Source organism: Rhizobium cerradonense, from assembly GCF_030182455.1.
Lineage (GTDB): Bacteria > Pseudomonadota > Alphaproteobacteria > Rhizobiales > Rhizobiaceae > Rhizobium.
This window is the reverse complement of record NZ_JAQJCK010000017.1, coordinates 1-115,343: the sequence shown is the minus strand read 5'-3', so window position 1 is coordinate 115,343 and position 115,343 is coordinate 1. Positions and strand designations below refer to the sequence as shown.

General features: G+C 58.3%; 107 protein-coding genes and 3 pseudogenes (1 of these 110 running past the window's edge). 63 read left to right on the top strand and 47 right to left on the bottom strand.

The genetic code is table 11. The features are described 5' to 3' along the window. The 3 genes in view from PH547_RS27535 to PH547_RS27525 are tightly spaced (each overlapping or abutting the next) and all read right to left on the bottom strand, a layout consistent with a single transcriptional unit that may run on beyond the window. Window positions 1-3,251, bottom strand: partial view of an error-prone DNA polymerase gene (locus tag PH547_RS27535; protein WP_112411179.1) — the 5' portion only. Its footprint begins 10 nt before the window's first position; the window shows 3,251 of its 3,261 coding nt (coding positions 1-3,251); the start codon lies at window positions 3,249-3,251; the stop codon falls past the left edge of the window. Next, window positions 3,248-4,762, bottom strand: coding sequence for a Y-family DNA polymerase (locus tag PH547_RS27530; RefSeq protein ID WP_112411180.1), 1,515 nt, complete (start codon window positions 4,760-4,762; stop codon window positions 3,248-3,250). The genes PH547_RS27535 and PH547_RS27530 overlap by 4 nt, the downstream gene beginning before the upstream one ends. After that, window positions 4,677-5,435: an ImuA family protein gene (locus PH547_RS27525; RefSeq protein WP_112411181.1), complete on the bottom strand. Its 759-nt coding sequence runs from the start codon at window positions 5,433-5,435 to the stop codon at window positions 4,677-4,679. The genes PH547_RS27530 and PH547_RS27525 overlap by 86 nt, the downstream gene beginning before the upstream one ends. Window positions 5,436-5,722: 287 nt before the next feature. Here PH547_RS27525 and PH547_RS27520 point away from each other — a divergent pair, with 287 nt between their 5' ends. After that, on the top strand, window positions 5,723-6,496 hold the full coding sequence (locus PH547_RS27520; RefSeq protein ID WP_112411209.1) for an SOS response-associated peptidase: 774 nt from the start codon (window positions 5,723-5,725) through the stop codon (window positions 6,494-6,496). A 327-nt stretch (window positions 6,497-6,823) separates the two neighbouring features. Beyond that, window positions 6,824-7,798: a 3'-5' exonuclease gene (locus PH547_RS27515; RefSeq protein ID WP_112411182.1), complete on the top strand. Its 975-nt coding sequence runs from the start codon at window positions 6,824-6,826 to the stop codon at window positions 7,796-7,798. Window positions 7,799-7,967: 169 nt separating this feature from the next. Here PH547_RS27515 and PH547_RS27510 read toward each other — a convergent pair whose 3' ends face one another. Together PH547_RS27510 and PH547_RS27505 are read right to left on the bottom strand one after the other, a co-directional pair. After that, a complete protein-coding gene (locus PH547_RS27510; RefSeq protein ID WP_162701040.1) occupies window positions 7,968-8,789 on the bottom strand; it encodes a hypothetical protein in 822 nt (273 codons plus the stop codon). 107 nt (window positions 8,790-8,896) lie between these two features. Continuing rightward, window positions 8,897-9,277, bottom strand: a complete 381-nt coding sequence (locus PH547_RS27505) for a DUF2513 domain-containing protein (RefSeq protein WP_112411184.1) — start codon at window positions 9,275-9,277, stop codon at window positions 8,897-8,899. 40 nt (window positions 9,278-9,317) lie between these two features. On the opposite strand from PH547_RS27505, the gene PH547_RS27500 reads away from it, so the two are divergent. The 6 genes from PH547_RS27500 (at window position 9,318) to PH547_RS27475 (ending at window position 17,749) form a co-directional block, all read left to right on the top strand. Further along, the gene (locus PH547_RS27500) at window positions 9,318-13,379 is read left to right on the top strand and encodes an NACHT domain-containing protein (protein WP_112411185.1); all 4,062 of its coding nucleotides are present in this window, start codon (window positions 9,318-9,320) and stop codon (window positions 13,377-13,379) included. A gap of 106 nt (window positions 13,380-13,485) precedes the next feature. Continuing rightward, window positions 13,486-13,956, top strand: coding sequence for a hypothetical protein (locus tag PH547_RS27495; protein WP_112411186.1), 471 nt, complete (start codon window positions 13,486-13,488; stop codon window positions 13,954-13,956). A 37-nt stretch (window positions 13,957-13,993) separates the two neighbouring features. Further along, entirely contained in the window at window positions 13,994-15,277 is a 1,284-nt protein-coding gene (locus PH547_RS27490) for a phosphoribosyltransferase-like protein (RefSeq protein WP_112411187.1), read from the top strand. A 184-nt stretch (window positions 15,278-15,461) separates the two neighbouring features. Beyond that, a complete protein-coding gene (locus PH547_RS27485) occupies window positions 15,462-16,613 on the top strand; it encodes a reverse transcriptase family protein (RefSeq protein ID WP_112411189.1) in 1,152 nt (383 codons plus the stop codon). A 232-nt stretch (window positions 16,614-16,845) separates the two neighbouring features. Then, on the top strand, window positions 16,846-17,412 hold the full coding sequence (locus PH547_RS27480) for a Fic family protein (protein ID WP_112411190.1): 567 nt from the start codon (window positions 16,846-16,848) through the stop codon (window positions 17,410-17,412). Further along, window positions 17,402-17,749 (top strand): hypothetical protein, encoded by a 348-nt coding sequence (locus PH547_RS27475; protein ID WP_112411191.1) that lies wholly within the window; start codon window positions 17,402-17,404, stop codon window positions 17,747-17,749. Before PH547_RS27480 ends, PH547_RS27475 begins: the two co-directional genes overlap by 11 nt. Here the strand turns inward: PH547_RS27475 and PH547_RS33980 are convergent. Beyond that, window positions 17,746-18,639 (bottom strand): hypothetical protein, encoded by an 894-nt coding sequence (locus tag PH547_RS33980; RefSeq protein WP_285169949.1) that lies wholly within the window; start codon window positions 18,637-18,639, stop codon window positions 17,746-17,748. The two genes, PH547_RS27475 and PH547_RS33980, sit on opposite strands and share 4 nt — an antisense overlap. 525 nt (window positions 18,640-19,164) lie before the next feature. On the opposite strand from PH547_RS33980, the gene PH547_RS27465 reads away from it, so the two are divergent. The 5 genes from PH547_RS27465 (at window position 19,165) to PH547_RS27445 (ending at window position 24,478) form a co-directional block, all read left to right on the top strand. Then, window positions 19,165-19,647: a hypothetical protein gene (locus PH547_RS27465; protein ID WP_112411193.1), complete on the top strand. Its 483-nt coding sequence runs from the start codon at window positions 19,165-19,167 to the stop codon at window positions 19,645-19,647. 29 nt (window positions 19,648-19,676) lie between these two features. Then, window positions 19,677-20,810 carry a DUF3800 domain-containing protein gene (locus PH547_RS27460; protein ID WP_162701037.1) on the top strand — a complete coding sequence of 378 codons (1,134 nt, stop codon included), beginning with the start codon at window positions 19,677-19,679 and terminating at the stop codon, window positions 20,808-20,810. 252 nt (window positions 20,811-21,062) lie between these two features. Then, on the top strand, window positions 21,063-22,733 hold the full coding sequence (locus PH547_RS27455) for an IS66 family transposase (RefSeq protein ID WP_112411195.1): 1,671 nt from the start codon (window positions 21,063-21,065) through the stop codon (window positions 22,731-22,733). Window positions 22,734-23,036: 303 nt separating this feature from the next. Beyond that, window positions 23,037-23,324, top strand: coding sequence for a DUF7673 family protein (locus PH547_RS27450; protein WP_112400887.1), 288 nt, complete (start codon window positions 23,037-23,039; stop codon window positions 23,322-23,324). After that, the gene (locus PH547_RS27445; RefSeq protein ID WP_112400888.1) at window positions 23,324-24,478 is read left to right on the top strand and encodes a site-specific integrase; all 1,155 of its coding nucleotides are present in this window, start codon (window positions 23,324-23,326) and stop codon (window positions 24,476-24,478) included. The genes PH547_RS27450 and PH547_RS27445 overlap by 1 nt, the downstream gene beginning before the upstream one ends. 165 nt (window positions 24,479-24,643) lie before the next feature. On the opposite strand, the gene PH547_RS27440 is transcribed toward PH547_RS27445, so the two are convergent. Together PH547_RS27440 and PH547_RS27435 are read right to left on the bottom strand one after the other, a co-directional pair. Continuing rightward, entirely contained in the window at window positions 24,644-27,772 is a 3,129-nt protein-coding gene (locus PH547_RS27440; protein ID WP_162701032.1) for a DEAD/DEAH box helicase, read from the bottom strand. Beyond that, a complete protein-coding gene (locus PH547_RS27435; RefSeq protein ID WP_112400890.1) occupies window positions 27,762-28,568 on the bottom strand; it encodes a Hachiman antiphage defense system protein HamA in 807 nt (268 codons plus the stop codon). Before PH547_RS27435 ends, PH547_RS27440 begins: the two co-directional genes overlap by 11 nt. 350 nt (window positions 28,569-28,918) lie before the next feature. On the opposite strand from PH547_RS27435, the gene fic reads away from it, so the two are divergent. Both fic and PH547_RS27425 read left to right on the top strand, forming a co-directional pair. After that, on the top strand, window positions 28,919-30,010 hold the full coding sequence (gene fic, locus PH547_RS27430; protein WP_112400891.1) for a protein adenylyltransferase Fic: 1,092 nt from the start codon (window positions 28,919-28,921) through the stop codon (window positions 30,008-30,010). 8 nt (window positions 30,011-30,018) lie between these two features. Further along, window positions 30,019-30,159: pseudogene (locus PH547_RS27425) on the top strand (recombinase family protein); the annotation flags it as partial. Here PH547_RS27425 and repC read toward each other — a convergent pair. From repC to repA, 3 genes are all read right to left on the bottom strand, one after another. Beyond that, complete coding sequence (gene repC, locus PH547_RS27420) at window positions 30,160-31,479, bottom strand: plasmid replication protein RepC (RefSeq protein ID WP_112400892.1); 1,320 nt, start codon at window positions 31,477-31,479, stop codon at window positions 30,160-30,162. Window positions 31,480-31,691: 212 nt separating this feature from the next. Next, window positions 31,692-32,705, bottom strand: coding sequence for a plasmid partitioning protein RepB (gene repB / locus PH547_RS27415; protein WP_112400894.1), 1,014 nt, complete (start codon window positions 32,703-32,705; stop codon window positions 31,692-31,694). A gap of 226 nt (window positions 32,706-32,931) precedes the next feature. Next, entirely contained in the window at window positions 32,932-34,131 is a 1,200-nt protein-coding gene (gene repA, locus PH547_RS27410; protein ID WP_285169950.1) for a plasmid partitioning protein RepA, read from the bottom strand. Window positions 34,132-34,509: 378 nt separating this feature from the next. Between repA and traI the strand changes: the two genes are divergently transcribed. The 12 genes from traI to trbI are packed head-to-tail and all read left to right on the top strand — an operon-like array spanning window position 34,510 to window position 44,797. Then, window positions 34,510-35,145 (top strand): acyl-homoserine-lactone synthase, encoded by a 636-nt coding sequence (gene traI / locus PH547_RS27405; protein WP_112400893.1) that lies wholly within the window; start codon window positions 34,510-34,512, stop codon window positions 35,143-35,145. Continuing rightward, on the top strand, window positions 35,142-36,113 hold the full coding sequence (trbB, locus tag PH547_RS27400) for a P-type conjugative transfer ATPase TrbB (RefSeq protein WP_112411196.1): 972 nt from the start codon (window positions 35,142-35,144) through the stop codon (window positions 36,111-36,113). Before traI ends, trbB begins: the two co-directional genes overlap by 4 nt. Beyond that, window positions 36,103-36,504 carry a conjugal transfer pilin TrbC gene (gene trbC / locus PH547_RS27395; protein WP_112400480.1) on the top strand — a complete coding sequence of 134 codons (402 nt, stop codon included), beginning with the start codon at window positions 36,103-36,105 and terminating at the stop codon, window positions 36,502-36,504. The genes trbB and trbC overlap by 11 nt, the downstream gene beginning before the upstream one ends. Continuing rightward, window positions 36,497-36,796 carry a conjugal transfer protein TrbD gene (locus tag PH547_RS27390; protein ID WP_112400479.1) on the top strand — a complete coding sequence of 100 codons (300 nt, stop codon included), beginning with the start codon at window positions 36,497-36,499 and terminating at the stop codon, window positions 36,794-36,796. Before trbC ends, PH547_RS27390 begins: the two co-directional genes overlap by 8 nt. Window positions 36,797-36,806: 10 nt before the next feature. After that, window positions 36,807-39,278, top strand: coding sequence for a conjugal transfer protein TrbE (locus tag PH547_RS27385; protein WP_112400478.1), 2,472 nt, complete (start codon window positions 36,807-36,809; stop codon window positions 39,276-39,278). Beyond that, window positions 39,250-40,059 carry a P-type conjugative transfer protein TrbJ gene (gene trbJ, locus PH547_RS27380; RefSeq protein ID WP_112400477.1) on the top strand — a complete coding sequence of 270 codons (810 nt, stop codon included), beginning with the start codon at window positions 39,250-39,252 and terminating at the stop codon, window positions 40,057-40,059. The genes PH547_RS27385 and trbJ overlap by 29 nt, the downstream gene beginning before the upstream one ends. Then, on the top strand, window positions 40,056-40,280 hold the full coding sequence (gene trbK, locus PH547_RS27375) for an entry exclusion protein TrbK (protein WP_112400476.1): 225 nt from the start codon (window positions 40,056-40,058) through the stop codon (window positions 40,278-40,280). The genes trbJ and trbK overlap by 4 nt, the downstream gene beginning before the upstream one ends. Then, window positions 40,274-41,467 carry a P-type conjugative transfer protein TrbL gene (gene trbL, locus PH547_RS27370; RefSeq protein ID WP_112400475.1) on the top strand — a complete coding sequence of 398 codons (1,194 nt, stop codon included), beginning with the start codon at window positions 40,274-40,276 and terminating at the stop codon, window positions 41,465-41,467. Before trbK ends, trbL begins: the two co-directional genes overlap by 7 nt. 17 nt (window positions 41,468-41,484) lie before the next feature. Then, window positions 41,485-42,147: a conjugal transfer protein TrbF gene (locus PH547_RS27365; protein ID WP_112400474.1), complete on the top strand. Its 663-nt coding sequence runs from the start codon at window positions 41,485-41,487 to the stop codon at window positions 42,145-42,147. A gap of 17 nt (window positions 42,148-42,164) precedes the next feature. Continuing rightward, the gene (trbG, locus tag PH547_RS27360; protein WP_112400489.1) at window positions 42,165-43,019 is read left to right on the top strand and encodes a P-type conjugative transfer protein TrbG; all 855 of its coding nucleotides are present in this window, start codon (window positions 42,165-42,167) and stop codon (window positions 43,017-43,019) included. Continuing rightward, window positions 43,019-43,480: a conjugal transfer protein TrbH gene (gene trbH, locus PH547_RS27355; protein ID WP_112400473.1), complete on the top strand. Its 462-nt coding sequence runs from the start codon at window positions 43,019-43,021 to the stop codon at window positions 43,478-43,480. Before trbG ends, trbH begins: the two co-directional genes overlap by 1 nt. A gap of 12 nt (window positions 43,481-43,492) precedes the next feature. Next, window positions 43,493-44,797 carry an IncP-type conjugal transfer protein TrbI gene (gene trbI, locus PH547_RS27350; RefSeq protein ID WP_112400472.1) on the top strand — a complete coding sequence of 435 codons (1,305 nt, stop codon included), beginning with the start codon at window positions 43,493-43,495 and terminating at the stop codon, window positions 44,795-44,797. Between the two features lie 95 nt (window positions 44,798-44,892). On the opposite strand, the gene PH547_RS27345 is transcribed toward trbI, so the two are convergent. From PH547_RS27345 to PH547_RS27325, 5 genes are read right to left on the bottom strand one after another with little or no spacing between them, the layout of a single operon-like run. Then, window positions 44,893-46,092: an ABC transporter substrate-binding protein gene (locus tag PH547_RS27345; RefSeq protein WP_285169946.1), complete on the bottom strand. Its 1,200-nt coding sequence runs from the start codon at window positions 46,090-46,092 to the stop codon at window positions 44,893-44,895. Between the two features lie 29 nt (window positions 46,093-46,121). Next, on the bottom strand, window positions 46,122-47,117 hold the full coding sequence (locus PH547_RS27340; protein WP_112400470.1) for a branched-chain amino acid ABC transporter permease: 996 nt from the start codon (window positions 47,115-47,117) through the stop codon (window positions 46,122-46,124). Continuing rightward, the gene (locus PH547_RS27335) at window positions 47,114-47,995 is read right to left on the bottom strand and encodes a branched-chain amino acid ABC transporter permease (RefSeq protein ID WP_112400469.1); all 882 of its coding nucleotides are present in this window, start codon (window positions 47,993-47,995) and stop codon (window positions 47,114-47,116) included. Before PH547_RS27335 ends, PH547_RS27340 begins: the two co-directional genes overlap by 4 nt. Continuing rightward, window positions 47,995-48,705, bottom strand: a complete 711-nt coding sequence (locus PH547_RS27330) for an ABC transporter ATP-binding protein (protein ID WP_112400468.1) — start codon at window positions 48,703-48,705, stop codon at window positions 47,995-47,997. Before PH547_RS27330 ends, PH547_RS27335 begins: the two co-directional genes overlap by 1 nt. Continuing rightward, the gene (locus tag PH547_RS27325; protein ID WP_112400467.1) at window positions 48,702-49,493 is read right to left on the bottom strand and encodes an ABC transporter ATP-binding protein; all 792 of its coding nucleotides are present in this window, start codon (window positions 49,491-49,493) and stop codon (window positions 48,702-48,704) included. Before PH547_RS27325 ends, PH547_RS27330 begins: the two co-directional genes overlap by 4 nt. Window positions 49,494-49,720: 227 nt before the next feature. Here PH547_RS27325 and PH547_RS27320 point away from each other — a divergent pair, with 227 nt between their 5' ends. From PH547_RS27320 to PH547_RS27290, 7 genes are read left to right on the top strand one after another with little or no spacing between them, the layout of a single operon-like run. After that, the gene (locus PH547_RS27320) at window positions 49,721-50,911 is read left to right on the top strand and encodes a cytochrome P450 (protein ID WP_112400466.1); all 1,191 of its coding nucleotides are present in this window, start codon (window positions 49,721-49,723) and stop codon (window positions 50,909-50,911) included. Further along, window positions 50,911-51,936: an amidohydrolase family protein gene (locus tag PH547_RS27315; RefSeq protein ID WP_112400465.1), complete on the top strand. Its 1,026-nt coding sequence runs from the start codon at window positions 50,911-50,913 to the stop codon at window positions 51,934-51,936. The genes PH547_RS27320 and PH547_RS27315 overlap by 1 nt, the downstream gene beginning before the upstream one ends. 29 nt (window positions 51,937-51,965) lie before the next feature. Further along, window positions 51,966-52,895 carry an ABC transporter substrate-binding protein gene (locus PH547_RS27310; RefSeq protein ID WP_112400464.1) on the top strand — a complete coding sequence of 310 codons (930 nt, stop codon included), beginning with the start codon at window positions 51,966-51,968 and terminating at the stop codon, window positions 52,893-52,895. Window positions 52,896-52,916: 21 nt separating this feature from the next. Further along, window positions 52,917-53,585 (top strand): 4-carboxy-4-hydroxy-2-oxoadipate aldolase/oxaloacetate decarboxylase, encoded by a 669-nt coding sequence (locus tag PH547_RS27305; RefSeq protein ID WP_112400463.1) that lies wholly within the window; start codon window positions 52,917-52,919, stop codon window positions 53,583-53,585. Further along, window positions 53,578-54,132 carry a cupin domain-containing protein gene (locus PH547_RS27300; RefSeq protein ID WP_112400462.1) on the top strand — a complete coding sequence of 185 codons (555 nt, stop codon included), beginning with the start codon at window positions 53,578-53,580 and terminating at the stop codon, window positions 54,130-54,132. The genes PH547_RS27305 and PH547_RS27300 overlap by 8 nt, the downstream gene beginning before the upstream one ends. After that, window positions 54,129-55,376, top strand: a complete 1,248-nt coding sequence (locus PH547_RS27295; protein WP_285169944.1) for an NAD(P)/FAD-dependent oxidoreductase — start codon at window positions 54,129-54,131, stop codon at window positions 55,374-55,376. The genes PH547_RS27300 and PH547_RS27295 overlap by 4 nt, the downstream gene beginning before the upstream one ends. 34 nt (window positions 55,377-55,410) lie before the next feature. Next, window positions 55,411-55,731, top strand: coding sequence for a 2Fe-2S iron-sulfur cluster-binding protein (locus PH547_RS27290; protein ID WP_112400461.1), 321 nt, complete (start codon window positions 55,411-55,413; stop codon window positions 55,729-55,731). A gap of 478 nt (window positions 55,732-56,209) precedes the next feature. On the opposite strand, the gene pntB is transcribed toward PH547_RS27290, so the two are convergent. The 7 genes from pntB to PH547_RS27255 all read right to left on the bottom strand — a co-directional run bounded on the left by pntB (window position 56,210) and on the right by PH547_RS27255 (window position 63,684). Beyond that, entirely contained in the window at window positions 56,210-57,583 is a 1,374-nt protein-coding gene (gene pntB / locus PH547_RS27285) for a Re/Si-specific NAD(P)(+) transhydrogenase subunit beta (protein WP_112400459.1), read from the bottom strand. Window positions 57,584-57,605: 22 nt separating this feature from the next. Then, the gene (locus PH547_RS27280; RefSeq protein WP_112400458.1) at window positions 57,606-59,180 is read right to left on the bottom strand and encodes a Re/Si-specific NAD(P)(+) transhydrogenase subunit alpha; all 1,575 of its coding nucleotides are present in this window, start codon (window positions 59,178-59,180) and stop codon (window positions 57,606-57,608) included. 30 nt (window positions 59,181-59,210) lie between these two features. Further along, window positions 59,211-60,338 carry an S-(hydroxymethyl)glutathione dehydrogenase/class III alcohol dehydrogenase gene (locus PH547_RS27275; protein WP_112400457.1) on the bottom strand — a complete coding sequence of 376 codons (1,128 nt, stop codon included), beginning with the start codon at window positions 60,336-60,338 and terminating at the stop codon, window positions 59,211-59,213. Window positions 60,339-60,798: 460 nt separating this feature from the next. Further along, window positions 60,799-61,383, bottom strand: coding sequence for a YceI family protein (locus PH547_RS27270; RefSeq protein WP_112400456.1), 585 nt, complete (start codon window positions 61,381-61,383; stop codon window positions 60,799-60,801). Window positions 61,384-61,402: 19 nt separating this feature from the next. Then, the gene (locus PH547_RS27265; RefSeq protein WP_112400455.1) at window positions 61,403-62,257 is read right to left on the bottom strand and encodes a hypothetical protein; all 855 of its coding nucleotides are present in this window, start codon (window positions 62,255-62,257) and stop codon (window positions 61,403-61,405) included. Between the two features lie 402 nt (window positions 62,258-62,659). Further along, window positions 62,660-63,277 (bottom strand): TetR/AcrR family transcriptional regulator, encoded by a 618-nt coding sequence (locus PH547_RS27260; protein WP_112400454.1) that lies wholly within the window; start codon window positions 63,275-63,277, stop codon window positions 62,660-62,662. A gap of 56 nt (window positions 63,278-63,333) precedes the next feature. Next, window positions 63,334-63,684, bottom strand: a complete 351-nt coding sequence (locus PH547_RS27255; RefSeq protein ID WP_112400453.1) for a DoxX family protein — start codon at window positions 63,682-63,684, stop codon at window positions 63,334-63,336. Window positions 63,685-63,823: 139 nt separating this feature from the next. Here PH547_RS27255 and PH547_RS27250 point away from each other — a divergent pair, with 139 nt between their 5' ends. From PH547_RS27250 to PH547_RS27225, 6 genes and pseudogenes are all read left to right on the top strand, one after another. Beyond that, on the top strand, window positions 63,824-64,930 hold the full coding sequence (locus PH547_RS27250; protein WP_112400452.1) for an alcohol dehydrogenase catalytic domain-containing protein: 1,107 nt from the start codon (window positions 63,824-63,826) through the stop codon (window positions 64,928-64,930). Window positions 64,931-65,095: 165 nt separating this feature from the next. After that, a complete protein-coding gene (gene gfa / locus PH547_RS27245; RefSeq protein WP_112400451.1) occupies window positions 65,096-65,668 on the top strand; it encodes an S-(hydroxymethyl)glutathione synthase in 573 nt (190 codons plus the stop codon). 338 nt (window positions 65,669-66,006) lie between these two features. Next, window positions 66,007-67,386: an aminomethyltransferase family protein gene (locus tag PH547_RS27240; protein WP_112400450.1), complete on the top strand. Its 1,380-nt coding sequence runs from the start codon at window positions 66,007-66,009 to the stop codon at window positions 67,384-67,386. A 250-nt stretch (window positions 67,387-67,636) separates the two neighbouring features. Next, window positions 67,637-68,079, top strand: a pseudogene (locus PH547_RS27235) (aconitase family protein); the annotation flags it as partial. Further along, window positions 68,062-68,196 (top strand): hypothetical protein, encoded by a 135-nt coding sequence (locus tag PH547_RS27230; RefSeq protein WP_281413933.1) that lies wholly within the window; start codon window positions 68,062-68,064, stop codon window positions 68,194-68,196. The pseudogene PH547_RS27235 and the gene PH547_RS27230, both read left to right, overlap by 18 nt. A gap of 123 nt (window positions 68,197-68,319) precedes the next feature. Then, the gene (locus PH547_RS27225) at window positions 68,320-69,165 is read left to right on the top strand and encodes an aldo/keto reductase (protein WP_285169943.1); all 846 of its coding nucleotides are present in this window, start codon (window positions 68,320-68,322) and stop codon (window positions 69,163-69,165) included. A gap of 167 nt (window positions 69,166-69,332) precedes the next feature. Here PH547_RS27225 and PH547_RS27220 read toward each other — a convergent pair whose 3' ends face one another. Next, complete coding sequence (locus tag PH547_RS27220) at window positions 69,333-69,908, bottom strand: PadR family transcriptional regulator (protein ID WP_112400447.1); 576 nt, start codon at window positions 69,906-69,908, stop codon at window positions 69,333-69,335. A 44-nt stretch (window positions 69,909-69,952) separates the two neighbouring features. Between PH547_RS27220 and PH547_RS27215 the strand changes: the two genes are divergently transcribed. Continuing rightward, on the top strand, window positions 69,953-71,050 hold the full coding sequence (locus PH547_RS27215; protein WP_285169941.1) for an NAD(P)-dependent alcohol dehydrogenase: 1,098 nt from the start codon (window positions 69,953-69,955) through the stop codon (window positions 71,048-71,050). Between the two features lie 460 nt (window positions 71,051-71,510). Here the strand turns inward: PH547_RS27215 and PH547_RS27210 are convergent, their stop codons facing one another. The 7 genes from PH547_RS27210 to PH547_RS27180 all read right to left on the bottom strand — a co-directional run bounded on the left by PH547_RS27210 (window position 71,511) and on the right by PH547_RS27180 (window position 78,377). Beyond that, complete coding sequence (locus tag PH547_RS27210; RefSeq protein ID WP_112400446.1) at window positions 71,511-72,398, bottom strand: MBL fold metallo-hydrolase; 888 nt, start codon at window positions 72,396-72,398, stop codon at window positions 71,511-71,513. Between the two features lies 1 nt (window position 72,399). Further along, complete coding sequence (locus PH547_RS27205; RefSeq protein ID WP_112400445.1) at window positions 72,400-73,608, bottom strand: alpha/beta hydrolase family protein; 1,209 nt, start codon at window positions 73,606-73,608, stop codon at window positions 72,400-72,402. Between the two features lie 148 nt (window positions 73,609-73,756). Then, window positions 73,757-74,743, bottom strand: a complete 987-nt coding sequence (locus tag PH547_RS27200; protein WP_112400444.1) for an MBL fold metallo-hydrolase — start codon at window positions 74,741-74,743, stop codon at window positions 73,757-73,759. 185 nt (window positions 74,744-74,928) lie between these two features. Next, entirely contained in the window at window positions 74,929-75,297 is a 369-nt protein-coding gene (locus tag PH547_RS27195; RefSeq protein WP_112400443.1) for a hypothetical protein, read from the bottom strand. 73 nt (window positions 75,298-75,370) lie between these two features. Beyond that, the gene (locus PH547_RS27190) at window positions 75,371-76,216 is read right to left on the bottom strand and encodes a DUF3313 domain-containing protein (protein ID WP_112400442.1); all 846 of its coding nucleotides are present in this window, start codon (window positions 76,214-76,216) and stop codon (window positions 75,371-75,373) included. Between the two features lie 182 nt (window positions 76,217-76,398). After that, window positions 76,399-77,688: a HAMP domain-containing sensor histidine kinase gene (locus PH547_RS27185; RefSeq protein ID WP_112400441.1), complete on the bottom strand. Its 1,290-nt coding sequence runs from the start codon at window positions 77,686-77,688 to the stop codon at window positions 76,399-76,401. Window positions 77,689-77,690: 2 nt separating this feature from the next. Continuing rightward, entirely contained in the window at window positions 77,691-78,377 is a 687-nt protein-coding gene (locus PH547_RS27180) for a response regulator (protein WP_112400440.1), read from the bottom strand. A 181-nt stretch (window positions 78,378-78,558) separates the two neighbouring features. Between PH547_RS27180 and PH547_RS27175 the strand changes: the two are divergent. From PH547_RS27175 to PH547_RS27165, 3 genes and pseudogenes are all read left to right on the top strand, one after another. After that, window positions 78,559-79,448, top strand: a pseudogene (locus PH547_RS27175) (efflux RND transporter periplasmic adaptor subunit); the annotation flags it as partial. A 96-nt stretch (window positions 79,449-79,544) separates the two neighbouring features. Continuing rightward, a complete protein-coding gene (locus tag PH547_RS27170; RefSeq protein ID WP_285169940.1) occupies window positions 79,545-80,471 on the top strand; it encodes an SDR family NAD(P)-dependent oxidoreductase in 927 nt (308 codons plus the stop codon). A 48-nt stretch (window positions 80,472-80,519) separates the two neighbouring features. Further along, window positions 80,520-81,158 carry an FAD-dependent oxidoreductase gene (locus PH547_RS27165; RefSeq protein ID WP_112400438.1) on the top strand — a complete coding sequence of 213 codons (639 nt, stop codon included), beginning with the start codon at window positions 80,520-80,522 and terminating at the stop codon, window positions 81,156-81,158. Window positions 81,159-81,364: 206 nt separating this feature from the next. Here the strand turns inward: PH547_RS27165 and PH547_RS27160 are convergent, their stop codons facing one another. Together PH547_RS27160 and PH547_RS27155 are read right to left on the bottom strand one after the other, a co-directional pair. After that, window positions 81,365-81,988 (bottom strand): NAD(P)-dependent oxidoreductase, encoded by a 624-nt coding sequence (locus tag PH547_RS27160; RefSeq protein ID WP_112400437.1) that lies wholly within the window; start codon window positions 81,986-81,988, stop codon window positions 81,365-81,367. Between the two features lie 39 nt (window positions 81,989-82,027). Then, window positions 82,028-82,246 (bottom strand): hypothetical protein, encoded by a 219-nt coding sequence (locus tag PH547_RS27155; protein ID WP_162701030.1) that lies wholly within the window; start codon window positions 82,244-82,246, stop codon window positions 82,028-82,030. 25 nt (window positions 82,247-82,271) lie between these two features. Here PH547_RS27155 and PH547_RS27150 point away from each other — a divergent pair, with 25 nt between their 5' ends. The 10 genes from PH547_RS27150 to PH547_RS27105 all read left to right on the top strand — a co-directional run bounded on the left by PH547_RS27150 (window position 82,272) and on the right by PH547_RS27105 (window position 95,385). After that, window positions 82,272-83,297 (top strand): efflux RND transporter periplasmic adaptor subunit, encoded by a 1,026-nt coding sequence (locus PH547_RS27150; protein WP_112400435.1) that lies wholly within the window; start codon window positions 82,272-82,274, stop codon window positions 83,295-83,297. After that, complete coding sequence (locus tag PH547_RS27145; protein ID WP_112400434.1) at window positions 83,297-86,458, top strand: efflux RND transporter permease subunit; 3,162 nt, start codon at window positions 83,297-83,299, stop codon at window positions 86,456-86,458. Before PH547_RS27150 ends, PH547_RS27145 begins: the two co-directional genes overlap by 1 nt. Before the next feature lie 236 nt (window positions 86,459-86,694). Then, entirely contained in the window at window positions 86,695-87,318 is a 624-nt protein-coding gene (locus PH547_RS27140; protein WP_162701029.1) for a DedA family protein, read from the top strand. Next, window positions 87,318-87,971: a class I SAM-dependent methyltransferase gene (locus tag PH547_RS27135; protein WP_112400485.1), complete on the top strand. Its 654-nt coding sequence runs from the start codon at window positions 87,318-87,320 to the stop codon at window positions 87,969-87,971. Before PH547_RS27140 ends, PH547_RS27135 begins: the two co-directional genes overlap by 1 nt. A gap of 80 nt (window positions 87,972-88,051) precedes the next feature. Then, on the top strand, window positions 88,052-89,080 hold the full coding sequence (locus PH547_RS27130; protein WP_112400432.1) for an alpha/beta hydrolase: 1,029 nt from the start codon (window positions 88,052-88,054) through the stop codon (window positions 89,078-89,080). A gap of 13 nt (window positions 89,081-89,093) precedes the next feature. Then, window positions 89,094-89,984, top strand: a complete 891-nt coding sequence (locus PH547_RS27125; RefSeq protein WP_112400431.1) for a helix-turn-helix domain-containing protein — start codon at window positions 89,094-89,096, stop codon at window positions 89,982-89,984. A 108-nt stretch (window positions 89,985-90,092) separates the two neighbouring features. Then, window positions 90,093-91,352, top strand: a complete 1,260-nt coding sequence (locus PH547_RS27120; RefSeq protein ID WP_112400430.1) for an MFS transporter — start codon at window positions 90,093-90,095, stop codon at window positions 91,350-91,352. Between the two features lie 162 nt (window positions 91,353-91,514). After that, complete coding sequence (gene istA / locus PH547_RS27115; protein WP_112400429.1) at window positions 91,515-93,029, top strand: IS21 family transposase; 1,515 nt, start codon at window positions 91,515-91,517, stop codon at window positions 93,027-93,029. Beyond that, a complete protein-coding gene (istB, locus tag PH547_RS27110) occupies window positions 93,026-93,919 on the top strand; it encodes an IS21-like element helper ATPase IstB (RefSeq protein WP_112400428.1) in 894 nt (297 codons plus the stop codon). Before istA ends, istB begins: the two co-directional genes overlap by 4 nt. A 14-nt stretch (window positions 93,920-93,933) precedes the next feature. Then, the gene (locus tag PH547_RS27105; protein ID WP_285169938.1) at window positions 93,934-95,385 is read left to right on the top strand and encodes a hypothetical protein; all 1,452 of its coding nucleotides are present in this window, start codon (window positions 93,934-93,936) and stop codon (window positions 95,383-95,385) included. A 69-nt stretch (window positions 95,386-95,454) separates the two neighbouring features. On the opposite strand, the gene PH547_RS27100 is transcribed toward PH547_RS27105, so the two are convergent. Beyond that, window positions 95,455-95,721: a helix-turn-helix domain-containing protein gene (locus PH547_RS27100; protein WP_112400426.1), complete on the bottom strand. Its 267-nt coding sequence runs from the start codon at window positions 95,719-95,721 to the stop codon at window positions 95,455-95,457. Between the two features lie 160 nt (window positions 95,722-95,881). Between PH547_RS27100 and PH547_RS27095 the strand changes: the two genes are divergently transcribed. Then, the gene (locus tag PH547_RS27095; protein WP_112400425.1) at window positions 95,882-96,361 is read left to right on the top strand and encodes a helix-turn-helix domain-containing protein; all 480 of its coding nucleotides are present in this window, start codon (window positions 95,882-95,884) and stop codon (window positions 96,359-96,361) included. A gap of 35 nt (window positions 96,362-96,396) precedes the next feature. On the opposite strand, the gene PH547_RS33975 is transcribed toward PH547_RS27095, so the two are convergent. The 6 genes from PH547_RS33975 to PH547_RS27070 all read right to left on the bottom strand — a co-directional run bounded on the left by PH547_RS33975 (window position 96,397) and on the right by PH547_RS27070 (window position 100,507). Next, on the bottom strand, window positions 96,397-96,498 hold the full coding sequence (locus PH547_RS33975) for a hypothetical protein (RefSeq protein ID WP_483315585.1): 102 nt from the start codon (window positions 96,496-96,498) through the stop codon (window positions 96,397-96,399). A 41-nt stretch (window positions 96,499-96,539) separates the two neighbouring features. Further along, on the bottom strand, window positions 96,540-96,677 hold the full coding sequence (locus PH547_RS33970; RefSeq protein WP_483315584.1) for a type II toxin-antitoxin system RelB/DinJ family antitoxin: 138 nt from the start codon (window positions 96,675-96,677) through the stop codon (window positions 96,540-96,542). Between the two features lie 160 nt (window positions 96,678-96,837). Beyond that, window positions 96,838-98,079: a CapA family protein gene (locus PH547_RS27085; RefSeq protein WP_112400424.1), complete on the bottom strand. Its 1,242-nt coding sequence runs from the start codon at window positions 98,077-98,079 to the stop codon at window positions 96,838-96,840. Window positions 98,080-98,185: 106 nt separating this feature from the next. Then, complete coding sequence (locus PH547_RS27080) at window positions 98,186-99,034, bottom strand: transporter substrate-binding domain-containing protein (RefSeq protein WP_112400423.1); 849 nt, start codon at window positions 99,032-99,034, stop codon at window positions 98,186-98,188. 15 nt (window positions 99,035-99,049) lie between these two features. After that, complete coding sequence (locus tag PH547_RS27075; protein ID WP_112400422.1) at window positions 99,050-99,835, bottom strand: ABC transporter permease; 786 nt, start codon at window positions 99,833-99,835, stop codon at window positions 99,050-99,052. Window positions 99,836-99,847: 12 nt separating this feature from the next. Next, window positions 99,848-100,507: an ABC transporter permease gene (locus PH547_RS27070; RefSeq protein WP_112400421.1), complete on the bottom strand. Its 660-nt coding sequence runs from the start codon at window positions 100,505-100,507 to the stop codon at window positions 99,848-99,850. Window positions 100,508-100,783: 276 nt separating this feature from the next. Here PH547_RS27070 and PH547_RS27065 point away from each other — a divergent pair, with 276 nt between their 5' ends. The 3 genes from PH547_RS27065 (at window position 100,784) to traR (ending at window position 104,109) form a co-directional block, all read left to right on the top strand. After that, window positions 100,784-101,692 carry a LysR family transcriptional regulator gene (locus tag PH547_RS27065; RefSeq protein WP_112400420.1) on the top strand — a complete coding sequence of 303 codons (909 nt, stop codon included), beginning with the start codon at window positions 100,784-100,786 and terminating at the stop codon, window positions 101,690-101,692. A gap of 542 nt (window positions 101,693-102,234) precedes the next feature. Then, entirely contained in the window at window positions 102,235-103,215 is a 981-nt protein-coding gene (locus PH547_RS27060; protein ID WP_112411211.1) for a class I SAM-dependent methyltransferase, read from the top strand. Window positions 103,216-103,404: 189 nt separating this feature from the next. Next, window positions 103,405-104,109: an autoinducer-binding transcriptional regulator TraR gene (traR, locus tag PH547_RS27055; RefSeq protein ID WP_112411197.1), complete on the top strand. Its 705-nt coding sequence runs from the start codon at window positions 103,405-103,407 to the stop codon at window positions 104,107-104,109. A gap of 114 nt (window positions 104,110-104,223) precedes the next feature. On the opposite strand, the gene PH547_RS27050 is transcribed toward traR, so the two are convergent. The 4 genes from PH547_RS27050 to traA are packed head-to-tail and all read right to left on the bottom strand — an operon-like array spanning window position 104,224 to window position 109,860. Then, window positions 104,224-104,850: a TraH family protein gene (locus PH547_RS27050; RefSeq protein WP_112411198.1), complete on the bottom strand. Its 627-nt coding sequence runs from the start codon at window positions 104,848-104,850 to the stop codon at window positions 104,224-104,226. 12 nt (window positions 104,851-104,862) lie between these two features. Beyond that, on the bottom strand, window positions 104,863-106,110 hold the full coding sequence (locus tag PH547_RS27045; RefSeq protein ID WP_112411199.1) for a conjugal transfer protein TraB: 1,248 nt from the start codon (window positions 106,108-106,110) through the stop codon (window positions 104,863-104,865). After that, window positions 106,031-106,561: a conjugative transfer signal peptidase TraF gene (gene traF / locus PH547_RS27040; protein ID WP_112411200.1), complete on the bottom strand. Its 531-nt coding sequence runs from the start codon at window positions 106,559-106,561 to the stop codon at window positions 106,031-106,033. Before traF ends, PH547_RS27045 begins: the two co-directional genes overlap by 80 nt. Next, a complete protein-coding gene (gene traA / locus PH547_RS27035; RefSeq protein WP_112411201.1) occupies window positions 106,558-109,860 on the bottom strand; it encodes a Ti-type conjugative transfer relaxase TraA in 3,303 nt (1,100 codons plus the stop codon). Before traA ends, traF begins: the two co-directional genes overlap by 4 nt. A 249-nt stretch (window positions 109,861-110,109) precedes the next feature. On the opposite strand from traA, the gene traC reads away from it, so the two are divergent. The 5 genes from traC (at window position 110,110) to PH547_RS27010 (ending at window position 113,277) form a co-directional block, all read left to right on the top strand. Then, entirely contained in the window at window positions 110,110-110,406 is a 297-nt protein-coding gene (gene traC, locus PH547_RS27030) for a conjugal transfer protein TraC (protein WP_112411202.1), read from the top strand. Between the two features lie 4 nt (window positions 110,407-110,410). Further along, window positions 110,411-110,626 carry a type IV conjugative transfer system coupling protein TraD gene (gene traD / locus PH547_RS27025; RefSeq protein ID WP_162701067.1) on the top strand — a complete coding sequence of 72 codons (216 nt, stop codon included), beginning with the start codon at window positions 110,411-110,413 and terminating at the stop codon, window positions 110,624-110,626. Then, window positions 110,613-112,544 (top strand): Ti-type conjugative transfer system protein TraG, encoded by a 1,932-nt coding sequence (gene traG, locus PH547_RS27020; RefSeq protein WP_112411204.1) that lies wholly within the window; start codon window positions 110,613-110,615, stop codon window positions 112,542-112,544. Before traD ends, traG begins: the two co-directional genes overlap by 14 nt. A gap of 17 nt (window positions 112,545-112,561) precedes the next feature. Further along, window positions 112,562-112,804 carry a hypothetical protein gene (locus PH547_RS27015; RefSeq protein ID WP_112411205.1) on the top strand — a complete coding sequence of 81 codons (243 nt, stop codon included), beginning with the start codon at window positions 112,562-112,564 and terminating at the stop codon, window positions 112,802-112,804. Window positions 112,805-113,007: 203 nt separating this feature from the next. Continuing rightward, on the top strand, window positions 113,008-113,277 hold the full coding sequence (locus PH547_RS27010) for a WGR domain-containing protein (RefSeq protein WP_312862944.1): 270 nt from the start codon (window positions 113,008-113,010) through the stop codon (window positions 113,275-113,277). A gap of 67 nt (window positions 113,278-113,344) precedes the next feature. Here PH547_RS27010 and PH547_RS27005 read toward each other — a convergent pair whose 3' ends face one another. The 3 genes from PH547_RS27005 to PH547_RS26995 form a co-directional block, all read right to left on the bottom strand. Next, complete coding sequence (locus PH547_RS27005; RefSeq protein WP_112411207.1) at window positions 113,345-113,704, bottom strand: HVO_A0114 family putative DNA-binding protein; 360 nt, start codon at window positions 113,702-113,704, stop codon at window positions 113,345-113,347. After that, window positions 113,701-113,982 carry a toxin-antitoxin system TumE family protein gene (locus PH547_RS27000; protein ID WP_112411212.1) on the bottom strand — a complete coding sequence of 94 codons (282 nt, stop codon included), beginning with the start codon at window positions 113,980-113,982 and terminating at the stop codon, window positions 113,701-113,703. The genes PH547_RS27005 and PH547_RS27000 overlap by 4 nt, the downstream gene beginning before the upstream one ends. Before the next feature lie 213 nt (window positions 113,983-114,195). Beyond that, on the bottom strand, window positions 114,196-114,516 hold the full coding sequence (locus PH547_RS26995; protein WP_112411208.1) for a DUF736 domain-containing protein: 321 nt from the start codon (window positions 114,514-114,516) through the stop codon (window positions 114,196-114,198). Window positions 114,517-115,343 lie beyond the last annotated feature (827 nt).

Genomic DNA, 115,343 nt, shown 5'->3' with positions numbered 1-115,343 from the left:
TCCCTACTCTTCACCTTCAGCCTCTCGATAAGCCGATCCGGCTCATAAATCTCCCGCACCTTCATGACAGCCCGCTCCCGCGAATCCGGACTGCCAGGCGTGCCATGCGCGAACTCATCCCCACGACCGGTCGGTAGCTTGAACGCCTCATCGCGATCGGCAAGACCGGACAGATCGCTAGTGAGATCGAAGAGCTGCTGGGCGACGAGATGCACGACCTCCCCTTCCCGCTGGATGCGGCCATTGATCGCCATCATCGAGGATCCAAGCACGATGCGCCGGCGCCGCTCGAACAGCGTCGGCCAGACGACGACATTGGCCGGTCCGGTCTCATCCTCGACGGTCAGGAACATCACGCCCTTGGCCGAACCCGGTTTCTGGCGCACGAGCACGAAACCCGCCGCCATCAACCAGCGGCCGTCCCGAGATGACATCGCCTGCTGGCAGGTGACGATATTGCGGGCGGTGAGATCCCGGCGCAGGAAGGCCAGCGGATGCTGGCGAAGGGTAAGCCCGGTATGGCTATAATCCTGGATGACGTTATGTCCTTCGGTCATCTGGCGGAGCTGGACTTCCGGCTCCCGCTGCTCGGCGATCGTTTTCTGCTCACGCTCGGCGGCCGCGGCAAACAGCGGCAAGGGCTCGTCGCGCAGCGCTTTGATCGCCCAGAGCGCATCGCGGCGCTGCAGATTGAGGGACGGCAGAAACGCGTCCGCCTCGGCAAGTTCGACCAGGGATGCCGCCGGCACGCCCGACCGACGCCAGAGATCATCGACGCTCTCGAATGGCTGGTCGGCCCGCGCTGCGATGATGCGGGCTGCATCGACTTGAGCGAGACCATAGACCATGCGCATGCCGAGGCGCACGGCATGACGGTCGCTGCCTTCGACCGGCTCCAGCGTGCAGTCCCAACGCGAGCGATTGACGCAGACGGGCCGGACCTCGACACTATGCTTGCGGGCATCGCCGACGATCTGCGCCGGCGCATAAAAACCCATGGGCTGTGAGTTCAGGAGGGCCGCGCAGAAGGCGTCGGGATAATGGCATTTCACATAAGCTGAGGCATAGGCGATCAGGGCGAAGCTGGCGGCATGGCTTTCCGGAAAGCCATAGGAGCCAAAGCCTTCGAGCTGCGAAAAGGTCTTTTCGGCAAATTCCGGCGTATAGCCGTTCCGGACCATGCCGGAGACGAGCTTTTCCTTGAACTTCGAGACACCGCCGGTGAACTTGAAGGTCGCCATGGATTTGCGCAGCTGATCGGCCTCGCCGCCGGTAAAGCCCGCGCAGACCATCGCCACCTTCATGGCGCTCTCCTGGAAGAGCGGCACGCCAAGGGTCTTGCCGAGAACGGCCTCTAACTCGGGGGTCGGATACTCCACAGCTTCCTTGCCCTCGCGCCGGCGCAGATAGGGATGGACCATGTCGCCCTGGATCGGACCGGGCCGGACGATCGCGACCTGGATGACGAGATCATAGAAGGTGCGCGGCTTCATCCTGGGCAGCATCGACATCTGGGCGCGAGATTCGATCTGGAAGGTGCCGAGCGTGTCGGCCTTGCGGATCATCGCATAGGTCGCAGGATCTTCCTGAGGGATTTGAGTGAGATCGAGATCCAGATGCTTGTGGTCGTGGATCAAGGCGAACGCCTTGCTCATGCAGGTGAGCATGCCGAGCGCCAGCACATCAACCTTCATGAACTTCAATGCCTCGACATCGTCCTTGTCCCATTCGATCACCTGCCGGTCGGCCATGGATGCCGGCTCGATCGGCACGAGATCGTCGAGCCGGTCGTGGGTGAGCACGAAACCGCCGGGATGCTGGCCGAGATGGCGCGGCGCGCCCATCAACTGCTGCGCCAGCGTCAAGGTCAGCGCAAGCCGGCGATCCCCCGGATTGAGGTTGAGCTCGCGAAGCCCACGATCGGTCACCAGCTCCTCAGACCACGACCACATGCCCGAGGACAGCGACTTGATCACGTCCTCGGGCAGGCCGAGCGCCTTGCCGACATCGCGGATCGCCCCTTTTGCGCGGTAGCGCGTCACCGTCGCGCAGAGAGCCGCCTTGTGATGGCCATAGGTCTTGTAAATCCACTGGATCACCTCCTCGCGCCGCTCGTGCTCGAAATCGACATCGATGTCGGGTGGCTCGTCGCGCTCCTGGCTGACGAAACGCTCGAAGAGCAGATTGTTGGTCTCGGGATCGATGGAGGTAATGCCGAGGATATAGCAGACGGCCGAGTTGGCCGCCGATCCTCGCCCCTGGCAGAGGATACCCTGCGAACGAGCATGGCGGACGATCGAAAACACTGTCAGGAAATAGGGGGCGTAGTTCATGGTGCGGATGAGATCGAGCTCGTGCCGGATCACCTTCAGCACCGATGGCGGCAAGCCCTCGGGATAGCGGTTCGGAATGCACTCCCAGACATAATGCTCCAGGGATTGCTGAGCATTCTTGCCGGGTACGATCGCCTCCTCCGGATATTGGTAGGTTAGTTCCTCTAGCGAGAACCTGCAGCGCTCGACGATCTCGAGCGTGCGGGCGAGTGCTTCGGGATAGCGCGGAAAGAGACGCGCCATTTCTTCCGGAGGTTTGAGATAGCGATCGGCATGCCGCTCGCGTTCGAAGCCGATATCGTCGATGGTGGTGTTGTTGCGAATGCAGGTAACGATATCCTGCAGCTGCCGGCGTGACGGCTCATGGAAGAGGACGTCATTGGTAACGACGGTTCGAACCTTGAAGCGTGCTGCAAGATTGGAGAGCTCATGCAGCCGCAGCTGGTCATTCGGCCGCCGGCGCAGGCAGAGCGACAGATGGGCGCGATCGCCGAAGATTTCTGCCATTTTTCGAAGCTGTAAGGCACATGTCTCGTCGGCGAGATCCGGCACCAGAATGCCGATTAGGCCCTCGGCATAAAGAGCGACGTCTTCGAGATGCAGGATGCAGTTGGCCTTGCCGCCGCGGCTCTTGCCGAGGGTCAGCAGCCTGGTGAGGCGGGAATAGGCGACGCGATCGGTGGGATAGACGAGGATCGACATGCCATCGGCCAGATCGAGGCGACAGCCGACGACAAGCCGCAGGCCCGTTGCCCGCGAAGCTTCGAGCGCCCGGACGATCCCGGCCAGCGAATTGCGGTCGACGATCCCGAGCGCGCTGATGCCCAGCGCCTTGGCCGTCCGGAACAGCTCGTCGGCCGACGACGCGCCGCGCAGGAAGGAAAAATGACTAGTGACCTGCAGCTCGGCGTAGCTCATGCGAAGATCCCATGGCAAAACCAGCGATGTGAGCCCGTGGCCGCATCGACACCATCACCGGAGCGGAAGATCCACAGCCGCTCGCCGGTCTCGTCCTCGATCACGAAATAATCCCGGACCGCATCGAATTCGGAATTTTTGGTCCACCATTCCCCGAAAATGCGCTCCGGCCCATCGGCGCGTCTGACCCGCCGGCGCTTGCCGCGCCAGGTGACGGAGACGGGCGGATGATCCGGCAGCAGCGCGATGACGTCGATCGGTTCCGGCCGCGCCATGAGCCGCACCGGCCGCGGCCAGTGATGCACCCAGGTTTCCGTGACGTCTTCAGCTGCCGCCGAGATCCGCCGGACGCTGCGCTCGGGGACATCGGATGCGACCGGCGCGATGCGATAGACGCGCTGTCCGCGATTGCCGAAGGTATCGATCAGTGGCGTGATGTCCTGATCTTTCTCGTCGACCAAAGACGATCGCTGCTCCTCGGCAAGCGGTTCAGTCATGACGGCAATGAGCGTCAGCTTCTCGATGCCGAAGCCGGGCTCGATCTTTTCCGTTCGATCGCGAAACAGCTTTGTCAGCCAGGCGACATCGCGGGCCGGTTTGGCGGTGCCGGCACGGATCGCCTGCCTGCTGCCATCAACCTTTTCGACGATGAGGTCGGTGCGGCGAACACCGAGCCCCTTGCGCTGCAGTTCCGCGACCAGCCGGACGAGGAGACGGCCGACATATTTGTCGATCGTCTCGGCAGCACCAATCGGTTCGGCAAAGGCTCTGACGACCTCGATCCAGTCCGGCGCCCGGATCGGATCGATCGGTTCGGCTATCCGGCCGAACATCTGGTCGAGGCGTCGGCCGATCTCGGGACCGAAGCGCAACGCCAGCGGCGCCCGCGGCGTTGCCGATAGTTCCCCGATGGTCTTGAAACCGAGCGTGCGGAGACTGGTGACGATTTCCGGCGATAGCCGCAGCAGCGAGATCGGCAGCCGTTCGACGGCGCGAGCGGTCTCTCCAGCGGGAATGATGACGACCTCGCGACGGGTGGCGCGGGCACAGGCATGGGCCGCACCCCATGTATCGGCGATCGCGGCATGGACGGTCAGCCCCCTCGCCCGGAAGCGGTTGACGATGCCGGTCAGCATGGGAGCCTCGCCGCCCTGCAGGTGATCGGCGCCTTCCGTATCCATGACGATACCGTCCGTGCCGTCGACGGCGACGATCGGGGAATATTGCGTGAGGGCCCAGAGCGCGATCCGCTCGAGTGCTTCCGCATCGGCAGTTGGATCCGCATCGACGAACTGCAGATCCTGCACCATGGCCTGCGCCTTGGCGGCCGGCATGCCAACCCGAATACCGCATGCCTTAGCCTTTGCATCGGCCGCGGATACAAAACGCTTGGAGCCGCTCCTGGCAATCAGCAGCAGCGGCCTGTCAGGCGATAATTCTGCTTTCTGATCCATCCGCCTGATCCGCTCGATCGGCAGGTCCGGCAGATAGATGGATACGACCCGTGGCATCGCACGCTCCCACGATAAACTCAGCGCACTCACCCGCCTTCACTCTCATCAGTTCGAGCAGCCATCGCGGCCGCCCGACACCTGGAACCGGCAAGTCCTCCGATGGCAGGACGCTCACCCGCCACCTGGTCGTCGACGCCGTCGGCTGCCCGAAATCCGAGGCCTCCACCTGCCTCCGCCAACGCCGGACCACGAGGCCCATCGTGCCGGTCTTTTCCGCCGCCAGCTGCAGGCGGCGGGAGGAAACCATCGGCAGCCGCACGACCTCGCCGACGACGGCGCCAAGGCCACCGAAGGCCAGCGCCTCTTCCATGGAGGCGAGAACGTCCTCCTCGCGGTCGGCCTCGACGAAGATGACACGATCCGGGTGCAGGCCGGCCTGCGCCAATGCCGGAAAGAACAGATCCGGCCTTGTCAGGCACCAGACGATCTTGCCCCTGGTGCGCGCGGCAATGCCGGCGACAAAGAGGGCCGCGGCGGCACCATCGACGACCCCTACCCTGCCGCCTGCGAATTCGTGCACGGCGCCATAGGCAAGGCCTCCACCCGGCAGCACCGCATCGATCTCAGCCACACCGAAGGCCAGACAGCCGCTCCTCCTGCCCGCGTTCCCTTGCAGTAACGCAATGCGGTCCTTCAGATCGGATATCACCCTGTTACGGGCAGCAGTCATCATTCACGTCCTTTACAAGGTCGCGTTGGTATCGACGTCATGTCGGTCAAGTGTATATGTTCACTAAATGTTCCATGTCGGTTTGCAAGTCAAGCAACCCGAAATAGGAATATTATCCCTCTATTTTAGTGGACTTTAAGATTCGCATTGGGAATCATGGACATGACTTCGGCGGGGCACGGACGAAGCTTTGGAAAAAGTTTCGAAGCTACTCCGCCGATCGCCGCCGATTGGCATTCCGGCGCTTCGTCGGCTACCATATCAGCCTGCTTCAAGGGAGATGGAGCGTGTGCAACTTATACCGCATGGAAGACAAGGACTGGGTGAACAAGTGGGCTCAGGATGCCGAGAGCCTGATCAACCTGATGCCGGCCTATCAGATGAACCCGGACCAGATGGGACCGATCTTCCGCAACACCGCGGACGGGAAAAAGCAGCTCGTCCATGCCCGCTGGGGTCTTCCCTCCCCGCGGTTCGCCCTTGAGAAACTGGCGCAGGCCAAGGCCGAGAAGCTGCGGGCCAAGGGCAAGGACTTTGACTTCGACCAGCTGCTGCGCGAGCAGGTCGACCGCGGCGTCACCAATGTCCGCAATCTGAAGCTTGCCCACTGGCGGCGCTGGTTCGGCATTGAGAACCGCTGCCTTGTCCCCGTCACCAGCTTCGCCGAGCCCGATCCGGCAAGCCAGGAGGCAGGCGGCAATGTGCCGAATGCTTGGTTTGCACGAGACGAAAGCAAGCCGCTGATGTTTTTTGCCGGCATTCATGTTCCGCAATGGACCTCCGTGCGCAAGGTCAAGGACGGGTTCACGACCGACGATCTCTATGGGTTCCTGACGACCAATGCGAACAATCTGGTCAAACCGATCCACGACAAAGCCATGCCAGTGCTCCTGCTGACCAGGGAAGAAACCGATATCTGGATGACAGCGCCTTGGGATGAAGCGAAGGATCTTGCACGGCCATTGCCGGATGATGCGCTGATCGTCGCGTCTCAGGAGCCCTATGGATCGACCATCGTTACCAAGGAAGGCGAGCTGGTCAGCCCATCCGACTTGCTATAACGGCGGCGTTTCAGCGGCTCAATGAACAGACAGCTGCTCGGATAAGAGGAGTTCATGCACGGCCGCATCCACGATCTCCGTCAGTCTCCGCCAACCGTAGAGGTTCCGCTCGCTCACCCGTTCCTGGATCGCGGCCAGCATCCAACCGGCTGCAGAGCTTTCGCCACCTCCGTACGTGCCAGTAGACGATCACGCAGTTCGAGCGAAGTTCTCTCCTAGCCCTTTATTCGCAATATTCCGTGGGTATAGCTCGCCGGACCTATCGAAAGCTTCTCATCCGCTGAAAGACACCTTAGATTCGCGCTGATCATTTTCGTCGGATGGGCCATGACCTCTCAGCTGGACATGTTTTCGGAGAATCCGCAGTCCGTTCGCAGAACGTTAGCGCCAAGCCTGCGTGCTCGGCAGGACGGCTCCGCTCCCGACGAAGCCGAGATGGTGCGGATCCTGCAAGCAACCGGCCGCTACCAGATTCTGAGAAAGCTCGAAGCTCGCTCGATCGCCGCCAGTCCAAGGCCTGGCTATCCGCTCCGGGGCGTCATCCTTGATACCGAGACGACCGGGCTTGATGCGAGAAAGGACGAGATCATCGAAATCGGCCTGATCGCCTTCAGCTTCAATGAGGACGGCGAGATCGGCGATGTCACCGGCATCTATGGCGGGTTGCAGCAACCGAGCATCCCGATCCCGGCCGATGTCACCCGGCTGACCGGCATCACGGACGCCATGGTCCTCGGCCAGATGATCGACATGCCGGCGGTGCGTGCGCTCATCGAGCCGGCCGATCTCGTCATTGCCCACAATGCCGGCTTCGATCGGCCCTTTTGCGAGGCCTTTTCTTCGATCTTTGCCCGCAAGGCTTGGGCGTGCTCCAATTCCGAGATCGATTGGAGTGCCAGGGGCTACGAGGGAACCAAGCTCGGCTATCTCATCAACCAGAGTGGTTATTTTCATATCGGACACCGCGCTGTCGACGACTGTTTCGCACTGCTGGAGGTGCTGGCGCTCTCTAAGGGGGATAATGATCAAACACCCTTTGCGGAGCTTTACCAGGCAAGCCAGCGTTCCCGCGTGCGCATCTTCGCGGAGAACTCACCCTTCGATCTCAAGGACCGGCTGAAGGAACGAGGCTATCGCTGGTCTGACGGAAGCGACGGCCGGCCGAAATCGTGGTGGATAGAGATCGTCGAAGAGGTCCTGGAAGACGAGCTTCGCTTCCTGCGAACCGAGATCTACGGCTGGGATGCCGACCCGCCTGTCCAGCATTTGACGGCATTCGACCGGTTCAAGGGGCGAAGATAGTTCTTTAAACTCTTGAAGGGATCTGAACTAACGACCCTTTCGGGTTTCGTTACAATTCAACAATTTAGCGTTTCCGGGCGGCATTCGCTGTGATCATCGTATCAGCAAATGCCACTTACCGGTTTGTAAGTTGAACGTTGCCGTCAAACCGGCGAGTTCTGCGAAAGATTCAATCGTCATCGCGCCGACAGTATTTTCGCTCAGGCAGCTTTGAGAAGTCCACCGGCGGGCGCCTCTTGCCCCCGATTTCGAACCACCGCCGCTGCCGGAGGCGGGCGGAAATCAATCTCAGCCCCATCAGATGTGCGACGGCCGTCGGCGAGAGACCATTGTCGAACAGACGATAACACACTTCTTGTCCTCGCTTTGTCAGGCGACCATCATCATACTGATTTGCCGGATGACGCGGATCTGTCTCTTCATTTTCGATAACAACAGACCGAATCTCCTGGTTCAGGATACCGATCTGATGCTGCCTCACGCGCCATTGCTTCGCAATTTTCCGGCGGAGGAGCTTGATCTCCCTCAGGAAGACCTGTTCGGCACTACGGAATTGAAGCCCATCAAAACTGACAGTTCCGATATAATGATGCGTTCTCTGCCGCTCATCCAGTAATTTCAGGAAATGCTGCAATCGCTCAACCGCCTCATAGTCATAGCGGGCGAAGCTATCAGGCACGAATGCCAGAGATCGGCGGACAGAACGTTCCGTTGTGATATCAGCGACAAGCTCGTGGATATCGTGACCGACATTGTTGCGGTAGTCGATAAGGCGCCTGATTTCGGCCTTCTCTTCAGCCGCCAGTGCGCCGTCAGCTTGGAGCGCATCCAGACATTTTCCGACTGGATTCTTTGTTCCCTTCGGCACGCGTTCCGGCCGCCCTGTCAGAGCCATAAATCTGTCGGTCCTCTGAATGAGCGACAGCACCTTTGCTTTGAGCTGCTCGGCATAGAAAAGCACCAAAACCATCTGAGCCGAGCGCAACTTCAATAGATTCTGTTCCAGCGCTGGCAGACGTGATCCTAGAGGGTCGAGAAAGTTTGGTTCGTGCATCTTCAGCCAATAATGTTTTGGTGGGAAACGGGGTGAGGTGCGCTTTAGAGTGTGATGCCAGTGCGCTCTTCAATTTGTTTTTTGATGAAGCCCTTGGCGAGATCTTGCAGAAGATCGAGCGTGAAGCCTTTTGCAGACAGTGCGCCCTCCTTCGTCTTTTTCCAGATCTCTGGATCTCTCACGGTGTCCAAGAAATCATGTCCAGCCCAAGTCAGCCGGGTCGGCACGATGTGGTCAAATGCATATTGATCGTCCGGAACTACATCACCGTCTATTAGCCTGGCTTCCAGAAGCAATCGCAGATGCTCGGCGATTACTTGCGGCGCTCGATCCCCCGCTTCGATTTCAACATCGCCGCCGAGGCCTTGATCGAATTCCTCGATCTGCAATAGGAGATCCCGCACCAAATCCATATCGCGCTTCAAAGCTGTCCTCCAAATGTTGTTGAGAAAAGAGGCTTCTCGGTTGATCGATCAGCGCAACAAATACTACCGTAGATACATGATCAAAACACCGCTAGACAGACGCATTGCCGTGGTGCTTGAGGGTGAGACCGTCGAACTTCACCTCAGCGCCTTACGCGGCATGCCTTATGTGGTCTTGCTTGGCGAGCCAGGAATTGGAAAATCCACGGCGCTCGAATATGAGGCGAGTCAGGAGGGTTGCGAGCTTCTGACCTGCCGCGAAGCGATGAACGGGATCCCGATTGCGGCCGGCTCCACCGCGTATCTCGACGCGCTGGACGAATATCGTGCCGGAGAAAATGGCAAGGACAAACTTTTACAACTTGCCAACGCAATCACACAAAGCGGAGTCGAGCGTTGGCGCTTGACCTGCCGCGCGGAAGATTGGCGTGAGGCTGCCGACATGCTCGCTATGCGGCGAGCCGCAAAAAACCAGCCAATCGCCGTTGCGCACCTTCTGCCGCTCGACGATAGCGAGGCGGAGATCGTTTTATCCAGCTTGGGCGAAGCATATCCGGAGCGGTTCCTATCGGAGGCACGCGCTCGCGGAGCTGGAGCTTTCCTTGAGAATCCCTTGAGCTTACGCCTCCTCCATTCGGTTGTGGTATCCGGCGGGGTATGGCCGAGCACCCGATTTGAGCTGTTCGAACGTGCCATTTATGCACTTGCTCACGAGCATGATCCACAACGCGTCAACGATCGGCGGCCGCCAGTCGATGAGATTATCGATGCAGCAGGACAGTTGTCATTCTACCTGCTTGCGGCCGGCGCCCGCGCACTTTGGCGCTCGAATGCGCTGGCCGTTGGATCTCATGCCAGAGATTTCGTTATCGTCCACTCGCTTCCGATCGAGCCCGAGTTGGCAGGTTTCTCCCTGGACACGGCGATTTTCCGAGGAGAGGGTCAAAGCTTTGAGCCGTCGCACAGAACAATCGCAGAATTTCTGGCGGGCCGATTCCTCGCACAGCGAGTTACCGGGCAGCTGAATGGCATCCTTCTTCCTTTGCGCCGGGCAACTGCGCTCATCACCAGCAACGATCAGAAGGCACCAAGCGAGCTGCGCGGTCTCTACGCCTGGTTTGCGGCGCATCTCTCGCAACGGGGTGACGAGAAGGGTGCTTTGAGGCTGATCGAGCGGGACGCGGCCACGACTCTTGCCTATGGTGACGCGGCCGCCTTTACCACGAATTGCCGCAGGGCAATCCTCGCCAACCTTGATCGCGACGACCCCTTTTTCATCTCCTCGCGGGATGCAATTACCGTATTTGGTGGCCTGGCTGGTGACGATCTCGTGCCGGATTTCCTATCGGTCCTCGACAATGAGGTCACAAGCCATCTGCAGCTTACGGTCCTCCAGGCTCTTGCCGACGGGCCGCCGTTGAAAGGAATGCAGGTCAAGCTGCATGAAATCGCACTTTCTCCATCCCGTCCGCTTTGGCAACGTCAGAGAGCCGCTGAGGCGTGGGTCAAAGGAAGCTCGGATACTGATACGGCAAGGCGCGCACTGATCGCCGAACTGTGTCAAACAACCAAAACCTATGATCAGATTTCCTTGCGAGCCGAGCTCTTGTCGGACATCCCCACGCGAGAGCTATCCCATCAGGAGATCTCTGACCTGCTTTCGGACCTCAACGACCTGCCGCCCGCCAAGGTAGGTGAGAGCGAGGAAAGTGGCAATCTGTTTTCGCTTCTTTCGAAGCTCAGGAAAGACCCTCGTCCCGATCTCTTCGATCAGCCAATCATCCGCAAGTCGACTGAAGAGCACGGCCTTAAGCCGGAAGTTCGGCACTTCATGCAGGTGGCTCTCGCCTATACGATCAACGACACCCGAGAAATCGGTGCGGAACGGCTATGGTCCTGGATCAGGAACACGCGCGACTACGAGTGGGATCGGCTCGAGGAGAAGCTTGCCAAGGCGATAGGCGCCTGGATCGATGTCGATAAGGAAAAGCGCGAACTTGAGCTTTTTACCGTCCTGCTGGAAAGCAGCCCCGCCGAGGAGGGGCCGTGGATGGCGACCAATCATTACATCACGATTGCCCGGAGGGTTCCCGACGACATTCTCATAGAGAATCTCCTCGATCTCGCTAGCAAGACTAAGGTCGGCCCTCGCCGCCGACGACTGTTCGAGGTTGCAGCCTATGCGGTTCGCAGTGAATCCCAATGGCCCATATGGGAGGGCCGCATCGTTTCGGCGCTCGAAAAGGAAGAGAACTTTTCAGACTTCATAGCGGATCTGCGCAAAGATCCGAACAAAAGCTGGAAGGAAAAGGAGGAAGAGCGAAAGGCAAACGAACTCGCGAAAACCGACGCAGCCAGAACCCACAATATCGCTTCCCTTGAACCGAATCTCAATGCGATCGCGGCCGGCAGAGAGAGCGAGTTTGGTGCGCTGAAATGGGCGTCCGAACTCTATCGGAACGCCGTAATCTCCAAAAAAGAAGATCCGCTTGCCAAGATCAAGCACTTCACCAACGCCCGGATCACCTCCGCCATCGCCGAAGGGTTTGTCCAGTTCGCAATCCGTACCGACATCAAGGTCGACGCCGGCGCCCTCGGTAAAGCTGAAGCGACCAACGGATCCTACGTCCAGGAATATGTTGTTGCGGCCGGGATTCACCAGGCGCTCCTCGCGGGAAGAGAGGAGGAGATCGGCGAATGCCCATCGGTTATCGCACTCGTTGCTCTTCGGCAAAACTACTTCAGCCGTGACGATCAGCCATCGCTCGCCACTTGGGGGGTGCAGCACCTTGCGCGCGATCCCGATAAAGGAACAGAGCAGATCCTTCGCTATTGGAATTCGGCGCTTGATGCCGGGGACCAGGATCTTGATGCGATCCACGATTTGGCTTCGTCGCAAGAGCGGGACTTTGTTTCTCGCTTGTTGAAGCGGTTCCTGCAGGAGCGCCCAAATTTGCCACACACGGCATTGCGGCAAGCCCTGACGGTGTCAGCGCCACTCTTATCGAGGATCGAGATGGGAGATCTCACCGAAAGTGCTCTCGCCGGAGAGTTGGATGATCAAAGTAGGCGGCTGTGGGAATCCGTCGTCCTTATACTCGACCCGGAAACCTTCCAAGCGTCCCACACGCACGAAGAAATTCGCACAGCGCTGCTTGCTCCAGACGGCGATCTCGTGAATCGATTGCATGAAATCTGCCTGCAGCCTGATCGGCTTGACCTGCTTCGGGTCTCCTCCCTGGCTGGAGTCTACCCATCGGAAGATCGAGATTGGGCGCGATCCGATGGCCCAAGCCACATTATCCGAGCGGCGATCATCCGTCTCAGTGCATCAAGTGATCCGGACACAGGCAAAAAACTGAAATCCCTCATCGCATCGTCTGATCGGAGCTGGCGATCGCTGTTGACACATGCAGCGGCAGAACACGCGCGTCTCATGCGCGACAACCTGTTTATTTCACCATCGGTTGCTCAGCTGAAAGCGGCTCTCGCTGGCGGCCCGCCGGCGAGCCCGGCGGACCTTGCCGCTGTCGTTCTAGAAGAGATTGAAAGGTACAAGAGTACGCTACGGACCGGCAGTGAAATGCCATGGAAGCGCTATTGGAATACGGACCGCAATGGCGCGGCCGTGAAGCCACAAATTGAAAACGAAGACCGGGATCGGCTTCTCGAACTATTCAAGGTTCGGCTAGAACGATACGGCATAATAGCCTCTATGCCCGAGGCCCGTCGCGGTGAAAACACCCGGGCAGACGTGCTTCTTCTCTCTCATGCAGGAAAGAACCTGCCGATCGAGGCAAAGCGCCATTACAATGCCGAACTATGGACTGCCGCCGAAGAACAGCTCGCTGGTTACGCCGCGGATGAAGGAGCCTTCGGCTATGGTATCTATCTCGTGTTTTGGTTCGGAGCTGAACATCGTTTACCCAAAAGACGCGACGCCAAAAAACCGCCTGCCAGCGCAGGAGAATTAGAGGCGATGCTGCGGTCCGACCTGCTTTCCGCAATGGAAGGAAAAATATCGGTCGTCGTTCTGGACGTTTCACGTCCGGAAACAGCGGAAAAGAAAAAGCCCACTCGGAACAAGAAGGCGCGCCCATGATCCAGTTCAACGATTGGTGTGATACCCCACAGACGCGCAATGGGCGCTCAAGCGAGACCTCAAAACACCACCGTAACGAGCAACCGTGAAAATAGAAAGCGTCGAAATGGCTGTCGACCTAACTGCCGCAAACGCCCTACCTCGTCAGGCGAACAAGTTGTTCCGAATCTTTGCCAGATTCGAATTCGCTTTGAAGATGGCCGGCTATGCAGAGATGAAAAAAGGTAAGCTTGATATTGCCTGGGACAGGTTTGCAAACAGCGAGCCTATAGGCGGCACTTTCCTTAGCTACGTGCGGGAGCATAATATCTGTCCGACAATCTTGAACGCGCCGCCCAAGGCCGATTTCATCGAGAATGGCCTCTACGGATTTGAACAGAATGCGGAACCGCCTCAAAGCGTTCAGGAGCTATTCGGAGCGGTTCGTCGCGTCCGTAACAATCTTTTCCATGGAGGCAAGTATTTCGGCAACGATAAATCTAGAGATCGTCGCTTTGTGAGGGAGGCGATTGCCGTACTTCTGTTAGCTGCCGAAAAGCATCCGGATGTGAACTTCTTCTTTGAAGGTAGGGCATGACTGACAGGTTTCATCAACGCCGCGGAGATTGGGCGGTATGAAAGAAGACGGCGCCTTTCTGGCGCGAAAGCTAATTTACACCGAACAGGGCAAACGATGGTTAAGCCAGTTTGACGATCTCGACCAAGAGATTGCTATTCTTCTTGCGAATTCCCTGACGCTGATCTCGCACAACGAATTCAGGAGAAACCTCGAGAAGAATCTGGAAGAAGCAGCCGCCGAGATTGACGGGCCTATCGCTCTATATGCGGTCCGGGAGCTTCCGAAGAGCGCACCGGAAAAATGGATGACGCCTCAGCCAATACCATTTTTCAGTTGCACAATTCCAAGCCCCGATGGCCGTAGCGTCGGTGCGGTTGACGCAACACCCGACCTAGGCAGCGAGGCCATCGTCGCCCAGATCATCCGCCAACTTGCAAGGAGTAATCCGATTAAGTTTTTAAACCACCCCACGCTCGCCGAAATGAGGGACCGGCGCTGCAGGGCGATCTTCCTTGTCGACGACCTTATAGGTTCCGGAAACAGGGTCCGCGATTTCATCGCAAGCCTCTGGCTTGAATCGACCATAAAGTCATGGTGGTCGACGAAGCACATTGCATTTCATGTGATTGCCTATTCTTCGACCGAAAGCGGTATGAAATCCGTCCAGAGGCATAAGAGCAAGCCGACAGTCCTGGTCCACCGCGACGCGACATCTTTTGATTCTCTCCCTATAAAGCCGGAGAAGAGAGACTCCATCAGGAAGCTCTGCAGGGAATACGGAAGGCGGGCTCTCAAGGGGCGAAAGAGCATGTGGTTTGGTTACAAACAGGGCATGTGCTCGATCGTTTTCGAGCATGGGTGCCCCAACAACACACCGGCGATCCTTTGGGATTTTAAAGATGGATCCCCTGGTTGGAGGGGGCTTTTCCCCCATAGGACGGTCAGCACCGCCGTGGCGTCGGTCTTCCCTCCAGAAATCGTCCGCGGCGATACCGCGGCCTTGTTGAGGGATATGGGGCAGAGGAAACTCGCCAAGTCCGGCGCTCTCTCTCGAACTGGCGAAACCGGAAAGACTATACTGCTCGTTTTGGCGATGATCGCCAAGGGACATCGAAAGCGTTCTGCAATCTGTTTTGCAACCGGCCTTAGCTCAAAGGACTGCGAGAGGATCGTTGAGCGCTGCATCAAATGGAAATTTCTCAGCCCGCAGCGGCGAATAACGCCGGAGGGATTGGCTGAACTGAATGCCGCAAGAAAATTCAGGGTATTAGAAAAAGCAACGGTTGAGCGAGGAACTGATTATTACTATCCTCGACAACTGAGACAGACCACATGCTGATTAGTGTTAGCAAGCAACGTCAGTTGCTTACCGCCGTCTTCGGGCGGCGGTTGGGGCAAGGATTTCCTGCGCCTCGTGAGAAAGCTCAGGCTTGGCTGGAGACGAAGCACTCTGCAAGACTCCATCGTACGCCTTGGGCAGCAGAGCGCTTCGTCGCCCGCGTCGACGCATCGGAGTAACAGCAATGTGGTCGTCTCACCTTTATCGCGTCGACGCCCGGAAAATGGGCCTTCCGGAAGCTACAATCGAAGCCGCAATCGCTCAATCAGAGAGGGTCATCAATGCTGACCCTAGCTTGCCTTCGATATTGTCGCTCAAACATTTGGCGTCGCGCTGCGGCGTGCCTTACACGGACCTACGGGAATTCGTCTCGAGACGAGCGACATTTACGAGCGAACCCTCGATGCCATACAATAAGTTCTCAATACAGAAGCGATCTGGCGGCCGCAGGTTTCTTTATGTGCCGAACCGATCACTAATGACTGTTCAACGTTGGATCAACACCCACATCCTGGCCCAGATCAGACCGCACAGCGCTAGTCATGCCTTCACCAAGCGCAGCTCAATCAAAAAATGCGCGTCGATCCACTGCGGAAGTGCATGGCTGATCAAACTCGATATATCCGACTTCTTCGAATCCGTTTCTGAAATCCAGGTCTACCGATGTTTCAGGAGCATAGGATATTCCCCGCTCGTCGCTTTCGAACTTGCAAGAATTTGCACAATCCGTACGCCGCAACACAGCCCACGCGAACGTTATGAGCAATGGAAGGCGAAAGGGGTAAATCAAGAGATTTATGCCTATAATCAGCGTTTGCTCGGATATTTGCCGCAAGGTGCGCCAAGCAGCCCGCTCCTGTCGAACATCGTGATGCGCGATTGCGATAAGCTTCTTTTCCAGGTCGCGGCCAAGTTCGGTTTGAAATACACGCGCTACAGTGACGACTTGACCTTTTCCTCACTGGATCCTCAGTTTGGCCGAGACGCGTGCAGGAAGCTTATCTTCGAAGCATATGCCATCTTGTCAAAAGCCGGCTATCGTCCGAACGCGAGAAAAAGCATTGTCGTACCCCCATCGGGAAAGAAGATCGTGCTCGGCCTGCAGGTCGATGGTACCGAGCCCCGTCTGACCAAGGGTTATAAGGACCGCATCCGTCAGCATCTCTATTTTCTCGAGAAGTATGGGCCTCTTAATCACGCGCTTCAGCGAAAGTTCGATTCTGTGTGGGGAATGAAAGCGCATATAAAGGGACTTATTGATTTCGCAAAAATGATTGAACCGACCTACGCGGAAGCGTGCAGGCAACGGTTTAATCAGATTGACTGGCTGGTTTAGTGCTTATCGGCAAGCCATAAAGCTCCCGTATCGGCACCTCAGACCTTCTAGAGGGAATGGAGGGCTCGATGGTGAACAAGCCGTCATCACTTGCGCTACCATCGTTGTCTCGCACCTAGCGCTGCGGGGAGGATTGGGCACCTTTGCACTTTCACGCTTGACGAAAAGCACGTCGACGCCTATATCTCACGTAACGCACGTGAGAAAGGTGACGACTATGAGAATCTCTTTGATGCAAATTTCCGATGGCCCTGTCCTTGCCGGCGCCGTCAATGGGAAGATCGCTTTCGCCGAGATGATCAAGGGAATCCCAGACGAAATGGTCGTCCCGCAACCGCTCTTCCTGGACTTCGGCGGTATCGAGGTCGCCACAGCGAGTTATCTCCGCGAGTCTGTCTTTGCCCTCAAGACCTATCTGCGGACGAAGAGCTCGTCCTATTATCCGGTCGTCGCCAACGCGAATTCCGATGTCTGGGATGAGTTGTCGGTTATTGCCCATGCCAAGAATGACGTCATCGTAACCTGCGAGCTTGCGGCAGACGGTAGCGCATCGAAGGTAGAGCTGATTGGTAATCTTGATCCCAAGCAACAGCTGACATTCGACCTCGTCTTGAAGTTCGACGAGGTCGACGCCAACTCTTTAATGGAACAGTTTGGCGAAGCTGAGAAAACAAAAAGTACAACGGCATGGAATAACCGCTTGGCTAGCTTGGCCTCGCGCGGAATCATTCGTGAATACACCAAAGGCAGATCGAAATACTACCGTCCATTGTTAACGGAGCGCGCATATGGGAATTGAGTTTCTAACGCGAACTCGAACGACGATACGAAAGCACATAGACCGAAAGCGCGTCGAGCTCGCGACGCCAGACCTGTTTACTCAACAGCCTACCGATCAGCCTCGCTGCGCTATGATCTCGCTCAAGAAGGGAGCGGCCGTCAAAGAAGGTGACCGGCTGATTATCGAATTGAGCAAAACCGCGATCACTGTAAGCCACGGCAACAACGTCGTTGGCGTCTACGACAATCCAAGTCCCGATGTTTTGACCAACCTTTCCAGTAGTGGCGGGACGGCCGGCGGAATTGTTCGACGCATCATGAAGCTCTCGGGCAAAGCGGAGGTCTCGTTTTGCTAGATCCACCCAGCAATGAAGTGCTTGTGCGCGCGCTCACGGATGATCCATTTACCCATTCGCTTGCCCTCGGATGCGGAAACTGCACCAAATTTGAGTGGTGTGGCGGCCTGTCGGTGCGGGACTCTATTCTGGACTGCCTGGATTTCTGTTGTGGAAAGCCAAACGAGTGCACCGCTGTTTGCATGAAAAATCCAGTCCAGTATGTCGATCAGCTCCGTGAAATCCTTGGTTTCGATCTTGCTAATATACCACACATGACCGGAAACTACCGGCCTATCGTGCACGATGTCGTGCCACTGATTTACCATTGGACCGGTCGCGATCGCCCGGTATCCGGATCTGCTTTTACCCTGAGATTCCACGACGTGGTGGACTTCGCCCGTGGCGAGGTTCGGTTCGCTACACGGGATCTTCTTTGCGAGGCGTTCAAAATCGATCCGTCGGCTGATCTCATACTCAGCGGGGTCGATCACGACGAACGCATCGAACCTTGGTGGACTTTGCAAGATCGCCGCATGGAGGTCCTTCGGCAGCTTCGTAATTTGGACATCCAGCTTGTTACCGCTCCAAACTTCAGCCTGGTGCTTGACAAGCCGCGTACCGATGACCTGCACGCGATGAAGCGCATTGCGATAGTTTGGAGCGAATTCGAGGGAAATGGGATCGCCTGCGCACTCCATGTCAATTCCAGGACATTGAAAGACTTCGAGCGTTGGGCGGACTTCGTGCGTGCGCGGAGAGAGATTGGTATTATCTCCTACGAGTTCATCACAGGTTCCGGCAAAAAGGCGCGCCGGCAGTTCCATATCGATGGCTTGTGCAAGATCGCTCAAACCGCTGACCGGCCGCTCGACATCGTTGTCAGAGGTGACCCGGATGTAATAGCGCATCTTCAGCGAGATTTCCGGAAGGTGATCTACATCGATACGATGGCTTACATGAAGACGATCAAGCGCCAGCGTGCAGTCCGCTCCGGTAATTCAAAGCTTGGCTGGGTTTCGTCTCAGACAAAGATCCCCTCTGAGGTCGATGATATGCTTCAACACAACCTAAGCGAACGGAACCTCTTCCTTCGCGGACGCTTTTATGGCCAAGATATGGCGTCAGTCTAAAGGTGATTCATCGAAACGCTCACATTAGATCTCGTCGAGGATATTTCTCTGGCGTTACAGACCGGCGCTGTCGACACGGCGGACCTTCCGGCATGTGCTGCTCAATCTTTAGGAGCATTTCTTGAGCTTACCCACATCTTCCCGCAGCTTCTCCTGACACCGTCCGAGGCGGAATGGCTGGAGCAGCAGCATTTCCGGCGCTTCGTCACCGATCGAGAAACGGCTTGGCTTGACGAGGCGCCGAACCCCTACGGGTTTGCCCCCGTTTCGACCATAGTCTCCAACCGGCTCGTTTGGACAGACATGATCAACCGACTGAAGCGCCTGAGCATCAATGCGGGTTTTTCAAACGACCATAGCGGCAAGTTTCTCGCAGCTATTGATGAACTTTGGAGCAATGTCGTCGACCACAGCCAAAAGAGCGACACCGGTTATTTCGCCTTTAGTCTTGAGCCCCACAGATTCGAGTTTGTCGTAGCCGATCATGGTATCGGCGTCCTTGCGAGTTTGAAGTCAAACCCGCTCTATGCTGGCCTAACCGACCACGGACGCGCGATCGAACTGGTCCTGTCAGAAGGGATCTCGCGATATTACACGGAGGACGGACACGGCTTCGGATTCAGGCCGCTTTTCGTCGGGCTCGCCAACATTGCCCGCAGCCTGCGTTTTCGATCAGGCGATCATGCTCGGGAGGTTGTCCGCACGGCCGAGGGAAACCTCGCTTCCCGGACCTATGAACTCGCCGCACTGCCAGGCTTTTTCTGTTCGGTGACCTGCGTGGTCTAAATCATACGAGCAGAATGTCGGAGCGCGCTATGCTTGAAAACTTCTATCTGGACGAAAGCGGCAATACCGGAGACCTGTGCAAAGTTGGTGCTCACCCAAGCTTTGGAGGCCAGCGTCTCTTTACGCTGGCTTGCATCGGCATCGACGACCTTGCCGCTCTTGGCGACGAAGTGGACCGTTTGAAGGCGCTGCATCGGTTGCAGGGGACAGAACTCAAATCGACCAAGACAAAATCTAAGCCCAGGTTCGTGTCCGATCTCGCCAGGTTTTTACATGATCGCGACTGGCCGGTTTTCATCGAGCTCGTCGACAAGCACTATTATGTGATCATGAACATTGTCGAACGAATCGTCGTTCCCTATGTTTCGCCGGCCGATTTGTCGCGTGAAAGCATGTTCATGAAGAACGTGATGGCCGACTACATCGCCCTGCATGGCCCCGATGAGCTGGTGCAACTGTATGCGATTGCATGTCAGACTCAAAAGCGGCCTGACGCCCGTCAGGTCTTTAAACGCCTTATTCACTGGAGCCATCGATCCCAGGCAGATCGCGAGATTGCTGCTGGCGTCGAGAAGTTTACGCGCGCAAGCCTAAAGGATTTCGAGAAATGCCATCCGCATGCCGCAGTTAAGCAGGCACTCCCGATTCTAGACCGTAACAAGCACGACGGCCTCATTTGGCTTCTGCCTAACATCTCGTCGTTCACCAGCATCTATGCGCGGCTAAATCATTACCTAAAAGGTCAGATCGGGAGCATCACTTTCGTCCATGACGAACAGGCACATTTTGACGACATTATCGATGCAAACAAAAAGCTCGCGGAAGAGGTTCACGCGCAGGGTTCGGGGATCAAGCTCCGAAACGCAAACTATCGCTTCGCCTCACCGGCTGCCCTCAGATTCCAGAACTCCAAATCCTCCCTGGGGATTCAAGTTGCTGATGTTCTCGCGGGCTTTGCCTCGCGCTATGTCTACCAAAAGGTTTGGGAACCGAACTCTGTTGCCACTGAACACGACGAGGTCTTTGCCGAAATTAAGAAGTTCACGAAAAACGGCGGAGCGACAGGGATCAACTACGTTGCACCAGAAGCCCTCTTGCGGTTCCTTGGCCTCAATCCTCTCTCAAACTTCGACCCTCCTCGTGTCGATACGCGACAGATTTAGCCTGGTCGGCCCCTTAAGATTGAGGGGGACTCTCTGACCTCTTCAGGATTACCTGGAGTTCCCGGCTAGGTGACCACAGGGGCCGACTGCGGACGGAGTTCACCCCATCATGAGGCGTGATTTGTACGTGGGGCAAAATCGGTGGCAGCGTTTCGGTGCGCGAGCATAGAAGTGTGCATAACCCGGCGTTTTGAGAGTTGATTGCTGGCCTGGGGATTCTCCTGCAGGGGCAAATCATGATTCGATTCTGTCATGACGAAACGGCTCCCCTCCCCCGAGCATGCCGATACGCTGTCGCTGAATGCGTTGCGCAGTCTGGTGTCCGGTCTGTTGGAGCGGTCGCAGCAGGCGGAAGCCCGGCTTGAGAAGCTTGAGGCCGACAACATTCAGCTGCGCGAGGAAAACGCCGCCCTTCGGCTCGAGAACACCCGCCTGAAACTCGACAACCAGCTGCTGCGCGACGAGATCGCCCGGTTGAAGAACCTGCCGCCGCGCCCGCCGTTTCGCTCCTCCGGTATGGACAAGGCGACGGATGCCAAATCCGATAACAAAGCCCAGACAAAGAAGAAGCCGCGCGGCGCAAAGTTGGATGTGAAACGGGTGAGCCGGCAGGAGATCCTGCGCATCAATGCCCCGGCCGGCTCACGCTTCAAGGGGTACAAAAGCGTCTATGTTCGCGACCTGGTGCTCAAGGCGGAGCTCGTGCATTACCGTCGCGAATGCTGGGTGACGCCGGACGGAAAGACGGTACTGGCAGCCTTGCCGGCGGGGATCATCGGTGGCCATGGCGCCAATCTCCGGCGGCTGTGCCTGATGTTGCATGCACAAGGACAGGTAACGGCCGCCCGTCTGACGACATTGCTCAATGACATTGGTCTCGACATCTCAAAACGCCAGATCGTACGGCTTTTGACCCGGCAGCTGGATGGCTTTGTTGCCGAGGACGCGGCGGTGTTGCATGCCGGTCTGGTGTCGTCGTCTTATGTCACCGTCGACGACACCGGCGCCCGTCATTCCCATAATCCGTATTACGCCACACACATCGGCGGCCCGAATTTTACTGTCTTTCGCACCACAAAATCGAAGTCCCGCCTGAATTTCCTGTCGCTACTGCGCGGCAACTACCAGGATTATGTGCTCAACGATGCCGCGTTCGATTACCTGAAAGAACGCCGTGCGGATGCGGCCATTCCTGCTGGACTTCGCGCTCCTGAACCGCAGCGCTTCTGTAACCAGGTACCATTCATGACGCATCTGGCCGAAAAGGGTATCGACATCTTCGACCGACAGGAGATCGGCATGCATGCCGAGGCCGGCCTGTGGGGTTCCATCCGTCACCACGGCCTGATGGGCAACACGGTGATCGTGTCCGACGACGCCGGCCAGTTCCGCGTCGGCAATCACGCGCTGTGCTGGGTTCATGCCGAACGTCTCCTGCAAAAGCTGATGCCAGGAACCGCAAAAGAGGAGCGGTCGCTCACCATGGTCCGCGATCTCGTCTGGCGTTTCTACAAGGCGCTGAAAGCCTATAAGCAGAACCCTTCCCCGCGGGCCGGGCCGGCCTTCCGACGACGGTTCGACCGAATCTTCAGCCTGCGCACTGGGTATGAGGCACTCGACAAGCTGCTTGAGCGGCTGCTTCGGAGAAAGAGCGAGCTACTGAAGGTGCTCGATCATCCCGAGATTCCGCTGCACACCAACGCATCCGAAAATGATCTGCGGAGTTTTGTCACGAAGCGAAAGATCTCCGGCGGCACGATGAGCCGCGATGGCCGTGTTGCGCGCGACGTCATGCTGGGTCTTCTGAAGACCTGCCAAAAGCTTGGGCTGTCCTTTTACCACTATCTCGGTGACCGGCTTGGTATCGGCAACGTCGGCCCACCGGTTCCGCCCCTGTCGGCGATCATTCTCGCTCGGGCTTGAACACCCGGGGCCACTTCGGCTCGGCTGCGCCACCACCGTTGCCCAATGAACCGGCACCGCCACCAAATCTGCCCCACGTACCCCCCACGTACGCGTGATTTCGGATTTTCCATTCCATTAACCATATGAATTAAGGCTATTCTTTTGTCATACTGAAGCGAGTTTGGGCTTTACTTCCGTTGCTCGGACGGTGGTTTTCTGCGGCGATAGCCATCGATAACTACCTCTTATCGATGGTAGATTGACAGAGGCCCCGAATCCGCCGAATCTTGGCTAAACCACACTCACCAAAGGCTCCCAGACATGGAAGACCGCGTCCGCTTCGCCATCGAAAAGCTCCTCAACGTCGCCCACCGCGATACCGGCCAGAGCCGGCGCGTCGCCAATTTCCTGCTCGCCTGGTGGAATGCCGATGTGCATGGCGGTTTCGATCTCACCGACCTGGCCGACCTCGATCCAGAGATCTGCGAGGACATGATCACCGTCTTCACCTGGATCGCTCGCGAGGAAACGCTCTCCTATCCGGATGCCTACAAGCCGGAGATTGTTGAAATCATCCGCCGCTGGCGGCCGCATGTCGAGATCGACTGATGGCGGCACCGCGAAAGTCCGCCAGCCTGAGCGGTGTCGAGCGGCGCGCCGTCGAGCTCGACACCATTGCGTCCGTTCTGCCGATCGACCGGCGGGATGAGTTGGCCGAGCTGTTGACCGACAGCGATGTCGAAACTCTGCGCCATCTCGTCAACGAAGGCATGGGCGCCAACACGCTGCGGGCGATCACCTCCGATCTCGCCTATCTCGAGGCCTGGGCTCTGGCTGCGACGAAGAGATCGCTGCCCTGGCCGGCGCCCGAGGCGCTGCTGCTGAAGTTTGTGGCCCAGCACCTATGGGATCCGCAGAAGCGCGCGACCGATCCCGATCACGGCATGCCGGCCGATGTCGCCGACAATCTGCGCGCCCAGGGCTTCCTGAAATCTATCGGCCCACACGCGCCGGCCACCGTGCGCCGGCGGTTGGCGAACTGGTCGACCGTGACCAGATGGCGCGGACTCGACGGCACCTTCACCTCCCCTGCCCTCAAATCCGCCATTCGCCTCGCCGTGCGTGCCGTGCCCCGGACGCGTCGCCGCAAGAGCGCCAAGGCGGTGACTGGCGACGTGCTAGCAAAGCTGCTGGCGACCTGCTCGACCGACAGCCTGCGCGATGTGAGGGACCGGGCAATCCTGATGGTCGCCTTTGCCTCCGGTGGCCGCCGGCGCAGCGAGATTGCCGGACTGCGCCGTGAGCAGTTGACCGCAGAGCCCCCGATCGCAGTGCCCGACGGCCCTCCCCTCCCCTCTCTGGCCATTCATCTCGGCCGCACCAAAACGACATCAGGCGAGCAGGACGACGTCGTCTATCTCACAGGCCGACCCGTCGACGCGTTGAATGCCTGGCTGGCGGCGGCCAAGATCGACAAGGGCAGCGTGTTTCGAGCAATCGGAAGATGGGGCACCGTCTCGCGGCGGGCGCTCGATCCGCAGTCGGTCAACGCGATCCTGAAGCAGCGGGCGGAAATGGCGGGGCTGGAGAGTGCGGAGTTTTCGGCGCACGGATTGCGGTCCGGGTATCTCACCGAGGCGGCTAACCGCGGCATTCCCCTCCCCGAGGCAATGGAGCAGTCGCGGCATCGCTCTGTGCAGCAGGCAGCGAGTTACTATAATAGTGCAGCCCGGCGCAACGGACGCGCGGCAAGGCTTCTTTAATGCGCTGTTACGGCAGGGGTGCGGCGCGAACGAAAACCAGCCAATTTGGTTAGCGATTCGGAAGTGAATTTACGGTATCGCGGAGTCGCAACTTCGCAGCGAGGACACGTGCCAGAGTTTCTATACCGAGTGGATTTAAAAAGGTGTGGCGCCCCCTGTACAAAATCACATGCTCGCCAGCTCGTGAGCTACTCCTCGGAAATATTCTGGGGATGATTCTAGTAGCGCTGCAACCATCCCAATATTGTCTCTGCAAGCTACCTTGGCGCCATAACGATCGTTCACAGTTGGAAACGCTTCAGCAAGTAATTGCGCGATCACTCGGTCCGCAAAGCCCGCCTCGTAGAATGCAAGCGCGGATTCTGTCTGAAGTCCATTTTTTACTTGCCGTTGAATAAGCGTCGTGGCGTCGACTAGCTCTGGCTCAATCGTTTCAAGCAGGTCCACGACCGAGGCCAAAATCATGGCGACATGATAACCAAATCCATCCTCGCATATTGCTACAATGTGATCGGCGGTGGCATGATCTCCGCTCACACGGATGTCATCGTTGACAAGGATCTGTCGTATTTCCGCGAAGGATTTTCCATCGGTCCATGCCGATAGAATGGTGGGGATGACTGCTGCATCGCTCAACGCCGACAGCGATTTTGCTGAAGCCAGTGGGAGCGCTTGCTCTATCAAAAGCGGCAACAGTGTTCCTTCTTTAACGGCTGCAGTCAGCTGCTCGGTGCTCGCTTCGACCCACGCGCTGAGTTTGCGAAGCGCAGCTGGCGGAAGTGGGGACTTCTTGATCAGCAAGCGATAAGCGGCATCCGTATTGCTCTGGATCGATTTGACCGTCGCTTGAAAGAGCGCAATCACGCGAGGTCGTGTTGTTTCATCAGCGAGATGATAGCCCAGAGTGTTTGCGGCCAATCGCTCGGCGGCATCAATGGCATCTTCCGCTTCGAAGTCGATATGTTGAGCGAGGTACATCGCTATGCTTTGAATCGCCCTCGCCCTCCCATGTAAATAATCTCTGAGCTCCGAGGCACTTACATTTGGAAACTGCTTGAGGACTTCCGCGACAATCAACTCGATCGCAGCCTCGTCCGCGAAGGCTAAATTCTCATCAGCGAGATCGAAGGTAAGGACGATCGGGGTGCCAGCTGTCTGTTTGTAGTCGTCAAAAATTTGGAGGATACTGCTCTGACTGGGTTCAGCACCGTCCTGATCTAGTAGCTTTTTTGCAGCCTCCCAACGCCAGTTCTTATAGTCGTCTCCTCGCTCGTCGTAGATCGGGGGCGCGGAGAATATGACGCTGCTTTCCGTATGCATGCCTGCGCGACCTGCTCGACCCATGAGATTGTGAAAGTCGCGGACTTTGATTTTCTCTTTGCCTTGCTGGGTGGCAGTCACCACCAAATATTTGATCGGAAAATTCACGCCTTGGGCTAGCGTCGACGTACAGGCGACGATCCGTGCGTGACCTGCCTTCATCGCATGTTCGACACAGAGGCGAATGCCGTGTGGCGTGCTTGCGTGATGGGAAAGAACTCCCAAGCGACTTGCACCGACGACGTCGGCGTCGTTACCGAGATTGCTGGCAATTAGGTTAGCAAGGCGGTCTAGCTCTTGCTGATCAGACCAAGCGCTCGGTTTCTCCAATTCGACCTTTCGCGTGAACAGATCGACCACGCGCCAGGAGACCTTCGACACGCTGGCCTTTTGGCCGCAAAACAATGCCACACTCCCGTTGCTCCCGAGGTGCAGCGCGAGGTACAACCCGATGTCGACACTCTCCGAGATTTCCGCAGGGTGATTGCGGTCCGGAAAGACTCGATCGCGTTCCCGCTTACTCTTCTTTTCGAGTGGAAGTTCTTCAATAATTCGGGGAACGAAGTACTCGTCTTCATCGGGATCCAACGGGTTCACATACCTAAGCCATCCCCGCTCTTTCTGCCAGCTCGCGAAAGCAATGCTCTTTGCAGTCGGCAGAAGACCCTTTCCGCCAACGATCGCAGAAGCGTCTCCAATCAACCAATCGGCAATCTGCTCCGCATTTCCAATCACCGCGGAAATCAAAACGATTTGCGCAGCAGGCTTTAGCATCATTCGAAGCGACGAAAGGAGAAGCTCGTAGGTTGGCCCGCGAGTGAAACCCTCGAACTGATGACCCTCGTCGTAAACAATCAGTCCGATTCTCTCGGCCAGATCAGGGGCCCGACGCAGCATGTAGAGCAACTTCTCCGGCGTGATGACCAGAACGCTGTTTTGGGCGAGAAGCTGCTCAATTCCAAAGTCCATCAGATAGGAATCCGAAACTTCGTCCATGAGTATATTCTCGCCCTGAAAGGCTCTTACGAGATCTGAGCGAATATCGTGGCAGAGCGACTTAAATGGCGCGACGATGATCGCGAGGGAAGTCCGTCCGGAAAGAAACGCTGCCCTAATGATAAGTTCCGTCGCTCGCGTCTTTCCGGCACTTGTTGGCATCTGGATGACGGCAGAGCGCCCGTTTAGCAGATCGGCATCACAGATACGCCGTTGTGCTGGCCAGAGTTCTATCGGGAAGCCCGGCTTCGTAAGCGCCGGCGACCAGGCAGTCAGGGGCAATCCTGAAGCTGGTGGAAGCTTGTTGCGCGACGAGTTCTGGATTTTACCCGCGCATATTGCGGTGACAATATCGGCGTAAAGGACCTCGCGGTCGGTTCCGATTTCATACAGCATCTCACGAAGCTCGCCACAGAGCTCCGGAATCGCGCGTTCGTCCTCGTCCTGAAGGGCGTAATGTGCGCGGACCAGCTCGAGCAGGCGATTTGCGAATGTCGAGTGAAAGATTTCTGCGTCGATCGGATCCAGTCGATTCTGCAGGATCCTGCTCGCGAGAAGCGCTAGTCCGCCTCCAAGGTCAGCGGGAGGCTCATCTGAACGCTTCACTATCACCACAGCGTTTCCGATCGCGTCGGAAAGATAATAGGCTGCCGCACATAGCAGCGAAAATTCGGCGGAGATGCTGCCGTCTAACCTTGCCTCAAGATAAGAGTCGAAGAAGGTCGCGGCAAACCGAACATTCTCATCGATCGATGTATCCTCCGCCCAGGTAGGAGGACGGGCGCTCGTCCCCGGTTCGACAAAATGATCGGCGACAGCGCCCGCAGCATCTCCAAGGATTCCGACCGCCAGAGAATAGAGCGAGGCAGGGTCGCGCCGCAGCTCGATGAAGTCCTCCACAGCGACACGGAATTCGTGCATTTTTGCCGTTGCTCGAACGGTTGAGAGGACTTGTCGTGCAACTGCATCAGGCTTCATTGGCTGCCCTTTCATAGAGCGCGTGCACGAGATCCATCATCGAAATGCCCTTGATCACGACGAGTTTCAGGTTGTCCTTGTTGGGGTGGTCTGAAACCCGCGTCTTCTCCAGTTCCATTTTCGATGCCGTTTCCGTATCGAGGACCGCGACCGCCCCACTCCATCGTGTGAAAGGTCGATCGGCCTCGTTTTGAAACCTTTCGACCTTGAGGGCGGAGTCCCGATTCTTGCGAAGCAGCCTCTTTTTCAGGGCGCTGAGCGTCATTGCCTCTCGCAGGCGATCTTTTGCAGAATCGTTGACGGCCGTTTGAAGTCGATTCTCAGTGGTCGGACGCAGTCCGGATTTGGACTCTACGACAAAAAGTTCGTCCTTCAGACTCGGCTTTTCACCGGCAAAGCGAAAGCCGACCACGTCCGTGCCGTTATCCGAGACGTTAGCGTTGATGCGGTCCTCGTAGCGGTGCTCACGAGGGCACCAGTAGCCGAGAACGAACTCGATGTAGTCAGCAACGAGAATTTCTCCAAAGTCACCGGATCGCGTAGCTGGCCCTGTCCCGACCTTGGCGCTCGGAAACTTGATCTCGGTCAGGAACTCGGCATTCGACTTTCCCGTTCCTGAAACAAGATCAGCAAGCTCCTCATCGAGGCAGTAATGCTGCCGGAAATGCTTCGCCCAGGCTGACAGGACAGCGGGGTCCTCCTCATGGTTGAGCTCCCAGACCTCCACCATTGCACCGTCTGCGGTTTTAAGCACTTCGTCTGTTTTGTGGAGCCATTTTATATGTGTTGGCGTCATGAAGGACTACTTATTTGCGATTGTCGGAGGATGGCCCGATTCTTCTCTGCTCGCAAACTTCTTTACAACCATACAGTAACTAGAACATTGATTTCATTTGCGACCTCTAGTTACTTACCCAATTCAACGGGATTCGCGTCCCGGGTTCGACATGCTGGCCTTTGTCACTGCGGAGAGGGGTCCAGAGATGTTTTCAAACAATCGTTTATCCATATCTTCTGCATTTGGAAGTCGACTTGCAGGCCCCATAATATGTCGATAGAATCAACTTTCATCGACATAAACTACTGACGTGTCGATGCCATCGACATATCCAATGCGACATGTCGGCAAAATGAGGATTGACCGACATGACGTTCCGCCCTGATCGCCCCTATAACGATCTTCCGTCTCTACCGCCCCGAGAGGACGTCGAAACAAAGGCCGTGCTCAAGGCATGCATCGCAGCAAGGGCCTCGCTGGCTGAACTCCGCGTCTCAGGGCAGCTCATACCCAACCAGTCTGTCCTTATCAACTCGATCCCACTGCTTGAGGCGCAGGCAAGCTCGGAAATAGAGAATATTGTCACCACGACCGACCGGCTTTTCCGCTTCGCCAACGAGCCAGGAGGTCAGGCCGATCCTGCAACGAAGGAAGCGCTTCGTTATCGCACGGCTCTAAGCGAGGGGTTTCAGTCGCTCAGAGAGCGCCCGGTATCAACGTCAACGGCTGTCGCTGTCTGCCGCAGGATCAAGGGCGTTGATCTCGACATCCGCTCAACGCCTGGCACAGCACTGATGAACGAGGCTACTGGCACGGTCATCTACACCCCGCCGGAAGGACAGGAATTGCTCCGGAGCAAGCTTGCAAACTGGGAACGCTACATTCACGAGGCCGAAGAAATCGACCCTTTGGTCCGACTGGCTGTCATGCACTACCAGTTTGAGGCTATCCACCCCTTCATAGATGGCAACGGCCGCACAGGTCGCGTCCTCAACCTCCTCTATCTGGTCGATAAAGGCCTGCTTGACATCCCCGTCCTCTACCTCAGCCGATATATCATCGGCAACAAGCGCGCCTATTATGATCGGCTTCTTGCCGTCACCACGCAAGGCTCCTGGGAGGAGTGGATTCTCTACATGCTCGAAGCTGTACGAGAGACAGCGGACTGGTCAACAGCACGTATTCGCGCCATTCGCGATCTGCTCGATCAGACCGCTGAACGAATTCGCCGCGATCTCCCGAAACTCTACACACGGGAGCTGGCTGAAGTGATTTTCGTCAACCCGTACTGCCGCATTAGCGATCTTGTGCAGGCCGGCATCGCAAAACGTCAGGCGGCATCCGTCTACCTGAAGGCACTCACCGATAACGGCTTGCTTCAGGAGGTGAAGGCGGGACGCGAGAACCTTTACATCAATCCGGCCCTGCTGACGCTTCTCCGCGACCGCCGCCCTGCTTAGGCTGGTCGATGACCCGAGCGACCAAACAAGCCAGTCTGATCGGCTACACGCGTTTATCGACGGACGAACAAGCGACGGAAGCGCAGGAGACTGGACTGCGCTCGGCTGGCTGCGACATCATCATTCGGGAACGGAGCCAGAAGCAGTCCTCATAGCGGTCTCGCCCTGTTGACGCTTCTCAGCAGGGCGTCCGACGCACGCAGACCCGAACCGCTCCCCGCCGGATCATCCAGGCTGGCCCCCCGATCGTTACCCCTCACCTTCTGCGCCTCAAGCTTGGTCCGCAATAGCGCCATGACCATCGGCCAAGTCGAGAATTTACCCTCCCGGGCTCGGTCTGTCAGGCTGCGCAAGTATCCTCCGGCGGAACCAATCTGGTTAGCCCGCTGGTAGATTGCGGCCAGTGTGATCGCGGCGTGCTGCTCGCCCAGAACCTCGCAGGCATCTCGCCAAGCGCTCGGGCTGATTCCCAGCATCGGCCGCGCAAGCTCCGTCGCTGCCCGAAAATCGCGCCAATGGCGGATTTCGCCACCCTGGGCAAGTTCCCTTACTCCTGGGCAGGCATCCAGAACGATCCCCAAAGGCAATTCCCGTTTCGGCAAGCTCCGTACGTTATCGGTTTCCTCCACCGTGCTGCCAGCTTCTTCTTTTTTTCCAATGCTATGTTCAGATTCAGAAATAGAGTCTGGTTTTGAATTCTGTATGTGGCGACCGGAATGGGACTCATTGGAGACCGGAATCTGTGTTTTTGCGAAGGATTCCAATACGTCACGGATTTCCGTGTAGAGCGCGTGGAGATCGATGCAGATATCGTCAACGAGCTGGCGAGGCGCAGAGCGCGGCAGTCTGTTCATGATCGACTGATACGTCTGTTGCACCCTGCCCCAATTGCCGGGAACCCGTTCTTCTATCCCCGCGTCGATCAGCTTTACAATATCGCGACGCAGCAGCGTCAGCCGCTCCTTTGCAACACGAAAGGCCTTCTTTTCGGCCTGCATCGTCTCAGCCATGTCCTTGAATTCTTCAGCCCTGGCCACGATTGGCGACAGATCGAAGCCATAAGCTTGTTCGATCTCGCCTCCCCTGCCCTTGCGGGCGAAGCGTTTGCCGTTTGGGCTATCGCGTCGGATGACCAGGCCGCAATCCACGAGCACCGCGATGTGTCGGCGCAATGTCGTTGCCGGCATGCCATTGGCACGCGCTGCAAGCTGCTCGTTCGAGGGCCATACAATGAGTTCGGCATCGCCGGTGAAGGTGGTTTCCGGATGGAAGGTCAGCAAGGCATTGAGGATCGCAAGCGAGCGATCCGTGGCGCCGAGGAGTTCCCTCACCTCCCGGATATTCTGGAATACATGCCATTTGTTCGCGTTCGCGCTAGGCTCCACAGCCTTTGCCGACATCTGACTTGAAATTTGGCCGAGCGACACCGGCCGCCGCCCAAAGGGCGTCGTTGAGACGTGTGCTTGCATTTCCCTTTACCTTTCGTTAGGCAAAAGAAATCCGCTCGCCAACACGACGTTTTTCCCTCACGGGACTCTTGACTGAGATTCCTGGAAATGCGATTCTCTTAGCTGCGATACTACAGAGAAGGTCTTCCGGAACGCCGTTTTGGAGGGCCTTTTTCTTTTGCGGCTACCTGTGGCCCAGTTCGATCGAGCAACGCTCAGAAGCGATAGGGCCGTTACTGCCTGTCAGATCTTTCTCCTCCGTTTGTTTCAAGGAATTGCGTGTAGAGACGATCTAATTGGTCGGCGACGTACTCGCCGAAAGCGGGCACCAGCTTCTCGTCAAAAATCAAAGCTGTTTGCCGCGCATCCTTTTGGATTTTTGCGGCCTTTCGTCCCTTTGGGGTACTCCAAGCCCGCACTCTCTTAGAAACTTTGTTACTGGGCTTCGACGCTGCCTTGAACACAAGTAAGAAGCGGGCGTCGCTATCTGAATTCCTGAACTGTTCCGACGCAATAATCTGGTCGATTGCGTCCATGGAAGAAACCTTCCCGAGGCTCTCAGCAAGTGCGACCCAGCGCGACCGACCAGCCTTGGACGCCGGGCCGATCTGGGTGGCGAGCGTCATTGGTATGCTTCTGGCGACGGCTATGTAGCGGCTCAAGTCAGCCTTGTCGGTGGAGAGCGCCGCGATGATCGTTGCACGATCAAAGCCCGCGTCTTCGAGTCGAAGAGCAAATAGTGCTTTCTCGATGAACGAGAGGTCCGCTCTGTCAAGATTTTCTCGCCCCTGCGCCACCACCAATTCTCGATCGGTAAGATTCCGGACGATGGCGGAAACATTACGCCCAAGTTTTGCGGCAACGCGCAATCGCCGCCTTCCATATACAATTTGGTATCGGCCCGTCGCCTCAGGATGAGGACGAACAAGAATCGGAACTTGCTGACCATCCTCCATAATACTGGCCTCGAGCTGATCAAATTTCGGATCGATGTCCGTCGTTAGCCGGTCGGTGATTGGCGAGCCTTCGATTATGGACGGATCCAGAGATACGACGGCCTCGCCCGAAGCCAGTTGATCCTGCAGCCTCGCGGCGGCCTTTGCCCCTTCCGCCATCTCCTGCAGCGACGAACCCATTGCGGAAATGGCCCCAGAGCGCACGCGCGTTGGCGGTTTATCCGTTACGGGCTTTTCGCTGACCGCCATCTTCTTGAGGAACAATGAGTCGATTGCGTCTTTGCGGCTCATGACAAAGGCCTCCATAGACCGCGGCCGTGGTATTGCGCTTCAACTACCAAATGCGGTTGGTTGGGAGCTCCCAACACGGCGCCGTTATAGGCGCCACGCCAAAAATCCACGGGGTGCTGGCGATCCCGATCGAAAGGACGACATCTGGCGACAAGATGAGATCGAGCAAGCACTGGACTGTTGGGAGCTCCCAACAGAGTCGCTGAAAGTATGGTGTCGTGGCCCATCACGCGCGGCCCCATGCTGACTTGATCAGGGATTCGATTTCCGAGTTAACTGCGTCAAGAGCCTCCATCGCCCGATCATAGGTCGAACGGGTCAAGTTCTCTCGCCCAATCTCGTAAAGCGTCTGCTTCGTCAAACCCGCATCCGATACGGCTGCCGATTTCACCATCGGATTGGTGAGAACATGGTCGTCAAACATGTTGCGCAACAGCGCAGCAACTTTCGTCTGCGGCGCGTCCTGGGGCTCAAACCGCGTCAAAAGATAACGGATGAAATCATACTGAAGGTTGCCCCCGGCGTCCCGAACCACACCAAGGAGATCGCGCGTCATGAGCAGGAACTGACTCATCGAGGCGATGTCGAGCATCTGGGGATGCACAGTAACGACCATCGATGTGGCCGCGCATAAGCCGCTCAGCGTCAAGAAACCCAGCTGGGGAGGGCAGTCAATAACGACCACATCATAATCGTCAGCGACCTCATCAAAGGCCTGCGCTACACGTGTGAAGAAAAGTCCGTCGCGGCTGCCGCGATCAGTCAGGGCTTTTGGAGTGGTGTGCTCGAACTCCATAAGCTCAAGGTTACCAGGAACAAGATCGAGACCGTCAAAGTACGTCGGGCGGATAACCTCTTTCAGTGGCCGCATTGCTTCATCGTAGCGAATTGCCGCGTACAATGTTTCGTTCGTACCCACATCAGTCTCTGGAAGAACCCCGAGGAGGGCTGAGAGGCTCGCCTGCGGATCAAGATCGACAGCAAGGATTCGATAGCCCTGGAGCGCGAGATATTGTGCAAGATGGGCGGAGGTGGTCGTCTTGCCAGAGCCACCCTTGAAATTGGTCACGGCGATGACCTGTAAGTGCTCAGCGCCCCGCCTATGAGGCACGAAGTCAATGCTCTCGCGCCCGCGAGTAGAGCCAGCGAGCATATGTCGAATTTCGTTGATCTGGCGAAGCGTATAGAAACGTCGCCCGTTGCTGGCAAGCTCAGGCTGTGGACCTTCTCCCGCCAACGTCATCTTTCGAAGCGTCGAGTCGGATATCTTCATCAGACGGGCAGCTTCACCCGACGTGAATTTTCGCAAACTCTTGTGCGACGTCGGCGGGAAAAGGGCCTCGCTCATAGCCTGAAGCTGAGAACTTAGCAGTTCCGCGTGCTCGCCAATGGTAACGTCTACCGACGGGCGATCATTTCTGGACATTGCAGCTGCTTTGCTCACGGTGAAATCTCTTGTCACGGTTAATTGGCACGTAACGCCATTTTTCCGTGACGATTACCGAATGCCGTCACGGTTGCAAGACGTTTTTGGTTAACAACAGGTTAACGCGCACTCCGCGGAATCTCCCACGACAACGATTCCCTAATGACTTTCCGCAAGTTAGGCCGATTCTTCTTGAGTTGGCCAGTCGCGACCGACTGCAGATTTGCACATGAAATCGCGCCGTTTGCGCCGCTCGCAACGTCCACAGATGCTGGACTCCACCCCGACTCGGTAGAATCACCGGATGCAAATCTACACATAGCCATGCGCAAAACGAGGTGATTTTCCTTTGCTTGACCAGTCCATGCGGAGATCACAATGCGGATCCTAAGCGTCTCGGCCGACCATTACGGAAGCCACCGCAACTACTTGAACCAGATGCACCATCTTCGAGCCGCGGTGTTCGGCAAACGCTTGGAATGGGATGTTGTCCTCACCTCAGCCGGCGAACGCGATCAATATGACGATCTGCGCCCAACCTACATTCTGGCGATCGCGTTTGACCGGAAAGTAGTGGGATGTGCGCGCCTTCTGCCCGCTTCCGGCCCGACCATGCTGGAACGGACATTCCCTCAATTGCTAGCAAACGGCCTCGGTGACCATGCAGCAATGATCGAGAGCTCCCGCTTTTGCGTCGACACGTCATTACCGGCGGGAAGGGGAGGGGGACAACTGCACCTCGCCACACTGACGATGTTCGCCGGCATCATCGAATGGTCGATGGTGAACGGATTCCGTGAGATCGTCACGGCAACCGATCTTCGCTTTGAGCGGATCCTGAAACGGGCTGGGTGGCCAATGCGGCGACTTGGATCTCCGGTTTCGATCGGTGACACCGTCGCAGTTGGGGGCGTCCTGCCGGCCGATCCTACGAGCTTCGATCGGGTTTGCCCGCCGGGATATGACCCGATCACGACGAACGGTGCCGGCAACCGGATCAGGAGCGCGGCATGACCGAGCTCCGTTCTCGTTCCCGTCTCGTCCGCAAACTCCAGGACGCGCTCGGTGACCAGCTCTGCGTCGCACTTGACGATGCAACGGTCGTCGAGATCATGCTCAATCCTGACGGCAGATTGTTCATCGAACGGCTCGGCCACGGAATTGCCGCAGCGGGCGTGATGAGCCCGGCGGCCGCCGAAGTCGTCATCGGCAGCGTCGCCCATGCATCGCAATCGGAAGCCGACGACGAGCAACCGATCATTTCGGGCGAACTGCCGATTGGAGGACATCGGTTCGAGGGCTTGCTGCCGCCAGTGGTGTCGGCGCCCACATTCACGATCCGGAGGCGAGCCTCCCGGCTCATCCCACTCGACGATTACGTGAAGTCGAAAGTAATGACCCAAGCACAAGCTTCTGTGTTGCGTAGCGCGATCGACTCCCGGATGAACATCGTCATTTCCGGGGGAACCGGGTCAGGCAAAACGACGCTTGCGAATGCGGTCATCGCCGAAATCGTTGCGGCGGCGCCGGACGATCGCATGGTCGTTCTTGAGGACACGGCCGAGATCCAGTGTGCGGCGGATAACGTAGTGAGTCTGCACACCAGTGACACGGTCGATATGGCACGTCTTCTGAAGAGCACAATGCGTCTCAGACCCGACCGTATCATCGTTGGCGAGGTACGCGACGGCGCCGCCCTTACGCTGCTGAAGGCATGGAACACCGGACATCCGGGCGGAGTCACCACCATTCACTCCAACACTGCGATGTCTGCCTTGCGTCGGCTCGAGCAACTGACCGCGGAAGCGAGCCATCAGCCCATGCAGGATGTCATTGGGGAGGCAGTTGATCTCGTCGTCTCCATCGAGCGGGCGGGCAAGGGGAGGCGGGTCCGCGAGATCATCCACGTCGAGGGCTTCAGCAACTCACATTATCGGACCGAACATTACGCACAAATCGACGAGGACAGTCATGTCGCGTAGGACACAGATTATTTCCGCCAACGCTGCGCTCGCTGCCATTTCTCTAGCCCTGGCGGAGCCGGCGCTTGCATCATCCGGCGGGGGTGGACTGCCGTGGGAAACGCCGCTGCAGCAGATCCAGCAGTCGATCACCGGCCCTGTCGCCGGCTTCATCGCCTTGGCGGCCGTGGCGATCGCCGGCGCCATGCTCATCTTCGGGGGCGAATTGAACGATTTCGCGAGAAGGCTTTGCTATGTCGCCCTCGTAGGCGGTGTTCTTCTGGGCGCAACGCAGATCGTTGCCCTGTATGGTGCGACAGGGGCATCGATTGGTGAGGCGGCACGATCCAATGCTGACATCTCCAAGCCGGAGGTAGTGCTTTGCGCGCAGGGGGAGGGGGTTCATGGCTGAAGTTGGCTCCAACCTATCCCGCGCGCGCGTACACCGGGCATTGTCCCGTCCGAACCTTCTGATCGGCGCAGACCGCGAGCTGGTGCTGCTCACGGCCCTTGCCGCGATCATCCTGATCTTTGTGGTGCTGACCTGGTATGCCGCGCTGTTCGGCATAGCCATCTGGCTTATCGCCGTGGCCACCCTTCGTATGATGGCGAAGGCCGATCCCCTCATGCGGCGGGTCTATGTCCGGCACATCTCCTACAAGGCGTTCTATCGCGCCACGTCGTCGCCCTGGCGCAGATTCTGAGGATCGTGCGATGGTAGCGCTCAAATCACTCCGCCACACGGAACCGTCTTTTGCCGATCTCGTGCCCTATGCCGGCCTGGTCGACAACAGCGTGATCCTGCTCAAGGATGGTTCGCTAATGGCAGGCTGGTATTTTGCCGGCCCGGACAGCGAAAGTTCGACCGACGCCGAGCGCAACGAAGTGTCACGGCAGATCAACGCGATCCTCTCGCGCCTCGGTTCGGGCTGGATGATACAAGTAGAAGCTGCCAGGGTTCCGACTGACGATTACCCGGCCAATGATGATTGCCACTTCCCTGATCCGATCACGCGGGCGATCGACGCTGAACGGCGAGCGCATTTCCAGAAGGAGAGCGGCCATTTCGAGAGCCGGCACGCGCTGATCCTGACCTGGCGGCCGCCGGAGCCGCGGCGCTCCGGCCTAACACGCTATGTGTACTCCGATAAAGCCAGCCGCTCGACCACCTATGCCGACAGGGCGTTGGAGACGTTTCTAGCTTCTATCCGCGAGCTCGAACAGTATCTCATGAACGTCGTGTCGATCCGCCGGATGCTGACGCGAGAAACGCCAGAGCACGGCGGATTCCGTGCCGCCCACTATAACGAGCTTTTCCAGTTCATCCGCTTCTGCATCACCGGCGAGAACCATCCGGTGCGTCTGCCCGAGATCCCTATGTATCTTGACTGGCTGGTGACGGCCGAGCTACGGCACGGCTTGACCCCTTTGGTCGAGAACCGATTTCTCGGTGTCGTCGCGGTCGACGGGCTACCAGCCGAAAGCTGGCCGGGAATCCTCAACAGCCTCGACCTGATGCCGCTTGCCTATCGATGGTCGTCACGCTTCATCTTCCTCGATGCGGAGGAAGCAAGGGCGAGGCTGGAGCGCACGCGCAAGAAGTGGCAGCAGAAGGTCAGACCCTTCCTCGATCAGCTCTTCCAGACGCAATCCCGATCGCTCGACCAGGATGCCATGATGATGGTCGCCGAAACCGAGGACGCAATTGCCGAGGCCTCATCGCAGCTCGTCGCCTACGGTTATTATACACCTGTCATCGTCATCTTCGACGAGGATCAAAACCGCCTACGAGAAAAGTGCGAGGCCGTCCGCCGCCTGATCCAGGTCGAAGGGTTCGGTGCACGGATCGAGACGCTGAATGCGACCGACGCTTTTCTCGGCAGCCTACCCGGCGTTTCCTATGCCAATATCCGCGAACCGCTGATCAACACTCGCAATCTGGCAGACTTGATTCCTCTCAATTCGGTCTGGTCGGGCAGCCCGACCGCACCGTGCCCGTACTATCCGCCGGCCTCGCCGCCGCTGATGCAGGTCGCCAGCGGTTCGACGCCGTTCCGGCTGAACCTGCATGTCGACGATGTCGGCCACACACTGATATTTGGTCCCACCGGGTCGGGTAAGTCGACGCTGCTGGCGCTGATCGCAGCGCAATTCCGCCGCTACGCCGGCGCGCAAGTGTTCGCCTTCGACAAGGGCGGTTCGATACTGCCGCTGACGCTTAGCATTGGTGGCCACCATTACGAGATCGGCGGCGACGCCAATAGGCCAGCAACGAAGGAGGAAAGTGCCGGTCTCGCATTCTGCCCGCTCGCCGAACTTTCTGCCGATGGCGATCGCGCCTGGGCCGCCGAGTGGATCGAGACGCTGGTTGCGCTGCAGGGCGTGACGATCACGCCGGATTATCGCAACGCCATCTCCCGCCAGATCGCTCTGATGGCGGAATCGCGTGGTCGCTCGCTCTCGGATTTCGTATCCGGTGTGCAGATGCGCGAGATCAAGGACGCGCTCCACCACTATACCGTCGACGGTCCGATGGGACAGATGCTCGATGCCGAGGAGGACGGTCTGGCGCTCGGTGCCTTCCAATGCTTCGAGATCGAAGAGTTGATGAACATGGGTGAGCGCAATCTCGTCCCCGTCCTTACCTATCTTTTCCGCCGCATCGAAAAGCGTCTTACCGGCGCCCCCAGCCTGATCATTCTCGACGAGGCCTGGCTGATGCTTGGTCATCGGGTCTTTCGCGATAAGATCCGCGAATGGCTGAAGGTGCTGCGCAAGGCAAATTGCGCAGTGGTGCTCGCCACGCAGTCGATCTCGGATGCTGAGCGCTCCGGCATCATCGACGTGCTGAAGGAATCCTGCCCGACGAAAATCTGCCTGCCGAATGGCGCGGCCCGCGAGTCCGGGACGCGCGAGTTCTACGAGCGGATCGGTTTCAACGAGCGGCAGATCGAGATCGTCGCGACCGCCATTCCCAAGCGCGAATATTACGTCGCCTCACCCGAGGGCCGCCGCCTGTTCGATATGGCGCTCGGTCCTGTCGCTCTCTCATTCGTCGGCGCATCAGGCAAGGAAGACCTGAAGCGCATCCGTTCGCTCCACCTCGAGTATGGGGCCACGTGGCCTCTCCACTGGCTCCAGCAAAGAGGGATCGCCCATGCCGATTCATTCTTCCAGATCTCTTGAAACAGTCCGCACGGCAGTCATCGCGGCGGCCGCCTTTTCGACCGCATTCCCCATTCCCGTTCAGGCCAGCGGCGTGACAGGGCAGGCGACCGAATGGACGCAGCTCGCCAATAACGCCGAACTGGTTTCGCTCGTCGGCAAATCTGCCGAGCAGGTGAACAATCAGATCACCCAGATCTCCCAGCTTGCCGAGCAAATCCAAACCCAGCTCAATATCTACAAAAACCTGCTGCAAAACACAGCGCAACTACCCGACCACGTCTGGGGTCAAGTCGAGAGCGACCTGAAGAACCTGCAGAACGTCGTCGCGCAGGGTCAAGGGGTTGCGTTCTCCATGGGCAATATCGACGACCTCCTCAAGCAGCGCTTTCAAAGCTTCTCCGAGATGAAGAGCAGTCTGCCAAATGGGGCGAGCTTTTCGACGATATATCAGAGTTGGTCCGACACGAACCGCGACACGATCGCCGGGACATTGAAGGCCGCAAATCTGACCGCCGACCAGTTTTCCAGTGAGGAACGCACGATGTCATCGCTGCGCTCGATGTCGGAATCAGCCGATGGACAAATGAAAGCACTGCAGGTCGGGCACGAGATCGCCGCCCAACAGGTCGCACAGATGCAAAAGTTGCGGGGTCTCGTCTCCCAGCAAATGACCATGATGGGAGCGTGGTTCCAATCGGAACAGGCGCAAAAGGATCTGGCGCAGGCCCGCCGCGAGCAGTTCTTCAACGCAACGGAGCGTGACATCCGCGGTGGTCAAACGATGGAGCCCCGCTGGTGAGCCTGCGCCTGCCCATCGCCATCGCCGGGGCCACAATTATCGGCGCCGGCATCGTCACTTGGATTTTGGTTCAACCCAATCCGGCACCTCGGTCCGGATCGGATGTGGGCGTCTCGCGGCCTGCTTCAGATACCGAGCATCGGGGATATCGGGAAAAGTTCTTCGGTGGTGATCCGGATCGGAATGTCCGTGGCGGGCAAGAAATGAAACCACGATGGTAATTGTTCGCTCCTTCCAGAAGATCCAGCTCGCCTTCATTGCGGTCGGCGTCGTCTTGTTGGCAAGTACTCCTGCCTTCGCGCAACAGGGCGAAGTACTCACGACGCTGGAGAACTCCGTTGTCACCGCCGCGAAAGGCTGGGAAACGACGGTGATGGATGCAGCGCGATCGTTGTTCTGGATCCTGGCCGGCATCGAGGTCAGCATCGCTGCCGTGTGGCTGGCGATCAATGCCGCCTCGCTGGATAGCTGGTTTGCCGAACTCGTCCGGCGAATCATGTTCATTGGTCTCTTCGCCTTCATCCTCGATCAGGGTCCCTCCTTCGCCAAGGCGGTGGTCGACAGTCTGTTTCAGATTGGCGCTGGCGGCGGCTCTGCGTCCCCTGCCAACATCTTCGACGCCGGTATCCGTGTCGCAACCAAGATGTCCGAACAGGCGAAGTTCGGCCTGTTCGAGGATAATGCGCTCGCGATCGCCGCCGTTTTCGCCATGGTCGTGGTGGTGATTTCCTTCAGTCTCGTCGCCGCGATCTTCGTTGCCGTCATGGTGGAGATGTATGTCGGCCTGCTCGCCGGCATGATCATGCTCGGCCTCGGCGGTTCTTCCTTCACAAAGGACTTTGCCATCAAATATCTGGTCTATGCCTTCTCCGTCGGGATGAAGCTGATGGCGCTGGTGATGATCGCCAAAATCGGCTCCGACATTTTGCTGAGCCTCGCCGAAGCGCCGACGGCCACCTCCGAGCAGTTCATCACCACACTCGCGATTGCCGGCATCTCGGTCGTGGTCTTCGTGATCGCGATGTATGTGCCGCCAATCCTGCAGGGCGTCGTGCAGGGTGCATCGGTGAGTGGTGGCATGGAAGCGATCCGCCACGGCAGCCAAGCCGCTACCTTCGCCGCAGGCGGCGCATTCCTTGGCGCGAACGCCGCATCTAAGGGCGTTCAGACCGCGAGCGCGGCGCGGGTAGGGGGATCATCGATGGCAGGCGCTGCATTAAGAGGCATGGCATCCGGCATCGGCAGTGCAGGTTGGGCAGCTGGCTCGGCCGCAAAAGATAAGGTGATCGGTTCACCGGGAGCCTATGCCGGTTCGCTGCTTGGTCTTGCCAACGCGAAGCTCGATCAGACGCGGACAAGCGCCACACCCTCACCGCCGCCGCCTCCACCGATCAATGAAAACAAGTAGCCGGAGGCAGAGTTCTTATGGCCGGACGTAATGCGCCCGACAATCCCTATATCGCCGCACGAAACGAGTGGAACGAACGTTATGGCTCCTATGTCAGGGCTGCCGCGGCGTGGCGTATCGTTGGCGTCACCAGCATGCTCATGGCGGTGATCGGTTTTTCCTATGCGCTATACCAGAGCACGCAGGTTAAGCTCGTTCCCTATATCGTCGAAATCGACAGGCTCGGCACTGCTGCCAACGCCGGTTTGCCGCAGCAGATAGACTATGCAGATCCGCGGGTCGTGCGCGCGACCCTTGGCAGCTTCGTCTCAAACTTCAGATCCGTCACGCCGGATGCGGTCGTGCAGAAACAGTATATCGACCGGACCTACGCCCTTCTCCGGATGTCCGATCCCGCGACGGAAAAGATCAATGCCTGGTTCCGCTCGAACTCGCCGTTCGAAAAGGCGACGACCGCGACGGTCGCGGTCGAGGTCAACAACATCGTCGCCCTTTCCACCCAGTCCTACCAGGTCGACTGGACGGAGTTCGAGCGAGACCGGCGCGGCAAGGAAACTGCAGTGCGCCGTTTTCGCGGCGTCGCCACCGTGACGCTCACGCCGCCCCAGGACGAAGGCGTAATCCGCCTGAACCCTATCGGTCTTTATCTCCGCGATTTCGACTGGACCGCACAGCTTTGAAAGGCATGGCCTCCCACATGAACATCCCACGCAGAACTCTACGGGCCACGCTGACGGCCGGCGCCATCATTTTCGCCGTCGGGCCATCTTCGATCCTCGTCTCTTCCCGCGCGCTGGCCGCCGACGGCGCCACCGCCAATGAGTCGAAAGGTTTGGGACTTTCCACCCAGTGGCGCGGATCGCGGGGCCTCGTCACCAAGGGAGCGGATGGGAAGGTGATCTTCCTCTATGGGGAGGTGCAGCCCTCCGTCGTCTGCTCGCCGCTTCAGGTCTGCGATATCGAGCTGCAGGGCGGCGAGGTCGTCCGCGACGTATTGGTCGGCGACACGGTTCGCTGGAAAGTCGAACCCGCCACATCGGGAGCGGCAGGCGGACAGGCCATACACCTGATCATCAAGCCTTCGGAACCCGGCTTGGTGACGTCGATGGTCGTGACGACGTCCAGGCGCACGTATCATATCCAGCTCAAGTCGCATGCGATGCAATATATGGCCCGTGTTGGCTTCGAATATCCCGAAGATGTTTCGACAAAACTCGCCGAGGTCAACGCTCGGCTCGACGCAAGCACCATGCCCGGCGCCGGCGTTCCAGCCGAACAGCTGAGTTTCGCCTATTCCGTCTCGGGAAAAGCCGGCTGGCGGCCGACGAGGGTCTATTCCGATGGGCTCAAGACCTACATCCAGTTTCCGCGTTCGATTTCCGGGCAGGATGCGCCAGTGCTCTTCGTCGTTTCTGGAGGACAGAACCGGATCGTCAACTATCGCCTGAAGAACAATATGATGGTGGTCGATTACAATATCGATCGCGCCGTCCTCGTCTCCGGCGTGGGGTGGAAGCAAGAAAAAGTGACGATCAGAAGGGGAGGGCGATGATGCGAACTCCTGGGCTCCGCTTCGTCTTCAGTCTTGCCTCAGCCTGCATCCTGGTCACTCTTCTTTCCGGATGCCAGTCGACGGACACCGACGGCCTCGCCGCCAGCACAGCGCCGGTGGAAATCTCACCCCCGGCCGCAGGCGCCCTCGCAGGTGATATGGTCAGCCGCCTCGCCGAGCAAATCGGACCAGGGAAAGCGACAATCGCTCTTAAGCAGGATAGCTCATCCTTTGGGCAGGCGCTCGAGGCGGCGCTCAAGGGATGGGGCTATGCCGTTATCACCGACCAGAAGACGGATGGCGAGACAAAAGTCGTCACGCTCGCCTATGTAATCACACCGTTCGATGGTCAAGTTCTGGTGCGTCTTTCGACAAATAGTGTCGAACTTGGTCGGGCCTATACCGTCACGGCGAACGGGGCGACGGCGGCGAGCGCGTTGTCGCTGATGCGACGCCCTTGAGGGAGGAGAAGAATGGCTCAATCTCTCAAGCTCGGCGGCACCGCAAACGAAGGAATCGATAAAGGCATCAAGCGGATCAACCGTCTGCCGATCGTCGTGGTCATCGTGCTGCTGGTCGCCTTTCTCGCCGTCATTTTCTACGGCCTTGCTTCCCGCGGACTCTATTCGGGTAAGGACCGAGGCCCGGAAGGGAATTCGGGCAATCCCGCCTCGACCTTCGCCGACCAGATCAAGCGTGGCGTGACCGACGGAATTATCGGTGAGCCGCAGCAGCAGACAACGTTCCAGCCAACACCTGTCTCGACAAAGCAGGACGAGCATAAGGTGCCCAATCCCTTCACGCCGCAGCCCGAACAAGGCGATCGGCGCTGGCAGGAACTGGAGCCGGAAGATGCATGGCGGGCACGTCTCGAACGCGAGAACCAGGAACAATATTTGCGTGAACGGCATCGCCAGCGCATGGCCCGACTGCAGGCGAGGGATACCGCCTATGACGCGCCGCTCGCCATCGATCGCGGCAAGCTCGACGCGCGCTCGCGAGCGGACGACGCGAGCGCGGCAACCACGGCGCCGACCGCAGGAACGCCGTCCGACCTCTATAGTGCTGCCCTGCGAGCCGGTCTCGTCGGTCAGAACGTCGATCCGAATGGGCAGCGCTCGAAGGAGGATTTCTTCAACGCCGATCTCAAGGATCTCGGATACCTCCCCAATCGCGTCGTGCCACAGCAATCACCCTTTGAGCTGAAACGCGGCTCCGTCATTCCGGCGACGCTCATATCAGGCATTAATTCGGATCTTCCCGGCCGCATCACTGCGCAGGTGAGTCAGAACGTCTATGACAGCGCAACCGGTCATCGCCTGCTCATTCCGCAGGGAACAAAGCTCTTCGGCCGTTATGACAGCAAGATCTCGTTCGGCCAGAGACGTGTTCTTGTCGTCTGGACCGACATCATCTTCCCGAACGGCTCGACGCTGCAAATTGGCGGCATGGCGGGTACGGACGCCCAGGGCTATGGCGGTTTCACCGATAAAGTGAACAATCACTATCTCAGGACGTTCGGGTCGGCTGTGCTGATTGCCCTGATCGGAACGGGCATCGATATGGCCGTGCCGCAGAGTTCGACTCTGGCGACGCAGGATACTGCCTCAGACGCAGCGCGGCGGAATTTCGCCGAAACCTTCGGGCGCGTTGCCGATCGGACGATCCAGCGCAATATGGACGTGCAGCCGACACTGGAGATCCGGCCAGGGTACAAGTTCAATGTGCTCGTCGATCAGGATATCGTGTTTCCGGATGCATACCGAAACAAAAACTGACGCCTAGCCAATCGGATCGAAGTGCACTGCTGAGTGAAATCTGCCTCACCTCAGTGAAGGGGTGCCGGGTTACCGGCACCCGAACGGAGGGAGAACTATTCGTGTGTTTTGCCTTCAAAATCCAAAACTCCACCGAGCGGCACGTATTCCTGGCCGTCGAACTGGTAGAGCTGGAGCGCCTCGACAGGGTAAATGTCGGATCCTTCCTTGGTCGTCATCGCGATACCCTCTTGAAGCAATGGGTTCTTCCATCCGTTCATGTTGTGAACGACTTTCATCAGCTCTTCGCGGGTGGGGTCCTTGAGCTTTTCGAGGGACTGGATGAGCGCATCGCCGATGGCGTATCCGGTCTGGCCAATCGTATTGGCGAAGACGAAGTTCACCTTGGCTGCTTTTATGGCGTCGAGATAGTGATCGACGCCTTCGTCACCGGACTTCTGATCGCTGGTGATCGGCTTCAGGAAGTCGGAGGTGATGATACCCTTGGCATTTTCCAGGCCGACCGACTGGAGAACCGGATACGCTGACGACAAGTTCGTGACCAGGGTCAAAGGCTTCCAACCGCTTTCGGATTGGAAGCGGATGGCTTCGCCGCCCTGGCGCGGCGCGGCGATAATCACCAATGTATCGGCGCCGGAAGCTTTCAGAGTGTTTAGCTGGGTCTCGACAGTGGGGTCCTGCGATGTCACCGGCTGGCGTTCGATCACCTTGATGTTCGTTCCGTCGATTGCGCTATCGAAGGCCTTCATGAAAGTTTGGCCGGTCTCCGTGTTCAGATACAGGAAGGCCACCTTTGCGTCGGGCTTGTTGATCTGAAGGTACGCAGCAAATGAGTCGGCTTCGGTTGAAAACGACGGTACGAAGCCAACCTCCCATTCGGGAGCGTTCAGGGAGACGACACCCGAATACATGAAAACGTTCGGCACTTTCTTCTGCGTGATATAGCGGCCGATTGCCAGGTTGTTTGGCGTCGCGGCTGTGCCGACGAGAGCAAATACCTGATCTTTTTCGACCATCTTGCGGACATTCGCCAAGGTGCGCTGGGGATCAAGGCCATCGTCTTCGACGATGAGATCGATCTTACGGGTCTTGCCATCGCCCATTTTGACGCCGCCTTCGGCGTTGGCCTGTTCGACCCGCGCGCGGATTCCTTCGGCGACACCGCCGACGACCGCGACCGGTCCAGTGAGCGGTCCGGTGACCCCAATTTTAATGGTGTCGTCGGTGATGCCCGGCGACGGTTCCGCAGCATTGGCATTGCTTGCTGCGAGCAGTGCCGTGACAGCCAGCGGCATTGCGCATCCTTTCAGTACAGAGATAAATCTCATATCAGTTCCTCCCTTGTTTCAATTTGGCGTCGGCTACTCGCCATCCTCCGAAAAGTCATCGAGAGCCATTTTTCGATGAAGCCAGTGACCCCGTTGCGCGCGACCGTCATGATCAGGATCAGCGCGAGGCCGTAGATCAGATTGCCGAGGCTCAGGTTGATGTCAGATGTCCAGGTCGGGACGAAGACCATGAAGAGACCGCCGAGAAACGCTCCGACGATACTGGTGACGCCGCCGACAATGCTGCCGATCACGATGTTGATGGACAGGATTGCCAGGAACGACTCCGGGCTGATGAAACCGCTGATGATGCCGAACACTCCACCGCCGAGTCCGGCGAGCGCCGAACTTGCGGCAAACGCCCAAAGGCGGGTGCGTGTCAGGTTGACGCCGAGCGCCTGAGCAATCTGTGGATTATCCCGCTGTGCTCTAAGGGCGCGCCCGTTGTCGCCGAAGAGCATCAGCGAGACGAGCAGGGCACCGACACCCGCGCACGTAAGCGATATGATATAGAGCCACAGTTCGGGGCGATCCGAGAAGAAACTCGGAGCTTCGGGGGCATCGATCGAAAGCCCCGATACGCCGCCGGTCAGGCTTTTCATCTTGAGCAGCAGTTGCGGGAACGCGGCCGCAATGCCGAATGTAACGATGGCCAGTTGCAAGCCCTGAAGCCTGAGTGCCGGAAGGCCGATGACCAGCCCAATCGCGGCTGCCACCGCGGCTGAGGCAGGCAGCGTCACGAGCGGCGAGACGCCGTAGGTGGCGTTGAGGATCGCGGTAACGTAAGCGCCGACACCGAACAGCGTTCCCTGTGCAAGGCAAATCTGCCCGGCGAACCCCATCAGCAGGTTCAAACCGAGAATGGCGATGGCGTAGGCGATGGCAATCGCCACCTGTTGCAACGCATATCCCGGCGCAAAGACTGGGATCAGGATCGCGACGATCGCAAAGAGACCGAACTTGAGAGTGGCCGCGCGGACTCCATCATTCATAGCTTTGTCACCTTATAGGAACCGAACAGGCCAACGGGCTTCACAAGCAGGATGACCAGGGTGAGGGCGATCGGCACTGCGATGCGCATGTCGGCGCCGATAAATGAGAGGTAGCTGGCACCCAAGCTCTCGGCGACGCCGACGGCGAGGCCGCCGACGATCGCGCCAAGCGGACTGTCCCAGCCGCCGAGCGTCGCTGCAGCGAGCCCGTAAAATAGGATTGGCGTCATCATTGTCGGGCTGAGAAACAGGCGGGGGGCAATCAGGATGGCGGCAAGCGCCCCGATGACAGCGGCAAAGCCCCATCCCAACATCAGCATGCGTTCGACGTTGACGCCGACAAGCACGCTTCGAGCATGGTCGAAAGCGGCCGCGCGCATCGACAGGCCAAGCCTGGTGAACCGGAAGATGATGCCCATTGCCAAAGCAATAACAAGAAGGATCGTCAGCGTGCCGATGGCGGAAGAGAGCACGCGAACCCCACCGATATTGAAGCCGCCGTCAGGGAAAAGGCTTGGGAACGAGAGCTGTTCGGCGCCCCACATCCACATGCACGCGGCTTGGAAGAGAACGAGGATACCAAGGGTGATAACGACGATTGCCTCCACCGGAGCGCTCATCATCGGCCGGATAATCAAGCGGAAAGTTACAATCCCAGTAGCAAACGCCACAATGAGGCTCGCGAGGACGGCGAGCCAGAGCGGCGCACCCCAGTGCATCAACTGCCAGGCGACATAGGCGGAAAAGGTCGCCATCTCGCCCTGGCCGAAGTTGACGACGTTGGTTGCCCTGAAGATGAGGACGAGCGCCAGGGCCAGCGCCGCGTAAATTGCGCCCGTGGTCAGGCCGCTGACGACGAGCTGGAAGAAGAGGCTCATCAGGCAACTCCCAGGTAAGATTTCTTGATGTCTTCGTTGCCGATCAGCTCCTTTGCCGCACCGCTCGCGACGATCTGGCCGGCCTCGATGACGAAGGCCCGGTCGGCATATTGAAGGGTGATGTCGACATTCTGCTCGACCACGAGCAGCGTCATGCCGTGATCCTTGTTGAGCGTCTTGAAAATCGCCAGGATTTCCTGGGTGATCGAAGGGGCGAGCCCGAGCGATGGCTCGTCGCACATCAGAAGCTTCGGTCGGGACATGAGCGCGCGTGCCACAGCCAGCATCTGCTGTTCTCCGCCACTAAGGTTTCCCGCAAGCTGGTTGCGCCGTTCGCGCAGACGCGGGAATGTCTCGTACCAGCGTTCCTTGTCCTCCCTCACTTGGGATCGGTTGGACACGATCGTCGCTCCGAGCGACAGGTTTTCATCGACCGTAAACTCGGAGAAAGTCCCTCGTCCTTGGGGTATGTGCGCGATGCCGAGCGCGAGGCGCTTCTGCGCCACGATCTTGTCGAGCGCTTTTCCAGCAAAGGCAACCGAGCCCTTGAATGGGAGCAGTCCCGACACGGCGCGCAGGAGCGTTGTCTTCCCGGCCCCGTTGGAGCCGAGCAGGGCGACAAACTCGCCTTCGCCCACTGAGAACGAACAGTCGAACAGCGCCTGCGTCTTGCCATAGAATACGGAGAGGTTTCTGAGATCCAGCGTCATGCTGCCTTCCCGAGATAGGCGGCAATCACCGCGTCGTTGGATTTGATTTCGGAAGGGGTGCCTTCGGCCAGGTTACGGCCCAGGTGTAGCACAACGATCCGGTCACAAAGGCTCATGACCAACCCCATGTGATGCTCGATGAGAAGAATGGAGAGGTCCCGATTGCGTCTGATGCCATCGACGAGCGCCCCGAATTCGTGGACTTCGCCGTGCGTCAGCCCGCCGGCAGGTTCGTCGAGCAGAAGAATTTTTGGCTCGGCGGCAAGCGCGCGAGCAATCTCCATACGCTTCTGCAGGGGATAGGGAAGCGATCCGGCGGTGCGCGGGGCGAGCTCGGCCATGCCGACCTCTTCAAGCACTGCCATTGCCTTTTCGCGCGCGGACCGTTCCACAGCCCTTGCCCGGGATGGAGCGAAAATCGCTTGGGCGAACTTGCCGCCAAACCGATGATGCGCACCGAGCATGACGTTCTCCAGAACAGTCATGGACGCATAGATGCCAAGGTTCTGGAAGGTCCTCGCGATGCCCATTCCGATCATTTCGCGCGAACCGACGCCTTCGAGCGGCTGACCGCCAAGCATGATCGATCCGCTTGTGTAATTCACCAGCCGGGTCGCCGCATTGAGAAAGGTCGATTTGCCTGCTCCGTTTGGTCCGATCAAGCCGCAGATTTCTCCGGCCCTCACGGAAACCGACACATTGGTCAGGGCTTTGACGCCGCCAAATTGCACGGAGACATCACGCGCCTCAAGCACAAGACGCATCTCGGCGATGCTGCTGTCGTTCAATGATTTCCTCCTCCCGAGGCGGTCTCTCCACGGCCTGTCCATTTCTCTTGTTGACAGCCAATCCCGCTTTGGATACCTATCAGTATCCGAAGACGTTTCGGTATGTCAAGCATCAATCGCATGGCGATTGCTCTAGAGGAACGTCCTGAGAATGCATGCCGTCGGGTTGGAGAACATGACGGCGGGATTGGCGAAAACCCTGCGATGCAGGGTGAGGGAGGAAATCGATGACGGGAACGAACACCGAGCTGACGGGCGAAAATCTCTATAGGGACCCCTATCCCGTCTACGCGAGGCTACGCGCGGAGGAGCCTGTGGCCTTCTTCGAAGGGACGAAAGAATATTTCATTACGCGGTTCGACGACTGCCGCACGATCGGCGGCAACGACAAAGCGTTCGGACCGTCGGGTTCGGCAGACCGCCCCGAGGCCCGCGTCATGGGCATGCCGAACGTCCTGACCATGTCTGGGGAAGATCATCAGTGCCTCCGCCAGGGTATCGACGAGAATCTCACGCAGGAACGCGTGCGTTCGTTCGTCGAAGGCGTGACGCGCCCGGTCGTGCAGCGTTACATCGACGCCATCAAGAAGAATGGTGAAGCAAACCTGACGACGGAACTCTTCGAGCCAATCTCGGTGCGGTGCATTGGCGATGTCATCGGCCTGACGGAGACGCCAAACGAAGCTCTCGTCGAGTGGTTCCACGCGATGGCGCTGGGTCTGCAGAACGTCAGCAATGATCCGGCCGTATGGAAGCGACTGGACGATGCGCTTGCCGACATCGACAAGCAGATGGGCGATCTTTACCAGGCGTGCCTGTCGAAGCCCAACCACTCGCTGCTCAGCCATGTCATGTACGGCGGAATGCCAAAGGGCGAGGTTCGAAGCTGGGAGGAGATTTCTCCGACCATGCGCGTCATCATCCTCGGTGGCCTCCAGGAGCCAGGCCATGCAGCGGCGAACGCCTGCACGGGTCTTCTTTCAAATCCCGACCAGGCGAAACTCATGGCGGAGCAGCCGCAGGAAAACGCGATGCGCGCCTTCGACGAGGGTCTGCGCTGGATCGCCCCGATCGGCGTAACACCGCGCATTGCCAAGCAAGATTTCGGGATTGCCGGCACGGTCATCCCTGAGGGGTCATCCGTCGCCATCGTCATGGGGTCGGCCAACCGCGACGAGATCCGTTTCGAAAACGCCGACCGCTTCGACATGTTCCGCAAGAAGAAGCAGCACCTGTCATTCGGGTTCCGTCCGCACTTCTGTTCCGGCCACTTCCTGTCCCGTGCGATGGGCGAGATTGCGCTTGCCGAAGTGTTCCGGCAGTTGCCCGATCTTCGCCTCGATCCGTCGCGGGAGGTCAAGGGCAAGGGCTGGCGGTTCCGTGGCATATCCGACCTCCCCGCGAAGTGGAATGCGTGATGTCGCTGATCATCGACTGCCACGGCCACTTTACGACCGAACCGCCGGAGCACCACGCCTTCCGCGCGGCGCAAGTCGCCTATGCGGAAGGAAAGTCTTCCGTGCTCCCTGTCTATCCGGGAATCCCCGATAAGCAGTTGTACGACATCATTGAGGCGAACCAACTTAAAATTCAGCGCGAGCGCGGCTCGCATGTGACGCTGCTCAGCCCCCGTGCCTCCGGTATGGGACACCATGTACCGGGGCTGTCGGTCGCCAAGGAGTGGTCGCGCCTATCGAACGACAATATTGGCCGGATCGTCGACATGTTCCCGGATAATTTCGCGGCGGTCTGCCAGCTTCCTCAGACAGTCGACGGCGACCTGTCTGATGTCATCGAGGAGTTGGAGCGCTGCGTCGAAAACGGTTTCGTCGGATGCAATCTCAACCCCGACCCATCAGGCGGGCGTTGGAGTGCGCCACCGATCTACGATCCATGGTGGGATCCCATGTGGGAGGCCATGGTCGCTCTCAGGGTCCCCGCGATGATCCACGTTTCGAGTTCCTGTGAGCGCTGCCTTCACATGACGGGCGCACACTACATTAACGCCGATACGGCGGTATTCATGCAGTTGATTCAGGGAGACCTGTTCGAGCGCCATCCGGAACTCAAGTTCATCATACCGCACGGAGGCGGGGCTGCGCCGTATCACTGGGGCCGCTATCGCGGCCTGTCGATGATGCTCGAAAAGCCCGGCCTCGACACGCACCTTATGAACAATGTCTTCTTCGACACCTGCGTCTATCACCAGGCGGGGATCGATACGCTCTTCCGCGTCGTCGACACCAAGAACATCCTGTTCGGCTCCGAGCTGCTCGGCGCTGTGAAGGCGACCGATCCGGAGACCGGGCACCCGTTCGACGACACCAAGAGATACATCGACCATCTCGCCCTCGACGACGAACAGAGACACGCAGTCTTCGAAGGAAACGCACGCCGGGTCTATCCACTCTTGGACAAGAGATTGCGCGAACGCGGCCTTTGAAGCGTCGCAACTGAATAGGGAGAAATCACATGGTTTCCAGCCGACATCTGAGCCTCGCTGGCGGGGCGCAAGGATTCAACTGGCTCCCGGTCTTCGTGGCCGAAGAGCATGGAATTTTCGCCAAGCACGGGCTGGTGATCGAATACAAGAAGATGGGCACCGTCGACAAGGCGACCACCGCCGTTCTCGAAGGCGAGGCCGATCTCGCGATAACGCCACCTGAAGGTGCCGTCTCGAACTTCGTCAAAGGCGGCGAGCTCAGGGTTATTGCCTCGAATTCCAATCGCCTGCCGATGTCGCTCGTCGCTCAGCCTTCGATCAAGACGATCAGGGACCTCAAGGGCAAAAAGGTCGGTACCTCGTCGCTTACCGAGGGCACGGCGATCTACACCCAAATGCTGTTGTCTAAGGAAGGCCTGCGGTATCCCGGCGACTACGAATTCGAACTTGCCGGCATCCACACCAAGCGCTGGGAAGCCCTGCAGGCGGGGGAAATTGAGTGCGCCCCGCAGCCCGCGCCATGGAATTTCCTGGCCGAACGCGAAGGCTACAATCTGATCGGCGAAATCAACGATGTCATTCCCGAGATCGTCTTCGCCGCAGTCATCGGCCGCAAAAGCTGGTTGGACGGCAACCGCAATGTGGTCGCCCGTTTCCTCAAGGCGCTGTTCGAAGCCTATGCGATAACAAACGACCCGAGCCGCGACGACATCACGCTTCCGATTTTCCAGCGAATTACCACGAAAGACGACAGCGAACTCGCCTCGCGCGGCCTTCACTACATGCGCGACATGGGCATGTGGCCCGGCGATCTTTCCATTCCGCAAGCTGCGATGAATGCCACGGTCGACTTGATGATCCGCGCCAACCTGCTTGATGAGGCCGCCAGATCCAGCGCCGCAGGCGTGTTCGAGCGCAGCTTCCTCCTGGGCGCGGTCGGCTGGTTGAAATACGTTTGAATGCATCTCGGGAGGCTTCCAATGAAGGTAATGACCAAGACACCGCGGACGGATCGCGAGATATGCGAAGCCCTGGGCAAGCTGGGTGTCGCCACAGTCCATGAAGCGCAGGGCCGCAAGGGACTGCTGGCCCCGCATCTGCGCCCCGTGATCGAGGGCGCGCGCATCGGCGGGACGGCGCTCACATGCGAGGTGCCACCGGGTGACAACTGGATGATCCATGTCGCCCTTGAGGTCGCGCAGCCCGGCGACATCCTGGTCGTCACACCGACCTCGCCATGCACGGACGGATATTTCGGCGATCTTCTCGCGACATCGTGCAAGGCTCGCGGAATTCTGGGTCTGGTGATCGATGCCGGCGTACGCGATGTCGCCGACCTCAGGTCCATGAACTTCCCCGTCTGGTCCAAGGCGATATCGGCGCAGGGCACCGTCAAGGAGACGCTGGCGAACGTCCAGGTCCCCGTGGTCTGCGCCGGAGCCTATATCGAGCCGGGCGATGTCATCGTCGCCGATGACGACGGCGTCTGTGTGGTCAAGCGCGACGAGGCGGCGTCGGTTCTGGAGAAGGCCCGAAAGCGTCAGAAGATGGAGGAGGAGAAGCGTGGCCTCTACGAGTCGGGCCAGCTGAGCCTCGACATTAACAACATGCGTCCGCAGCTTGAGGCGAAGGGCCTGATCTATGAATAAGGCAACGCAACTGCGCATACCCCGGCGCGTCGTCACAGGAATTAGCAACGGCAAGTCCGTCTTCATCAGCGACGGCCCCGCACCCAATGCCCACGTGTACGATTCCGTGCCGGGCCATCTTACCTCCGTCCTTTACGCAACGTCAGCGAAACCCAGCCTTCCGCAGGGTCATGCGGAGCAGGCGCCGCCGCAAATCCTGATCACCCCCGAACCGGGCCAGACGAAGCTGATGATCGTCGTCTTCCCGCCGGACTCGGTATTCGCGACCGTCGATCCGGCTGCCGCCTTCGAAGAACAGGCGGTGCATATCCCCGGCCTGATCCAGGCATTCGAGCCCGACGCCCCCGGTATGCACACCACCAACACAGTGGATTACGACATTGTCCTCGATGGCGAGGTCTGGCTCGAACTCGACGACGGCGCCGAAACGCTGCTGAAGCAGGGCGACGTCGTCGTCCAATGCGGCACGCGCCATGCCTGGCGCAACAAGGGCGATAAGCCCGCGACCATGTGCTTCGTCCTCATCGGCGCTGAAAGAGAGTCATGACAATGACGCGGGAGGACAACAATCGCTTCTTCGACTGCATCATCGTCGGCGGCGGGCACGGCGGCGCGCAGACAGCGGCAGCGCTCAGGCAGTCCGGGTTCACGGGATGCATTGCGCTGATCAGCGCCGAGCCGGAAGTCCCCTACGACCGCCCTTCGCTGTCGAAGGAATATCTCGCAGGCAAGAAATCCTTCGAAAGGATGCATCTCAGGCCGCCGGATTTCTGGACTTCGCGACAAGTGGAACTGATGCTGGGCAGGCGTGTGACCATCGTCGATGCGGCAGCCCATGTCGTCGTCACGGACTTTGGCGAACGCTTCTCCTACGGCAAGCTTGTTTGGGCGGCTGGTGGCGAACCGAGGAAACTTTCCTGCCCCGGCAGCGAGCTGGCCGGAATCTGCTATATCCGCAACAAGGCGGATTGCGACGCGCTCGTCGAAGTCCTTCCCGGCGCCGAAAGGATCGTGATCGTCGGCGGCGGCTATGTCGGTCTCGAAGCGGCAGCGGTGTTCCGAGAGATCGGCAAAGAGGTCACTTTGGTCGAGGCGCTCGACCGCGTACTCGCGCGCGTAGCCGGGGAGCCGGTATCGAGGTTCTACGAAGCCGAACATCGTGCACATGGCGTTGACATTCGCCTCAACTCCGGCGTCGGCTCTCTGGAGGGTTCCAACGGCCGCGTCAAGAGCGTAGTACTTGCGACCGGCGAGACGATCCCCGCCGATATCGTCGTGGTCGGCATAGGTATTACCCCTTCAGCCGGCCCGCTGATCGAGGCGGGCGCGGAAGGCTCAAACGGTGTGGATATCGATGAGTTTTGCCAGACATCCCTGCCGGACATCTACTGCATCGGAGACTGCGCAAGGCTGAGACATGGCCGTGGCATTCGCATTGAATCCGTACAGAACGCTACGGATCAGGCCACCACCGCCGCCAAGGCGATCTGCGGCGAACTCAAGCCCTACGATGCGACGCCCTGGTTCTGGTCCAACCAATACGATTTGAGGATCCAGACAGTTGGTCTCAACTACGGCTTTGACAGCGTGGTGACACGCGGTAGTCCCAACAGCCGAAGCTTCAGCGTCATCTACCTGAAGGACGGGGCGGTTCTGGCCCTCGATTGCATCAACGCACCCCGCGATTACGTGCAAGGACGAAAGCTTGTCGATAGCTCAGCGAGGATCGACCGCGACGCCCTGGCGGACACATCGAAACAACTCAAGGAACTTGGCCCCGAAGTGCCGTGAGGCATTCGAGGGCCGGAATGAAGTGGAGGAAAAAATGTCTATGATATCGGTGCGTACGCGGGACGGAGAGCTGCATAGTTTCGAGGGAAGAGTGGGCGCTTCGCTGATGGAGAATATCCGAAACGCGGGCTTTGATGAGCTGCTTGCAATGTGTGGCGGGTGCCTTTCCTGTGCCACCTGCCACCTTTACGTCGAGGAATTGCCAGAGACCGCAAGCCTGGCGGCGCCCTCGATCGACGAGAGCGAGTTGCTGGAAGGCTCCGACTACCGCCAAGAGAACTCGCGGCTTTCCTGTCAGATCCCCTTTGACGAGACTCTCAGTGGAATCGTCGTTCGCATTGCCCCCGAAGAATAGCAGCAGATCGTCTCGCATCACGGGCGGATCTCGAGGATCATACGCTGAGCGGCGAGCCAAAATCACCGTTTAGTCGCACTCGAAGCGGATGCTCCAAGCGATAGTCGAGCGACTTCCGGCAGTCAGATATTTCATGGCTGAATTTCGGGCTGAAGAACGCATCAATTAAGACTTCGTCCGCGCCCATGGCACTCCTAGCCATGGGCGTTGCGTCATTCCGCTCATTTATTCGATAACACAGGTCACCTTCTAGTTTGCAGGCGATCTCGCTATCTGACACAAACCGTTCGAGCGGCCTTAGCCGCATGTGGACGGGTCCGTCTCCACAACCTATCGCGCGCTGAATGTAGTCGGGCGACCTCTGAATGAACTATCCAGAACGCGCAACGGCAGCCTGCCGGTGAAGGTCTTATGGCTGCCGAGGAATGCGTTTCTTTGACAGTATTTCTTCAGTTGGTGGCGGCACTCATCATCGAACTTAGGCCAGCCTCGGAAGCAGGCCGCTGACCGACTCTTTGGCGTCGCCGTAGTACATGCGGGTGTTTTCCTTGTAGAACAGCGGGTTCTCGATCCCGGAATAGCCGGTACCCTGGCCGCGCTTGGAGACGAAAACCTGCTTGGCCTTCCAGACCTCGAGCACGGGCATGCCCGCGATCGGTGAATTCGGGTCTTCCTTTGCGGCCGGATTGACGATGTCGTTCGAGCCGATGACGATGACGACATCGGTCTCGTGGAAGTCGTCGTTGATCTCGTCCATCTCCAACACAATGTCGTAGGGCACCTTGGCTTCCGCGAGCAGGACGTTCATGTGGCCAGGTAGGCGGCCTGCAACCGGATGGATCGCAAAGCGCACGTTCTTGCCGGCTGCGCGCAGCTTGCGGGTGAGTTCCGAAACCGCACTTTGAGCCTGCGCGACCGCCATGCCGTAACCTGGAACGATGATGACCGAGTCGGCGTCGTTGAGCGCTGCGGCAACGCCTTCGGCATCGATGGCAACCTGCTCGCCCACGACTTCCATCGCCGGGCCCGAGGCATTGCCGAAGCCGCCGAGAATGACCGACAGGAACTGGCGGTTCATTGCCTTGCACATGATGTAGGAGAGAATCGCGCCCGACGAGCCGACGAGTGCTCCGGTTACGATCAAGAGGTCGTTGCCGAGGAGGAAGCCTGTCGCCGCCGCCGCCCAGCCGGAATAGGAGTTGAGCATCGAGACGACGACCGGCATATCGGCGCCGCCGATCGCCATGACGAGATGAGCGCCGATGACAAAGGCGATCAGCGTCATCAGGTAGAGCGACCATGAACCCGCGCCATTCATGTACATGATCATCAGCGCAAGCGACACGAGCACCATCAGGATGTTGAACATGTGCCGGCCGGACAGGATGAGTGCCTTGCCGCGGATGTGGCCGGAAAGCTTGCCATAGGCGATGATCGAGCCGGTGAAGGTCACCGCACCGATGAACACGCCGAGGAAGATTTCCGCTTCATGGATGATCTTTTCCGCATTGGTGGCGAACTCATGCGCCGTCATGTCGGAGTTGAGGCCGATCAGCACGGCAGCAAGGCCCACGAAGGAGTGTAGCGCTGCTACGAGCTGCGGCATGCCGGTCATTTCGACGCGCTGCGCCAGCAACGTGCCAACGACAGCACCAACGACGAGCATGATGAGCAGGACAACGGAAAGCCCGACGCCTGGCCCGAGGATGGTCGCGAGTATGGCTATCGCCATGCCGACGATGCCGTACCATACGGCGCGCTTGGCACTTTCCTGACCGGAAAGGCCGCCGAGCGAAAGGATGAAGAGAACGGATGCGGCGATGTAGGCCGCGGTCTGGATACCGATAGACATGATTCTGATCCCCGGGCCGGCGTCACGACTTTTGGAACATGTTCAACATGCGCCGGGTGACCATGAAGCCGCCGACGATGTTGATGGTAGCGATCGCCACCGAAACGGCGGCAAGGGCCGTCACCAGCCATCCGCCCGCTGTGACCTGCAGCAGCGCACCGATGATGATGATCCCGGAAATCGCATTGGTCACCGCCATCAGAGGCGTATGCAACGAATGGCTGACGCCCCAAATCACTTGGAAGCCGACGAAGCAGGCGAGCGCAAAGACGATGAAATGGCCCATGAAGGCCGACGGCGCATAGGCGCCGATAAGTGCCATGAGCAGGCCGCCGACGACGAGCAGGCCGACCTGCTGGCGCGTCGCCGACTTGAAGGCGGAAGCTTCGGCGGCACGCCGTTCTTCCGGCGTCAGCTCCTTGGCCTTTTCTTGTCGTTTCTGGGCTGCAATCGCCTGGATCTTTGGCGGTGGCGGCGGATAGGTGATCTCGCCTTCAAAGGCTACAGTGGCTCCGCGAATAACATCGTCTTCCATGTTATGGACGAGAACGCCATCCTTCTTCGGGGTCAGGTCCGTCATCATGTGGCGGATGTTCGTCGAATAGAGGGTCGATGCCTGCGCGGCCATGCGGCTCGGGAAATCGGTGTAGCCGATGACGGTGACGCCGTTCTCGGAAACGATCTTCTGATCCGGAACAGTCAGGTCGCAATTCCCACCGCGTTCGGCCGCAAGGTCGACCACCACGGAGCCCGGCTTCATCGCAGCGACCATGTCTGCAAGCCAGAGCTTCGGCGCATCGCGGCCTGGGATTAGCGCAGTGGTGACGACAATGTCGATGTCCGGCGCGATCTCGCGAAACTTCTTTAGCTGCGCTTCGCGAAATTCCGGGCTCGACGGGGATGCATAGCCACCCGTTGTCGCGCCGTCCTGCTGCTGCTCCTTGAAATCGAGGAAGACGAATTCTGCACCCATCGATTCGATCTGCTCGGCCACTTCCGGACGAACGTCGAATGCATAGGTGATGGCCCCGAGCGAAACGCTGGTGCCGACGGCGGCAAGACCGGCGACGCCTGCGCCTATCACCAGAACCTTGGCCGGCGGGATCTTGCCGGCCGCAGTAACCTGGCCGGTGAAGAAGCGGCCGAAATTATTGCCGGCCTCGATCACGGCGCGATAGCCTGCGATGTTGGCCATGGAGGACAGCGCGTCCATCTTCTGGGCGCGCGAAATGCGCGGCACCATGTCCATGGCAATCACGTTTGCACGCGTTGCCTTCGCTTGCTCAAGAAGCTCCTTGTTCTGCGCGGGATAGAAGAAGGAGATCAGCGTCTTGTTGCTCGAAAGCTTTGCTATGTCGCTCGGCTCCGGCGGGCGCACCTTGGCGATGACGTCTACGCTTGCAAAAAGTGCTTCAACGCTGTCGACGATCCTGACGCCGGCTGCGCGATAGGCGTCGTCGGAGAAGCCGGCAAGTTTGCCGGCGCCGGTTTCGATGGCACATTGATATCCGAGTTTCTGAAGCTGGGTGGCGCTGTCCGGCGTCATCGCGACGCGTGCTTCCCCCTCAAGCCGTTCTCGTGGTGATCCAATGATCATGTAATTCCCCTCTTAGAAAGTTGCTGATCGTCAATAGATGACAACACCCCTGACACTCTTTCCGGAATGCATGAGTTCAAAACCCTTGTTGATGTCGTCGAGGGGCATGGTGTGGGTGATCATCGGATCGATCTCGATCTTGCCCTCCATGTACCAGTCGACGATCTTGGGAACATCGGTGCGGCCGCGGGCGCCGCCGAAGGCCGTGCCCATCCAGGTGCGGCCGGTGACGAGCTGGAAAGGACGGGTGGAAATCTCCTGGCCCGCGCCGGCAACGCCGATGATGACCGATTTGCCCCAGCCGCGATGGCTGGCCTCCAGTGCCTGGCGCATCACCTTGGTGTTGCCGGTGCAGTCGAAGGTGTAGTCGGCCCCGCCGATCTGGTCGGCGCCGCGCTTCGTCATGTTGACGAGGTAGGGCACGATGTCGTCGCCCACCTCCTTCGGATTGACGAAATGCGTCATGCCGAAGCGTTCGCCCCAGGCCTTCTTGTCATTGTTGAGATCGACGCCGATGATCATGTCGGCGCCGGCAAGCTTCAGGCCCTGGATGACGTTCAAACCGATGCCGCCGAGGCCGAAGACAACAGCGGTTGCGCCGATCTCCACCTTGGCGGTGTTGATGACCGCACCGATGCCGGTGGTGACACCGCAGCCGATGTAGCAGATCTTGTCGAAGGGGGCGTCCGGATTGACCTTGGCGACGGCAATCTCCGGCAGCACCGTATAATTGGCGAAGGTCGAGCAGCCCATATAATGGTGGATCTTGTCCTTGCCGATCGAGAAACGCGAGGTGCCGTCCGGCATCAGCCCTTGGCCCTGGGTGGAGCGGATCGCCGTGCAGAGATTGGTCTTGCGCGACAGGCACGACGGGCATTCGCGGCATTCGGGCGTATAAAGCGGAATGACGTGATCGCCCTTCTTCACCGAGGTGACACCGGGGCCAACGTCGACGACGATGCCGGCGCCTTCATGGCCGAGGATTGCCGGAAACAGGCCTTCCGGATCGGCGCCTGAGAGCGTGAAATCGTCGGTGTGGCAGATGCCGGTTGCCTTGACCTCGACCAGCACTTCGCCGGCCCTCGGGCCTTCGAGCTGAACGGTCATGACTTCCAGCGGTTTACCGGCGGCAATGGCGACGGCGGCGCGTACGTCCATTAGATTTCCTTTCGATGATTGCCAGAATTGCCGCGGTGCGGCCTTGATTGCGAGTGTCAGGTCGCGGAAGAATAAGGAGTGCGTCGGCTGAAGGTTCGCGGTCCGCAAATGGGCGAGCTTGGCCGCGCGGGTGTACCGCAAACGAGCGAGATTGCAGGCGAAAGCATTGACAGATCCTCCCGATGCGCGCTTACGGTTTTATCTCCGTCCTCCAGCCGCATGGATCTTCGTTAACATACTGATTAGAATTTGCATACTAAAAAGTATCCGAAATAGTTGGAAATTTCACCCGGCCGCCATCCCCGGGTCGGGCGACTATGGAAGCTGCGAAGCGGCCGGTGAAGCGGCTATTTGTTCTGGGCAAAGCGTTTTCTGATGCGCCTATACAGAAAAGGTACCGTCGCGCGACAGCGACGGTACCTTTCTCGCGAAATGACCCTGCGGTCGGGATTGCGTTCAATCAGCCTTGGTGCTCGCGACCTTCCACCTGGATCACGAGATCGACGTCGTCACCGATCATCCCAAGTGCTGCCTTCATGCCGAAATCGCTCCTCTTGACCTTAGTTGTCGCGCTGAAGCCGACAACGTGGCTCTTGTCCCAGGGGTTCTGACCTTCCTTATTGAACTTGACATCCAGCGCAGTGGATTTCGTGACGCCCGCAATCGTTAGGTCGCCAGTAATTTGGCCCGTGGTGTCGGAGGTCTTCTTGAACTCCTTGCCGACGAAGATGATTTCCGGAAATTCCGTCGCATTGAACCAATCAGCACCCTGGATGTCGCCGTCGCGTTGCTTGTTGTTCGTCGAGATCGAACCGACCTTGACCTTGACATCAAGGCTGCTTCCCTCGGGCTTCGTGGCGTCGAAGTCGAAAGCGCCTGAGAATTCCTGCGCGACCCCAATCACTTTCGAGAAGCCCAGGTGGTCGATGTAAAACGCGATTCCTGAATGGACGGGGTCGATGTCGAACTTGGTGGCCCAAGCGGGCGACACTGCCTCGGCGAGCGACGTCATAGAAAGCAACAAAGCTGCAAGTCTATATTTCATTTTCATTCTCCTCCTCAGGTTAAGCTGGAAAACTCGATCCATAGTCCAGGAACGCGACAGCGACCGCCAACGCGGCCGGAAGCACAGCCAGGGCTACATGGACGAAAAGGCGCGGAAACTGCCGGGATACGCCAAGCATCCGGCAGATACCCTCCGAGAACACTGGCAGCACGACGCAGAGGCCGAGGATCGCAATGGCGACGGGATCGGCTTTGCGCGTGATCAACACCACGGTGAAAGCGACGGAAATCAGTCCACCCAACACGCCGATCGATGAGGCGCCGCCAAAGCGGAAAACGGGGTTGACGATGTGTACCAGGAGAATTCCCAGGCAACCGGCTGCGAACATCAGACAGAGCTGAAACGAGGAGGACGATGCGCCGAGAAGGGCTATCGGCGCGAAGCCGAGCGCAAGCACGGCAACGACGCCGCCCCGCTTTACGTCATCCTCCGCGCGAGCCGACATCCCGCGCAGGATGAGCCACATTATAGCAACGCCCACCGTCGCAGCAGCCACCACTTCCCACGTCGCCACTCCCAAACGAGGCAGACCGATATAAAATGCGGCTGCCACAGGCTGAAGAAAGGCAACAACGCGAACCGCGCGTTGGGCGGCGATCTCGACCGCAAACCCCACTGCCGTCCCGATAACAATCACGTAGAACAGCTTGTTGACCGCCCCGACAGGCGGAAAAGCCGGCACCTTGTTGTAGACGAGCCAATAGGCTGCCAGCAATGCAGCAGGCATCAGGAGGTCGGTAGGGCGCATCAGGCCGCGCCAGCGCATCAGGCCCGACGCGAAAATGCCGACGAGCATCATGACGAGCAGGGACGCGGCCAACGCCTCCTGCGGAGAGTTGCCAAATCCAAGCATGAGATGTTTTCCGAATTGCGAAAATGTATCCTGCGGCGTCCGGCACGCCAGCGCGTGACAGCCGGCACCAAAGCAGCCAGCGCCCTAACGTCCGGGTTGCATGCTCCGACAGATCGCTGTCATTCTACTTTTGCTCATAGTCCCCCCAATAACCGCATGCTCCTCAACAGCGGTCGCCACTTTCAGTTTGGATACCGAGTAGTTTTCACATACTAAATGGTTTCCGAATGAAAGCTAGTCTCCGAATTTTTGGAAGTCAAGCGCGCTATGGACGCAAAAGCGGGTGCTTTCCCCGCTGCATGGCGACTTCGGTGATCGATAGATTGTTGAGACGTTAACGGCGCGCGGGACGGCTGACGGTAAAGCCGTGCGTTTGTCATGCCGTGTGGCAGATGGTCCCGGTCAGGCCTTTACCGGGACGCCGGATTTGGTTGCTCGCGACGACCGATACATGTCGTGCAAAACGACCCGGACCATGTCGCCAGGGGCTCCCTCCCTGAGGAAGCTCGAAATACCGCCATAGGTAAGTTCGAGAACGATACCGCCAATATAGAACGGGCTCGCGGGGGGCTGCATGACGAGATCCAACTTCTCGATAAGGATCTTGCCGACGCCCTCCCACTGATCCCGGAACAGCTTGATGTGGCGATCTCCGAGTGTGTGATCATGCTGTGCCATGCGCAGCAGCTCGATCGCCAGCATTCCCCACCGCCGGTCATCGCCGCGGTTGTTCGCCCAGGTCGCGAGAACGTCAATGAGCTCCATGGGATCATCACAGTTCCCGAGAAGTTCCGTCAACTGAACCACGTCGCCACCGGCATTGCCGGCAAGAAGCTGGAGGAAGATGTCTTCCTTATTGGCAAAGTTCGAGTAGAACGCGCCCTTCGAATAGCCGGCCTCCTCGGCGATCCGCTCAATCGAAGCCCCAGCGTAGCCGTACCGTGCCATGACCTCATAAGCGGACGCTAGAAGCTTCTCTTTCGTTCGAGCCTGACTTTGCTCACGTGTCAGCCGTGCCATTCGTAATTCCCGTTCGTGCGTATCCAGACACCGAGGCGTACCTCAAAATGCACCGGTTACACAAGAGCCGTCGAGAGACAAATGAGCCCCCAAAAGATCGGATATTCCGGCCCCATCTTCTGCCAACGCCAATTCAGGCCGTTGATTTTTGTAACCGCGTAGCCCGAACCGAACAGCACCAGGGCACCGACGACGGCCGCAATCCTGGGATAGACAGAAAAAATCAAACCCACGGCGGCACACGCCTCTGCAACCATCGCAAGACCGACGAACAGCTTCGCTGGCTTGAAGCCAGCCGCGTCGAACGTTCCCTCTGCCTTCTCATAATGGAGGCCCTTGCCGATCAGGTGGGGGATAAACCAGACGCCGCAGAGAATGCGGAGCCAGTCGACCAAAACGAAATTCATTTCTCCTCCTTCACACCGGCCTCTGCCGGGTCGGCGAGGATAGTTGCATTCCTCGCTTGCCTTTTAAGATACTAAACGGTATTCACAGTCCATATAGTATGTCAATACGGGGCAATCTTCGAGTTTGGGAGGAATACCGATGGAAATGATGCGTGCCGCGCGGCTCCACGCCGTGGGTCAGCCGATGAGCATTGACGAGGTCGAACGTCCAAAGGCCACCGGGAGCGATGTAATCGTCCGCGTAAAAGCCTGCGGAATGGTTCCGAACCTGGCGAATGTTCTGGCTAACTGGGAGACCTGGTATCCGCAAATGCCGCTGCCGCCACGGCCTGCGATTCACGGTCTTGATCCGAGTGGTGTGGTTCACGAGGTCGGTCCCCAAGTTGTCAGCATCAAGCCGGGCGACAGGGTCTATGTGAATCCCGGGCGTTTCTGCGGAGCATGCCACCATTGTTCTTCCGGCAAACCGCAGGCCTGCGAATATTGGACGCTTGGCGGGTACTTCGGCTACAACCCCAAAAGCATGGACATGTTCGCCCGCTATCCTTACGGGGGCTTCGGCGAATTCATGCTGGCCCCGCAGGCGCAGGTCGTCAAAATCCCCGACAACATGACCTTCGTCCAAGGTTCCCGCATGGGCTATCTCGGTACGTCCTACGCCGCCCTCAAGAAGTGCGGACCGCTGATGGGCAAGACGCTAATCATTAACGGCGCAACCGGAACACTGGGTTTGGGTGCCACACTGTTCGCGTTGGCGATGGGTGTTGCCAGGATTTATGCCGTGGCCAGGGGCGAGGCGCTGCTTGAACGGCTGAAAGCGATCGCGCCGGATCGCATCGTCACCTTCTCGAACGTGAAGGGATCATCGGGAGCATTCGTCAAGGAGCAGACGAACGGGAGCGGAGTGGACTTGATGCTCGATACGCTCGGCGCCAAGGCGCCGCTCGACTCCATGCTGGACGCCATGGGCGGCGTCAAACGGGGCGGCCGCATCATCAACATCGGTGGCACATCGGGCGCTTTGCCTGTCGACGTCAAATGGTGGATGGACGAGCAGATGGAATTGATCGGCTCGGTATGGTTCACGGCCGCGGAAGGCATGGAGATCGCGGCGATGGTCGAAGCAGGGATCATCGACATGTCGGTCATGTCGCCGATGGTGTGGCCGCTGGAGAAGATCAATGACGCCATTTCTGGCGTCGGGAAGGACGAAGGCGGATTCACCTATTACGCCGTCGAACTGTAACGGAGTTCCAATTGGCCCACACCTGGCGGATCACTGTCGAGCGGCTCGAGGAATGCCCCTTCGGCCCCCCATTTGAGGTGGCATGCGGAGCGACTGGATCGTTAATCGGCTACCTGCCGTTCTGAAGGCCGGGCGTGGTGTCCGGCCAAATAGGAGGAAGATGCAATGGCAAATGTCGGCATACACCCCCATGTCGATGGGGGATTGAGGACGGGAGGTGCCCCGATCGCCGGAGGCACTCTCGTTTGCGAGTGCACCACGAACCCGGTCAAGGTGAAGATCAAAGGCGATATCGCCCATAATCATGCCTGCGGCTGCACCAAATGCTGGAAGCCGGTGGGCGCAAATTTCTCCATCGTTGCGGTAGCGCCCACGGAAGCCGTGGAAGTCGTTGAGAACGGCGATAAGCTCGTGGTCGTCGATGCAAATGCCCTGATCCAGCGACATGCCTGCAAGGAGTGCGGTGTTCATATGTACGGGCCGGTGGAGCGGGATCATCCGTTCAAGGGTTTGTCCTTCGTCCACCCCGAGCGTTTCGAAGAAGAAGGATGGGCGGAACCCGGCTTTGCCGCGTTCGTATCCTCAATCATCGAGGCAGGGTATGCCCCTTCGAAGATGGACGCAATTCGTGAACGTCTAACCGAGCTGGGCCTTGCACCCTACGACTGCCTCTCACCGGGCCTGATGGACTACATCGCCACGTGGACGGCAAAGAAGAACGGCGTTCTGACCGTTTAGACCTGCAAAGAGCCGGACGAACGTCCGGCTCGAATTCTCCGTACTGAAAAGGCTGTCCGCCATGGTTTCGGTTCACTAGCGCAGGCGGACTGATTGGCCCTCGCATCGTCTGTCAGAAGGCGATTTGGGCGCAGGCGACCAGCAAGCAATCCTCCGAGTTCCAAACGGCTCCCCGAGGATGAATCGCGACGGCGCATTTAATTCAGTGCATTTTCGTCTTGCTTGACATACCAATAGGTTTTTCGATACCAACTAGTATGTTTTCTTGATCTCAACCGTTAAGCAACCAACGGGCTGAGGCCACACTGGAGGATGTCGCAAGCTAAGGGAGGAGTATCATGGCTGCAGGTGGAGGAGCCCCGAGGAGCCTCGAAACATTGATCAACGAAGCGGGCGGAGCGGTGAAGCTGCTGCGGGGGTCGAATATCGGCCCCTATGTCTTTCCGGGCATACCTCCGGAATTCACCAACTGGCGCGACGAGGTGCAGTCCTGGAAGGATAGCGTCGCGCTTCTGGAGCAATCCTATCACATGACCGAACTGCATTTGCGCGGGCCGGAAGTGATCCCCTTCCTGTCGCAGTTCGCGCTCAACAAGTTCGATCCATTTCAGGTGCGCCGCGCCAAGCAGATCGTCCTTACGGGTCATGACGGCAATTACATCGCCGACGCGATCCTGTTCCGCGAGGAGGAGGAGTTCTTCCGCGTCGTCGGCGCGCCGTTTGCGAGCGATTGGCTGCTCTACAATGCCCAAAGCACATCTTTGAACGTGACTGCCGAGAAGAATGACAACTGGTCGGTCCGCCAAGCGCCGCGCGATGTGTTCCGGCTCCAGATCCAGGGGCCACAGGCATTGGCTCTTATGCAGGACGTGACGGGCAACACGCTGCCGGACATCAAGTTCTTCTTCATCGGCGAGTTCCGGATCGCCGGCAAAAACGTGCGGGCGTTGCGGCATGGTATGGCGGGCGCGCCGGGCTTCGAACTCTATGGCAAATGGGACGACCAGCAGGCTGTGCGGGAAGCGCTGGAAAGAACAGGCGAGAAATATGGAATGCGCAAGATCGGCGCGCTTGCCTACTCCACGACGGCCCAGGAATCCGGCTGGATGCCCATGCCGCTGCCGGCGATCTATCACAGCGCCGAAATGAAGCCTTATCGCGAATGGCTCAACAACTACTATCTGGAATCGATCGCGTCGCTCGGTGGCAGTCACGTCTCCGACCGCATCGAGGACTATTATGTCGACCCCATCGAAGTGGGTTATGGCGGCCTCATCGATTGGAACCGCGACTTCGTGGGCCGGGATGCGCTCAAGGATCGGGCAGCCAACCAGAGGCGCACGAAGGTGACGCTCGTCTGGAACGACGATGACGTTGCCGCGACGATCAAGGCTTCGCTCTTCGACCACGAAAAGCCTGGCCGCTTCATGGCTCTTCCCACACCCATGTATGCCACATTCGAATCCGACGCTGTTCTAAGCAACGGCAAGCTCGCGGGCGTCTCGCAATGGTCGGCCTATTCGGCGAATGCAAAGCGCTTCATTTCGCTTGCGCTTGTCAATCTTGAAGACGCCACCCCCGGCACGGAACTCACGCTCCTCTGGGGCGAGCCGAATACACGCCGGCGCACGGTGGACCGCCATGAGTTGCGCGAAATCCGCGTGAAAGTGGCGCCAGCGCCGTATTTCGACAAAGTCATCAAGACGGGCCGGCAATAAGTCGCGTCGAACATTTTGGCCGCCGCGACACTCAAGGTGGCGCGGCGGCTACAAGCTCCCCTGGGTAACTTCACCTGGCATTTCGCGGCGAGGGGGAGCTTCCTGTCGATCTGCAATATCGGCAATCGGCAAACTCACGACATCGAGTTGGTGTTTGTGCCTGAATCCACATCGAACGCAACATTTCCTTCGTGCGAACCCAATAGCGCAACTGGCCGTGTTGGCTCAATTGCGCTTCTGCGCTTCTTTGGTGACCGGCTGCATGCGGTATGGTGTTCTTGCGACCGATCTTGCTCTGATGGTCACGCATCTGCTCCGCCAGATCGACCTTCAGGACAAGTTCGTCGAATTTTTTGGGCCGGGCGTTTCGATATTGACGGCAGGCGATCGCGCCGTTGTTGCCAACATGACGCCGGAATTCGGCGGCAACAGCGCCTACTTCCCGATTGATGGCCAGACGATCCAATATCTGCGGACGACCGGGCGCAGCGAAGATCACGTCAATTTTGTCGAACGCTCTGCCAAGCGTGTCGGCATTTGGTTCGATCCTTCCTCACAGCCGCGCTATACCTCCACGCTGCAAATCGATCTAGCGAGTATAGAGCCGAGTCTTGCAGGTTCCCGGCGCCCGCAGGATCGGATTCCCGTCAGCGAGACGCGCCGGCCATTGCCGGCATGAAGAAGGGATCGGTCGAGGTCGAGATCCTACGGGCCGGCGGCATCCTACCGCTGATTTTGAACAAGGTCGCTGCAAAGGCTTCGAACGATGTCGGCCAGTTCGTAAGAACAGGTACACTCGTCAGCAACTGACCGCACTGCCTTGCGTATTGCTATCATAAGAATACTCATGTAGGAGTATATGGCGAAGAACCCCCCATTTCTTCCGCACAAATAGTTTCGCAATTCATGGAGCAACCAGTGTCAGACAAAGCTGTGAAATTCTCTCTTGGCGGAGACATGCCAGTTAACCTGATGGGGTTTGGCGCCATGCGCCTTGTATCGAAGGGGTTTCGCGGCCCAGCGCGGGATCCGGGCGCCGGCCGCGCCGTGCTTCGCCGCGCCGTCGAGCTCGGTGCGAACCTGATTGATACGGCCGCCTTCTATCATAGCAGCGATAAAACTGTTCGTGCGAACAGGCTAATTCAAGAGGCGCTTTTTCCCTACGGCCGGGACCTCGTGATCGCAACCAAAGTGGGTCACGTTTTCAGCTCGGACGATAGCCATCGGACCGCGACAGGTGCCGACATGCGCCGGTTGGTAGAGGAAAATCTTCAAGATCTCGGCTTGGACCGGCTTGATCTGGTCTATCTGCGCATCGGGGAGATGGCGCCGCCCCATGGCGAGTCGCTCGCTGAACGTTTCGAAGCTCTTGCAGCGCTGCGCGAGGAGGGGTTAATTCGTCACCTCGGTCTCAGCAATATCGATGCCGATCATCTAGCCGAAGCCCGTGCGATAGCGCCGGTGGTTGCCGTGCAGAACAATTTTCATGTTGCCAAGCGCGGAGATGCTGCGCTGTTGGGAATTTGTGAAACGGAGAATATCGCCTTCAGCCCCTTCTTCCCGCTCGGCGGAGGGATGGCGAATATCGACGACGGGCGTCTCGCGCGGATTGCAGGCCGACATGGGGCAACCAGCAACCAGATCGCGCTGGCTTGGTTACTGGCTCTTTCGCCAGTGATGATCGCAATTCCCGGCACCGGCTCCATTGCTCATCTGGAAGAAAATATGGCTGCGGGCGACATCGTGCTGACGGAACAGGACCTTGCTGAGCTTTCCTGATGACTCGATGAGCGGACCATCCTAGGCGAAATCACTCGTGCTTTGCGGCCCGACCCGCTCAAGACGTAGCCGCAAGCCAGATGGCGCGTCCAACAGTGAATGCCCGATAACCACGGGAAGAAAACCCAATTGGAGTTGGCCTCAAGGCGGCTGTCACCTGACAGAACCTATGGCTTTTCCTTGCGCGGCCGGGGATTGCGCTCGTCGGCCATGAGATCCGGGAGAGCTGCGATGAGGTCCGCAAGATATTGGACCTCCGCCTCCATCCGGCGCTCTGTATGACGGACCGCCCATTCCTCCGCCACTCCGATAAAGGGCATGGCTTGCTCGATCATGCGCCGCCGCTCTTCCAGCAGCGCTGTCATCCTTGCAAACCGGTCGGCCAGGAGGGCGGGAAGTTCGTCCAGTTTGGCTGGATCGGTGCGCGTAAGCGCGAGGTCGAACGGATCATACTTAAACCAGATTTCCGTCAGGCCATTACGCCTCAGATCCGCCAACACACGCCTTCCTTCGTCGGTGATTTCATAAATCTGACGGGTAGGGCGGTTGCCTTCCTGTTCGCGGCCCGCTTCGCGCAACAGCCCTTCGGTCGCGAGCCGATTCATTGCACCATAAACGGCTCCGACGGGAATGTCGGTCCAAAACGGCACACGCTTGCGATCGGCCTCCTGCCTTAGACGGTGTCCGTGCATGGGGCCGATATCGGCGAAGGAAGATAAAATGAATAGCCTGATCGATGACATGGTGTCCCTATTGCTCTCGCGAGAGTATTCTGATAGGAGTATACATGTGTTCGCGCCACATTCAACTCGATGAAACCGCACATGCGGGTAAATCAGCTCCGGAGCTTATAGGCAATGGAGCCGTGCGTATGTCCCTCCTGGAGGGCACCATTGCCGGTGAAAACAGCGCAACGAAGGTTAGGGCAATATTTGACGGAAGAACGAGATCTAATATGAAGAGAGTGCAATATGACCGCTACGGCGGCCCGGAACGCATGTATATCGGCAAAGCCAACTTGCCTCAGCTTGGTGCAAAACAGATACGTGTCACCGTTAGTGCAGCGGCGATAAATCCTTTTGATTGGAAGCTCCGAAAAGGCGTCATGAAATTATTCAGGAGCCGGAAGTTCCCAAAGGGTATGGGAACCGATTTCGCTGGAGTGATCGCTGCCGTCGGCAGGGATGTGAAGGGTCTCTTTGTCGGTGACGACGTTTTTGGGACCGTTGACTTCAACGAATCCGGTGCCTTTGCGGAAGAAATCATCCTGGATTCACATTTGGTGGCAAAAAAGCCGGCGCGCCTTTCGTTTGAGGAGGCTGCCTGCCTCCCCATTCCAGTGATGACCGCATGGGCAGCCGTATTCGACAAGGCCAAAATGTCAAAGGGATCGCATCTTTTCATCCATGGCTGCACCGGTGCTGTAGGTGCATCTGCAGTGCAGTTGGCGCTTGCCCGAGGGATTAAAGTGAGCGGCTCATGTGGCACCGCGTCCTTGCAAAGTGCCAAAGCAGCCGGAGTCGATCCGGTTTTCACCTATGGGGATAAGCAGCTCCAGGCTCAGAATGGAAAATTCGACGCCGTCTTCGACACGCTTGGAACCCTGTCTGTGGGGGCTGGGCTTTCGATGCTCAACAGAAAAGGAATTTTTGTCGATATCAATCCGACGCCCGGCAGGATGGTGCGTGGAATGCTAGCCAGACGATATAAGCTCGCTTTCGCGACCATGGGGATTAAACATCTGTCGGCAATCGCTGACCTTGCAAGTGAAGGTGTGTTGCGACCGACTGTCGGCCTCGTCGTTCCATTTACTGATGCGTTGTCCGCGATCACTGCAGCTGAAACAGGGGCGCGAGTTCCAGGAAAAGTCGTTCTAGCCTTGTGAGACGATGGGGAAGGGTTCCGAAACCGTACGACGATCATTATCAAAAGAGTCGGTCCAAGCTCGACTCTTCCCCCTCAATAGCTTCTGTACCGTTCATCACCCTATCTCTGCTTGAATCAAAGCACAGCCGAATGAGGGATGGCAAGCTCTCGGTACGACACGTGCCGGGACGGATGCCTCGACTGGGAGTGGCGTGTGAGACCCGACTGACATAGTCGGGGAGTGGCGGATTCGAAAAGTTCCTATTCGCATCGAGCTGAAGGCATTGTGACGGACACGTCAGCTCGGTCAGCGACTGACTGAGCAATCAATGCGTGGGAACACATGGCGCATTGCTGGACGCTTCGCGGATCCGATGGATTAGCTAGACACAACCCGAAAGTTGACCACCGTCGAGCTCGACGAAAACGCTGAACAACGAATATCGCGGTCGTATGGTCCAGCGCTTCCATATGCATCATCAATCTCCTACTTTCGTCTTCTTGAGCTGGTGGTAGGCTACAGATGCAAAACTTGCCAAACGAAGGCCTCCAGCGAGTGGCGCTGGTGAATCTACCGCCATTGCCTCCTCCACCTCCTCCAGGGATTTGCCCCGGGCGACCATGACTTGGATCTCATCGTATTGTTGCTGGAACTCATCCAGCTTCTGCTGGACCTCCACCTTCGTTTGCAGGTCGCCATGTCCAGTTACGAAGATGTCGGCTGGAAGCTTGAGCATCTCCCGCACAGTGGCGAGCCAGCCACTCGCCGAGCCATGTTTCTCGTCATGTATCGTGGGAGTTGGACTGCCGCCCCACGCCAGGATGTCACCGGCGAAAATCACCCTCTCGTCCGGGAGGTGGACAACGGTGTCGCCGCTGGTGTGCGAGGGACCGAAGTGAAAAAATTCGAACCAGACATCTTCAATCGTTAAGGCGAATCTTGTCGTGAAGGTGCAGTTCGGCAAAGCCCTGCTAGGAAGCCGGCCCATGAGTGCCACAGCGTTTGCAGCCTCCATGTCTGTCTTGCAGTTCTCGTGAGAGATGATGGTCACACCCGCAGGAAAACTCGCAAGCCCCATGACATGATCGCCGTCACCGTGCGTAAGGATGACGTGCGTAACGGGATTGGATGTGATCCGAGCGACTTCGTCCAGAAGTCTTTTCCCCGCGCCGGAGCTGACCTTTGCGTCGATCACAACAACGCCACGACGGCCAACGACTATTCCGGAATTTCCGCCTGCACCGGCAACCCAATAGACATTCGTCGCGATTTGGTGAGTTACCAAGGGCTCTTCACCCCAGCTTTCTATGTAACGGCGGATTTCTTCGAGTGAGGGCCGTTGGGAACTGGATTTTTCGTTTGTCATCTCAGAGCCGCTCCTCAATCCAATCCAGCAAACATGCTGAAGCGGTGGAATAAGCGCCGATCTGGCAGTGAGCCTGTGCGGTCGAGACCTCGTCAAATAACAGGTAATGCTTGGGGCATTTCAAAGCATCAAATAGCCTCTGGGCCTCTCCCTTCGCTATCTCTTCGGTACCGTCCATGACGAGCGTTTCGCATTCAATTCGGTCGACCACGGGGGCGTTGTCATAGGCCAGAAGGGCGTTGAACACCTCCCGCTCACGTACACCGTGTTTCCAGGCATAATCTCTGACGAGCCATTTGAGCGACGTGTACTGGGCCGTGCGCTTAAAGGCCTCAGGAAGGGCGTCCACTCCATCTCCGATCAGCAGTTGACGGATGGGGGGCGGGAAATGGTTGAGGATCGCTTCTCCCCAGCTCAAAGATCCGGGGTCGGCAACGCATACCTTTAGGCGCTTTTCGAATGCTGCAGCCCGCACGGAAAGAAAGGCGCCGAAACTCAAGCCCATAAGACCGACCCTGGACGGATCGATCCCAGGAATTTCGAGCGCAAAATCGACGACGGGCTTGACGACGTTCTCCCAGTCGGGTCGAAAATGCAAATTATTGAGTCTTAGTGACAGACCTTGGCCGGGACCGTCGTAGACCAGGCAGTGGATTCCACGGCGCATTGCAGCATCGTAAACCCAGCACGTATCGTCGGCCCAGGTATCGCGACCCGGCGTGATGATGAGCAGCGGAGCGCTTTCTGCAGCAGCAGGAGATCTGAAGAAATGTCCCGGAAGGAACGTGCCTTCGTACGGAATTTCAACATACTTTCCAGGATAACCAGATAGCTCAAGGTATCGCGCATAGCACTTGGAACTGGCGTGCGCATGTTCGGTAAGACGCGAATCTCCAGGATAGCTGAAATACATCAGGGAGGCGCGCCAGTAGGTCGCAGCGCGAAGGTATGTGGAGGAGGCCGTAAGGCGCTTGCCTGCCCGATCGGCCTCTTCAGCCCGGGTTTGTAGACGTTGCGCTACCGCGCTCCACGCGTTAATCCAGCATTCTTCGTCGTTTGGTTTCAATTGCCCGATGACTTCAAAAACCTCACCCAGGTCACACATGCCATATTGCATGAGGCCGAGGACATGTTTCAGCAGTGCATCCATTATCAAGGTGTCGCTGAACTTGCTGGATGTCCAATGAACCGTATTTTGAACGTCTGACATGTTCGTTTCCTTCCTATATGCACGATGAACTAGTGCGGGTCGTGTTGATGAACTGGGCCCGCTCGGGTGCAAGAACACGGAAGCGGCAACAACTCTCGAACTACGCGGTGGACGCCAGCAGGCTGCTTGCTGCGAAAACTCTTGATCCTTATTCGGTTGCAACATTGACGGCTTGTCCTGGCCACAAAGCCTCGAAACAAGCCGGGCTCATGCCGTGCGACGTCAAAGCTCGAGCGAGCAATCGTGGCGGTTCGTCCCAGGGCTCATCCGTCAGCCGAAAGGTACCCCAGTGGATTCCCGCTGCCTTGCGGGCTTCCAACGAGCGCATGATCAACACGGCCTCGGCCGGGTCGACATGTTGGGGCGCCATGAACCAGCGAGGCGCATAGGCGCCGATCGGAATCAGTGCCAGATCTGGTCGACCGTAAGCCGCGCGCATGTCCCTGAAAATCGCACCGGTTCCATATGCGGTATCGCCAGCGAAGTAGATGAGGCCGGCCCTGGTTCTCAGCATAAAGCCACTCCACAGCGCCATACGACGGTCTCGCAACCCACGTGCCGACCAATGATTGGCCGGCACGATATCTACGGTGACGCCGTTTGCCAGGTCAAAGCTGCTACCCCAGTTGCCCGTCACGACCTTGGCATCGGGAACCGCACGCCGGACAATAGTCTCATTGCCCAAGGGTGTGATGATAATGGGCGCATAGCGCTCATGCAGCCTTTTCAAACTCGGCAGATCGAGGTGGTCGTAGTGGTTATGTGAGAGCAAGATCACGTCGATTGGCGGCAAGTTCGCAAACGCGATGCCGGGCGCAGTGGTTCGGCGTCTGCCGATATAGCCACGCGGCCCCGCGCGCTCGGACCAGACGGGATCCGTCAAAACATTCAGCCCAGCTGACTGAATCAGAACCGTCGCATGCCCAACCATAGTGGCGCGCAGACCGCAAACGCGACGTTCTGGTACAGTCCCCTCGACTTCGATACGCTTCGGCCACGGCACTCTGCGCTCCCGCTGCCAACGGAAAAGATCTCCCACGGAGCGATCCGTTCCCGGATGGCCAGGATTGGCGAAGAGCACTCCGTCGAAATTTTCGGCCGGTGGGGATGTCACGTAGCGGTTCCGCTTGCTCATGGATTGGATTTCACAAAATGTTGGTCATCTGATTATTCAACGTCGCCGCCATGCACGCAGCGACGTCTTTTCGGATAGCTGACGGCGCGTCAGCCGGACGATCTGTTGCTTCAACTCAGACTTGTTCCGACGGGTTCGGGCGTGATGCGCTCCCCAGCAGCAAGCCAAACTCCGGCGCCGCAAATTCAATTTGCTGGGCGCGTGAGTTTCAAGTCGGGCGTATCGCCGTTCCAGCCTTGAAGCCCGCCGGGAATCTCGCGGAAGCGCAGGCACTTCGACATCATCGTGTTATTCAGGCACATCGTATCGCCTTTGACCTTCCAGCTGACGGATAGCGAAAAGAACATGGGTCCCTTTATGCTTCCGGTGCCGTCCTTGTTGAGGGTGAGTTTGAAGGATCTGCCATTCGGCGCATCGGCCGACCAAGGGGCGCCATCGGCGAGAACTGCGGCGGCCTTCTGTGGTTGCAGATAGGCCTGCCCCTGTGCAGCAAGCACGTGGTCTGCGGCGAGAATTGCAACCGCTGCCGTTATGATCTTTAGATCTATCTTCATGTGGATGTCCTTTCTTCCTTGATTTGCTCGAACCGCCTAGCGAACGCTGCTGCGGCACATGGATTTTCTGTTGCTATTGGTGGACGGTGGCGCCCTTGTCGCTCCAGTTCGGCGGCAGGCCAAGCTGGCCGGCGACGGCTCCCGTGATGCCGGGGGCAGATCCGAACGCCTTGCAGGCGTCATATTTGGGAGCACCGCCAAGCGAAACTCGCATCCTTTGCATCGAGGGTATCGCCGGCAACCCCTTGAAAGGATCCTTCCCCTTGACCAGCATGCGGCTGAAGTCGTTGGAGAAAGCAGACGACAAAGAGTACGCATCTCCCACTCTGGAGTATCGCGGCGTCGTCAGCATGTTAGCGCCTCGCGACCACAGCATGGCTGCCTTCTGGGATCCGTCCTGAGCAATCGCCTCCGCCTCAACGGACAAGCCACCAAGGCCGACCGGTATCCGCGGGACTGGGACGGGGACTGCAGCAACCGTCGCGCCGAGCGTTGTAACGGTAGAGGTGGCAGCAACCGTCTTATTTGTAGCAACGATGTCGGTCACAGTGGCATGGACGGTGAGATCGGCTGGTTGGTCCGAAGTGACGATCCTGAAGCGGTCGGCGAGATCGGTGCAAAGCGCCCGGTCGATGGCATTGGAGACGAGCGCCAGATCTTTGGGTTGGATTGTGCTGGCGCTGCCGATCTGCGTGGAGGTCCGCAAGATGCGCACCGTCTTCGCAGCGAGAACTGGTTGCGGATCCACGCGCAGCTTTGCTTTTGTCAGTGTGCCTCCGGAGGGGGTCATACCCGTGTAGGAGCCAAGTGTTCCCTTTTGCTGCAGCGGCACGTTTGCGCAGGACGAAAGCGTCGATAGCAGTAACAGACAGAGTATTGCCTGCGGGTGTGTTTCAGAAAGCTGGAAGCTAATGCCCATCTGCGAGATCTCTGAGTGGTTGCGATGACCCAGATCTAGCAGTGCGAACGTTAACTGCTGTAAAGGCAGTGTAAAGTTAGGTAAAATATGCAGGTGTACTTCGGGAATCAGAACGGGTCAATGCGCGTCCCTGCCCGACCATAGTGGCAGTCTCGCGTATGTTTGTTGATCGATCTATCGTCTCAGTCCCGCCGGATCGAGAGAGCATGTTTCGTCGCCCTCCGGGGAATCTCAAGTGTAATAGCCAAGCCACCGTTGGCCGGTAACGATGCGTACACGCGACCTCCATGCCGCTCGATCGCTTGCCTTGTGATTGCGAGGCCAAGGCCGTATCCGCCTTTCGGCATCGCGTCGCTGCCACGGGAGAATGGCTGAAAGATGCGTTCGAGTTCATCTCGCTTTACGCCAGGTCCCTGATCTGTGACGCAGATCTTGAGGAGATCGGTCATGGGTTCGCATAAAACGGATATGTGCGAATGTTCAGCAGTGTACTTGACCGCGTTGCGTAGGACGTTTTCGAGCGCTCTGTAGATTAGTTCACCCTCGACTTCGGCTCGGAAGACACCGTCGACATCCGATGTGATCGAGATGTCTTTCGCCTCCGCCTCAAACGCCGCGTCACCGAGGATCTCATTCAGGAGCTCAATGATATCAAGGGTCTGCGTCTTCAGCGGGCTCGTGGATCGAGCCGTCAATCTGGCAAGAGTCAGGACTTCACCAACCAGTTCATCGAGTCGTTCGACTTCGCGATCGATGCGGTCGAGCATAGCACTAAGTTTCTTCGGGCTCTGCCGCAGAACGCCCACGACCGCCTGCAGGCGTGACAAAGGAGAGCGCAGTTCATGGGATACATCGTGGAAAAGTCTCTGCTGCGCCTGTTGAAGCTCCTCCAGTCTGGCTGCCGTGGAGTCGAAATCATGCGCAAGTGCCGTAACCTCATCCTTGCGACCGCCCATCTTGTTGCCGATACGAACGTCGAATCGGCCGTGAGCAAGCGCGCTCAAGCCATCACGCAGATGCACGACTGGACGAACAAGATAGCGAGCCAGTGCACCCGCAGACAGCGTACTCGAAACGAGGATCGTAAACCAAGGTATCAACGGAGCGAGATCCTTGACGCTGAAGCTAGTGAGGTTCGGCACCGAAACTCGATAGCAAGCCCCGTCCTTTTGAACGAATCGCGTATCTGCGGTGTCCTTCTGCGCACATGCTGTGGCGTCGGTGACCTTTGAAATGGTCAGGCCCAATGGCAGTGTCTCTTCGCTTGCTCGTGCGAAATGCATGGCGGCATCTTCGCCGTCCGTTACAAGCACATTCGCGGCCAAGTTCGAGACAAGCGCCCGTCGCTCCGCTGCCATCTCCCGCTCGAAGGGAGCAGCCTGAAGAAACTTGACGATCAGAATTATGATTGCGACGGACACAGCCAGTGTGAGCCAGATGACCCTGAAGAACTTCCAGAAAAGTTGAGGCATGGTCATTCCACCAAAAGTTGATAGCCTTGGCCGCGGACAGACCTTATCCAAGGCTGGCCGTCGGCCCTCAGCCCTAGTTTCTGTCGAACGCTGCTGATATGAACGTCTATGCGGCGGTCGAACGGCGTAAGTGGCTTTCCGAATGCCTGCTTGGATATGTCCTGCTTCGATACGAGTTGACCTGCGTTCCGGGCGAGAACTTCGAGCAGAGTGAATTCGGTGCCGGTGAGCTCCAAGGCTTCGCCGCGCCACTCGACGGTTCGTTTGCCTGGAAAAATTACTAGTCGTCCTACCTCTAGGACATCAGTCGACGCGCCCGAGGCCGGTTGGTGCACCCGGCGCAAGATCGCCCGCAACCTCGCTGCAAGTTCGCCCGGCGAGCAGGGCTTCGGTACATAGTCGTCCGCGCCAAGGTTCAGTCCCGATATGCGGTCGATATCATCGCCTCTTGCCGTTAGCATCAGAACAGGGATTTGGCTTAGCTTACGGATACGCTGCAGAGCCTCGATCCCGTTCATCCGGGGCATCATGATGTCGAGCACGATGATGTCGACTGTATTGCCGGCTGCCGCTGCGATTGCGGCACGGCCGTCCGTGTCAGTTGCGACGTCATACCCTTCCTCAGTCAGATATTCCTGGAGCAGAGTTGTCAATTCGACATCATCGTCAATGAGGAGAACTTTGGTCATTCACTTCGTCCATCTTCTGTACGCTTGCTCCATACAATAGAAATCCGGAAGCGAAACCGACATTTACCTAACTTAACACTTGCTTGACCGTACTTAACATTCGAACGGCTACTAGTACCCAAGGTGGCATGCCCGCGTGGGCGATAAGTCATGCACTTTCGGAAACGCAAGGAATGTATCTTTGAAAAAGCCGCTTATTACGGTCGCGCTCGTGCTGGTTGCGGCAGCTCTTCTTTCCGTCTTCCTTAGCTCCATGATGGAGGAAGGCCCTGCACCTGCCCTGTCCATTTCGCTAGCGGCTCCAACGCAGCGCGATTGCTCGGAAACCGTCCAGGCAAGTGGGTGGCTGAAGCCATGGCAGGAAGCGATCGTCGCCTCGGAGACGAGCGGCCACATCACCGAGGTCCTGGTCGATCTCGGATCCGTGGTCACGAAGGGGCAGGCGCTTGTTCGGCTTTCCCAGGATAGCGTGCTGACCGACATTCGCAAGCATGAGGCGGCTGTCGCGACTGCCAGGGCAAATCTGGCGAAAGCAAAGGCCGATGCGGAAAGAGCACGGCAGTTTCGCGCGACTGGTGGGCTTTCCGATGGAAAGGTCGGCGAGTATCTTGAAGACGAACAGATCGCGATGGCAAACCTCGGGTCGGAGGAAGCGGCGCTTGCCGGCGAAAGGGTCAAGCTCGCCCAGACCACCATCAATTCCATTGATGACGGAATTATAACTGCGCGCTCCGCCGAACTCGGGGCGACTATCTCGGCCGGTGCAGAGCTGTTCCGTCTGGTCCGTCAGCAACGTGTCGAATGGCAAGCGGAGGTTCCGGTACGTTACCTTTCGCGAATCTCGGAAGGATTGAGCGTCGATATCGATGGGCCTGACGATCATGCTATTCAGGGCAAGGTGAGGCTTGTCGGACCTTCGGTCAACGCGGACACGCAAGCGATCGTCTATGTCGCGCTGCCGCCCGATGTCCCTCCACGTACCGGTGTTTACCTTACCGGCCACATCAAACTTCCGACCACTCCAGATTCGTCGTCCCCGAGATTCCAGCCATGCTCCGGGACGGGATAAGTCGTCACGCACCGCGCCAAACGCCCCCCTGACATCTAACGCCGCGTTTCAGCGCGTCGTCATAAGCAGAATCTGATGCTCGAACAGGATAATCAGCCATGAACCAAGCCAAATCAGAACGTGTTGTTGTTATGACCGGGGTCACAGCCGGCCTCGGCGCTCATGCGCTAGAGGACATCGCCTCTCGGCCCGATATGCGCGTCATAATTGGCGCGCGGGGAAGCGGACGAAGGGCACCGGCCGGCGTCGAGGTCATTCCGCTCGATCTCGCCTCGCTTGCCAGCGTTCGTCAATTTGCAGAAGCGGTGATGTGGCGCCTTGCCGGTACCCGCATCGACATCCTGGTACTTAACGCCGGCATGCAAAGCCCGACCAACGAGGGGCGGAGTGCGGACGGCTACGAACTGACATTCGCGGTCAATCACCTGGCCCATTATCTGCTGGCCAGACTGCTACTGCCGTGCATGGCCGAGCATGGCAGACTGGTCATCACCACAAGCGAAACGCATGATCCCGCTGTCACTCCGATCGCACCAAAGACACTTGAGCCACATAGGCTAGCGTATCCGGACAAGAATGGCTTTGGTTCGGGAATACGAGCCTATGCAGCGTCCAAGCTGTGCAACCTGCTGACCGCGCAGTCCTTCGCCGCCTTGGACGAAGTCAAGGCCCGCCAGATCAACGTGGTCGCCTTCAGTCCCGGCCTCACCGGTGGCACATCGTTGGGTCGAGACAGTCCCCGTCTTATGCGCGCGTTCGTAATGCTCCTCATGCATACCGTCTTCCGTCTAGTCGGCTTCTTCCGTCCCGAATATGTCATCGGTACACCGGAACGTTCAGGCGAAGCATTGGCCGAAGTCTCTCTCGGCGAAGTCGTCCCACCGCGGGGCCGGATTTACATTTCCCTGGTCAAGGGAGAACCGACCTTTCCAATTCCATCCGAATTGGCGCGAAGCCGGGATGCTCAAGAGAGGTTGTGGCGCGACAGTGCAGCAATGGTTGGCCTCGATGGTCGGGCAAGCTAGTGCAACGGCGCTTTTAGTGAATACGGCGCAGGTAAAAAAGAAACCCAGATGAGAATCACCTTCACGAAAAAAGTTCACGAATACGACGACGTCTACTCGTTTTTCTTCGATGCGACCGGCGTCACCTATAAAGCGGGGCAATATACTCACTTGAGAGTTGGCAGTCGGTTCGACTTCCTGGGTTCTGTGCGCGAGATGTCCTTCGCGTCAGTGCCCGGGGATCCTGAGCTCATGTTCAGCATGCATGTCGGATCGAATAGCAAATTCAAGGAAAAGATGAACGCGCTTCGGCCGCATGACACGATAAGCTTGTTTGGTACGGGCGCGCACGTCAAACTACCCGATCGCGGAACCGGCAGCCTGGTTTTCATAGCGGGTGGGGTGGGGATGACGCCATTTCGCTCGATGATCCTCGAGGCACACAAGAGAGGCGATCATCAGATGGCTGTGGTCCAGGTACAGCGGGGCGATTTCCTTTATGGCAAGGAGCTGGAGCCGCTTGTATCTGACTATAACGCAGTTCGTCCGGAAGCATTCGCGGCTGCCGTCAAGACAGTAGCGAGAGGCCGCAGCGATGAGGCGATCTTCTACGTATGCGGATCGAAAAGGCTTATTGCGTCTGTCGTCGAAACGCTAGGCGGGGCGGGCATTAAGAAGGACAAGATACGCATAGAAAGCTATAAATAGGCACGGCTTACGAAACGACCGGCGGTGAAAGGCAGATTCTCGCCAGAGTGCCAGCAACGCATTCTTCCGCTTTCCTCTCCAAAGCATGCGTCTTTCTTCGCCATGTCTCCATACCCCCTATCGGCGATTGACCCATACAGTCGGCACCTGCATCCGGTCGCAAACAGGTCGCCCTCCGACAAATTCCGCCGTGTCGGCCAAAGATCTCAATAGATCAGCAGAGGCGTTTGACCGATGAACTGAGGTGACTTCGCCTGCGAGAGCATGAACCCGGCAACGTCGGCACGTGAAATCCTGCCACCGTGGATGCCACGCAGATCGGTCAGAGCGCGATAGCGGTCCATTCGAGGACCATTACTCAAGAAACCAGGGCGGATGATGATCCAGCGGGCGATGTTGCTCATGATGATGCGCTCCTGGCGATCTTTGTCGGCGTAAATACGACGCAGTACAATTGGCATAAAGAAATGGTCGTATAACCAGCTCCCGTGCCCTTTGCTGTCGCCAGCCCCCATGCCTGTAACGGCGATGAGTAGCTGTTCCGGCTTGAGCGCTTTCGAAAGATTTTCCGCGCAGCAGGAGAACATGGTGACGGGTCGGGTTACATTTGCTGTCCCCAAGCAATCACAAACGACATCTTGCCCCTCCACCACCTTCACGATCGCATCAAAGTCCTGAGCATCTCCGGCCATGATGCGTAATCGTGTGTGGTCAATTGGCATTCGGCTTGGCACACGGGCGAGCGCGGTGACCTCATGGCCGTCTTTCAGGGCGGCTTGCACCATAGCCAAGCCAATGCCACGCGTTGCGCCAATGATTGCCATTTTCATGGAGTGTCTCCTTGAGCCCGGGAAGTTGGAGCGCTGACGTTACTGCCGTCTGGTGACCTGCCAGTCGTTCACCACGGCTCTTGATACACCACGAGCGCGGGTGCTCCACTCATCTTTACCTAACTTAACACTAGCTTGACCGTACTTAACGTTCGGCAGGGTATTCATAGGCATAGCGGCATCGATCGCAGGGCGGAGAAGCCCGCGCGCCGTGCCGGTGAAGCCCGCAAGGATTACGTTGTTGAGAAAGTCGTCCATAAGATTCGCCACTGTGCGCATTACCATGATGGTTCTGCTTCACAGCTGCAATGCCGCAGCCGAACAGGCGCCCGCGCTCACCGTATCCCTGACGGCGCCGCTGCAGCGGGAGTGGCCAGAGACCGTTCCCGCGAGCGGCTGGCTGAAGCCGTGGCAGGAGGCTATCGTCGCCTCAGAGACGAGTGGGCTTCGCATCACGGATGTCCTGGTCGATGTCGGCTCCGTGGTGAAAAAAGGACAGACCCTGGTGCGATTATCCCAGGACAGCGTGCTCGCCGACATCCGCAAGCAGGAGGCGGCCGTCGTCACCGCACGGGCCAACTTGGCCAAGGCCAAGGCGAATGCGGATCGCGCGCGCCAGCTTCAGTCGTCAGGCGCCCTGTCCGCCGAGAAAATCACTGAATATTTCGCCGACGAGCAGACGGCGACGGCAAGCCTGGCATCCGAGGAGGCGACCCTCGACAGCGAGAAGATCAAACTCGGGCAAACGACTATCGTCGCCGCCGACGATGGGCTGATAACCTCGCGCTCCGCCAACCTTGGCGCGGTCGTTTCCACCGGCACCGAGCTGTTCCGCATGGTGCGCCAGCAAAGGGTCGAATGGCAGGCTGAAGTATCGGCGCGATATTTGCCACGCATTTCGGATGGTTTGAGCGTCAAGATCAACGGGCCGGACGGGCATGCAATCGAAGGCAAGGTGCGGCTTGTCGGTCCCTCGGTCAGCACCGACACCAGTCGGGCGATCGTCTATGTCGCACTTCCGGCCGATATCCGTCCGCGCACCGGCCTTTATGTCACTGGCAGTATCGAATTGCAGACCACTCCGGCCCTGACCGTTCCCGAGACGGCGATCGTGTTTCGGGACGGCATCAGCTACGTCTTCGTAGCAGGCCAGGACAGTCGCGTGCGGAGGATCCGTGTGGAAACCGGCCGTCGCGACAATGGCAAGGTCGAAATCGTGTCGGGCATAGATGCTTCGTCGAAGGTCGTCACCTCGGGCGGTGCCTTTCTGTCGGATAATGATCTCGTGAAGATTGCGGAGAAGAACTGATGAATTTCTCCGCCTTCTCGATCCGCAACCCTGTCCCGGCGATCCTGCTGTTTGTCATGCTTGCCGTCGGCGGGCTGCTGGCCTTCAGGCATCTGGCGATCCAGAATTTCCCTGATATGGACCTTCCGACCATCACCATCACGGCAAAACTCGATGGGGCTGCGCCAACACAGCTCGAGACGGAAGTTGCCCGTACCATCGAGGACAGTCTTGCTGCCCTGTCCTATCTCGACCACATCACCACGACGATCACCGACGGCACCGTCTCGATCAAGGTTTCCTTCAAGCTGGAGAAGGACAGCGAGGCAGCCCTCAACGAGGTCCGCAACGCCGTTGACAGCGTCAAGGCCGATCTGCCCTCGCAAATGGAGACGCCGACTGTCACAAAGGTTACGGTGCAGAGCTCCGCGCTCGTTACCTATGCCATCCGCTCGACCGATCTCAACGAGACCGAGCTTTCCTGGTTTGTCGACAATGATCTGACCAAGGCCCTGCTGTCGGTACAAGGTGTCGGTCAGGTCAATCGTATCGGCGGAATCGACCGCGAAGTACATGTCGATCTCGATCCGTCGACGATGGCGTCGTTCGGCGTTACGGCAGCGACAGTATCGGCACAATTGAAGGCCGTTCAAGCCGACACGTCGGGCGGTCTTGGAGAGATTGGCGGCAACCGCCAGACATTGCGCACGCTGGGCGCGCTGCCTTCGGTCGAAACCTTGAAAGCGCTGCGGATACCCCTGGCCAACGGCCAGCAGGCCCGCCTCGACGATGTCGCCTCCGTCACGGACAGTTTCGCGGAGCGCTCCTCGATCGCATATCTCGACGGCAAGCCGGTGATCGCCGTTGAGATCAAGCGTTCGAACGGTTTTTCGGATAGCGGTGTCGCTGCCGACGTTAGCGCGGCGATCAAGCGCTTCGCTGCCGCGCATCCCAATGTCCGAATCGACGAGGCTTACAGCACCATCGGCCGGATCATGGATAACTACCATGGTTCGATGGATATGCTGTATGAGGGGGCTATCCTGGCGATAGTTGTCGTCTGGCTCTTCCTTCGGGACTGGCGCGCAACCATCCTTTCGGCCGTGGCGCTGCCCTTGTCGGTCATCCCGACCTTTCTGATCATGTACCTGGCCGGCTTCAGCCTGAACATCGTCACGCTGCTGGCACTGTCGCTGGTGGTCGGAATCCTCGTTGACGACGCAATTGTCGAGATCGAAAACATCGCCCGCCATCTGCAGATGGGCAAGCGGCCGATGGATGCCGCTCTCGAAGCGGCCAATGAAATCGGCCTCGCCGTCATCGCGACCACCTTCACGCTGGTCGCGGTCTTCCTGCCGACCGCATTCATGAGCGGCATACCAGGCCTTGTGTTTCGCCAGTTCGGCATCACAGCGGCCGTTGCCGTTCTCGCGTCACTTGTCGTTGCCCGACTGCTGACGCCGATGATGGCGGCCTATTTCATGAAGGCGCACTCAACGGAGCAGAAGGATGGCCGTATCATGCGCGCCTATATGGCTGTCGCGAAAGCGGCCCTCGATCACAGAAAGACCACGGTGGCCGTGACTGCCGTCGTCGTTGCGCTTTCGCTCGCCACCATCCCCTTGCTGAAGTCGGGCTTCATACCCGCTTCCGACGACGCGCGAACCCAGATCACGCTTACGATGCAGCCGGGCGCCACCATCGAGCAGACGGATGCGATGACCAAAAGAGCCGCCGATATCGTCGGCAAGCTGCGCGATGTCACGCGTGTCTTCTCTTCCGTCGGTACGGCATCTTCGAACGGCGGTGGGCCAAACGTCACGACTACCAGCGATATTGGTTCGGCCACGATCGTCGCAGTGCTGACTCCGATCGCCGATCGCGACCGCAAGCAGCCGGCAATCGAAAACGATATCCGACGGGCGCTCGCTGTCCTTCCCGGAGTGCGAATCGAGGTCGGCAGCGGCGGCAACGGCACCAAGCTCGATATCACCCTTGCCAGCGATGATGCCAATGCGCTCGACAGCGCAGGCACGGCGCTGGAGGAGCAACTGCGCACGTTGCAGGGTATCGGAGCGGTGACATCGACTGCGGCAAGGCAGGCGCCGGAAATCCAGATCACGCCCGATTTTGCGCGCGCCGCGGCACTCGGGGTAACGTCGAATGCGATCGCCAGCGCCGTGCGCGTGGCGACGAATGGGGAATATTCCTCCGATCTGCCGAAGCTCAACCTGCCGCAGCGGCAGATCCCGATCGTCGTCCGCTTCTCGCCGGAGGCGCGCACCAATCTCGACGACATCAAGAACATGCGCGTCGCCGGCACCAACGGCAATGTCGATCTCGGCTCGATTGCTGATATCCGCATCGGCGGCAGCCCCTCGGAGATCGACCGCATCGACCGCATGCGCAATGTCACCGTTTCCGTCGAGCTCAACGGCCGCATCCTGGGCGATGTCAACCGCGAGGCGAAGGCGCTGCCGGCGCTCCAGCATCTGCCGCCGGGCGTTACGCTGGTGGAACAGGGCGAACTTCAGCGCAGCTCCGAGCTGTTCCAGAGCTTCGCGCTCGCGATGGCCATCGGCGTGTTCTGCATCTACGCAGTGCTCGTCCTCCTGTTCCACGATTTCCTGCAGCCGCTCACGCTGCTGATGGCCCTGCCCCTCTCGCTTGGCGGCGCACTGGTGCCGCTTGTGGTGACGGGAACCAGCTTCTCGATGCCGGCCGTCATCGGCCTGTTGATGCTGATGGGCGTGGTGACGAAGAACTCCATTCTGCTGATCGAATACGCGATAATGTCGCGTCAGCAAGGCATGTCGCGGTTCGATGCCCTCGTCGACGCCTGCCATAAGCGCGCGCGGCCGATCGTCATGACTACCATTGCCATGGCCTCGGGCATGCTACCGGCTGCGCTCAGCCTGACCGGTGGGGATTCAAGTTTTCGCCAACCGATGGCCATCGTAGTGATCGGCGGTGTGGTGATGTCGACCCTGCTCAGCCTCATCGTCATCCCGGTCATCTTCACCTTCGTCGACGATCTGGAAAAAGTGCTCAAGCGGCTCCTGGGTTGGACAGGTCTGGTCCATGAAAATCCCGAGGACGAAGCAGCGCCGCAAGCATCCAATGATGGTCGGGCGATCGCATTTAAATCGGTGCATTCGACCAGGGGACAGGGTCATCGATGATCTGTTCTCGGCGTCGGCAAGTCATTGGTCGAACGCAACCGCGCCAACAGAGCAATGCCTGCCGATGCTTATAGCAACCTCTTCGGTCGCGTTCCTCCCCCCGGAACAAGACCGCGGGACGTGTACCCCCCGCAGGCGGCATGATGCCGCCTGCGCGTCCTGCTCATTTCTGGGATTGAGCTGCGAGACGCTCTTGCATCGCGATGGGAGCGCGGCGGCCAACTAAGGAAGGTATCATGCCTGACACGCTTACCTCAGATCCACTCGCCGCGCTTATTCCGACTATAACCGCTTTCGGAGTCGTAACCCTGATGATCGCGACATTCCTGGAGCGGCTCATATTGGTAATTCCATCCCACATATTGCTCGTGGTGATTGGGGTGGCGGCGGCCGAAGGGAGTTTCTCGCTGCCCACAGCTCTGGCCTTCAGCCTGATTGGCAGCGTGCTGGGTTGCCTGCCTTTATACTTGATTGGAAGGGCGGTGGGCGAGCATCGCTCGGGCCGCTTTATCGAAGAGACAGCGCGCATGATTGGGATTTCATCGGAAAAATATCGCCGATGGGAAGATCGATTTCGCTCTAATGAACAGTCAATCGCGCTGATCGCGCAGTTGGTCCCCACCGTCCGGATCATGGCGCCAGGAATTGCAGGATTGTTGCGGACGAAATTTTTGCAGTTTGTCAGTGCGACAACGCTAGGAGTTCTGCTATGGGACGGGCTTTTTATCGCGGTGGGATATTTCTCCGCGCTCATGAATGGAGATACGAATACGTCGGTTTTGGCGCTCAAGACCGTGATCGGGCTCAGCGTCATCGAAGGACTGGTGGTCTTGGGCTGGCGCTGGAAGGCATGGGCGTGATGAACTTCATTCATCACCCGATCTTGGATCACCTCCTCTTTGTCCGAGCATTGATCGCCGATCCGCATCGGGTTGCGGCGATTGCGCCCTCAAGCAACGCCCTCGCGCGATTGATGACGTCGGAGATTTCGCCATCCGCTGGATCCGTGCTGGAACTGGGGCCAGGGACTGGAGTCTTCACGCGAGCTCTTCTCGAGCGTGGCGTGCGGTCAAGTGATCTGACGCTTGTCGAACGTGGGGAGGAATTTGCTCAACGCCTCGAAATCGAGTTTCCTGAAGCGCGTATTCTCCAATTGGACGCCGCGAAAATTGCCAACGAAAATCTTTTCCCCAATGGATCGGTTGGTGCAGTGATCTGCGGTCTGCCGCTTCTGTCAATGCCACCTCGCAAAGTCATCAAAATTCTCGCCGGCGCGTTCTCTTATCTGCAACCTGGTGGCGCGTTCTATCAATTCACGTATAGCCGAAGATGTCCAATACCACGCCCCATAGTTGATAGGCTGGGCCTGAAGGCTAGGCGTATTGGCGGCACATTGAGAAATCTGCCACCTGCTGCAGTCTACAAGATAACAAGGCGAGGGATATCCAAGCAGTTTATCGACGTTCACGCTCAGGCGCGGAAGCAATCCTCCTGCTCAAAATCCATGGGGTGAGCGCAATCCGCCCGTTTATTCTTCCGTTACTGATTTGTCTGGGTCTGAGTGCATGTGCCACTCGACCGAGCGATTCCGTATTGCAGCCGATCAAAAAGGAGGCTGGTTTACATCAGATCACACTGCTCGCTGCCACGAACCGAACGAGAGAAGGCAGCGGCTATTCCAGTGAACGCGGTGAAAAATTGACATTTGAGCTGTTTCAATTGTCGATCCCTCCCAATCATAAGCGCTCGCAGATCGAATATCCCGTCGCAGCCGCAGATCCAAACAGGTCGATGGCGATAACTGTTCGCAAGACACTGGAGAAGCGAAGTTTTGTCCAGGAGGCGGCAATTCCGTCGGACGATGGAACGGTAGGCATTTTTGTTCATGGCTATAACTACACCTACCAGGAAAGTCTTTATCGGTTGGCTCAGATCGCAGCCGATGCTCCTTTCGGCGGACATCCTATACTTTTCTCCTGGCCATCCGAGGGACGCATGGCAGGATATCTGGCAGATAGGGATGCGGCCCTTTCTTCGCGAGACGATCTGTCCTGGCTTGTCACTTCGATAGCTGGCGCCTCCTCTGCGAAAAGGATTGTCTTGTTCGGTCATAGTGTCGGAGCGTTTCTCATAATGGAAACGCTGAGACAGCTCAAACTTGAGGGACGCGAAGACGTTCTCAACAGGTTGATGGTGGTGCTCGCCGCGCCGGATATCGATGACGACCTGTTCCGCTCGCAGATCGAGGCCGTCGGGCACATGAAAATACCCATCACCATTTTCGTATCGAAGAACGACAAGGCACTTGCCATTTCAAGCATACTGGGTGGAGAGCGCGGGCGCATTGGCCGCCTAAATGTCGACAGTCCTGGCGTGAAGGCCGCAGCGGAACGGTATGGTCTGCGCATCATTGATATTACCGCTGTCAATGGTCCAGATGGGTTGGGCCACGATAGATATGCAGCCCTGTTCGGTCCAGGGTCTCGGGATATGCCGAACAATTTGCCAAGTGCCGGCGCCTATGTTTTCGACGTCACTAGGCCCGTAGGGGCAACTCCCTTCAATCTTGCTGTAGCGGCCGATAGCGCCGATTTGACTCGGCGTTCGCCAGCTAGTCGATAGAAGGGAATTGTGGATGATTGGTTCTGTGGAGTTCGACCCTCGTGCAGTCAGGCGCGCAGAACATTCCGCATTTTCACATGACCATGGATGCTGGCGATCAGTGCGGGCCGACGTCGTCCGCAGGACCGGCATTGGGCGACAGGAAACGAACATTTCCGCCGACAATCATGCGATCCTCTTGAACATCCTGGGCGTTGCGAAAGAGGGTGAAGATTATCTGGATGGCCGCAGGGTCGAATTTAAGCAAAGACCGGCCGGATCGCTGTCATTTGTTCCGGCAGACCATAGCTGGAGCGGCTGGGACGATGGCGATGCGACAGCGGCCTACGTGTTCATCACCATTGGCAAGAAATTTATCCAAGATCGTTTCGAGAATGTACCCGGAACTGATCTTGACCGGCTGGCGCCAACGATCGGTTTTGAAGATCCGTTGATTCAATACGCCGCCCGCAGCATCTGCTCGGAGATAGGCCAGGGGGATCCCTTGGCTAATATGATGGTCGAGAACCATGCGAGTACCATTTTTGGGCGACTATTCCGTCTTTCGGGCCATAGGCGACAGTATCTCAAAGGCGGCCTTTCGCCAGCGGTCCTGAAGCGCCTGATCGACAAAATTGACGCTTCATTGGACGGATCTTTGAGTCTGACTGAACTTGCTCACGAAGCGGGCTTGAGCGAGCATTACATGTCGAAAGCGTTTCGGCATTCGACCGGCTTGCCGCCGCACGCATTCATCATCCGAAGACGAGTCGAGCGCGCGAGCGAAATGCTCCGCTATTCGGACCGGCAGATAACCGAGATCGCCTATGCATGCGGGTTCTCAAGCCCCAGCCATTTTGCGGCTGCTTTCCGTCGCGTGATCGGTAGCACGCCAAAGCGATATAGAGCAGATTGGAAGGCATAAGCCCCCCCGACCGCCCGAGCAGATTACAACGGGATTTTGAAAGCGGGATCTCCGATCATTCGTTAGCCTCACCGCAACGCAGCGCTGCGTCTCTATTTTGGTGGGTATATGAACAAAGATGCCGATATTGCACCGGATCAAAGCAGATTGCGATCAGTGCGGTGCTTCTTTCTCCTAAGCGTCTTCTTTGCGGCAACTGGGCGCAATGCCTACTATGTCGGGACAATCTGGATACTTGCGGCGTCAGACAACAATGCCGGCTTCATTGCCCTGTTCCTAGCCCTGGGCAGCATCTCCGAGTTTTTGGCGAGCGCGCCGGCTGGATATCTCGTCGACCGCTTCGATCGCCGGATGCTCTGTACGGTAGCCGATGTGAGCAGGATCGTGGTCGTGCTGACGACATCTGCTGCGCTCATCCTGTACAGTTCCTACTACGCGCTGTGCGGTTCGGTGATTTTCTATGCAATGGCCGATCGCCTGTATCTAGCGGCCTCTTCGGCAATCGTGCCTTCTATTACGCGGCTAGAGCGCCTAGTAGCCCTCAATTCACTGGCGTACGTCGCCATGCAGGCGGGCAACATGCTGGCAGCGATCGCGGCCGGTTGGCTTCTCAGTGCCGCGCCTTGGGCGTCGTGCTTCCTCTTAGCCGCTGTCACGTTTGCGATTTCGATGCTAAGCATGCCCCGTAGCGCGGACCACATCCGAACGCTTCCGGTTGACTATCGCCGTCCTGTGCAAGCGTCATTGAAGGCGTGCGAAGGCGAGGGCACAAGCCGCCTGCCGCCGCTTCTGATTGTCAGCTATGTATTGATCTACGCCATGGGCATGCTGATCAGCGCGCTCATATCGAAGTTCGTGCTCCAGGAGCTGCAAGGGACTTCCCTGGAGTTCGGCACGCTGGAATTCTGCTGGGCCGCCGGTGCGATCATCAGCATGCTTATCTTGACGCTCAGGCGATTCAGCAAAGCCGATGGCCGCTTTATCCCGATCATCGTCCTTTTGTGTGGCTCCGCCATGGCAGTCTTCTATCCAACGCGGAATCTCGGCGTTGCCTACGCATTGATGGCGATTCTCGGCGCTGGCTATAACTTGTCGCGGGTGCTGATTGATGTCGAGATACAGAGGCTCGTATCAGGCGCGAAGCTGGGACGAGCAAAGGGTTGGATGCATGCTGCCTGCATGGGCTTCAGCCTCATTCTCTATGCAGGTCTCGCCGGTGCCGGGGACGCGCTCGGTCCGTCGGCAGCGTTCCTTGCTTTTGGAAGCGGAATGATCGCCTGTGTTGCCGCCGGCTATGCACTGACCTTCGCGAAATCAAGAACCTCATCACGTCGGGGACTGCCGTCTGCGCGGCGACAATCAAGATGAGACTCAGCGTCAATCAGGATGAGACTCGGCGGCGGGGGTGTGACGAAGGGAGGGCGTAGCCCGACCGGAGTTACACCCCCGCCGCGGCGCAATTTTTTCAGCGTCTCATGATCGCGGTCGGCCCGATACTTTGGTGGTTTTCTGGAATGGAGAATCACCTTTGTGCCGGGTCGCCATGTAACCGATCATCAGACGAGGCTTTTTATGAAGTACCGACAAAACAACTCCATTGAGGTCGCCGCCGCCAGGGCGTCGATCAGCCGGGCGACAGCTTACCGCATCGAGAAGGAAGCGCGTCTCCCATCCCAGAACAAGCCGCCGCGCGACCGACGTCGCCCTGATCCTCTTGAGCACATCTTTGACACCGAGGTTGTTCCGCTTCTCAAGGCTGCCCCCGGCATCCGTGCGGTCGCCGTTTACAATGAGATGCTGCGGCGTCATCCGGAACTGCCCGAAGGTATTCGCCGCACGCTCGAACGGCGCATCCGGTCATGGCGGGCCGTTCACGGTGAGGCACAGGAGGTGATCTTCCGCCAGACGCACGAACCCGGCCGCCTCGGCTTGTCGGATTTTACAGATACGAGCAGTCTCGGCGTGACGATCGCCGGTCAGCCGCTCGACCATCTCCTTTATCACTTCCGGCTTGTGTGGTCGGGCTTCGAACACGCGCACGTCATTCTTGGCGGCGAAAGCTTCGTCGCTCTGGCCGAGGGGCTACAGAATGCCTTGTGGTCGGTGGGCGGTGCACCGCTCTACCATCGCAGCGACAGCCTGTCGGCCGCCTTCCGCAACCTCAATGCCGACGCCAAGGTCGATCTTACTCATCGCTACGAGGAGCTGTGCGCCCATTACCGCATGACGCCGACGCGCAACAACAAGGGCGTCGCGCACGAGAACGGCTCGATCGAAAGCTCCCATGGCCATCTCAAGAATGCGGTCCGCGATGCTTTGCTGATGCGCGGCACCAGGGACTTCGACGATCTCGGCTCCTACCGCGCCTTCATTGATGAGATCGTCAGCCGCCGCAATGCCGCGCATGGCAAGCGTATCGATGCCGAGCGCGCCTACTTGCAGGCACTTCCCGATACCCGCACCACAGACTTCGAAGAGGTCATCGTCACGGTGTCGCGCACCGGCGGCTTCACTCTGCGCAAGGTCTTCTACACCGTGCCCTCCCGCCTGATCGGACACCGGCTGCGGGTGCGGCTGTTCGATGATCGCCTCGACGTCTTTATCGGCGGCACGCATCTGATAACATTGCCTCGAGGGCGTGGCCATGCAGACGGCCGGCACGACCAGGTCGTCAATTACCATCACGTCATTCATTCCCTGCGCAAAAAGCCGATGGCGCTTCGGGGTCTCGTTTATCGCGACAAGCTCTTCCCGCGCCAGGAATATCGCAGGGCCTTTGAGGCTCTCATCGAGCATCTTCCCGACAAGCAGGCCTGCAAGATCACCGTCGAGTTGCTGGCGCTGGCCCATGATCGCGGCTGCGAGCGCGAACTGGCCGAGGAACTGGCCCGAACGCTCGCAGCCGGCGACCTGCCTGACCTAAGCGCCCTGAGAGCGCTCTTCGCCCCGGACCAGGCCCAGTTGCCGACCGTTCATGTGCAACTCGCATCACTCAACGGCTATGAAGCCCTGATCGGCACGGCCAGTGCAGGAGAAGCCGCATGAAGACCGTCCACACCATCGACGAAGCCCGGCTCGGCATCATGCTCAACGAACTCCGCCTGCCGACGATCAAAACGCTCTGGCCGCAATTTGCCGAACAGGCTGATCGGGAGGGATGGCCAGCCGCGCGCTTCCTGTCGGCCATCGCCGAGCATGAACTGGCCGAGCGCGCCCATCGCAGGATAGAAAGACATCTCGCCGAGGCTCACCTGCCACCTGGAAAAACGCTCGACAGCTTCGCCTTCGACGCCGTGCCCATGGTCTCAAAGGCCCAGGTCATGGCCATCGCCGCCGGCGACAGTTGGCTCGCCAAAGGCGCCAATATCTTGCTCTTCGGACCGCCGGGCGGCGGAAAGAGCCATCTCGCCGCAGCCATCGGCCTCGCGCTTATCGAGAACGGCTGGCGGGTGCTGTTCACCCGCACGACCGACCTCGTCCAAAAGCTTCAGGTCGCGCGCCGCGAACTCCAGCTCGAAGCCGCCATCGCAAAGCTTGACAAGTTCGATCTGCTCATCCTCGACGACCTGGCCTATGTCACCAAGGATCAGGCCGAAACGAGCGTGCTCTTCGAATTGATCTCTGCTCGGTACGAGCATCGTTCGATCATGATCACCGCAAACCAGCCATTTGGAGAATGGAACCGGGTCTTCCCCGATCCCGCCATGACGCTCGCAGCCGTCGACCGCCTCGTTCATCATGCAACGATCTTCGAGATGAATGTCGAAAGCTACAGGCGGCGAACGGCGCTCGAGGAAAAGCGCCAAAGAGGACGGCCAGCATCCTTCGCGACAATCAGAAACACAGCCCAGTTTGTCGCGGAGCGGCAATCAGAACACGACGAAGGCCTTGCCAGCGACAATCAGCATGATAACTTCAGCCCGACCGCGACGTAAGAATCTCATCCAGATTGTCGCCCGCCTCTCATCCTGATCGTCGCGCTATAGCCGTCATGCCTGGACCAATAAATGATATCGCCCCACAGCTTAACAAGCACGCCGTATTGGAATTAATCGGTGCCCTGTTTCCGTGGATCGCCGAGTTCCGACAACAAAGTCTGGCGGACTATGCTCGAACTGTGTTCGACGCCGAACCGCATGCAAGCAGTTCCGATGTCCGGTGCCACGCCGTGGAGCTTCTCCAGCGATGTATCCTCAGGGCGGCCGGGAATTGGGGATTTTCGGATCGCCGGGCCCGTTCCATCGCCGTGGAAATCGGCAATGCCCCTGTCATGCAATCCGGCCCGCACCTGCATTTGCTGATCGAGCCGGACGCCTATTACACGCATCTCTTCAGCCTGATGGGTCTAAAGGCGCATCGTCGTTCGGCTTACGTCTCCTATGCCGTATCGACAGTCAAATTCGTTGAACGCGGTCGAAAAGGACCCGGTTGGCTGAAACTCGGCGGCGAGGCGATCAACCTCTTCGGATTGAGTCGGAGTCAGATGATTCCCTACAGCATTCTCGCGCAAAACGGCCCCTATCGCTTCATCCTTAAAAACTTTGATCGCACCGATGGCGATGGAGAGCTTGTCGAGCGGCTGCGGTCGATACTCCCGCAACATGAGTTCTCGTCCGCCGCGCTCGCGATCAAGCAGGCCAATGCCTTCCTTTGGAAGCAATACTTTGATGCAGATATCGACTTCCTGCAGATCGATGATGACGATGTGGCCGATCTTGTGGTCGAACATCTTCAGGATGGCACCTCCTGGCTGGCCCGAAACCTGTTTGGAGATCGCCGCTTCGTGCAAGTTCTGCTTGCCTCCGTGGAGGTCCTTGCTGAGGGCCCCTGGCAAGACTGGTTAAAGAATACCACCGACTTGTTCTGGGGCAGCGATCGCGGCCATCTCTTTCCGCTGCGGGTGGCAGGTTCCCGGCTTGAAGCAAGAGGAGCGGAGGCTTTTTCGCTTGAATTCGCAGCGGATGCGATCATCGCTGCGCTGCAGGAGCGCAAGATCATCCCGAATCTTCTTTTGATGTTCATCGTTACGGCGATATTGCCGGGCGTGCGTGTACTCGGCGGCAGCCGACACACCGTCTACTACCCCCTTATGCGCTATGCCGTGTGCCGTGCACTCGCTATGAACGGTGACCACGAGCTATGCGCCGTGATTGCTGCCGACCGAATGCCCGGCATCTGGGGACATCGCGTACTGTTGGATAATGCCGAGCCCTTCTGCGAACTCAATTTGCTGGGGCCAGGAAATATCCAGGCTGCACTGAGGAAATATGGTAGCCTTTCGCTTGACGAGGCTTGCGGGACGCTCGAAAGTTTCGTTGGCGATCCCTTATGGGCCAATCTCAAGGCTCGTTATAATGAAGGCGCCGTCAACGAGAACGATCCTGAGTGGGCGTTCTCGTAACACTTATTCCCTTCCCATTTGACATGAAATAGCCCTGGTAAAACGCAGCAGAGCTGAGATTCGGATAAATCACGTGGCCCTTCGCTTCCGACCCGACCGAAGAGACGATGGTCGAGCATCATTCGGATCAATTTCCGCAAAGAGCTCAGAAACATTCACGGATAAGACTCTTGCGAAGGCTTCCAACGTCGAAACAGTGACGTTTTCTCTGCCTCTCTCGACACGCCCAACGTAAGAGCGATCGATTTCGGCTTCCAACGCCAACCGTTCTTGCGAGAGGCCTCTGTCCACTCGAAGTCGCCTAAGATTCCAACCAATGGTCCGTCGCACGTCCATCGCGCAACAGATGCATATTGGAGGCTTGACAATCGACGGACTGAGAGTCCCTAATTAACTTCAACTGAACACGAGAACCGCCTAATACTGGTTGTAGCCGGGATCGGCCCGTGATCGGTCTTCCGAAGCATGAAACTCTCTGGCAAGGAGATAAACAGCAATGCATCATCGGTTGGCAAAGCGATTTGCGAGCAGCTCACGGCCAGAGGAGCTTCGAGCTGAAGTGAATGGCAACCAAGCGTCGCATCCCGTCGATATTCATGTAGGACAGCAGCTTCGCATCAGACGGATTCATTCCAACCTGTCGCAAACCGAACTCGGTGAGAAGGTCGGCTTGAGCTATCAGCAGGTTCAGAAATACGAGAGTGGCAAGAACCGCATCAGCGCATCGATGCTCTATGAGATTGCAAGCGAACTTAACGTTCCGGTTGGCTGTTTTTTCGACGGGCTGCCGCGACCGGGATCAGGGGAGGGGGTGACTATCGCTCCCGACGCAAATGAGCGCATTGCATATCTCGCCACCGCGGAAGGGCGCCGCTTTGTCGAGGAAATGCTTCGCCTGCCGCCAAAGCTCAGGACGCGGACACTGGCCGTAATCAGGGCGATCGCAGGAGATGAAAACAACGGCGAGGGCGGTTGAACCGATCCTTCAGAGAAGTCGCTTCCGTACGCAATTTAAGCTCTGGCACGACGCTTCCTGTCGATTAATGTTTGTGCCTCGTCCATAACCTGCCGATGCGGTATGCTTGGCCGAGTATCGGTTAGAGCCTCATGCACCTTGGCGCGGAACCATTCGTCATTGGCTCCCGGATCGGCAGTCAAGCCACCGGCAAGCCGCCCTCATTGGCGACACGGGTCAGGAAGATTCGAACGGCATCCGAAACGAACAAGCCGAAATTGGCTAGAGTTTCGGTAGCGTCGGCCTTTAGTTTTTCATCGACGCGAGTGTGCAGCATGGATGTGTTCGGGCATTGCCAGTGCTCCTGATCTCCGCATCCATCCATTTATGTATCTCAATTGAGATACATTCAAAAGTTTACAGCTTCGCCTCGATCTCTGTGAAGCATCTCAAAGGTAGGGGATGGGGTCGCCATTCCGCTGAAGATTGGGTTGGTTTTAGCCTCGAGAAATTTGAATTCTGCCAATCACGCCATTGCGCTCAATCCGCGTGCCAAATACGGACGAACGTTCGGCTAGGTCGTCGATGATCTGCTCGCCGGTTTTTCCGTAAGCAGCCACGGGCACGTGCCGCTCATGAAAATCGACCCCTTCGATCCTATCCTCACCACCAAGTACCACGGGTAAAAGATCAATCTGCAAGGACCCCGCCGAATCGAATTCGCATGTGGCGACGACACTCTTCCAGACGTCGGGCGAGCTCCATTCGGTTTCCCCCTTTTCGGTATGAAAGATGAAATTCCCAAGGCCGAAGAAGATCGGGGCGCGTTTGTAGATCTCGATCGGTTGCAGGACTGGGGTCCCGTGGCTGACAAAGGCACGGGCACCGGCATCAATACAGGCATGAGCGAATGCTCTGACCCAGTCAGGAACATCACCCCAATTCGGCTCCCAGTGATGATGGTGGAGATACGCGATGACGAATTGTCCAACGGAACTGGCCCTCGCGATTGCCGTCAGCTGACTCGAAGCGCTGTCGGGATCGATCGCGATGACGCGCCGGTTGGCGTTGGAGCGCCGGAAGATGGTGCCGTAAAAGTCGATTTCTTTCTCATCGTCAAGGATAGGAGGGTCGTCGGGCTGTGCATAGTTTGCCCGCTCAAGCTTAGAGCTTTGAAACGTCGCCTGAATCGTTTCCAGCATATCGAACGCGGCCTGATCCGCCTCGAAGATCCTTGTCACCTCCAATTGGTTCACACCCGGTCGGGACGGACGGCGGTAGCCCGCATTTTCAGCATACATGGTTCGGGGGCCAGGCCCGGCATCCATTGCCACCAGGGCAATTGGTCGGCGGCCGAAAGCGGCTGCGCCCGGCGATACGGCATGATCGCGGTCAAGGCCGATACCGGCGTGGAGGAAGCCGCGAGCACGAACCTCCTCAAGCGTCGACAGAATGCCAGGTGGACCAAGATCGAAGGCATGATTGTTGGCAAGCGCCAGGGCGTTGAACCCCGTTTGTTTCAGAGCGTCGAGGACATGGGGATCGGAATATCCGAAGTAAGACCCTTTCATGGGCGAGCCGCCATGCCGCCCTAAAATGGTTCCTTCGAAATTGGTGAAGGCAACATCTGCCTTTTTCAGGATCTCGACGATTTGCAGAAAACCGGGATCGCAGCAGGTTCTGATGTCATGATGGATCAGCGACTGGCCCGTCATGGCCACGGTAAAGGAAGAGGACATTGGTCGACCTGCAAGGTTTATTGTGAATAAGCCACGTATTGGAATAACCGGCCCATCGCGTTGGATTCTGGCAGGCCGTTCTCGATCATTCAGCCATCGAGCCGCCTCATGGCGCAGCGGCCGGAGAGATATCGATCCCGAACCACTTCAGGCTGAGCTTCTTCAGTGTTCCGTCGCTGATGCAGTCGTTGATGGCCTTGTCGAAGCTCGCGAGCAGATCAGTATCGTCCTTGCGAATGCCGACTCCGACACCGGGACCCCACAGCCCGCCGGATAATTCAGGACCGTAGAAGGCTGCTGACTCGCCGTCCTTCCCGTCAAGAAAGGTCTTCCATGTGAAATAGTCGGCAAGGCCGCCATCGATACGACCAGCTGCAAGATCCAGATGGAGATTGTCCTGGGTGTCGTAGCTACGGATCGTCGCCACTTTGCCGAAGAGCTCGTTGAGGACCGCTTCCGAGTTCGAAGATCTCAACACGCCGAGTGTCTTGCCGGAAAGCGCCAATTGCAACTGCTCAAGGACCGACTGCTCCGCACCTCCGATGTTTGTCAGATTGATCTTGGCCTTGGTGTCGGTTGCCGGGAGTTTAAGATCCTTGCGCATAACGAGTTGGTTGAAGCCGCCAGCATAGGGCTGCGAAAAGGCGATCGATTTCTTGCGCTTCTCCGTGATCGCCATGCCGGACATGATCGCATCGAACTTGCCGACGGTCAGCGCCGGGATTATCCCATCCCAGTCCTGAGCGACAAACTTGCATTCCACCGCGATACGCCGGCACAATTCATTTCCGACGTCGACGTCATAACCTACGAGCTTTCCTTCCGGATCGACCATGTCCCAGGGCGGAGAAGCGCCCTCGGTCGCAATCGTAAGCAGCTTTCGTTCTGCGGCCTGTGCGCTGATTTGGCTGACGATGACAACGATGAATGATGCCAGGAGAACGGATTTATACATTGGCTGTTTCCCTTTTTATAATGAGTGAGTGGATGGGTTGGTGTGGGTTCGTTTGCTCATCGCCTTCCACGGGCACGAGAGCCATGAGGTTACCGGGTAAGCGGTTCCGTTCTTTGAAACTCTGATGGATGAGCGAGCGAGGTGCATTTCTAGGAATCGAAAGACTATCGAAACCGTGAAGTTGAGAAGCAGATAGAGGAGGCCTGCCGCCAGGAAGACCTCGTAGGGAGCGAATGTCTCGGAAACCATCCGGCGCGCCAGTCCCGTGATCTCCAGGAGCGTGACGGTGCTCGCCAAGGAGCTGGCCTTGACCAAGCCAATGACCTCGTTCGCATAGGAGGGAAGTACCGTCCTGAATGCCAATGGGAATATGATCAGCCGTATCAGCATGAACCGAGACAGGCCGAGGGCCTTTGCGGCTTCGACAACGCCGCGCGGCACAGCCAATATGCCAGCCTTAAACACTTCGGTCGTATAGGCAGTGCTGTTCAGGGAGAATGTGATAAGGGCGCACCAGAAGGGCTCGCGCAGCACAGGCCACAGGAGGCTCTGGCGGACGATCGATAGCTGGCTGAGGCCGTAATAGACGAGAAAGAGCTGCACCAGCAATGGTGTGCCACGGAACACGTACGTATATGCCAGTACGGATGCAGAAAGCGTTCTGTTGAGCGATGCGCGAAGAAGGCTGAGCGGCACCGACAGAAAGAAGCTGATCACGAGCGACAGAAGCGTGAGTGAAAGGGTGAGGAAAACACCGTGCACCAGCACGGAAATACTTTCGACGATCAGACCGAGGTCCATGCTCAACCTCCCTCAGTGCCCAGGAATCTGGATGCGTCGCTCCAGCACGCGAAACGACGCGAGCGAAAGGCTGGTTAGGGCGAGATAAAGCGCGGAGGCCATAAGGTAGAAGGGAAGGGGAGCCCTCATCGATCCCGCGCCGACAAAGGCCACGCGCATAATGTCGGTCAGTCCGATGACCGAGACGAGGGAGGTATCCTTCACAAGTGAAATCCAGAGATTGCCATAAGCGGGCAGGGCGACGCGCATCATCTGCGGCAGGATCACGAAGGTCCAGATCTGCCATGGTTTGAGCCCGAGACTGCGCGCGGCTTCCGCCTGTCCTCGCGGGATACTGATGATCGCGCCGCGAAAAATCTCCGCGCAATAAGCGCCAAAGACGATCATCAATGCCGCGACGCCGGCGGCAAATGCGTTGATTTCGACGTAGCGGCCCGTCAGCGCGGTGATGGCTGCCGTCCCGCCAAAATAGATCACGAGGATGACGAGCAGTTCGGGCAGGCCGCGGACGATTGTCGTATAGGTCTGGCCGAAGAGGGCTGCGACGCGCAGCCTCGACAGTTTGACGATAGCGACAAGTAGACCAAGAAGAGATCCGAGAACGCCGCTCGCGAGCGCAAGTACAACGGTGATCTGTAGGCCATTGAAGAATTGAAGTGCAAAATTGAGCACGCAGGTCCTCTCCTCCTTACATCGGGGCGGCGCCGAAATAAGGTCGTCTTATATAGCGATTTAATCACGCTGCGCTCGATACTACCGCAGATAGTATTTTAAATACTTATAATCATAAGTATTAATTGAGCCTGTTTGACATTTATACTTTAAACGCGTGTCGTCAATCTATAAGGTGCTCATAATTCCGATAAGCGCAGCTTATACCGCGTGCTGCCGCTGGAACTTGGTCGTTGAGAAAGTCGGTGTTTTGGCGCCAAACGAAGGGACGAAAAGATGCTGGCAAAATCCACATGCGGTGTGACGCTTCGACAGCTACAGATTTTTCGCGAGGTCTTGCGCACCGGCTCGGAACGGCTCGCCGCGAAGAACCTGAAAATCACACAGCCGGCCGTCAGCCAGCAGATCAGGCAGCTCGAAGGGGAGGTCGGCCTTGGCTTGTTTGCGCGGGAGAATAATAGACTGGTAGCGACGGATCGTGCCTGGGGTCTATTGAGGCGTGTCGACAGCGCCCTGCAGAGTGTCGACCGGATCGAGAAGTCGATCGCCGCCTTGCGCAACGAGGAGGAGGGCTCCCTGAGCCTGGCAGTCCCCGTTGTTTTCTGCCTGAACGCTATTCCGCGGGCTATCCGGGCTGTTCGCCAGAGTAGTCCTCTATCGTTTCAGATTAAGTCGGGGAGCTATCAGCAGATTGCAGAGCACGTCTTGAATGGTCGCGCAGATCTTGGCGTTTCGCGCCTGCCGCTCGATGAGCGCGCTTTCGAATGGGTACCTGCAGCTACCGCCAGGAACGTTTGCCTGTTTCAGTCGGGACACCGGCTGGCTGCTAACGAAATAATCACGCCAAAGGATATCGCTGGCGAGGCATTGGTGGACATAGAGCCCCAGTTTGCCTCCCACCAGATGAATATCAATGCCTTGCGATATAGCGGCGTGGAGCCGGATCTGGCCGTGGAGTATGACGCAAACGGCCATGACGTCGGGTTCGTCGCGGCCGGCGTAGGAATTTCGATCGTCAACAGTCTGATCGCCCGGGAATATCGGCAGTTTGGCTTGGAGTTTCGACCCTTCGAACCTGGCGCAGTCTATCATTATGTGGTGTTCTGGCAAAAGGGGCGGCAACTCACTAGCGGCATGAAAAAAACCATCGACGAGTTGCTCCTCGCTCTCGAGGCATCGGTCTGATATGCCTCAAGATCGGGAGCGTGATAACACCCGTACATGCCCGCCGGAGAACCGGCAAATGCCTGACGGACGAACCGGTACAGCGAGCGGAATTCAGTTGCATGACATGCAACGCAACAATTTACAGTTGCTATTCACGCATAAGACGGGTTATGGAACAAATGGTATCCGGCGGTTAGCTTTATCTAAGTGGTTCTGGACTCGCTCCGGCGATACGAGCAGTGCTCGTTTCAGGAAGAGAAATGTCTGACCACCCGTTTTCGTCTTCGTTCGCTTCGACGGGTACTAATTTCGGCTTCGCTCACTGAGCGCCAGGGCTCAGCATCGGCTGACCAGCAGGCGAAACCATGGCGGGATTTTCATTTTTCTTCTGCAACGCAAAATTTTATGACTGTTTTTTGAAAGAATAACGGGATTGTGACGGTTGAAGAGGAGGCTTCCTGCAACTGTGCCGCGGCATGGTGCTCGTTCTGCTCGGTGGAGCAGCAGCTAGAGCTTTCGCAGCAAGAGCATCGATGCGTGTCGAACCGATGGAGCACGACATGCGGGACATCTCCTCTTTCTTCGAAGAATGCGAACGCGCGCCGCGTTTGAACGAACTTGCCAGTTTCTTCGCCGCTACGGCTGCCGGCCGGTCGGGAAGTCCTGTCAAACAGCCGCAGGTGGACCGGAGGCTGCTTGGCGACAACGCACTTCTCGACCGCTTCATCCGCCTGCATGAACAGCGACGTGGGCCTTTCGACCAGCATTATCTTGCCAGCATTCCCTATCGGCTTGAGGAGGAATGCCGTCTTGGGTGCGCGATTCTCCGATATGCTCAGGACATGCCCGAACCAATCAGTCTATATTCCTTGGGCACAGCCGAAGGTACGATGGCGCGGACGGTTTCGGAGCTGGCGGAAGGCCATGTCGAGAGCCTGTCATGCAGCCCAAATGTCGAAAACCTGCGAAGCTTCATGGCCTACGGCGATCCTCCGCATGCCACGTTTTTTCACGGCCCATTCCATCACCTCACAGGAGATCTCCTCCGTTCGCGACAGGATCTGGCCGGGTTCTCTTCCGGTTTCGACATCATTCTCGAAGACACGACCTTCCAGATGTATTCGCCAAATCGGCCCGACCAGATCGAATTTGTCTCGCAGCATCTGAAGGATGATGGCCTCTTCCTCTTCGTCGAGAAATTCAAAACCACCGATATCGACGACTATCAGCGCCGCGAATTGCAGAAAGACCACGGCTTCAAAGCCCGCTTCTTCGACCCAACCGAAATCATGGCAAAGAAGACGAACGTGCTGACCGTCATGAACCAGAGCGAGGTTACGCTTGCGCAGATGTCGGACGCTGTGAAGCGCTGCTTTCACCAATGCCACGTCACCTGGAACAGCGGGAATTTCTACACCCTCCTGGCGAGCAACAGCCCGAAGAAGATCGAACGGTTCTTGTCCGGCCTGATCGAGCCGGCGATCCCCCGAGAATACGTCTATGCCGATATTCCATATTGCCTTCATTCACAGGCAACTTGAGGGCAGCACCAATCCATCCATGGAGCACCTAACCCACCGAAGCGCTCGGCTTCGCAGTTCAATCACATCCCAATCGCAGGTCGCCTGCCGAAAATCGACGTAGGCGCTGTCGTTTCGGCAAAGCCATCTACGTGCCAGAACACTTCTCGGCACGTGATGGTGTGTCCAACGCGCTCATGGAGGAATGGAATGCAGCACTGGCTGGACAGGCTCACGGATCTCACGGCGATCGAGCGAGATGAAACGATTCTCAAAGATGCGCTGGCCGAGCTTGCCGAGCAATCGGGTTTCGGTGCCTATGCATATGTCCACCTCCAGCCGGGCCATATTCTCGCTGTATCGAACTATCATCCCGAATGGCAATCGATCTACATTAAGCGAAAATATTCGACACTGGATCCGGTTGTAAAAAGAGCGAAATCCATCAAGCAAATTTTCACCTGGAGTGCCGAGCAGGAGCGGCCGCGGCTTTCAAAGGCGGAGCGCGCTTTCTTCGGGCACGCCGCCGACTTCAATATACGCTCTGGTGTCACCATTCCCATCAAGACGGCCAGCGGGTCAATGTCGTTGTTCACTCTGGCGTCGGAAAAAGCGGCATTAAATGTGGATCGCAACGTCGATGCGGTTGCGGCTGCGGCTGCCGCAGCTCAGCTGCATGCCCGTATTGCCTTCCTCCGGGAAGCGCCGAGCGTAAAGGATCATGGCTATCTTGATTCGAAGGAAGCAACCTATCTCCGATGGATCGCCGTCGGTAAAACGATGGAGGAAGTCGCGGCTTTGGAGGGTGTCAAGTATAACAGTGTCCGCGTGAAGCTCGCAGAAACCAAAAAGCGCTTCAATGTCCACACGACCACGCACCTGACCGCACTCGCAATCCGGAAAAACCTCATCTAATCGCAAATGCCAATTCTTCTGGGACGGTCGGTGGGCAATTGCCGATGCCGATCAATGTGTCGCCGCCGCTCATTCGAGAAATCATGAATCTTTCAAATCCGAGGCGGGTGAAACCTATTTCTCGCGACTACCGATTCCCGAGAGATCAATCCGAATGTCTGCCTTGTTCGGATCGGACGCGGTGCTCTCACGCGAGAGCTCGAAATCGCCTGGTATTGGGTCATTATCGCCGCGCCGGATTTCGTTCTTTTCTGCTGGCATCGGAGCGGTCAATTTCAGGCTACCCGGATCCGGCGCGCGAAACACAGCCGTTCCCTCGAAATATCCAGTCTGCCACGCGATGATCGCATCCTCGAGAATCTGCGGCAGCGCCTCTCTTCCCGTGGGATTCCCATACCATTTCGCGACGATCCGGTAGACTTTGGCAAACAGCGCCGTGCCCACGCGGATATTCTGGCACGCATCAACCAGGTCAGGCTTCAGCTGTCCGGCGTCGACGATGCCAAGGCCGGCGGGATATTGCGTGATACCGACGCGAATGGTGTTTCGGCCGAGGTTCTCGCGGATCAGTGCAAGCGCTTCGTCCGCCGTCGTTGGCCTGGGCACCAAAACGATGCGGTTTCCCGAGCGCACGGTGACCGTAAGCGGATCAAGGGATCCTGCGCGCTCGATGAACTGCATGACGATCGCGGGCTTCAGCCCCGGATCGGCGCATTGCTGAATGAGGGCAGCATCGACCATCTCGGTCACTCCTTATGTGTTGAAGGCCATAACGACAGGCAGCCCGAACAGTCTGCCCCAGGCGGTGACGCTCGCTTTCTGGATCGCAACGATCGAGGTTCCCTTGGTCCACCATCCGTTACCCGTGGCGACGATGGCGTCCGGGGCATGCAGCAGAGACTGCAGGATCGGCCAGAGGATGAGTTGCTCGTAGCAGATCAGCGGCGCGATCTTCTTGCCATCGATTTCGACGACGGGGTTGGTGAAAAAATGTGCATGTGCGCCACCGCTCTGCCCAGTCCATCGTGACCAAGGCTGCCACATAGAGACCGGGACCGGCATACGCTCACGATAGAGGACTCTCGCTTCGCCGGCTGAGATCGCCACCATGAGGTTGTCATAGCCTTGGCGATCGACTAGAGCCGCTCCCGCGATGACGGCCAGGCCGGAACCACGCAGCCCGTCGCGCCAGATACGTTCGATTGTCGGCGTCCAGAAACCCAACGCACTTTCGGGAAACACAACAACACGCCCGCCTTCGCTCGCGGATATCCTAGCTATGGCGATCATGCCACGGTGATGCTCGAGCGACGCATCGCGCCCGAACATCTGGCCCATTTCAAGATCGACACCTTCCCATCCTTCCGGTAGAGCCGGCTCCGTCCACGTTGCGGCGGACCAGAGCCAGAAGCCTCCAAGGCCGATGGTGGCGGCCGGCCAATATCTCGTCGTCATGGCGAGCAGGCCGGCAGCTGTCGCACCGAGGCCCCACCAGCCCCATGCCGGAAACAATACGCCGGCGGCGGTGAGCGGGTGCGCCCATCCAATAATCCCGAATGGCGGTACCGCCATCAGCATCATCGCCAGAAGATAGCGGCCGGCCCGCCATCTTCCTCGATATTTGGTCCAGAGCACCGCATGGACGGCGACGAACGAGAACGAGGCGGCTACCCAGAGCAAGAGGCCTGGCCCGAGATCGGCGGCATAGAAGTTGGCGACACCTTGCGGCAAGCCACGCGATGCGGCCAGGAAATAGCCTGCTGATAGAAAGGCTGCCGTCCAGCGCGACGCCGCCATCGCCCACAGCGCCGGCAACAGAGTAGCAATCGGCAGCGCCAGAACGTTTCCGCTCCAGCCAAGCCAGCCGCAAGCAACGGAGGCCACGACCAGCGAACCGGATCGCCAAAGGTGGAAACTGCGACTACGGATCAAAGGTGAACACCGGTCGCGCCAGGCCGAGAAGACCAGCGTCCGGAACCGGTCCAAAATATCGGGAATCATAGGAGCTCGCAAAGGCTGAATGGAGAAACAGATATCCGGACGGCACGACACCGCCGCGATAGTGATCTAACGGCCGACCCTCGGCGTCCGTCGTGCGGATGCTGGATGATGCGAGAGGATGGCCATCGATGGCGAGGTCGCGGCCAACCTCCACATGCTGACCTGGCAATGCGACAATCGTCTTGATCAAGGGAGCAAAGCCGCCGCTGCATAAGCCTGCGCGAAGGTAGCCGCGCCGTCTTGCACTCTCGAAGAGCGCCGTCGGCGGCGGACATATGAACACCAGATCACCGACCGCGACCGGACGGTGGAGTGCGTTTATGCGCCAGAGTCCGAGCGGCTCGCTCGGCGTCAGGTTGAGCCGATAGCCGCCGATTTGAGCGACTGCCGCCCCGCCCACGATAACGCTGCCGGCACCGAGCAGGATCAGACCAATCCGCCGACACCTCATTGCTTCAGCACCGGTGTCTGGCGCTGCGCCTGATGCAGCTCCTCGATCTGCCGTAGGGCCTCCGTCGTGCGTTCATGAGCGGCAAGCTGCTGGGCCGTGCGCATAACCGACCAGGCTTCCTTCAGCCGTTCCTTCTCCTCCGGCCGCATCCCCTCGGAGAGCTTGTCAAAGAGTTTTCCGAAGGGCTCGCGTGCCGAATTGGCCAGAAGCATCCGCTCGCCGAGCCGCTCGGAAACGGCCTTGTTGAAGCTGTCGATCTCCTGCTTTGTTTGGCGATTGCGGAGCGCATATCCAAGAGCGCCCGGCAGATCATTCCGGTCGATCGCATCGCGCACGCGCTCGAGCACCAGACGTGCAGCCGGCGACAAGGCCGGAATGTCGACCGAAACACGCTGACGCAACGCCTGTTCATCTATCGCCATACGCCGTGTCGCGTCTTCACGCATCCGGAGATAGGTTTCGAGATCGCGCTTCAGAGCCGGCACATTGACCTCGGCCATGCGACGGGCTTCCCGTTCCGCTTTGGTTGCCAGAATACCGGTCTTGCCCTTAAGCGGTCCGATCGACGCCGGCTCGGCCTCGAACTTCTGCAGAGCTTTGCCAGCGCTGTCGTTGTCAGCGAGAACAGCGTCGAAATTCATTGCCCGGAACGCGCTTTCGGGATCCGCAAACACATAGCGGAAGCGCGTCGAGACTTCCTCCCATTGCCTCTTCAATGCAGGATCGGCGTCGAGTTTCTGCGCGACCGCGTCTGCAACGGTGTTCTCGAACCCGGTTATCCCGGCGACCATGGGCATCGTCTCCTTGGCTGTTTGTGTTTTCGGGGATTGGCGGACGGCGAGGCGCTCTGTGAACGCGGCAAGGCGTCCCGTTAGGTCTGAGACTTTCGTCTTCTGGTGCAATATCCAGTCCAGTCGGTCGCGCAGCACCGTGCGTGCCACCTGGACAATATTCAGCCCGCGGTTTTCGGCGAACTGCAGTGCCTGGCGATAGAGCGTTCCGCGCTCGTAATCGAGGGTGGTCTCCTTGGCATTCCTTCGGGAAAGAACCTTGGAAAGGCCACCATTGAAGCCGAAGGATCGGCGACCGTAATAGAGCTTGAGATCCTCACGATGGCGGGTCATCGCCACGTAGGTCAGATGGCGGTCGAGCGACAAGGATGCCAGCACTTTGACATGATCGACGGTCGCTCCTTGAGACTTATGGATGGTTGTCGCGTAGCCGTGATCGAGATTGTTGTAGAACCGCTGCTCGACCGTCACCTGCCGTCGCTGAACTCCCTCGCCCACGATAGCCACGATGCGGTTTGGTGCTGCCTCGATCACATGGCCGATCATGCCGTTCTTGACGCCAAGAGAGCTCTCGTTCTTCAGGAAGACGATCTGGTCGCCCGTGTCGAAGCGGCGTACACCGTCGGCGGTCTTGAAGGCGTGGCCCTCATCCACGATTCCCCGCTCGACGAGTTTTGCCCGCGCCATTTCGTTCAACATCCGCACGTCGCGGCGCAGATGCGCGAGCATCAGCATAGTCTTGCTTTGATCGTAATCCCGGTTCCAGTCAGCGATCAGATTATCGACAGCTTCCGCCTTCAACGTTGATCCCAGCACGTTGCCGTGATCCCGATAGAGGGAGAGCGCCTGATCGACATTGCCGCGCGCCAGTGCGAGCGAGGCATGCCGCATCCAGTCTTCGCGCTGACGATAGATCGTTTCGAGTTCGGCGTAACCGATGCGGTCAACAATAGCGCGGAAAGCAGCGCCTGCCTCAATCGGCTGGAGCTGTTCGGGATCACCGACCAGAACGATCTTGGCCCCTGCCCTGACGACGGCATCGACGAAGCCGGCCATTTGCCTCGAGGCAACCATGCCGGCCTCATCCATGACGAAGATCGTTCTCTCGTCGAGCAAGTCGCGGCCTCGACCCCAACGCAGTTCCCAGGAGGCGAGCGTGCGGCTCCGGATGCCGGCATCCTTCTCAAGGCCTTCGGCCGCCTTTCCGGCAAGCGCCCCACCGACAACGCGATAACCGGCCAGTTCCCACGCTTCGCGAGCGGCCTTCATCATCGTGGTCTTGCCGGCGCCGGCGCGTCCAACCATGGCGGCAATCCGGATCGAACCGGCGATCCGCTCGATCGCTGCTTTCTGCTCTTCCGAGAGACGCACATGTCGCCGCAATATTGCTTGCAGCACCGCTCCCGAAACAGCGTGCGTCTCCTTTCCCGACAACCACATCGCCTGCCGCGCCATCGTCGCCTCGAGGCGGATCATCTCGCGTGTCGTGTAGCGCGCCGGCACCTTATCGCCGGTGGCAAAATCGATCGTGTCGCGCTGGAGACGCAGGGCTTCGGGGCTTTGGACGATGCGCACCAGCAATTGCTGGAAGACGGCCAGATCATCGACATAGCGAGAGAGCACCTTGGCAATGTCGCGTTCATCGAAAACGCTCTTCTCACGCGTGATCAGGTCGAGCACGATTTCCGGACGACGCAGGATACGACGGAGGTTCTCGCTGCGACGCTGCTCATTGAGTTCGATTCGCTCAAGCTCCGGCCGGGCGCCTCGGCTCTCCGCCTTACGCTCGATCGCCTTGGCGCCGACACCGAGATGGATCGTGGGCGTAAGTTCGATGCCCTGCTTCTCATAGGAACGCCCGTCGACCTTGAGATCAATGCCTGCTAGGGCGAGATGATGGTTCAGCCGCTCGAACCATCCGTCACGCAACACATTGAAGTCGTCTGCCGAACCGGCCCAAAGGTGATAAACGATCTTCCCTGCCTTCGTGCGCAGCGGCTGGCCGTCCTCGCCGATGACAGCGACCTTTTTCGCCCCGAACCCATCCCCGGTCAGCGGGCGCAAAGTCGTCATCAGGTGGATGTGTGGATTACCGGGATTGTCGTGATAGACCCAGTCCGCGACCATGCCCTTGGCGATGATGTGCGTCTCCACAAAGTCGCGCACGAGTGCGATGTTCTGCTCGGCCGAAAGTTCCAGCGGCAGCGCGATTGTCAAGTCGCGGGCGAACTGAGCATCGGAGCGCTTCTCGAAGGCTTCGACCTTGTTCCAGAAAGCCTCGGAAGCACCGGCCACGGAACGATCCGCGATAAGGATTCGAGCCCATGTTGGCACATCGGCCGGGAGCAGGAACTCCTCGTGCAGCAGGCCGTCTTTCCGCGTATAGTCGATGGTGCGGGCCTCGCGCTCGTATTCCATTTTCGCACAATGCCGATAGGCCGCCGACAGCACCGCGCTGCGGCCGTCGCCGCGGCTGACGATGCTAGCTGAGAAGTGGGCGATGGCCACGGCGACGGTAACTCCCGGTTGGAACCTCGTTCGTCGGGAGCTGGCAAGGTCATTTGAGGGCTGAACTCAAGGCGTCGCGTCAGCGACGTATAATTGCGCCCTTGGACCCGCTCCTTCGGATCGGCGGGATGATCCCCCAAAGTGTCGGCCTTGCCGACGTGCAAATCTGCACATTTGCCGAAGAACGCATCCGAGGGAGTGTTGGCGTCGCGAATGCCACGTCAATGACCGAGAGGAGACGCGTCCGGAATGAAGAAGCCGTCATCGAAGATCAGGGAAGAAATCGCAAAGCTGCAGGACCAGCTTAAGGCAGCCGAAACGCGCGAAGCCGAGCGGATCGGACGGATCGCGTTGAAAGCCGGTCTAGGCGAAATCGAGGTGGACGAAGCCGAGCTTCAGGCGGCGTTCGAGGACGTTGCCAACCGGTTTCTTGGAGCCAAGCAAAAGGCCCCACCAAGAAAGACTGCCGGCGACGGCTCGGCCTCCAGCGAAACGCCCTCGCCGGTCACGTCTGGCGCGCATGCGGGCAGCGGTGGCGAGGCTTGAGCGGATGGGCCGGACCTTTTCAACGGATGCGCGCAAGAAGGACACGCGCGACAAAATCGAGCTCGGTGGCCTGATCGTGAAAGCAGGTCTGCGCTACGAGAAGCGCGCGCTGCTGCTCGGCCTGCTGATCGACGGGGGTCGCCGCATAAAGAACGACGAACAGGAGCGTGCGCGTCTTGTCGCTTTGGGTGCTGAGGCTTTCGGCAATGACGGTGAATAGAGTGCTCCTCGCAGCCCTGCCCGCCGCAATCATGCTGGCGGCGATGATCTTTCTGCCGGGCATCGAGCAATGGCTTGCGGCTTTCGGCAAGACTGCCCAGGCACAGCTGATCTTCGGACGTATCGGTCTGGCATTGCCGTGCGTCATCGCCGCCGCGATCGGCGTTACCTTCCTGTTTGCAGCCAACGACGCAATCAATATCAAGGCTGCTGGATGGAGCGTGGTCGCGGGCAGTGCGGCTGCGACCGCGATCACCGTAACGCGCGAAGCAATCCGGCTCGCCGACATTGCCAGCAGCGTGCCGGCCGGGCAATCCGTGTTCGCCTATCTCGACCTGGCGACGATGACTGGCGCCTCCACGGTTTTGCTCGCCGCTGGTTTCGCGCTTCGCGTTTCGCTGCGCGGCAATGCTGCCTTTGCCAAACCCATGCCCCGGCGCATCCGCGGCAAGCGCGCCGTTCATGGCGAAGCGGACTGGATGAAGATGAATGAGGCAGCGATCCTGTTTCCGGAGAGCGGTGGCATCGTCATCGGCGAGCGCTATCGGGTCGACCGCGACAGCGTCGCGACAATGTCATTCCGCGCTGGCGATCCGATGACATGGGGCGTCGGCGGCAAGTCGCCGCTGCTCTGCTTCGATGGCTCCTTCGGATCGTCGCATGGCATCGTCTTTGCCGGCTCCGGTGGTCTCAAGACGACCTCGGTGACGATCCCGACCGCGCTCAAATGGGGCGGTGGCCTCGTCGTGCTGGACCCGTCAAGCGAGGTCGCCCCGATGGTCGTCGAGCATCGGCGGAAAGCCGGACGGAAAGTCGTCGTCCTTGATCCCACCACACCGGGCATCGGCTTCAACGCGCTGGATTGGATCGGTTGGTATGGCGGCAATGCGGAAGAGGATATCTCCGCGGTTGCCTCGTGGATCATGAGCGATAGCGGTCGCGCAGCCGGCGTGCGTGACGACTTCTTTCGAGCCTCGGGGCTGCAACTGCTGACCGCCATGATCGCCGATGTATGTCTCTCCGGTCATACCGAGCGAGACAGGAGAACATTACGGCTGGTGCGCGCCAATCTGTCCGAGCCGGAACCGAAACTGCGGGCGCGGCTTCAGGAAATCTACGACAATTCGGAATCCGATTTCGTGCGGGAGAATGTCGCCGCCTTCGTGAACATGACGCCTGAAACCTTCTCAGGGGTGTACGCCAACGCCATCAAGGAAACCCACTGGCTTTCCTACCCGAACTATGCGGCCCTCGTCTCCGGCTCAACGTTCCGGGCCGATGAGTTGGCCGACGGTCAAACCGATGTCTTCATCAATATCGACTTGAAGGCGCTGGAAACCCATTCCGGCCTCGCCCGCGTCGTGATCGGTGCACTCCTGAATGCGATCTATAACCGCAATGGCGCAGTGAAGGGGCGCACACTGTTCTTGCTCGATGAAGTGGCCCGGCTCGGTTACATGCGGATATTGGAAACCGCGCGCGACGCGGGCCGGAAGTACGGCATCACATTGGCGATGATTTTCCAGTCGCTTGGTCAGATGCGCGAAGCCTATGGAGGCCGGGACGCCGCAAGCAAATGGTTCGAGAGCACGAGCTGGATTTCGTTTGCCGCGATCAACGATCCCGACACGGCGGACTACATCTCGAAGCGCTGCGGCGATACGACAGTCGAGGTCGATCAGACGAACCGCGCGACGGGCATGAAGGGGTCGTCGCAGTCGCGCTCGAAACAGCTCAGCCGCCGGCCGCTGATCATGCCGCACGAGATACTGCGCATGCGGTCCGACGAACAGATCGTCTTCACATCGGGCAATCCGCCGCTGAGATGCGGGCGTGCGATCTGGTTTCGGCGCGAGGACATGAAAGCCTGTGTCAGGCAGAACAGGTTTCACAAGACTGGAAGGTCCACGCAGAAATAGCAGAGGAAGCGACACGCATGGAATTGCTGTTCACACTGGCAGGATTGATTGCAATCGTGGTGGCACTTTACGTTTTGCGGTCACAGAGGGGAAAGCGTCTTTCGTTCAAGACCAAATGCTTGATCTTCAGCGCGCTCGTATTTTGCATGACAGCATTGTGGTGCGTTGTGTACGGACCGGATCTATGGATCCTGATTCAAGCGGGCGCCATCATCGTCGTCGCAACGCTCGCCGGCCTTCTGTCCTCTCGCAAAGGCTGATCTGCGACGTGCGGTCCCGAGTCGGCCAGCTAAGGATTTGGCCCGCAAACCACGCGGGACCTGAGCGGGCATGATCAAGTGTCCAAAGCTCCTGGCAATCCCAGCATCATCCTTCGCGAATCATCACGGATATGAATCGGTCCACGCCGACCGATTCAAAAGTGTCGTTGGACGCGGAATCTACTCTCGGCGATCCTGCCGTCATGATTATGCAGCCCTACCAGCTCTATATCGAGAGAATAGACGCAACGAAAAACATGGCCCGCTACTATGCCATGTCGATCGAGCCGACGCTCTTCGGACAAGCGTGCCTTGTCCGTCGATGGGGCCGCATCGGTGCCAGTGGTCAGAAGCTGGTGCATTATTTCCAGCATGAACAGGAAGCCGTCGACCTCTTCCTCACGCTTCTTAGGCGGAAGCGCTCGCGCGGATACGGCTTGAAACTTCGCTCCAGCCAAACAGTGATCGCCTGATCGGCCACGTCAGGAAGCGTCGGCCTTCGCGACCATGATTGAACCGGAGCGCAGAGCAGCGGCGAAATCAGGCGGCCGCCTTCACATCGAACTCGAAATGCAGCTGGTCATAAGGGAATTCGACGCCGGCGTCCGTCCGATCCAGGACACCCGCGTTGACCAGTGTCGTCACGTCCTTGTGGACGGCCTGCACATCACGGCCGACGCGGCGGGCGACCTCCCGTATCGCCAACGGCCCCTGTCCTGCCATCGCCTTCACGATGGCCAGCCGTGACGGCGCAAGGACCCGGTGCATGTCGTCATAACTCAGAAAGTTCACCGACGGCGTGGCAGGTACCACGATCCCTTCCAGCACTTTCTGTCCCGCGTTGACAAAGCGGGCCTTGGCGTCGGCAATCGAGCTTAATCTGATGACCAATGTCCTCATGCGAGTATCCTTTCCATGTCCGCCTGAAAGGCGTCGAACAACGCTTCCAGCGTTGTGAATTCTATCGGTTCCTCAAGATCGCCTATATGACGATGATCGCCTTTGCCCCGCTCATTGTCATATCGCATGACGCACTCGCCGTTCACGATCAGCGCCAGACGATATTTGAAGTGATGGCTGCTGCCGGGAACGGGGGTCGGCACATGCCACAGGACCGTCTCGAAAAATGCCGTGTCGCTGACGGTGGTTCTGGATTTTTCGATCAGCACGGCTTCCATGTTGTTTTCGATAACATCACCTGCTGTTGTTGTCAAGAACAACAGTTCGGGCTTGCGCAGCAAAGTCAGCGCTGGGGTTCGATGCCCCGGCGCTGGCTTCGGAGCGTTGATCGCGGGCAGGATCAAGCTCTGCCGTGTGATGACTGGACGGACACCGCGTCGCCCGCCCGAAGGGTGTGAGCCCACGGGCGGACAAATGTTTCGGCGGTTGCCTCAATCCCACGGAATAACGGCCATCAGGTCATCGTCGTCCTGGCCGGGATAGCGACCAAGATTGGCATTGAGCCTGCCGTGACCGGTGTTGATGGAGAGGCTGTAATAGTCGCCGTCATTCTGGTTCTTCTTCTGCCAGATGCCGCCGATTTCCACGCGTCGTCCCCTCGGGGACTTGGCGAACAGGCGGAAAACGGGAGCCTTGGGATTGTTGCTGTTGAACGCCTCCCCGGTGATGTCCAGGTCGTAGGAAATCGAAGCGATGTTGCCGGTGAGAGTGCCGTTTTCGCCGAAGCGCACGAAGTTTGCGTAGTCAGTCATTGTCAATCTCCATTGGTTGCGGTTGCCATCCCGAAGGGCAAGCCCCTCGGGCGAAGCCTTCCCGTCTTTCCGGGTGAATGGCCTCTGACATTCCCCGGGACAGAGGGGGAGGGCGAAAGCCCGCCCCGCGCCGACGGTTGCTCGGGTCAAGGGGTCGTGGCGGGAAAAAGCGGAAGCTTCGGCCGCAGGCGGAAAGCCGCTTTTTTCCGACGCGACAAGCGGCTTGCCGCGCCTGCCCCTTGATCCGGGCGGCCGGCGATGTCAGGGGCAAAACAAACAGAGCAGACCGGAACGGGCCTCATGGTCGGGTGCGTCAGCAACTCAAGGGGTTCAACACCGGGATCGGTGGTGCGGATCGAACGGACTGCGTCGTGCCAAAGAGATAAAGTTGCGCTGCCCGAAGCGGGGGGCGGGCAGTCAGCGCGAGTGGTCTTCGAGGCATTGCGCAAGTTCCGTAAGATCGCGTTCCACAGGCTCCGGAAAACCCTTCGGCGCTAAATATGAGCGCGGGTTTCCTTCGCCTGCTCCGCTCGCCTGTGGCTCGCTCCGGCCGCGGCCGCGCCGTCCGACGGCGCTGCGGCTGGAAGGCGGTTCGGACTGAGCTGTGCGCTGACTCGCTCCGACGATCGCGCGGGCGCGATCGGGAAACAATGAAGAGCATCGGAGAAATCATCATGGCGCCGGCCGCAGGTCGGGATTTCGGGAATTCTCGACGCGCAGGGAGCGGAACAAGGGCAGCCGCAGGAGCCTCAACGAAGTTGCCGCAGCGGAAGCGGGATCGACTGCCCCCGCTCCCTGCGCTCCGCGTTTCATGGGCGGGCGGGGAG

Coding starts and splice junctions, on each gene's coding strand:
- PH547_RS27435 (WP_112400890.1), bottom strand. CDS start 28,568: ATGACGCCAACACATATAAAATGGCTCCACAAAACAGACGAAGTGCTT.
- PH547_RS27230 (WP_281413933.1), top strand. CDS start 68,062: ATGAAGAAGGGATCGGTCGAGGTCGAGATCCTACGGGCCGGCGGCATC.
- repB (WP_112400894.1), bottom strand. CDS start 32,705: ATGAGCCGCAAAGACGCAATCGACTCATTGTTCCTCAAGAAGATGGCG.
- traR (WP_112411197.1), top strand. CDS start 103,405: ATGCAGCACTGGCTGGACAGGCTCACGGATCTCACGGCGATCGAGCGA.
- PH547_RS27515 (WP_112411182.1), top strand. CDS start 6,824: ATGACCTCTCAGCTGGACATGTTTTCGGAGAATCCGCAGTCCGTTCGC.
- traG (WP_112411204.1), top strand. CDS start 110,613: ATGACGGTGAATAGAGTGCTCCTCGCAGCCCTGCCCGCCGCAATCATG.
- PH547_RS27150 (WP_112400435.1), top strand. CDS start 82,272: ATGATGGTTCTGCTTCACAGCTGCAATGCCGCAGCCGAACAGGCGCCC.
- PH547_RS27215 (WP_285169941.1), top strand. CDS start 69,953: ATGTGTTCGCGCCACATTCAACTCGATGAAACCGCACATGCGGGTAAA.
- PH547_RS27120 (WP_112400430.1), top strand. CDS start 90,093: ATGAACAAAGATGCCGATATTGCACCGGATCAAAGCAGATTGCGATCA.
- PH547_RS27320 (WP_112400466.1), top strand. CDS start 49,721: ATGACGGGAACGAACACCGAGCTGACGGGCGAAAATCTCTATAGGGAC.
- PH547_RS33970 (WP_483315584.1), bottom strand. CDS start 96,677: ATGCTGCACACTCGCGTCGATGAAAAACTAAAGGCCGACGCTACCGAA.
- PH547_RS27465 (WP_112411193.1), top strand. CDS start 19,165: ATGATCAACCGACTGAAGCGCCTGAGCATCAATGCGGGTTTTTCAAAC.
- PH547_RS27050 (WP_112411198.1), bottom strand. CDS start 104,850: ATGGTCGATGCTGCCCTCATTCAGCAATGCGCCGATCCGGGGCTGAAG.
- PH547_RS27365 (WP_112400474.1), top strand. CDS start 41,485: ATGGCCGGACGTAATGCGCCCGACAATCCCTATATCGCCGCACGAAAC.
- PH547_RS26995 (WP_112411208.1), bottom strand. CDS start 114,516: ATGACTGACTACGCAAACTTCGTGCGCTTCGGCGAAAACGGCACTCTC.
- gfa (WP_112400451.1), top strand. CDS start 65,096: ATGGCAAATGTCGGCATACACCCCCATGTCGATGGGGGATTGAGGACG.
- PH547_RS27310 (WP_112400464.1), top strand. CDS start 51,966: ATGGTTTCCAGCCGACATCTGAGCCTCGCTGGCGGGGCGCAAGGATTC.
- PH547_RS27075 (WP_112400422.1), bottom strand. CDS start 99,835: ATGGACCTCGGTCTGATCGTCGAAAGTATTTCCGTGCTGGTGCACGGT.
- PH547_RS27045 (WP_112411199.1), bottom strand. CDS start 106,110: ATGATTCCCGATATTTTGGACCGGTTCCGGACGCTGGTCTTCTCGGCC.
- PH547_RS27250 (WP_112400452.1), top strand. CDS start 63,824: ATGGAAATGATGCGTGCCGCGCGGCTCCACGCCGTGGGTCAGCCGATG.
- PH547_RS27155 (WP_162701030.1), bottom strand. CDS start 82,246: ATGGACGACTTTCTCAACAACGTAATCCTTGCGGGCTTCACCGGCACG.
- PH547_RS27450 (WP_112400887.1), top strand. CDS start 23,037: ATGGAAGACCGCGTCCGCTTCGCCATCGAAAAGCTCCTCAACGTCGCC.
- PH547_RS27295 (WP_285169944.1), top strand. CDS start 54,129: ATGACAATGACGCGGGAGGACAACAATCGCTTCTTCGACTGCATCATC.
- PH547_RS27210 (WP_112400446.1), bottom strand. CDS start 72,398: ATGACAAACGAAAAATCCAGTTCCCAACGGCCCTCACTCGAAGAAATC.
- PH547_RS27385 (WP_112400478.1), top strand. CDS start 36,807: ATGGTAGCGCTCAAATCACTCCGCCACACGGAACCGTCTTTTGCCGAT.
- PH547_RS27265 (WP_112400455.1), bottom strand. CDS start 62,257: ATGCTTGGATTTGGCAACTCTCCGCAGGAGGCGTTGGCCGCGTCCCTG.
- PH547_RS27085 (WP_112400424.1), bottom strand. CDS start 98,079: ATGTCCTCTTCCTTTACCGTGGCCATGACGGGCCAGTCGCTGATCCAT.
- istB (WP_112400428.1), top strand. CDS start 93,026: ATGAAGACCGTCCACACCATCGACGAAGCCCGGCTCGGCATCATGCTC.
- trbH (WP_112400473.1), top strand. CDS start 43,019: ATGCGAACTCCTGGGCTCCGCTTCGTCTTCAGTCTTGCCTCAGCCTGC.
- PH547_RS27290 (WP_112400461.1), top strand. CDS start 55,411: ATGTCTATGATATCGGTGCGTACGCGGGACGGAGAGCTGCATAGTTTC.
- fic (WP_112400891.1), top strand. CDS start 28,919: ATGACGTTCCGCCCTGATCGCCCCTATAACGATCTTCCGTCTCTACCG.
- PH547_RS27300 (WP_112400462.1), top strand. CDS start 53,578: ATGAATAAGGCAACGCAACTGCGCATACCCCGGCGCGTCGTCACAGGA.
- PH547_RS27145 (WP_112400434.1), top strand. CDS start 83,297: ATGAATTTCTCCGCCTTCTCGATCCGCAACCCTGTCCCGGCGATCCTG.
- PH547_RS27010 (WP_312862944.1), top strand. CDS start 113,008: ATGATTATGCAGCCCTACCAGCTCTATATCGAGAGAATAGACGCAACG.
- PH547_RS27200 (WP_112400444.1), bottom strand. CDS start 74,743: ATGAGCAAGCGGAACCGCTACGTGACATCCCCACCGGCCGAAAATTTC.
- PH547_RS27125 (WP_112400431.1), top strand. CDS start 89,094: ATGATTGGTTCTGTGGAGTTCGACCCTCGTGCAGTCAGGCGCGCAGAA.
- PH547_RS27015 (WP_112411205.1), top strand. CDS start 112,562: ATGGAATTGCTGTTCACACTGGCAGGATTGATTGCAATCGTGGTGGCA.
- PH547_RS27190 (WP_112400442.1), bottom strand. CDS start 76,216: ATGGGCATTAGCTTCCAGCTTTCTGAAACACACCCGCAGGCAATACTC.
- traF (WP_112411200.1), bottom strand. CDS start 106,561: ATGAGGTGTCGGCGGATTGGTCTGATCCTGCTCGGTGCCGGCAGCGTT.
- PH547_RS27170 (WP_285169940.1), top strand. CDS start 79,545: ATGAACCAAGCCAAATCAGAACGTGTTGTTGTTATGACCGGGGTCACA.
- PH547_RS27165 (WP_112400438.1), top strand. CDS start 80,520: ATGAGAATCACCTTCACGAAAAAAGTTCACGAATACGACGACGTCTAC.
- PH547_RS27455 (WP_112411195.1), top strand. CDS start 21,063: ATGACGAAACGGCTCCCCTCCCCCGAGCATGCCGATACGCTGTCGCTG.
- pntB (WP_112400459.1), bottom strand. CDS start 57,583: ATGTCTATCGGTATCCAGACCGCGGCCTACATCGCCGCATCCGTTCTC.
- PH547_RS27080 (WP_112400423.1), bottom strand. CDS start 99,034: ATGTATAAATCCGTTCTCCTGGCATCATTCATCGTTGTCATCGTCAGC.
- PH547_RS27060 (WP_112411211.1), top strand. CDS start 102,235: ATGCGGGACATCTCCTCTTTCTTCGAAGAATGCGAACGCGCGCCGCGT.
- PH547_RS27485 (WP_112411189.1), top strand. CDS start 15,462: ATGTGGTCGTCTCACCTTTATCGCGTCGACGCCCGGAAAATGGGCCTT.
- PH547_RS27135 (WP_112400485.1), top strand. CDS start 87,318: ATGAACTTCATTCATCACCCGATCTTGGATCACCTCCTCTTTGTCCGA.
- trbJ (WP_112400477.1), top strand. CDS start 39,250: ATGCCGATTCATTCTTCCAGATCTCTTGAAACAGTCCGCACGGCAGTC.
- trbG (WP_112400489.1), top strand. CDS start 42,165: ATGAACATCCCACGCAGAACTCTACGGGCCACGCTGACGGCCGGCGCC.
- PH547_RS27490 (WP_112411187.1), top strand. CDS start 13,994: ATGAAAGAAGACGGCGCCTTTCTGGCGCGAAAGCTAATTTACACCGAA.
- PH547_RS27065 (WP_112400420.1), top strand. CDS start 100,784: ATGCTGGCAAAATCCACATGCGGTGTGACGCTTCGACAGCTACAGATT.
- PH547_RS27525 (WP_112411181.1), bottom strand. CDS start 5,435: ATGACTGCTGCCCGTAACAGGGTGATATCCGATCTGAAGGACCGCATT.
- PH547_RS27480 (WP_112411190.1), top strand. CDS start 16,846: ATGCAAATTTCCGATGGCCCTGTCCTTGCCGGCGCCGTCAATGGGAAG.
- traI (WP_112400893.1), top strand. CDS start 34,510: ATGCGGATCCTAAGCGTCTCGGCCGACCATTACGGAAGCCACCGCAAC.
- PH547_RS27180 (WP_112400440.1), bottom strand. CDS start 78,377: ATGACCAAAGTTCTCCTCATTGACGATGATGTCGAATTGACAACTCTG.
- PH547_RS27315 (WP_112400465.1), top strand. CDS start 50,911: ATGTCGCTGATCATCGACTGCCACGGCCACTTTACGACCGAACCGCCG.
- PH547_RS27280 (WP_112400458.1), bottom strand. CDS start 59,180: ATGATCATTGGATCACCACGAGAACGGCTTGAGGGGGAAGCACGCGTC.
- PH547_RS27220 (WP_112400447.1), bottom strand. CDS start 69,908: ATGTCATCGATCAGGCTATTCATTTTATCTTCCTTCGCCGATATCGGC.
- PH547_RS27100 (WP_112400426.1), bottom strand. CDS start 95,721: ATGGACGTGCGACGGACCATTGGTTGGAATCTTAGGCGACTTCGAGTG.
- PH547_RS27495 (WP_112411186.1), top strand. CDS start 13,486: ATGGCTGTCGACCTAACTGCCGCAAACGCCCTACCTCGTCAGGCGAAC.
- PH547_RS27330 (WP_112400468.1), bottom strand. CDS start 48,705: ATGACGCTGGATCTCAGAAACCTCTCCGTATTCTATGGCAAGACGCAG.
- PH547_RS27530 (WP_112411180.1), bottom strand. CDS start 4,762: ATGCCACGGGTCGTATCCATCTATCTGCCGGACCTGCCGATCGAGCGG.
- PH547_RS27390 (WP_112400479.1), top strand. CDS start 36,497: ATGGCTGAAGTTGGCTCCAACCTATCCCGCGCGCGCGTACACCGGGCA.
- PH547_RS27475 (WP_112411191.1), top strand. CDS start 17,402: ATGGGAATTGAGTTTCTAACGCGAACTCGAACGACGATACGAAAGCAC.
- PH547_RS27460 (WP_162701037.1), top strand. CDS start 19,677: ATGCTTGAAAACTTCTATCTGGACGAAAGCGGCAATACCGGAGACCTG.
- PH547_RS27340 (WP_112400470.1), bottom strand. CDS start 47,117: ATGAATGATGGAGTCCGCGCGGCCACTCTCAAGTTCGGTCTCTTTGCG.
- PH547_RS27445 (WP_112400888.1), top strand. CDS start 23,324: ATGGCGGCACCGCGAAAGTCCGCCAGCCTGAGCGGTGTCGAGCGGCGC.
- trbB (WP_112411196.1), top strand. CDS start 35,142: ATGACCGAGCTCCGTTCTCGTTCCCGTCTCGTCCGCAAACTCCAGGAC.
- repC (WP_112400892.1), bottom strand. CDS start 31,479: ATGCAAGCACACGTCTCAACGACGCCCTTTGGGCGGCGGCCGGTGTCG.
- PH547_RS33980 (WP_285169949.1), bottom strand. CDS start 18,639: ATGCGCTATTACATCCGGGTCACCTCTGACAACGATGTCGAGCGGCCG.
- PH547_RS27345 (WP_285169946.1), bottom strand. CDS start 46,092: ATGCCGCTGGCTGTCACGGCACTGCTCGCAGCAAGCAATGCCAATGCT.
- PH547_RS27305 (WP_112400463.1), top strand. CDS start 52,917: ATGAAGGTAATGACCAAGACACCGCGGACGGATCGCGAGATATGCGAA.
- trbL (WP_112400475.1), top strand. CDS start 40,274: ATGGTAATTGTTCGCTCCTTCCAGAAGATCCAGCTCGCCTTCATTGCG.
- PH547_RS27275 (WP_112400457.1), bottom strand. CDS start 60,338: ATGGACGTACGCGCCGCCGTCGCCATTGCCGCCGGTAAACCGCTGGAA.
- PH547_RS27205 (WP_112400445.1), bottom strand. CDS start 73,608: ATGTCAGACGTTCAAAATACGGTTCATTGGACATCCAGCAAGTTCAGC.
- PH547_RS27335 (WP_112400469.1), bottom strand. CDS start 47,995: ATGAGCCTCTTCTTCCAGCTCGTCGTCAGCGGCCTGACCACGGGCGCA.
- repA (WP_285169950.1), bottom strand. CDS start 34,131: ATGTCCAGAAATGATCGCCCGTCGGTAGACGTTACCATTGGCGAGCAC.
- trbI (WP_112400472.1), top strand. CDS start 43,493: ATGGCTCAATCTCTCAAGCTCGGCGGCACCGCAAACGAAGGAATCGAT.
- PH547_RS27140 (WP_162701029.1), top strand. CDS start 86,695: ATGCCTGACACGCTTACCTCAGATCCACTCGCCGCGCTTATTCCGACT.
- PH547_RS27160 (WP_112400437.1), bottom strand. CDS start 81,988: ATGAAAATGGCAATCATTGGCGCAACGCGTGGCATTGGCTTGGCTATG.
- PH547_RS27195 (WP_112400443.1), bottom strand. CDS start 75,297: ATGAAGATAGATCTAAAGATCATAACGGCAGCGGTTGCAATTCTCGCC.
- PH547_RS27000 (WP_112411212.1), bottom strand. CDS start 113,982: ATGGAAGCCGTGCTGATCGAAAAATCCAGAACCACCGTCAGCGACACG.
- PH547_RS27255 (WP_112400453.1), bottom strand. CDS start 63,684: ATGAATTTCGTTTTGGTCGACTGGCTCCGCATTCTCTGCGGCGTCTGG.
- PH547_RS27095 (WP_112400425.1), top strand. CDS start 95,882: ATGCATCATCGGTTGGCAAAGCGATTTGCGAGCAGCTCACGGCCAGAG.
- PH547_RS27270 (WP_112400456.1), bottom strand. CDS start 61,383: ATGAAATATAGACTTGCAGCTTTGTTGCTTTCTATGACGTCGCTCGCC.
- PH547_RS27185 (WP_112400441.1), bottom strand. CDS start 77,688: ATGCCTCAACTTTTCTGGAAGTTCTTCAGGGTCATCTGGCTCACACTG.
- trbC (WP_112400480.1), top strand. CDS start 36,103: ATGTCGCGTAGGACACAGATTATTTCCGCCAACGCTGCGCTCGCTGCC.
- traC (WP_112411202.1), top strand. CDS start 110,110: ATGAAGAAGCCGTCATCGAAGATCAGGGAAGAAATCGCAAAGCTGCAG.
- PH547_RS27240 (WP_112400450.1), top strand. CDS start 66,007: ATGGCTGCAGGTGGAGGAGCCCCGAGGAGCCTCGAAACATTGATCAAC.
- PH547_RS27005 (WP_112411207.1), bottom strand. CDS start 113,704: ATGAGGACATTGGTCATCAGATTAAGCTCGATTGCCGACGCCAAGGCC.
- PH547_RS27440 (WP_162701032.1), bottom strand. CDS start 27,772: ATGAAGCCTGATGCAGTTGCACGACAAGTCCTCTCAACCGTTCGAGCA.
- PH547_RS27260 (WP_112400454.1), bottom strand. CDS start 63,277: ATGGCACGGCTGACACGTGAGCAAAGTCAGGCTCGAACGAAAGAGAAG.
- traD (WP_162701067.1), top strand. CDS start 110,411: ATGGGCCGGACCTTTTCAACGGATGCGCGCAAGAAGGACACGCGCGAC.